Origin of the sequence: Mesorhizobium sp. WSM3873, from assembly GCF_001672445.1 — a bacterium.
Lineage (GTDB): Bacteria > Pseudomonadota > Alphaproteobacteria > Rhizobiales > Rhizobiaceae > Mesorhizobium.
In genome coordinates this window covers 1-111151 of sequence record NZ_LYTM01000006.1, presented here as the reverse complement: position 1 = coordinate 111151, position 111151 = coordinate 1, and the positions used below count along the sequence as shown (strand labels likewise).

The window sequence follows — 111151 nt, the reverse complement described above, 5'->3', positions numbered from 1 at the left end:
GGCGAATGGGGCAGTGCCTGCCATCTAACCGGTCGTTCCAATTCCGTTTGGCGCTATATGGCGGAAACGGGCGGGAATTACCAGTGCAACGCGACTCCCGGCCAGGACGCGGCTCTGGCCTGCCGCGGCGAATATGCGGGCTAAGTCACGGCGAAGACGCCGAGCACGATCAGCAGGAAGATGATCAGCACAATACCGATCAGGATGCGGGCACCTGTGGCGGCGGCGCCGGCCAGCGCGGGCATGCCAAGCAGGCTTGCCGCAGCGGCAACGATAAGAAGGATGATGATCCATTTGATCATGGAAGGCTCCGAGGCGGATTTGCGTTGTGCAACCAACGCGTTTGCCCGGGCTGGGTTCCTTAGCCAGGCGGCGGCACATCCCATGCTTCGCCCGGGCGCATGGCGCGAAAACGCTCCGGCGAAATGCCTTCGGCCGCCAATGCCTCGGCGAGCTTTTGCGCAGGCTCCTCGATCGGTTCGTCGGTGAGCTGAAAGGTGCCCCAGTGGCAGCCGGCAGCATGGACGGCGCCGCACAGCCTCATGCCCTGGACGGCTTCCGCCGGATTCTGGTGCTGCGGGGCCATGAACCAGCGCGGCTCATAGGCGCCGATCGGCAGGATGGCCAGCCGAAACCAGCCATGCTTTTCCGCCATTCGGCGGTAGTTGGTGCCGCCGTGGAAGCCCGTGTCGCCGGCGAAATAGACCTTGCCGCCCGCCGTATCGATGACGAATCCCGCCCAAAGCGCCATGCGGCGGTCGCGCCCGCCACGCGCCGACCAGTGATGCACCGGCTCGATGTGGATGATGCCGTCGCTGGCGACTTCGACGCTGTCGCCCCAATCATGTACCGACACGCGCATGCCGGGCACGGCAGTGCCGATGATCGCATCGTTGCCGAGCGGCGTGATCACCATCGGGTCGTGGCTTTGCTTCAGCCGCTTGAGGGTCGCGAGGTCGAGATGGTCGTAGTGGTTGTGACTGAGCAGCACCAGGTCGATCGGCGGCAAGTCGGAAAAGGCGATGCCCGGCGCGTTGACCCGCTTCGGTCCGGCGAAGCCGAAAGGCGAGGCACGCTCGGACCAAACCGGGTCGGTCAGGATATTCAGGCCGGCTGTCTGGATGAGCAGCGAGGCGTGCCCCACCATGGTGAGCCGAAGCGCGGCGCCTTCGATCCGTTGTTCGGGCTTCGCCTGCGGATATGGGCTCGGCCAGGCCGCCGGCCATTTCGAGCGCCCACCGCTCAATTGCCATTTCAGCAAATCGGTGAAGCGCGCCGGCGGCCTGCCGTTGGGATTGAAAAAGAGGCTGCCGTCGAAATGATCGCTGAGTGGGCCGCTATAGTAGCGGTTGGCTGCTCTTGTTCCTGCGGCCATCGTTTCTCCGCCCACTCCCTGTCGCTTGTCCTGAAATAAGGACGCCGCCGCCTGGCGCAAGCATTTTGCTGGGGAATGCCAAGGGCCAACGGTCGGCTTCGACTAGGATCGACGGTGTGGAGGGACAAGACCGTGGCCAAGAAACGGACCGGGACACCGTGGATGAAGGCCGAGGATTTCGGCCGCTCGCTGCCGCATGGGCTGGGCGTCAACTTGCTTGTCACCGACTTGGCGGCGATGGAGGCTTTCTGCCGCGATGTGCTAGGCGCGCGCATCATCTATGCCGACGAGGATTTCGCGGCCATCGAGCTGCTCGGCTCGATCTTCATGCTGCATGCCGACCATTCCTATCTCGACAATCCGATGACCGGCGTCTTTGCCGGAGCCGAAACGCGTGGCGCCGGCATCGAGCTGCGCCTCTATGGCGCCGATCCGGATGCGGTCGAAAAAAAGGCCGCAGCACTCGGCCACATCGTGCTGGCCGGCTCGATCGACAAGCCGCATGGCTTGCGCGAATGCTATATCGGTTGGTCCGGACGGGTATGTCTTCGTGCCCAGCGCGCGGCTGCAAGCCTGAAACTTCAATACGTTACGGTCCAACTTCTCGATTGGGGCCGCGGTGAGCAAGGCCGTCGCGACAAATTTGCAACACCAGCTCCGAAAACCCTATTTTAACCATATCGGGTTGAAATTCTGCCACCTTCGCCATCTTGGTGAAGCGAGTGTTTACGCGGACGGCGCCCCCCACCGGATCCGACGGAGGTTGGAATGATTTTTTCGAAGACTGGCCTTTTGGCCGTATCGCTGGCCGCGCTCGTTGCGAGCGGCTGCTCGACCTCGCGCTTCTCAACGATGGACGATCAGCAGCCGGCGCCGCTCACGCCGGCGCCCTCCGGCACGGTGACGCAGAACCAGCTGCCGCCGCCGGCTGCTCCGGGCACCACCGACCCGTCGCAATTCCCCACCGCGCCGAAGAACAGTCAGATGGCTTCGCTGCCGCCGGACGGTTCGGCGCCCACGGGCGCCGCGGACCTGACCGCGGCCAGCGTCGCCGGCGTCTGGAATGTCAGTGTCTCCGGCCAGAGCTGCAAGGTGGCGACGCCGCAGACCAAGTTCGGCGCCGGCTACCGCGCCGGTCCGCTGCATTGCCCGGCTCCGATCGACGGCATCAAGTCGTGGAATGTCGCCGGCAAGCAGCTGACGCTCTACGACGAAAACGGCGGCACGCTGGCCAGGCTCTATTCCTCCGGCGGCGAAAAGTTCGACGGCCAGACTTCCAACGGCCAGCCGATCTCGCTTACAAGGTAGGGCGGACCCTCCCCTATTGTTTCACGCAGTTTCGGATGGCAAGCCGCTTTCCGAAATTGCCCGAGAACGACGTGACCTATGCACCTGCGTGACGGCCTTCAGACGCATGCGACCGTCAGGCAGCGCTACGACCATCTGGTGGAAACCGGCGTGGTCGAACGCGATCCGGCGCAAGAGCGCGTCGTCGCCGCGCTCGACCGGCTGACCGACGAGATCTCCGCAAAAAGGCTGGCGCAGAAATCGAGCGCGCTGGGCTGGCTGTTTGCGCGCAGCAACAAGCCGCGCGAGGCTGTCAAGGGCCTTTACATCCATGGCGGCGTCGGGCGCGGCAAGACGATGCTGATGGACATGTTCTTCGATCTCCTGCCGGTCAGGCGAAAGCGCCGCGTCCATTTCAACGATTTCATGGCCGACGTGCAGGACCGCATCCAAAAACACCGGGCGGCGCGCAAGACCGGCGATGTCAAGGAAGACGATCCGATCCCGCCGGTGGCGCGGGCGCTGGCCGAGGAGGCTTGGGTGCTGTGCTTCGACGAGTTTTCGGTCACCGACATTGCCGATGCCATGATCCTGTCGCGCCTGTTCTCGGCGCTGTTTTCCAAAGGCGTCGTGCTGGTCGCCACCTCCAACGTCGGGCCTCATGACCTTTATCGAGACGGCCTCAACCGGCAGCTTTTCCTGCCCTTCATCGGCCTGCTCGAACGCCATGCGCATGTGCTGACGCTGGATGCCGAAAAGGACTACCGGCAGGAAAAGCTCAACCGCTTGCCAATCTATGTCACGCCGGCCGACGCCGCGGCCGACCGCGCGCTGGACGACGCTTGGAAGACGATGACACATGGCAGGCCGACCGAGGCGATGACACTGACGCTGAAAGGGCGTCAGCTCGTGGTGCCGCGCGCTGCCGGCGATGCCGCCCGTTTCTCCTTCGCCGATCTCTGCGAAAAGCCGCTCGGCGCGCGCGACTATCTGGCGATCGCCGACCGCTTCTCGACCGTCTTCATCGACCATGTGCCGGTGCTCGGCGAAGGCAAGCGCAACGAAGCCAAGCGTTTTATTCTGCTCATCGACACGCTTTACGACCACCACATGCGGCTGGTGATGAGCGCCGCGGTGCCCCCCGAAGGGCTTTACACCGCCAGGCGCGGCACGGAAGTCTTCGAATTCGAGCGCACCGCCTCGCGGCTGATCGAAATGCAGAGCCGCGACTGGCTGGAAGGCTGGGCGGAGAGGCGGCAAGTCGGGTCGGAGCCCGCGGAGGCGCGGCAGGCGTGAGCGTAGCCGCGTCCAGTCCTCATCCTAGGGCGGAGCGACGCGCGGAGCCAAGACCTGGGATGAGCAAGCGATATGCGCTTCGTCGCTTGAATGCGCACCTCCCGAACCGCTCAGCCGCCCCCCTTGCCTCTGTTCGCCCCCTCCTAAAATCACAACGGCGTCATCGCCGGGATGAAAGCCTTCTGATTTCATCGTTTATTGTGTAAATTCTGTTCAGTTGGCTCGAAAAATTTGACGTTTACGTAATTCCCAATGCATCTAACCGATTGAAAACACTAGGCTCAAAATAACCGTTTGAATTTTCTCCATGCCGGGGCTATTGGGTTCGGCGAAATCCCGCGGTTTCCCGCATTCCTTCCGGCCCCCGGCCCCCGTCACGGCACCGTCACAGACAAAGGGAAAACATCCTGACATGGCACGCAACAAGATAGCGCTCATCGGCTCGGGCATGATCGGCGGCACGCTCGCCCATATGATCGGCCTGAAGGATCTCGGCGACGTGGTGCTGTTCGACATCGCCGAGGGCATTCCGCAGGGCAAGGGTCTCGACATCGCCCAGTCCTCGCCGGTCGACGGATTCGACTCCAGACTGACAGGCGTCAACGACTATGCCGGCATCGAGGGCGCGGATGTCTGCATCGTCACCGCCGGCGTCCCGCGCAAGCCTGGCATGAGCCGCGACGATCTTCTCGGCATCAATCTCAAGGTCATGGAACAGGTCGGCGCGGGTCTCAAGAAATACGCGCCGAAGGCGTTCGTCATCTGCATCACCAACCCGCTCGATGCCATGGTCTGGGCGCTGCAGAAGTTTTCGGGCCTGCCGACCAGCCATGTCGTCGGCATGGCCGGCGTGCTGGACAGCGCCCGCTTCCGCTACTTCCTGGCGGAAGAGTTCAAGGTCTCGGTCGAGGACGTCACCGCCTTCGTGCTCGGCGGCCATGGCGACTCGATGGTGCCGATGATCCGCTATTCGACCGTGTCGGGGATCCCGCTGCCCGACCTCGTCAAGATGGGCTGGACCTCCAAGGAGAAGCTCGACCAGATCGTGCAGCGCACCCGCGACGGCGGCGCCGAGATCGTCGGCCTCTTGAAGACCGGCTCAGCCTATTACGCGCCGGCGGCCTCGGCCATCGCGATGGCGGAATCGTACCTGAAAGACAAGAAGCGCGTGCTGCCCTGCGCGGCGCACCTGTCCGGTCAGTACGGCGTCAAGGGGACCTATGTCGGCGTCCCGGTGGTGATCGGCGCCGGCGGTGTCGAGCGCGTCATCGAGATCGACCTCTCCAAGGCCGAGCAGAAGATGTTCGACAATTCGGTGGCGGCCGTGCAGGGCCTCACCGAGGCCTGCACCAAGATCGCCCCGCATCTCGCCGGCAAGTAATCGTCCCTCTCCGGAGACCAAGCGCATGAACATCCATGAATATCAGGCCAAGGCGCTGCTGAAGTCGTTCGGCGCGCCCGTCGCAAGCGGCGTCCCGGTGTTCAAGGCAAGCGAGGCGGAAGCCGCCGCCAAGACGCTGCCCGGCCCGCTCTATGTGGTGAAGAGCCAGATCCATGCCGGCGGTCGCGGCAAGGGCAAGTTCAAGGAACTGCCTGCCGACGCCAAGGGCGGCGTTCGACTGGCGAAGTCGGCGGCGGAAGTGGTCGCCAACGCCAACGAAATGCTCGGTCATACGCTGGTCACCAAGCAGACCGGACCCGCCGGCAAGCAGGTCAATCGCCTCTATATCGAGGACGGCGCCGATATCGACCGTGAGCTCTATCTGTCGGTCCTGGTCGACCGTTCCGTCGGGCGCATCGCCTTCGTCGTCTCGACCGAGGGCGGCATGGATATCGAGGCGGTCGCGCATGATACGCCGGAGAAGATCCTCACCGTCGCCATCGATCCGGAAAAGGGCGTGACGGCCGATGATGTGAAGAAGCTCAACGCCGCGCTGAAGCTCGACGGCGATGCGGCGCAAGACGGCGGCACGCTGTTCCCGCTGCTCTACAGGGCCTTCGTCGAGAAGGACATGAGCCTGCTCGAGGTCAATCCGCTGATCGTCATGAAGAACGGCCGGCTGCGCGTGCTGGACGCCAAGGTGTCGTTCGACAACAACGCTCTCTTCCGCCATCCCGACGTGATGGAGCTGCGCGACACCACCGAAGAGGACGAGAAGGAGATCGAGGCGTCGAAATACGACCTCGCCTATGTCGCGCTCGACGGCAATATCGGCTGCATGGTCAACGGCGCCGGCCTCGCCATGGCGACGATGGACATCATCAAGCTCTACGGCGCCGAGCCGGCCAACTTCCTCGATGTCGGCGGCGGTGCCTCGAAGGAGAAGGTGACGGCGGCCTTCAAGATCATCACCAAGGATCCGGCGGTCGAAGGCATCCTGATCAACATCTTCGGCGGCATCATGAAGTGCGATGTCATCGCCGAGGGCGTGATCGCCGCGGTCAAGGAAGTCGGGCTGAAGGTGCCGCTGGTCGTGCGGCTGGAAGGCACTAATGCCGAGCTCGGCAAGAAGATCATCAACGAAAGCGGCTTGAACGTCGTCTCGGCAGACGATCTCGACGACGCGGCCAAGAAGATCGTCAAGGCGGTGAAGGGCTAAAGCGGATGCCTCCGCGCAAGATAAACTTGGTCGAGGCGGCGGATGCGAAGATCGCCAAGGTCTTCGATCCGCACATCGCCGGCGACGTCAACGACAGCCAAGCCAAGGTCGCCAAGTTCGGCGAGGTTTTCGACTGGCACGCGCATGATGACGAGGACGAGGCCTTCCTCGTGCTGCGCGGCAAGATCGCCATCGATTTCCGCGATGGACCGGTCGAGCTCGGCGAGGGCGATTTCATTGTCGTGCCGCGCGGCGTCGAGCATCGGCCGCGGTCGCTGACGGTCGAGCCGGTGGTGCTTATGTTCGAGCCGGCAACGACTCTGAACACCGGCAATGCCCAAAGCGACCTCACCGTCGCCGATCTGAAGCGGCTCTGAACCAATGAACGCGACGCCTTTCTCATCGCTTTCGGCCGGTCACCAGCGCCTGCAGGCGCTGGTCGGCGCGTGGCGTGGCGAGGAAGATGTCGCGGCGACGCAATGGACCGATGCCGGCGCCGCGACTTCGGAAGTGCTTGCGGACGCGCAGTTCGGCGGCCAGTTCGTGGTCCAGCGCTACCGCCAGCGCCGCGACGGCACGATCTCGTTCGGCGCGCACAATGTGTTCGGCTTCGACCAGCCGAACGACGTCGTCACCATGCATCAGTTCGACTCGATGGGCTTTGTGCCGGCCTCACCGGCTACGGGCACATGGAACGGCAACGAGCTTGTGCTGGAACGGTCGTCGCCGCGCGGCTCGGCTCGCGTGACTTACAGCTTTGACGGCACTGATACTTACCGCATGCGATTGCACTACAAGCCCGCCGGCAGCGACGCCTGGCAAGACATGGTGAGCGGCCTCTACCGGCGCGTTTCGCCTTCCTCGATCAACGGTTTTTAGAAAAGGGCCGCGATGTCCATTCTCGTCGACAAGAATACCAAGGTGCTGGTGCAGGGCCTGACCGGCAAGACCGGCACCTTCCATACCGAGCAGGCGCTGGCCTATCACGGCACCAAGATGGTTGGCGGCGTCCATCCCAAGAAGGGCGGCGAGACCTGGACCGGCGCGAAGGGCGAGACCCTGCCGATCTTCGCCACCGTCGCCGAGGGCAAGAACAAGACCGGCGCCAACGCCTCCGTCATCTATGTGCCGCCGGCAGGCGCGGGCGATGCGATCATCGAGGCGATCGAGGCCGAGATCCCGCTGATCGTTTGCATCACCGAAGGCATCCCGGTTATGGACATGGTCAAGGTCAAGGCGCGGCTCGACCGTTCCTCCTCGCGGCTCATCGGCCCGAACTGTCCGGGCGTGTTGACCCCCAACGAATGCAAGATCGGCATCATGCCCGGCAACATCTTCCGCAAGGGCTCGGTCGGCGTTGTTTCCCGCTCGGGAACGCTTACCTATGAAGCGGTCTTCCAGACCAGCAATGTCGGCCTCGGCCAGACCACTGCTGTCGGCATCGGCGGCGACCCGGTCAAGGGCACCGAGTTCATCGACGTGCTCGAGATGTTCCTCGCCGACGACGAGACCAAGTCGATCATCATGATCGGCGAGATCGGCGGCTCGGCCGAGGAGGACGCCGCGCAGTTCTTGAAGGACGAGGCAAAGCGCGGCCGCAAGAAACCGATGGCGGGCTTCATCGCCGGGCGCACGGCGCCCGCTGGCCGCACCATGGGCCATGCGGGCGCGGTGATCTCCGGCGGCAAGGGCGGCGCGGAAGACAAGATCGCGGCGATGGAATCGGCCGGTATCAAGGTTTCGCCGTCACCGGCGCGGCTCGGCACGACGCTGGTCGAGGCGATCAAGGGTTAAGGGAGTAGGGGAGTAAGGGAATAGGGCAGCAGGGAAGATCAGTGGCAAAAAGGCCCTACTCCCCTACTGCCTTACTCCCCTACTCCCTTCCATAAAAGGAGACGGAGCCAGGCTCCGCAGACGAAAATGGCAAGACAAGATCAGGCCAACGACCAATTCTCGCTCACCTCGTTCCTTTATGGCGGCAATGCCGACTATATCGACGCGCTCTATGTCGCCTATGAGGACAACCCCGGCTCCGTCGATCCGGAATGGCAGGACTTCTTCGCCGCGCTGAAGGACGATGCGGGCGACGTGCGCAAGAACGCCAAGGGCGCTTCCTGGGCGAAGCCTTCCTGGCCGATGCAGGCCAATGGCGAGCTGGTTTCGGCGCTCGACGGCAATTGGGGCCTGGTCGAAAAGCACATCGAAAAGAAGGTGAAGGAAAAGGCGGTCGTCAACGGCGCGGCCCTTTCCGATGCGGACGTTCACCAGGCGACGCGCGATTCCGTGCGTGCCATCATGATGATCCGCGCCTTTCGCATGCGCGGCCACCTGCACGCCAATCTCGACCCGCTGGGCATCGCCAAGCCGCTCGAGGACTATAACGAGCTGTCGCCGGAGAATTACGGCTTCACCGAAGCCGACTACGACCGGCCGATCTTCCTCGACAATGTGCTGGGGCTCGAGTTCGGCACCATCCGGCAGATGCTGGATATCCTCACCCGCACCTATTGCTCGACGCTCGGCGTCGAGTTCATGCACATCTCCGACCCTGAGGAAAAGGCTTGGATCCAGGCGCGCATCGAGGGCGCCGACAAGGAGATCACCTTCACCGCCACCGGCAAGAAGGCGATCCTGTCGAAACTGGTCGAGGCCGAAGGCTTCGAGCAATTTATCGACGTCAAGTACAAGGGCACCAAGCGCTTCGGCCTCGACGGCGGCGAGTCGCTGATCCCGGCGCTGGAGCAGATCATCAAGCGCGGCGGCCAGCTCGGCCTGAAGGAGGCCGTGCTCGGCATGGCCCATCGCGGCCGCCTCAACGTGCTTTCGCAGGTGATGGCCAAGCCGCACCGCGCTATCTTCCACGAGTTCAAGGGCGGCTCGGCCGCTCCCGACGACGTCGAGGGCTCGGGCGACGTGAAATACCATCTCGGCGCCTCGTCGGACCGCGAGTTCGACGGCAACAAGGTGCACCTGTCGCTGACGGCCAACCCCTCGCACCTGGAAATCGTCGACCCGGTGGTGATGGGCAAGGCCCGCGCCAAGCAGGACCAGCTCGCCGGCCGCGAGCGCGGCGAGATCGTGCCGCTGTCCGAGCGCGCCAAGGTGATGCCGCTGCTGCTGCATGGCGACGCAGCGTTCGCCGGCCAGGGCGTGATCGCGGAGATGTTCGGGCTCTCCGGCCTGCGCGGCCACCGCGTCGCCGGCACGCTGCACTTCATCATCAACAACCAGATCGGCTTCACCACCAATCCGCGCTTCTCGCGTTCCTCGCCCTATCCGTCGGATGTGGCCAAGATGATCGAAGCGCCGATCTTCCACGTCAACGGCGACGATCCGGAAGCGGTGGTGCATGCCGCGAAGGTGGCGACGGAATTCCGCATGAAGTTCCACAAGCCGGTGGTGGTGGACATGTTCTGCTACCGCCGCTTCGGCCACAATGAAGGCGACGAGCCGTCCTTCACGCAGCCGATCATGTACCGCAACATCCGCAGCCATAAGACGGTTGTGCAGGTCTATGCCGACCGGCTGATCGCCGAGGGTCACATCACCCAGGCCGAGGTCGACAAGATGCGGGCCGACTGGCGCGCGCATCTGGAACAGGAGTGGGAAGTCGGCCAGTCCTACAAGCCGAACAAGGCCGACTGGCTGGACGGCGCCTGGTCCGGCCTGCGCACGGCCGACAACCAGGACGAACAGCGGCGCGGCAAGACCGCGGTGCCGGTCCGCACGCTGAAGGAAATCGGCAAGAAGCTGACCGAGGTGCCGAAGGATTTCGAGGCGCACAAGACGATCCTGCGCTTCCTCGAAAACCGCCGCCAGGCGATCGAATCCGGCGACGGCATCGACTGGTCGACCGCCGAGGCGCTGGCATTCGGCGCCATCCTGCTCGACGGCAATCCGATCCGGCTCTCCGGCCAGGATTCGGAGCGCGGCACCTTCTCGCAGCGCCATTCCGTGCTCTACGACCAGCGCGACGAGACGCGCTACATTCCACTCAACAATCTGTCGGCGGCGCAGGCCGGCTACGAAGTCATCAACTCGATGCTCTCGGAAGAGGCGGTGCTCGGCTTCGAATATGGCTACAGCCTCGCCGAGCCCAAGGCGTTGACTCTTTGGGAAGCGCAGTTCGGCGATTTCGCCAACGGCGCCCAGGTGGTGTTCGACCAATTCATCTCGTCCGGCGAGCGCAAGTGGTTGAGAATGTCGGGCCTCGTCTGCCTCCTGCCGCACGGCTATGAAGGCCAGGGGCCGGAGCATTCCTCGGCCCGTCTCGAACGCTTCCTGCAGCTCTGCGCCGAGGACAACATGCAGGTGGCGAACGTCACGACGCCGGCTAACTATTTCCACATCCTGCGCCGGCAGTTGAAGCGCGACTTCCGCAAGCCGCTGATCCTGATGACACCGAAGTCGCTGCTGCGCCACAAGCGGGCGGTCTCGACGCTGTCGGAGATGGCGGGCGAAAGCTCGTTCCACCGGCTGTTGTGGGACGATGCGCAGCTCTTGGCCGACCAGCCGATCAAGCTGGTGAAGGATTCCAAGATCCGCCGCGTCGTGCTCTGCTCCGGCAAGGTCTATTACGACCTCTATGAGGAGCGCGAGAAGCGCGGCATCACCGACATCTACCTGCTGCGCGTCGAGCAGCTCTACCCGTTCCCGGCCAAGGCGCTGATCACCGAGCTGTCGCGTTTCCGCAACGCCGAGATGGTGTGGTGCCAGGAGGAGCCCAAGAATATGGGCGCCTGGTCGTTCATCGATCCTTATCTCGAATGGGTGCTGGCGCATATCGACGCCAAGCATCAGCGGGTGCGCTATACCGGCCGGCCGGCCTCGGCCTCGCCGGCCACCGGGCTGATGTCGAAGCATCTCAGCCAGCTTTCCGCCCTGCTCGACGACGCGCTGGGCGAATAAGCAGACCCGGACCAAACTGACCTCAAGAAGACAAGAGAACGGACAGGCACAATGGCTACCGAAATCCGCGTCCCCACTCTCGGCGAATCCGTCACCGAGGCGACCGTCGGCAAGTGGTTCAAGAAGGTCGGCGACGCGATCGCCGCCGACGAACCGCTGGTCGAGCTCGAAACCGACAAGGTGACGGTGGAGGTGCCCGCCGCGGGCGCCGGGACGCTCTCCGAGATCACCGTCAAGGAAGGCGAGACGGTCAATGTCGGGGCGCTGCTCGGCTCGATTTCGGCCGGCGGCGCAGCCGCCGCTCCCGCCACCAAGCCGCAGGCGGTGGCGCAGGCCTCAAGTCCGGACGCCGCATCCACGACCAAGCAGGCCGCCGCCGAAACCGCCAAGATGGCCGGCGACGCGGGCCCGGTCGAGCCGCGCACCATGCCGCCGGCGCCGGCCGCGGCCAAACTGATCGCCGAGCACAATCTCTCGGTCGAGCAACTGACGGGCTCCGGCAAGCGCGGCCAGGTGCTGAAGGGCGACGTGCTCGATGCCATCGCCAAGGGCGCGCCATCGCAGCCGGCCGAGACGCCGAAAGCGGCTCCTGCTCCTGCTCTCGCACCGGTCGCGGCCCGCGCGCCGTCGACGGCCGACGATGCTTCGCGCGAGGAGCGCGTGCGCATGACCAAGCTGCGCCAGACCATCGCGCGCCGGCTCAAGGAGGCGCAGTCGACGGCCGCCATGCTCACCACCTTCAACGAGGTCGACATGAGCGCGGTGATGGCGCTGAGGGCCAAGTACAAGGACGTGTTCGAAAAGAAGCATGGCGTGAAGCTCGGCTTCATGGGCTTCTTCACCAAGGCCGTCACGCATGCGCTTAAGGAGATCCCGGCGGTCAACGCCGAGATCGACGGCGCCGACATCATCTATAAGAACTTTGCCCATGTCGGCGTCGCCGTCGGCACCGACAAGGGCCTGGTGGTCCCGGTCGTGCGCGATGCCGACCAGATGTCCATCGCCGAGATCGAGAAGGAGATCGGCCGGCTGGGCCTCGCCGCGCGCGACGGCAAGCTTTCGGTTGCCGACATGCAGGGCGGCACCTTTACGATCTCCAACGGCGGCGTCTACGGATCGCTGATGTCGACGCCGATCCTGAATGCGCCGCAGTCCGGTATCCTCGGCATGCACAAGATCCAGGAGCGGCCGGTGGTGGTCGGCGGCCAGATCGTCATCCGGCCGATGATGTATCTGGCGCTGAGCTACGACCACCGCATCGTCGACGGCAAGGAAGCGGTGACCTTCCTGGTGCGCGTCAAGGAAAGCCTGGAGGATCCCGAGCGGCTGGTGCTCGATCTCTGAGGTGGAGCATGAAGGCTCGCGGGCGGGGCGGCGAGTGAAGGCCCGTTGGCTCAGCACCGCGAGGCCGGTCGCGCTTGCCGCCGGTGCGGCTCTCGTAGCAGCCGATGCCCAGGCCGCCTGCCCGATCCAGCTCGCCGTCTATGGCGAGGCGAAAAGCGGGGCCGAGATCGATTTCAGCCCGACGGCTACCTCGGCGACGATCGCCAACACATTCCGCATGATACTCGACAACAATACCGTGCTCGATGGCATCGCCATGTGGACCGAGGGCTCCGCCGGGCGGCCGCATGGCTCGCTGATGTACAAATGCCCGACCGGCGACGTCACCGGCGAGGAGCTCGCCGCCTGCACGGTCTGGGAAGGCGTGATCTATAGCGCCGATGAGAAGGGCGTCGTGGGTCTGCTGCCGTCCGAGGGCGCGGATGCGCCGAAGAGCCTGATCTTTCCCGATCTCGGACCGTCCCTCGAAATGTCAGCCGCTTACGGTCCGGCGGGCTTCTCAAAAGTACCGTGGGACGTCTTTGCCCTGAAAGGCTGCCAGGAATGAATGCCGACAAGAAGACGCTGCTGGTCACCGGCGGCAGCCGCGGCATCGGCGCCGCGATCTGCCGGCAGGCCAGTCGGGCCGGCTATGGGGTGGCGATCAACTATGTCTCCAACCGGGCCGCCGCCGATGCGCTCGCCGCCGAGCTCGAAGCCGCGGGCGGCGAGGCCTTCGCGGTCAGGGGCGATGTCGGCAACGAGGCCGATGTCATCGCGATGTTCGAAGCGGTGGATCGGGCCTTCGGCCGGCTCGACGCCTTCGTCAACAATGCCGGCATCGTCGACGTCAAGGCGCGTGTCGACGAGATGAGCGCCGAGCGGGTCGAGCGCATGATGCGCATCAACGTCGTCGGCTCCTTCCTCTGCGCCCGCGAGGCTGTCAAGCGCATGTCGACCCGTCACGGCGGCAAGGGCGGCGCCATCGTCAATCTGTCCTCGGCGGCGGCACGACTGGGCTCGCCCGGCGAATATATCGACTACGCCGCTTCCAAGGGCGGGATCGACACGCTGACCGTTGGTCTGGCGCGCGAGGTGGCGCTGGAAGGCATCCGCGTCAATGCCGTCAGCCCAGGCATCACCGAAACCGACATCCATGCCTCCGGCGGCCAGCCCGAGCGCGTGGCGCGGATGCAGGATCTGCTGCCGATGAAGCGCGCGGGCACGGCCGACGAGGTCGCGAGCGCGGTTCTCTACCTTTTGTCGGACGCGGCCTCCTATATAACGGGCGCGATCCTGAATGTGAGCGGCGGCCGCTGAAGGCCAGACCAGAAGGACACCATCATGGCTTATGACGTCGTAATCATCGGATCGGGACCGGGCGGCTATGTCTGCGCCATCAAGGCGGCACAGCTCGGCCTGAAGACGGCGGTGGTCGAGAAGAACGCCACCTTCGGCGGCACCTGCCTCAATATCGGCTGCATCCCGTCGAAAGCCCTGCTCCACGCCTCCGAGATGTTCGCCGAAGCCGGTCATGCCTTCGGTATGCTCGGCATCGAGGTCGGCGCGCCAAAACTCAATCTGAAGAAGATGCTGGCGCATAAGGATGCGACCGTGGCCTCCAACGTCAACGGCGTCGCTTTTCTCTTCAAGAAGAACAAGATCGACTCTTTCCGCGGCACCGGCAAGGTGATCGGCGCCGGTAAGGTGTCGGTCACCGGCGAGGACGGCAAGGTCGAGGAGATCGAGACCAAGAACATCGTCATCGCCACCGGTTCCGACGTCGCCGGCATTCCGGGTGTCAAGGTCGACTTCGACGAGAAGGTGATCGTATCTTCGACCGGCGCGCTGTCGCTTGCCAAGGTGCCGGGCAGTCTTGTGGTGGTCGGCGGCGGCGTCATCGGGCTCGAGCTCGGCTCGGTCTGGGCCAGGCTCGGCGCCAAGGTCACCGTCGTCGAGTTCCTCGACACCATCCTCGGCGGCATGGATGGCGAGGTCTCGAAGCAATTCCAGCGGCTGCTGTCCAAGCAAGGGTTCGAATTCAAGCTCGGCGCCAAGGTCACCGGCGTCGCCAAATCCAAGAAGGGCGCCAGCGTGACGTTCGAGCCGGTCAAGGCCGGCGCGGCGGAAACGATCGAGGCCGATGTCGTGCTGGTCGCGACCGGACGCCGCCCCTATGTCGACAGCCTTGGATTGAAAGAAGCCGGCGTCGAGATGGACGAGCGCGGCCGGGTCAAGACCGACGGGCATCTGAGGACCAACGTGCCCGGCATCTATGCCATCGGCGACGTCATTGCCGGGCCGATGCTGGCGCACAAGGCCGAGGACGAGGGCGTGGCGGTGGCCGAGACGATCGCCGGCCAGGCCGGTCATGTGAACTACGACGTTATCCCGAGCGTCGTCTACACCAGTCCCGAAATCGCCTCGGTCGGCAAGACCGAAGAGGAGCTGAAAAAGGCCGGCATCGACTACAAGGTCGGCAAGTTCCCTTTCAGCGCCAATGGCCGCGCGCGGGCCATGCTGCACACCGACGGCTTCGTGAAGATCCTCGCCGACAAGGCGAGCGACCGCGTGCTCGGCGTTCATATCGTCGGCTTCGGCGCCGGCGAGATGATCCACGAGGCGGCGGTGCTGATGGAGTTCGGCGGCTCCTCGGAAGACCTCGCCCGCACCTGCCACGCCCACCCGACCATGTCGGAGGCGGTCAAGGAAGCGGCATTGGCCACGTTCTTCAAGCCGATCCATATTTAGGTGCTCGTCACGGCCGGCGCCGAACGCCCGAGGATGGCGAAGGTGTAGTTGCTACCAAAACAAAACGGCCCGCCTTTCGGCGGGCCGTTGGTCGTGGAGCTATAGCCTGATCACGGAGACGGCGCAGGTGCCGGAGCCGGGGCAGGCGTCGGAGTCGGCGCGGGCGCCGGGGCTGGCGTCGGAGCTGGAGCAGGCGTTGCGGGCGCAGGTTCAGGCGTTGCAGGCGCCGGGGCCGGCGTCGTCGCGGCCGGCGGCTCGGAAGTCGCCGGGGCGTGCTCGCCGCCGGTTCTGCCAAAAACATAATACGCAACAATGGCCAGGATAATGACAACTAGGGCGATCAGCCACCCGCTGCCGCCACCACCGCCCCTCGAGGGCGGCGTGCTCGACGGGGTGTAGGGGTCGTTAGGGTTCGCCATGAAACGTGTCCTCCTTGGAATGAAAGGCATCAAATAGCAGCCATCAACGCGCGGATCCCCTAATGGGTTTCACGCAGGCGGACGGAAAGCGCTGAAAAACCGGCATTTTCCGCTCCCCAGCCGCCAGACGACTCAGTTGACGGCGGTAACACTATACCCCGCTTTGCGGAAATCTTCGACCAGTCCGTCAGGGCCGGGCAGATGCAGCGCGCCGACCGCCATGAAGGCATTGCCCCTGGCCAGGATAGGCATGGCATGAGCGACCATGACCTTGTTGCGGCTGGTGATCATGGTCTGCTCGAAGGCGGCGTAGCCGGCCTGGTCATCCGCCGTGTCGGGCAGCACGGCGCGAAACAGCGGCCAGAACATGCCGACCTCGCCGCGTTGGTAGAGCACGATCATGGTTTCGTTGACGTCGTTCACCTTGTCGCCGAGCTTCAGCGTCTCGACCAATCCCTTCATGTGGTAGGCGAGCGGCAGCGAAGCCATGGCGCGCAGTTGGTCGACGGCGGTTTCCAACCCCTCGACGTCCTTGCCGGATGCTTTGGCGTCGGCGGCCAGCTTGACGTCCAGCACCGGCGCGCCGGCGCTCTGGCGCGCCACCTCGCAGGCCGGCAGCGCCACCAGGGCCGACAGAATCCACGGCTTCATCTTGGCCACCGTCAGAGGCGGAATGCCGCGTGCGTCAAGCCCCTTGTTCAGCACCGCTGCATCCTGGGGCGACAGCAGCGAGGATAGCGTCGTGTTGTCCGTGAACATCATCAGGCCAGGCTCGGCGGCCATGGCGGCCATCATCTTGGCCTTGTCGAGGGCGTCGGTGGTTTCGATGATGATGGTGTCGGCGCCGTCATAGGCTTTTTGGGCCGCGGCAGGCAGCGTGGTGACGCGCGCGTCCGTCATGTGCATGGTGCCGAAGAGATAGGACGGCTTCTCGCCCGGTTTCTCGAGCTTCCACAACAGCCCCCGGCCGTTCGGAACGGCTGCGGCTTCGGTCTGGACCTTCTTGAAGGCGGCGGGATCGCTCTTTGCAAGACCTGCCAGCAGGTCGCTGCCGCCGCAGGCGGGCGCTTCGGCATGCGCGCGGCCGGCCAGCAGCAGCACAAGCAGAAACGAAAGGAAAAACAGCACGTTGAGCGCTGCGAGCAGCTTCAACGAGACGAGGGCCGCGCGGTCGGCGATGGCGATAACGCGTTTCATGGCAAGCGTCTTACGCGCAAAAAGCGGCAAAACGGTTAATCGAGAGCCGAAATTGTTGTCGACCGGCTCGGATTCCCGGCAGCAGCGTTAGACGAGTCGCCCTGCACCGATGGAAGGCCGTGGCTGATCTGCCGGCAGTTTCGATGATCCCTGAGGTCGAAGCGGCCCAACTGGTTGCTGGATCTGACGGGAGCGATTGCGCCGAAAACGCCGATCCCCTAGATCATGCGACCGGAAAAGCGCTCGGCAGGGGACCCCGTGTGATCATCGACAACGCCGCCTTCGAGCGCTACCGGCGCTCGCCGAACGAAAAAACCACCCTGCTCCGGCTCCTGCTCGGAACGGCGATCGTCGTTCTCTTCTGGCTCGCCGTGACGCTGGTCGTGCTCGTCGCCGGCACCGCCGCCTTCATCGTCTTGCGCCTCCCGGGCCCGGCGACCGGACAGCCGATTCAGGATTTCCTTGCCTCTCCCGCCGGCATCCTCACCGCGCTGGCGTCCTTTCTCGGCATCTGGATCGGTCTTTGGGCCGCGATGCGCTTCGTTCATGGCGAGCCGCTCTCGGCGCTGATCGGCCCAGACCGCCGCATCTCGCGCGGCGGGTTCCTCAAAGGCCTGATCGCGGTTCTGATCACCTCCTTGTTCTCCGAGGTGCTGCTCTATTGGCTGCAGCCGGAGATCGTCCGCGGATCGATCGCCTTCTCGTCCTGGCTGCTCTCGCTTCTCGCGATCGTGCCGCTCGCCTTTCTGCAGACCTCATCGGAGGAGGCTCTGTTCCGTGGCTATCTGCTGCGTGGCCTCGCCAGCCGCTTTGGCAGCCCGCTGATCTGGGCCGCGCCGCCGGGCCTTCTGTTCACCGCCTTGCATTGGAGCCCGGCCTCGACGCTTGCCATCAATGCCTGCGTGCTGGTCTCGATCGCCGCCTTCGCGCTGCTGCTGACGCTGCTGGTCTATGTGACCGGCAATCTCGGCGCTGCATTCGGCGCCCATCTCGGCAACAACCTGACCGGCTTCCTGCTGATCTCGCACCAGCAGAGCTACAATTCCTTCGCCCTGTTCAACGCCAAGCCGCTGGAAGGCCCCGGCTGGACCAATTGGGACGCCGTTCTCATCGCCGCGATCGGCATCGTAAGCACGCTGCTGACGATGCTCCTGCTTCTGCATCGCCGCTCCCCCCTGACGGTCGGGCCGGACGAGCCATGATCCAAAAAAGCGGAAACCGGTTTCTTGATCGGATCGTGGTCAGGCGGGAAACCGACGGGCTCGCCTGATGCGCATCACGCTGGTGGCGGAACGCACCATTCCCTGCGAAGGCTATGGCGGCACTGAGCGGCAGGTCGACTGGCTGGCAACAGAGCTTTCGCGTCTCGGCCACAAGGTGGTCCTGATCGCCGGTCGCGGCTCGAGCCATCCGCTGTGCGAAGTGCGGCAGGCCTCTTCGGCCGCCGAATGCCGCGCTGCGATCCCGGCCGACACCGACATCGTGCATTTCAATGGCTGGTACATCGAGATTTCGCGGCCGGCGCTCTATACGATGCACGGCTTCGACCCGGAATTCACGCAAAACAGGCCAAACTGGAACTTCGTCAGCGCCAGCCATGCGCGCAACCACGGGCGGGAAACCTTCGTCCACAACGGCTTTCCGGTCGACGCCTATCGGCTGTCCGTCGGCAAGACGGACAGGCTTCTGTTTCTGGCCGGCATCGCCCGCGCCGGCAAGAACCTCAACCGGGCTGTCGATCTCGCCCGTGCCTTCGATTTCCAGCTCGATATCGCCGGCGGCTCGCGCTGGCAGCTCCTGCAGCGCACCAAGGTTCGCCGCCAGGGTGTCTTCTTCAAGAGCCTCGGCCGCCGCTTCCGCTACCACGGCATCGTCGACGGCGACGAGAAGCTGCGCCTGCTGGGAGAGGCCAGAGCTTTTCTCAACCCGATCGCCTGGGAAGAGCCGTTCGGCATGGCGCCGGTCGAAGCGATGCTCTGCGGCACGCCGGTGTTGACGACACGGCGCGGCGCGCTGCCCGAAATCGTCGACGACGCCACCGGACGCCTCTTCGACACCGATGCCGAGTTCGCCAAGGCCTTGGCCGACATCGCCGGCTTGTCGCCTGAGCAGTGCCGCGCATCCGCCGCCGCGCGATTTCCCATCGCGAGGACGGCAAACGGCTATCTCGATCTCTATACGCGCATCCTGGATGGCGAAAAGCTGCCCTGAACCGCCTCTTTTGCTCTTGAAAACCGCCCCAGCCTTGACTCTGCCGCCGATTTGCTGTCTAGACGCGCACGAATTCCGCGACGAGACCCTCTCCGCGAAAGCCGACCAGGACGCCGAAGCCTCTTTGAGGCGAGAGCTGTAAACCGATCCTGGAGGCCAACACCCGGCAGCGCGATGCGCCCCCGGGTGCTTTTTGGCTTTGCGCTTTGGCTTGGCGACCCGGCGCGAACACACTACCTCTCGGTCGAATGAACCGAGATCGAAGGAAGCAAGATGTTTGAATCACTGCAGGAGCGCACAAGAGGCGTGGAGGGCCGCAGGGCCGACAGGGATCGGCATGAATCCAAGGCGCTCTCGCACGGCGGTTTGATCAATGTTTGAGTCCTTACAAGAGCGCCTTGGCTCCATCCTGAACGGCCTGACCGGCCGCGGTGCGCTGTCGGAGGCGGACGTCTCTGCGGCGTTGCGCGAGGTGCGCCGGGCACTGCTTGAGGCCGATGTGGCGCTCGAGGTGGTTCGCTCTTTCACCGACAAGGTGCGCGAGAAGGCGGTCGGCGCCGCGGTGCTGAAGTCGATCAAGCCCGGACAGATGGTCGTCAAGATCGTCCATGACGAGCTGGTCGATATGCTCGGTGCCGAGGGCGTCGCTATCGACCTCAACGCGCCCGCGCCCGTCGTCGTCATGATGGTCGGCCTGCAGGGTTCCGGCAAGACGACGACCTCGGCCAAAATCGCCAAGCGCCTTACGGAGCGTCAGAACAAGAAAATTTTGATGGCCTCGCTCGACACGCGGCGTCCGGCCGCGCAGGAGCAGCTGCGCCAGCTCGGCGAGCAGACCAAGGTCGCCACGCTGCCGATCATCGCCGGCCAAAGCCCGGTCGATATCGCCAAGCGCGCCGTGCAGGCGGCAAAGCTTGGCGGCCACGACGTCGTCATCCTCGACACCGCCGGCCGCACCCATATCGACGAGCCGCTGATGGTCGAGATGGCCGACATCAAAAAGGTGTCGTCGCCGCACGAAATCCTGCTGGTAGCCGACTCGCTGACCGGCCAGGACGCGGTCAACCTGGCGAAAAGCTTCGACGAGCGCGTCGGCATCACCGGCCTGGTGCTGACCCGCATGGACGGCGACGGCCGCGGCGGCGCCGCGCTTTCGATGCGCGCCGTCACCGGCAAGCCGATCAAGCTGATCGGCACCGGCGAAAAGATGGACGGGCTGGAGGAATTCCACCCCAAGCGCATCGCCGACCGCATCCTCGGCATGGGCGACATCGTCAGCCTAGTCGAGAAGGCCGCCGAGACCATCGACGCCGAGCAGGCGGCGGCGATGGCCAAGAAGATGCAGTCGGGCAAGTTCGACCTGAACGACCTTGCCGCGCAGCTTCAGCAGATGTCGAAAATGGGCGGCATGGGCGGCATCATGGGCATGATGCCCGGCATGGGCAAGATGAAGGACCAGTTCGCCGCGGCCGGCTTCGACGACAAGATGTTCCGCCGGCAGCTCGCCATCATCTCCTCGATGACCAAGGCCGAGCGCGCTAACCCCGATATCTTGAAGCACTCGCGCAAGAAGCGCATCGCCGCCGGCTCCGGCACCGACGCGGCCGAGATCAACAAGCTCTTGAAGATGCATCGCGGCATGGCCGACATGATGAAGGCGATGGGCGGCAAGGGCAAAGGCGGCGGCATGATGCGCGGCATGATGGGCGGCCTTGCCTCGAAGATGGGCCTTGGCGGCATGATGCCCGGCGGCGGCATGGCCGACCTTTCCAAGATGGACCCGAAGCAGCTCGAGGCCTTGCAGAAGCAGGCCCAGGCTGCCGGTCTCGGCAAAGGCCTGCCGAGCGGGCTGCCCGGCGGACTTCCCGGGGGCGGGTTGCCGGGCCTGCCCGGCGGCATGAAACTGCCGGGCCTTCCCGGTCTCGGCGGCGGCGGCCTGCCTGGCCTTGGCAAGAAGAAGTGAGGGGGCGATGAACGAGGAGAAGGATATGGCCGAGGCACGCGCCGTTCTGGCGGGCTACCGCGCTTCGATCGACAACATCGACGCCGCCCTCATTCATATGCTGGCCGAGCGCTTCCGCTGCACCAAGGCGGTCGGCGTGCTGAAGGCCGAGCATGGCCTGCCGCCAGCCGACCCGGCGCGCGAGCAGCAGCAGATCGCCCGCCTGCGCCAACTGGCGAAGGATGCGCATCTCGATCCGGATTTCGCGGAGAAATTTCTGAACTTCGTCATCCGCGAAGTCATCCGGCATCACGAACAGATCGCCGCTAACAACGGCGTGACGAAAACCGGCTGAAGCTGGTGCATGTCGCCCAAACTGCGCAGCGGTCTTGGGATTACGACTTGCACAAGGCCAAAGCCGCAACCCAATCAACGAACTCAGAGCTTGTTAGGAGATAAAGAATGGCACTGAAGATCAGACTGGCCCGTGCGGGCTCGAAGAAGCGTCCCTATTACCACGTCGTCGTCGCCGACGCCCGTTCGCCGCGCGACGGCCGTTTCATCGAGGCGCTCGGCTCGTGGAACCCGCTGCTGCCGAAGGACGGCGAACGCGTGAAGGTCGATGCCGACCGCGTCAAGCACTGGCTCTCGCACGGCGCCCAGCCGACCGACCGCGTGCTGCGCTTCCTCGACGAGGCCGGCATCGCCAAGCGTCCGGCCCGCTCGAACCCGAACAAGGCCCTGCCGGGCAAGAAGGCGCAGGAGCGCGCAGCCCTGCTGAAGAAGGCCCAGGAAGACGCCGCCGCTGCCGTTGCGGCCGCGTCCGCAGCACCCGCCGAGGCGGAAGCCGCGACCGCCGAGTAATCTCGGCCTCGGTCAAAACAGGTCAAAAGAACGGCGGGCCAACCCCGCCGTTCTTTTGGTCAGGCCCGTCGATACCTCAATATCCCGACGGGCAACGAGCAATATAAACGCGCCCGTAGCGGTCCCGATAACGGCACTTGCCGCTTTCGCTGGCACGGCCGATCAACGCGCCTGCCACGGCGCCGACAGCGCCACCGACCACTGCGCCCTCGACCGGGTCATTGGCGACGGCCGCTCCGACCGCAGCACCGCCCAAGCCGCCGATCGCCGCTCCTTTTTCCGTCTGCGAACAGGCGCCCAGCGCCACCGTCAGCACCAGAATGGTAATCGCTTTCTTCATTTCAGTTCCTCTCTCACGGGATCGCCGTCCTCGCCGCCAAGCTTTAACTCGCAAACGGCTAATTTGATCCCGAAGGGAACGAATATTGCTGTTTCGAAGGCAGGCGCGGGTTGCGCCAGCCCGCCTCGACAGCATTGAGAGTGCTCACGAATTAGCGTTCGGTAACGCAGCTTGGCAACCCGGCTTCGAAGCCTTGCGGTCGCCGCAGCCGGTGGAATCACCAGAACGAACCGCCTCAGCGGCTGAACGGGATCAGCGCGCGCACTCTGGGGTCGCGCAGATAGAGCCCGCCCCACAGGACAACAGCGAGATAGACGCCGAACAGCGTGTGCGAGAGCAGCGGGTTACCGATGCGCACATGCGTGGAAATGGCGCCGCCCATATAGGCGGTGAGCAGGATGGCGCCGAGCACGGACGTGCGCGGCAGCGCATAAAGCACAGTCGAGATCAGGCCGACGATGCCGAGCAGCCGCGCGGTGTTTGGGTCATCTGGCCAGCCGAGCTGCGTCATCGTCTCGGTGACGATCTGCAGCGGCGGCAGCTTGATGACGCCGTCGAAGATCATGAAAAGGATGACAATGGCGCTAAGCGCGCGCCCGGTCCACAAGGCGCCGTTCGAGACGGGAGCGGCTTCTGAAATGCTCATTGGTGTTCCCTCCTTGGCTGGAGCCTGGCTGTTTTGCCAGCTTCGAGCCAAGGACGGGGGGCAGGGCGGCGATCCGACAAGGGTCGGTGCGCTTTTTTCGAACGCATGATTGAGTGAGAATGCATGACCGAAGGAGAGAGAATGACCGGCGAGACCAATCTCCAAAGACTACTGGCGTCGATGACGCCGCAACTGCTCCCCGATGTCCATGTTTTCGCGACGCTGGCGCCCGGTACAGCCGTACCGGACGGTCTTGATCCGGTCATGCAGTTTCGCGAGCGGGAAGGTCTGACGTTGATCGTGTCGGAGGACCAAGCGAAGCTAGCCGGCCTCGCCGGCACGTTCCGCTGCCGGATGATCACGCTCGACATCCATTCGTCGCTCGACGCCGTCGGCTTTCTGGCCGCGATCACGACGCGGCTCGCCGCTGCCGGCATGGGCGTCAATCCGGTCTCGGCCTTTTACCATGACCATCTGTTCGTCCCGGCGGAGCGGGCGGACGAGGCGCTCGGCCTCCTGCGGCAGCTGGCTGCGGAGAGCAGTGGCTAGCGCCTCAGCACATGGAAGCAGCGGGCATCGCTCGTCACACCTGGATATTCCGGCGCCACCCTCATCCTCCTGCCGCGACCTCTCCCGTGAACGGGGAAAAGAGAGCTATCGGCGGAAGGCCGCCCGCGACGCGCGGCCCGTGAGCGAGAGCCCAACGGCCGAAGGCCGAGCCCGCGACGGCGGGCCGCCGGTCGTCCGGCGCCCTCGCGGAGGGCCAGCCGCGAAGCGGCGGTGCGGCCCGTGAGCGGAACTAAGCCGCCTTCTTCTTCGGCTGGATCAGGCCCCGCTCGACCAACAGCTCGGCGATCTGGACGGCGTTGAGCGCCGCGCCCTTGCGCAGATTGTCGGAGACGACCCACATCGACAGGCCGTTATCGACGGTCGAATCCTCGCGGATGCGCGAGATGAAGGTGGCGTCCTCGCCGGCCGACTCGAGCGGCGTGATGTAGCCGCCGTTCTCGCGCTTGTCCAAGACCTGGCAGCCGGGAGCCTCGCGCAGGATCTCGCGCGCCTCGTCGGCGGTGATCGGCTTCTCGAACTCGATGTTGACGGCTTCCGAGTGGCCGATGAACACCGGCACGCGCACGCAGGTCGCCGTCAGCTTGATCTTGGGATCGAGCATCTTCTTCGTCTCGGCGACCATCTTCCACTCTTCCTTGGTGAAGCCGTCGTCGAGGAAGACGTCGATATGCGGGATGACGTTGAAGGCGATGCGCTTGGTGAACTTCTTGACGTCGACCTGGTCGGCGACGAAAACCGCGCGGGTTTGCGTGAACAGCTCGTCCATGCCTTCCTTGCCGGCGCCGGAGACCGACTGGTAGGTGGCGACGACGACGCGCTTGATGGTGGCGACATCGTGCAGCGGCTTCAGCGCCACGACGAGCTGCGCCGTCGAGCAGTTCGGATTGGCGATGATGTTCTTGCGCGAGAAGAGTTCGACCGCGTCCGGATTCACTTCCGGCACGATCAGCGGCACGTCCGGGTCGTAGCGGAAGGCCGACGAATTATCGATGACGACGCAGCCCTGCTTGCCGATCTTGGGCGACCACTCCTTGGAGACATTGCCGCCGGCCGACATGACGCAGATGTCGGTGTCGGAAAAATCGAAGGTGTCGAGCGCCTTGACCTTCAGCGTGCGGTCGCCGAAGGACACTTCGGTGCCCTGGCTGCGCCGCGAGGCCAACGCCACCACTTCGCTCGCCGGGAAGCCGCGCTCGTCCAGAATGTTGAGCATTTCGCGACCCACATTGCCCGTGGCGCCGACTACCGCAACCTTGAAACTCATCGAAATCTCCTGTCCCTCTCCGCTTGGTTGTTGGAGAAAACCCGCCGGCCTCATGCGGGTTCTGTCCCCCGGGCCGAACCCGGGAGAGGGTGGTTAGGCCAAGGGAATCACACCGTTTTGGTGGTGGTTTTGGCCGTAGTTTTGCGAGAACGGACGGACGCGTCGAAACGCCCGGCCCGATGCTGTGCATCGTGGCTGGGGGCATCGAATGCCAGAAGAGCCAAATGGCCGCGCATTGAAGACGATCCCGTTCGCTGCCGGCTTTTACGCGCTTTGCGTAAAGAGTCAATTGGCGCAGGCTGCTGCCGCCTTGAGCCCGGCCTTTATCGCCGCCCAGCTTTCGGCAGGCGATGTCGGCCTGTGCTCTTCGGCGATACGCCCGGCCAGCAAATCGCGCCAGGCATCGTCGTCTGTCATCCGTCGGATTGCGCCATACCAGCCGATCTGGTCGGTCGAACCGACCGCGGGCATCAGGCCGCCGGTCGCTTCGATCAGCGACGGCGTGGTCGAGACGATGACCGGGACCCCGAAATCCAGACACTCCGAAGCGGCATAGCCCCAGCCCTCGATATGCGAGGGGAAAACGCCGAAGCTGGCACTTCGATAATAGCCGATAAGCTCCTCGTCGCTGACCGGACCCGCGAAGACGATCTTTTCTTTCAGCCCCGCATGAGCCTTGAGATAGGCGCTGAGCTCCTCGACCATCCAGCCCCAGCGGCCGACGCAGACGAGCTTCGGCAACCGAACGCCTTCGTCGAGCGCCTGCTGCCAGATGCGGGCGAGCATGATGTGGTTCTTCCGGATCTCGACGGTCGAGCAATAAAGGATGTAGGGCTCGCCGGCCTCGAGCCGGGACGTCATCCTCAGCCGCGCGGCCTTCTCATGCAGCAGCGACGGCATCGGGAAGCGATGGACGGCCGGCAGATCTATGCCGGCCTTGCGCATGTGATCGCCAAGCATCGTCGCCGCGGTGTCGGAGGTGCAGAAGGCCGCCGCGCCGGACCGCACCAGCCGTTCGAGATTGGGCCCGAAGGCGGCCTGCCATCTGTTCTTGGCGACAAGGTCGGGCCGCATGGTCGGGATCATGTCGTGGCAAAGAAAGGCTATATTGTCGGGGCCGGCGCAAACCGCCGCTAACTTTTCGCCGACCAGCAGTTGGTTGCTGATCAGCACCGTTCGAGGCCCGACATCCTTCGTCGGCTGCGCCGCATCGCCGCGAAGCAAACCCGCCCGGAGACCGGCTCGCCTAGAGAAGCGATAGGCCCGCAGCAGCAGCTTCGACACCGTGAAGGTGAAGCCGGGACGGCCGTTCGTCACCATTCCCGCAAGCTGGCGATCGGCTTCACTCTTGACCATTGGATGGCGCCGCACCGCTTCGAACCCCTGCCGCAGCGCGGCAGCGGCTTGCAGTCGTGGCCGCTGCCGGAACGGCGCGATCTCGCTGACACCCAACTGCTCCATCTCGAATTTTTCGAGCGCCCGGAAACGATGGCTGGAGAGATCGAGCGTCACCACCTCGACATCCGGGTCGGGATCGGCGAGCGCTGCCCTGACCATGAAGTCTTCCAGCCGCTGGATGCCGGCCAGCGCGCCGCGCCAGGCGAGCAGGCCGGTCGCGTCGATGCAGATTTTCCGTCTTTGGCCGCCGGGAGCGTCGGCCGCTTCTGGCAGCAGTGTCGAGTCCTTCTGGGCCATTGCTTCGCGGTCTGTGAGGCGACTTGCGGCTTCTATCCCGATTTGCCGCCTCTACGATAGCCGGCTGAACGCCATCGCTCTTGCCCGCCGGCCGGCGCTCATGTCAAATCGAGCAAAGGGAAAGAATTCGACGCTCGGGGGGATCTGATGCGCGGCGAAGTTCTTCACTATGACGAGCACCAGGGCTTCGGCTTCATCAGCGGCGCCGACGGCAGGCGCTACAGTTTCGCGCGCGAGGACCTGCGTCGCGAGACAACGCTTGCCAGGGGAGCCCAGGTCGAGTTCCAGCCGAACGGCGAACGTGCCGGCAATGTCTTCTCGGTCCGCGGCCGGATGATCGATCCGGTTGACAACGCCGTTCCAGTTCCTGCCCGTCCGCTGCCGGGCAGCTCGCCTGCGGGGCAGCCGCATTTCGGCCGCAACGCCGAGGCCGAAACGGTGGAATCGACCGGCCTCTGGAGCTATTTCTGGCGTGGCGTGACGACGAACTACGTCAACTTCTCCGGCCGCGCCCGGCGCAAGGAGTTCTGGGGCTTTTGCCTGTTCTGGACGATCGGTCTTGTCGTCGCCATCGGCGTCGGCTTCTCCGCAGACCTGTCGCGCGGCAACGTCGAGGGCGGCGGCGATGAGCCGGTCGTCATGTTCAGCCTGCTCGGTCTTTACGTCCTGCTCACGTTCCTGCCGTGGGTCGCGCTCATCGTGCGCCGCTTGCATGATCTCGGCCTGACCGGCTGGCTCGCCATCCTCTGCTTCGTGCCTTATGTCGGCTGGCTCGCCACCCTGGTCTTCGGCCTGATCCCGACCCAGGCCGGCGACAACAAGTGGGGGCCGGTGCCGGGCGGAGTTAGATTCTGACGGCCGCCGTCCTTAGTGCCTCGCCCGACAGCCTGAGGAAGATCTTCTGGCCATGGCGTTCGGCGCCGAGCCGCTCGTAGAAGCGCAGCGCACCCTCGTTCCAGTCCTCGGCGGTGAGGTCGATGCGGCCAATGCGCTTGTCGAGGCAATAGCCGGCGAGAAAGCCGATCAGCGCCTCACCCACTCCCGCGTTTCGAGCCTCTTGACGCACGAACAGGTCTTTCAAGAACATCAGCCGGTCGAGATCAATGCCCGGATGCGCGATCGCGACCGAGGCCAGGCCGGCCACCTCGCCACCGGCGAAGGCCAGCGCGAAATGCGGATAGGCCGGGCTTTCCTCGCCGAGCCACTGCTTTGCCGTGGCCGTCGCCCGGGCATGGTCGAGCGGTGACTGCCGGTAATGCGCCGCCATTGCGCAAAGCACGGTGGCGAGCGCCTCGGCGTCTTCGGTCGTCGCCCAGCGGACGTCAACCGCCGCCTCTGCCATGGGGATCAGCCCAGGAACTTGGCGATGATGGCATCGCCCATTTCGGTGGTGCCGACCTCGGTCATGCCCTCGGACATGATGTCCTTGGTGCGCAGGCCGTCGTCGAGCACGGCGGCGATCGCCGCTTCGAGCTTGTCGGCTTCCACCGTCATGCCGAAGGAATAGCGCAGGCACATGGCGAAGGAGGCGATCATGGCGATCGGATTGGCGACGCCCTTGCCGGCGATGTCGGGCGCCGAGCCGTGCACCGGCTCGTAGAGCGCCTTGCGCTGCTTGGTCTTGACGTCCGGCGCGCCGAGCGAGGCCGACGGCAGCATGCCGATCGAGCCGGTGAGCATGGCGGCGATGTCCGAGAGCATGTCGCCGAACAGATTGTCGGTGACGATGACGTCGAACTGTTTTGGCCAGCGCACCAGCTGCATGCCGCCGGCATCGGCCAGCATGTGGTCGAGCTTGACGTCGGCATATTTCGCCTGATGCGTCTGGGTGACCACCTCGCTCCACAGCACGCCCGACTTCATGACGTTGCGCTTTTCCATCGAGGTGACATGGTTCTTGCGCGTGCGTGCCAGCTCGAAAGCGACGCCGGAGATACGCTCGATCTCGAACGTGTCGTAGACCTGGGTGTCGATGCCGCGCTTCTGGCCGTTGCCGAGGTCGATGATCTGCTTCGGCTCGCCGAAATAGACGCCGCCGGTCAGCTCGCGCACGATCAAGATGTCGAGGCCCTCGACCACCTCCTGCTTGAGCGAGGAGGAGGCGGCCAAAGCCGGATAGCAGATCGCCGGACGCAGGTTGGCGAACAGCTCCATGTCCTTGCGCAGGCGCAGCAGGCCGGCCTCGGGGCGCACCTCGTAGGGCACCTTGTCCCATTTCGGCCCGCCGACGGCGCCGAACAGCACGGCATCCGCCACCATCGCCTTTTCCATGTCGGCATCGGAGATCGCCGCGCCATGCGCGTCGTAAGCGCATCCGCCGACCAGCCCCTCGTCGGTGGCAAAGCCGCTGCCGAGCTTCGCGTTCATGGCCGCGATCAACTTCTTCACTTCGGCCATGGCCTCGGGGCCGATGCCGTCGCCGGCGAGCAGGAAGAGATTTTTCGAAGCCATGGAGAACCGTCCTGGGGAGAGAATTGAACCGCGGCCTTGCTAAACGCCGGGCGGGCTGTGCGCAAGGGGACGAGCCTCGAGATCCTTCACACCCCCTCTGCCCTGCCAGCATCTCGCAAGAGGCCGGTAGGCGCGCCATCACCGATGCGACAGGATATTCACCAGCCGCCCGAACGGATCGCGCACATAGAAGCGCCGCACGCCCCAGGGCTCGTCGGCCGGGCCGTATTCGACGGCAAAGCCAGCCTTGCGCATGCGGTCCAGCGCATCATCGACATCGTCGACCTCGATCGAGAGGTCCGGCACCGGCGTGCCCGAGCCGCCTTGCGACATGAAGCTGATCTGGACGGCCATGGTCTGCTGGGAGCCGTACGTGGCGATCCAGCCCATATCCATGAGCTGATCGAGGCCAAGCACGCCCTGATAGAAGCGCTTTGCCGCCGCAATGTCGGGCGTTTCGATATTCGCGACGATGCGTCTGACCTTGACCATGGGCCGCTCCTCGCTCCACGCCGTCGTTGTGCCCAGCCGCTTCGCAGCCTGGGCGACAGGCATCAGACAGTGCGCCTGAGCGCCGTCACCTCGATCTCGATCTTCATCTCCGGCTTGTTGAGCTGGCAGACGATCATCGTCGCCGCCGGGCGGATGTCCCCGAACGCCTCGCCGAGGATCGGGAAGACCACGTCAACATAGGCCTGGTCGGTAATATAGTAATGCGCCCGCACCACATCGGCCATGTCGAAGCCGCCGTCGGCAAGGGCCTTGGCGATGGTGGCAAGACAATTGTGCGTCTGCGCCTCGACCGTGTCGGGCATCGTCATCGTGGCATAGTCGTAGCCGGTCGTTCCGGAGACGAAACACCAGTCGCCCTGCACCACCGCGCGCGAATAGCCGGCGGTTTTCTCGAAGGGGGAACCGGTGGAGATCAGCTTGCGCATGGGGGCCTCGCAGGATTTGTTCGGTAATTCTGAAACGCATCCACAGCCCAGTCGTGAGCCAGACAACGCGATGCTGGCGGGACAGAGGGGAGGCGCGAAGGACGCAACCTGGCAATTGACGCTCGGGCTAATTCCCCTGCGTGTCGTCATAGGCCTTCTTGATATCCGCCGGCCAGTCCTTTACCGGCGGCCAGGCATCCGGCTCGCCATTTTGGCCGCGGCGGGCGAAATAGACCTTGTGCTCGACCGGGTCGACCGCCATGAAGCCGTCATTGCCGCCGCAGTCATGCGGCACGCAGCCGGTGGCATAGAAGGCGCCGGAAGCGGTCTTTTCGGTGCCGCCGCCGACCAGCAGGCTGGTCGCCATGTCGGGCATATCGTCGCCCAGCAGCGCCTGCGCCGCCTTGTAAACCGCTTCGTTGTGGAACGCGTCGATGATGTTGTCGTATTTCGACGAATCGACGTCCTTCCAGTCGGTGCCGGGTTCCGGCGTGTAGGTCAGGTTTCCGGAGGTCGTCAGCCCTTCGGTCGGCGACCATTGCAAGGCCGGCTTGGTTGCTCCGGGCAGCAAGAAAGGCACAAAATAGATGGCGTCGTCGGAAACCGCGGCCGGCGGCGCGCCGCATTCGTCCTGCTCGACCGTCGTGGTCCGGATCTCGCCGTCCTTCGGTTTCCAGACGATGACCTTGGCCGGGCCGCACTGGTTGCCGCCGTCGCCGACATCGACCAGCGCCACGTTGATGTCGCCGATCTTGACGATCCTGTCGAAGGAGACGTCGTAGTTGCTGGCCAGCTGCTTGCCGTCATAGGCCAGCACCTTCTCGCCGTCCTGCTCCGGCTGCGTGATGGTGAGCTGGCCGTCCTCGAACGGGATCGGCGCCTGTTTGTCAGCGTCGGCGGGAGCGGCGTCGGAAGTGCTCGATGCGCCTTGATCGGCCGCCCCTTGATCGGCGGCGGGCTGGTCGGAAGGCGCGGGCGCCTGCGGCGCCGTCTGGCTCTGCGCCGTCGCCCCGGACACCGCCAGAAGGATCGCCGCCAAGGCGCAGGCGCCGGCCAGAAGCGGGCGTGTCATGACTGTCCCTCCGTTCAGCCACCACGAACCCGGCCGCTTGCAGCCGGGCTATCTATCACCGTGCTTCAGCCGTTCAGGCCCAGGGGCGCAGCTCGGCGTTCTTCTTCTCGAAGGACGCGATAGCGCCGGCCTTCTCCATGGTCAGTCCGATGTCGTCGAGGCCGTTCAAGAGGCAATGGCGCTTGAAGTCGTCGAGATCGAACTTGACCACGCCGCCATCCGGGCCGCGGATCTCCTTGGCTTCGAGGTCGATTGACAGCGTGGCGTTGGAACCGCGCGAGGCGTCGTCCATCAGCTTGTCCAGGTCTTCCGGGCTGACCGTGATCGGCAGGATGCCGTTCTTGAAGCAGTTGTTGTAGAAAATATCGGCGAACGACGTCGAGATGACGCAGCGAATGCCGAAATCGAGCAGCGCCCAGGGCGCGTGCTCGCGGCTCGAGCCGCAGCCGAAATTGTCGCCGGCGACCAGGATTTGCGCCTTGCGATAGGCCGGCTTGTTGAGCACGAAATCCGGGTTCTCCGAGCCGTCGTCCTTGTAGCGCATCTCGGCGAACAGGCCGGTGCCAAGCCCGGTCCGCTTGATCGTCTTCAGATAATCCTTCGGGATGATCATGTCGGTATCGACGTTGACGATCGGCATGGGCGCCGCGACGCCGGTGAGCTTGGTGAATTTGTCCATGGTCCTTACCCGTCTTCTCTCCGCGGGGAATTTTGCGCACGCTTTACACAAAGCCGGCGGCAAATGAAAGGCAACTGTTGTCGCGTGGCTTGGGCGATCGAACACAAGATCGGGATCGGCTGCTTTCAAAATCCCGGCCGATCGGGCACCTTGGCCGCATGGCGCCGACTTCGAAGGTCCTTTACGCAAGCGAACCCACGCTCGATGTCGGCGAATTCCGCCGCGTGCTGGTGGAATCCGGCCTCGGCGAAACACGGCCGGTCGACGACGAAGCTCGGCTGAAGGCAATGCTCGGCAATGCCAATCTGGTGCTGACGGCACGACTCGATGTCGACGGCAGTCCGCTTGTCGGCGTCGCGCGCGGCGTCACGGACTTCTCCTGGGTGTGCTACATCTCCGAGCTCGCCGTATCGGCTTCGGCGCAAGGGCTCGGCATCGGCAAAGGCCTGATGGACGAGGCACGCCGCCAGCTCGGCACGTCCGTCGCCATCAGCCTGATCTCGATGCCTGACGCGGTCGGCTTCTACGAGCGCATCGGCATGAAACGCATGCCCGACGCCTTCTGGTTCTCCCGCAAGCGCTGATGCCATTCACTGGCAAGTGATCGGTCGATCTGTCGCGACGCTTGACATGCAACCAAATGGTTGCATATTAAGGCCATGACCATGGATGCCGTCTTTCGCGCTTTGGCCGACCCGACCCGCCGCCAATTGCTGGACAGCCTCTATGCCAGGAACGGACAGACGCTGAACGCGCTCTGCGAGCGGATGGACATGACGCGCCAGGCGGTGACCAAGCACCTGGCAATTCTCGAGGAGGCGAACCTCGTCGCCACCGTTCGCCGTGGCCGCGAGAAGGAGCATTACCTCAACCCCGTTCCGATCAACGAGATCGCCGAGCGCTGGATCGGCAAATTCGAGCGCCATCGGCTGGATGCCTTGAGCGACCTGAAGAAACGACTTGAAAGGGAAGAGCCGTGAGCGACAACACTTTCGTCTACGTCACCTACATCCGCACCACGCCCGAAAAGCTTTGGACGGCGCTGACCGATCCGGAGTTCAACCGGCAGTTCTTCCTCTGCTCCTACCAGGAGAGCGACTGGAAGGTGGGTTCGAGCTGGAAGCTGATCTTCCCGGACGGCCGCGTGGCCGACTCTGGCGAGATCCTCGAGATCGATCCGCCCCGGCGTCTGGTCATCAAATGGCGCAACGAATGGCTGCCCGAAGTGAAGGAAGACGGCTACACGCGCTGTACCTTCACCATCGAAAAGGACGGCGAGCTGATGAAGCTTGCCGTCACCCACGAGGCCGACGGCCCGCACCGGCTGATTCCGAACGTGTCCAAGGGCTGGCCGCTGGTGCTGGCGAGCCTCAAGAGCCTGCTGGAGACCGGCAAGGGTTTCGAGCGCCCGCCATCGAAGGTCTGAACCAGGTATTGAACGGCCGCGGAGGAGGTTGGCAATGATACTGCCGCATGGCTGGCCGCGCGCCATGGCGAACACCGAGACGGTCATGGCTTCGGCGGAACTTCCCGCTTCGCCGCAACAAGTCGTCACCGCGCTTCTTACCAGCGACGTCGAGCGCTGGTGGGGGTCGGCCGAGACCTACCGGATGATCGGCTGGGCCGCCGATCTGCGCGTCGGTGGATCGTGGCGCGTCATCGTGAGGACGGCCGACGGCAGGACCCTGCCCGCCAGCGGCAGCTTCCTCGAGATCGAGACGGGGCGCAGGGTCGTGCAGACGAGGCGCTACGATTGGGATCACCCGACGCTCGGCCGTCACGAAACGACGGTTGCCTATCTGCTGGAACTGACCTCTGCCGGCACGCGGCTCACCGTGTGCCATGGCGGCTTCGCCGGCTTCCCGGACGCCGCGGCGGAGCACGCCGAAGGCTGGGCGCGCGTGCTCGGCTGGCTACAGGCACATCTGGGCTGCCGCCTCGCCGCCCGAGCCCCGCCTTGACCTGCAGGCGCGCCTGTCCAGATTGTCGACATGGCCGAAAGCAAATATTTTATCGGAACAGCCGGATGGACCATACCGGCAGCGCACAGGTCCTCTGTTCCGGCGACGGGCTCGCAATTGGAGCGTTACGCTTCGCGTCTTCCTGTCGTGGAGATCAACTCCTCCTTCTACAAACCGCATCAGCGCGAAACCTATGAGCGCTGGGCGTGCTCGGTCCCGGATCGTTTTCGGTTCTCTGTCAAAATCCCCAAAGCCGCGACCCATGAGCGCCGCCTGGTAGATTGCCATGATCTTCTGGATGCTTTCATGGGTGAGGTCGGAGGTCTCGGTGAAAGGCTGTCCGCCCTCTTGGTCCAGCTGCCGCCCAGTCTGCAGTTCGACAGGCAGATAGCCAAAAAGTTCTTCGCCTTGTTGCACGACAAGACCGACTGCCGCTTGGTCTGCGAACCGCGTCACGCCAGTTGGTTCGAGCCGGGGGCGGATGCTTTGCTGAGCCGCCTCCGTGTCGGGCGCGTGGCGGCCGACCCCGCCCCAGTTGCCGCCGCTTCCGCGCCCGGCGGCTGGCATGAGCTCGCCTATTTCCGCTTTCATGGCGCGCCGCATGTCTATTTCTCGGACTACCACGCCGGCCGACTGTTGGAGATCAGCGCCCAGCTCGCCGACGCGGGCGCCTCAGCCACCGAGGTGTGGTGCATTTTCGACAACACGGCGCGCGGGCATGCGCTTGGCAACGCCTTGTCGGTCGATGCGATTATGCGTCAGATGACGTTCAATTCCCTGAACGCCCGCCCCGCCGCGACGCGCTCATATCCGAACGCCGTGCAATCGATTGTCCGATAGCCGCCATGCACGATGAGTTCCGAGAGCGCCTTGCCCACCGCCGGCGCCTGCTGCAGGCCATGGCCGGAGAAGCCGTTGGCGAAGAGGAAGTTTTCCACCTCCGGATGCGGCCCGATCACCGCGTTCTGGTCGAGCGTGTTGTAATCATAGTGCCCGACCCAGGCGCGTGTCGGCTTGATTGCCTCGAAGGCCGGGACGCGGGTGGCTAAAGTCGGCCAGATCACGTCCTCGAACAGCGGCCACTCGACCTCGAAATCGTTGGGATCGGGTGCATGGTCGCCTTCCTCCGGCTCGGCGCCGCCGGTGAGGTAGACCGAGCCTTCCGGCCGCACATAGATGCCGGAGGGATCGACCAGCAGCGGCATGTCGGCATATTTTTCCCGCGCCTCGAAGACGAAGACGTTGCGCTTGCGCGGCTCGACCGGCAGCGCGAGCCCCGCAAGGGCCGCCACCTTGCCGGCGTTCGGGCCGGCGGCATTGACGATGATGCCCGCTTCCAGCGTCTCGCCATTGTCGAGGGCGACGCCGGTGACGCGACTGCCCTGGCGCGTGATACCGGTGGCCGACGCGGTGATGAAGTCGATCCTCCTCTCGCGCAGCGCTTTGCGGAACAGCATCAGCAGCGCATGCGCGTCGAAGCAGCCCTCGCCGCCGCGGCCATAGGCGCCGGCGGAAATGCCTTCGGTCGAAAGCCAGGAGAAGCGGCGGGCGAGCTGGCCTGCATCCTCCAGCACGATATCGGCGCCCTCGGCGATCTGCGCCTCGTGATTGGCCTTGAGGATCGGCAGCCCCGCCTCGCCGGCGAGGATCAGATAACCGCCCTCGCGAAAGCCGATGTCGGCATCGGCGCCGAAAGTCTCTTTCAGCCGCCGGAACAGCTTCAGCGTGAATTGCGACAGGCGGATGTTTTCAGGAATGGAAAATTGCTGGCGGATCGAGGCCAGGGACAGCGTCGTCGCCGCTTGCGAGAATTGCGGATCGCGCTCGATCAGCGCGATGGAACCGGTAAAACCCTCTTCGCGCAGATAGTAGGCGACCGAGGACCCGACGATGGCGCCGCCGATGATGACGATGTCGTAACGCACTTTGTTCTCCGATTCACCGGTCCTCACGCGACCGGCAAATTGATCTCGAAGCGCGCGCCGCGTTCGGAGTCAACCAGCGTTATCGTGCCATCATGCGCTTTCAGGAGGGCCAGCAGGATGCCGAGGCCCATGCCGGTGCCGCCGGCCTCGCGCCTTGTGGTGAAGAACGGCTCGAAGATTTTCGCGCGATTGGCCGCCGAAATGCCGCCGCCGTCGTCGCCGACATGGAGAGCCACCCTTTCGCCCGCCTTTTCGGCGCCGACCGTCACCTGCTTCGCGCCGTGCCGTGCGGAATTGTCGATGAGGTTGGCGAGCACGATCGCGAGATTCTCGCCCGAGATGCCGAGGCCGATATCGCTGCCCGATTCGACGCGTACCTCCAGCCTGGCGTCGACCGGCAGCAGCGCCAGCGCCGCGCCGATTGTCGTGCTTTCGCCGCTCGGCGCCAGGTTTTCCGCGCGCGCCAGTTCGAGCAGCCGGCGCACCAAGAGATTGAGCCGCCCGGCATCGGTGACGATGTTGTTGGAAAAACGCCGTCGCTCGTCCTCGTCCATCGTCCCGCCGGAATCCCTGAGCAGCTCGGCCGCGCCCTGTATCGCCGTCAGCGGCGATTTCAGTTCATGCGAGACATGGGTGGCGAAGGTCTGGATGCTGTCGGAGCGCGCCTGGAGTTTTTGCGCCATGTCGAGGAAGGCGGCCGACAGCGCCGCCATCTCGCGCGTGCCGTGATGGGCGAGCGGCCGCATTGCCTCGCGGTCGCCGGCGGCGATGCGTTTGGTGCGCTCGATCAGCGCATAGATCGGCCGGCTGACGGTGCGGATGAACACCAGCGCGATCAGCAGCGTGCCGCCGAGAATCGCGATCGCCGCGAGCGTGACCTTGCCGCGCTCGCCATAGAGATGTTTCACGATGTTGTTCGGCGTCCGCGACATATAGACCACGCCGGCGACCCTGCCGTCGAGCTCGACCGGCAAGGCGACGAAGACGCGCACCTTGGTGCCGCGGCTCACCGAATAGAGCGGCGGCGGCGGCTGGTCGGGGATCCGCAGGCGAAGCTCGCTTGCATAGACGCCTGCGAGCGCCTGCCGTACCTCCTCGACCTCACCGAACGACTGTCCGACCTCAGCGCCGCCGGCAATCACCACGCCATGCGGATCGAGCAGCCGGAAGCCGGCAAGCGTCGTCTTCTGCGCCTCGTCCAGAATGCCGTCGAGCTTTGCGCCTATGGCCGCGAAGTCCGGATCGGCGGTGGCGGGAACGGCCGCCGGCCGCGACGGCATGACATTGTCGGAGGCAAGGTCGAGCTGCGGCTCGATCGGCTGATAGGGGTAATTATTGTCCCTTGCCGGATCCGCCGAGATCGGCGTTCCCAACCGTTCCGGTGCAATGCCGGCCGCGCGCACCGCATCGGCATAGACGGCGGCAATCACCGCGCCCTGTGCGATGAGCTCGCCCTCGGTCTGGCGGATCAGCTGGTTTTCATAGAGACGGAAGAAGAACAGCCCGACCAGCGGCAGCGCCATCACCACGATCAGGATGGCGACGACCACGCTGGCGAGCCTGGGCCGCCATTTCTCCTTGCTCAGCCACCGCATCGGCCGAGCCGGAAGCCGACGCCATGCACGGTCGCGATCGCATCCGAACAGCCGACCGCCGCCAGCTTGGCGCGGATGTTTCGGATATGGCTGTCGACGGTGCGTTCCGAGACATGGATGTTGGATTGGTAAGCATTGGCCATCACCGCATCGCGGCCAAGCACATGCTGCGGGCGGCCAAGAAAACCTTTCAGAATCGCGAACTCGATCGCTGTTAGGGTGAGCGGTTTGCCTTCAAAGCTCGCAGCATGGCTTGCCGGAACCAGCACCAGCTTGCCATGCGCGAACCGACGGTCGTCAGCGTCTTCCTCCACCACCGCCGGGCGCGCCCGCCGCAGGATGACGTTGACGCGGGCAACCAGCTCGCGTGGGCTGAACGGTTTCGTCACATAGTCGTCGCCGCCCATTTCAAGGCCGAGGATGCGGTCGATTTCTTCATCGCGGGCCGACAGGAACAGCACCGGCACGTCGGAGCGCTGCCGCAGCCTGCGGCAGACCTCCAGCCCGTCCATTTCCGGCATGCCGATGTCCAGCACGATGAGGTCGGGCGCGCGGCGCTCGACCGCTTGCAGCGCGGCGGCGCCGTCAGCGACGGCGGCCGTCTTCATGCCGGCCTTTTCCAGCGCGAAGCAAATGATCTCGCGGATATGCGGATCGTCGTCGGCGACGAGGATGTTGTGCGGCATGGAATCGGCAGCTCGCTGAATACGGTTTTGTCATGACAGGATTAGCAAGCGGGCCGTGCTTGTCGAGAGCGCGCAAAGGCCGCCAGTCGTGAAAGCTGGCGTCAAGACCGAACCGTCCCGAGCGCCGCCGCTCGCATGGCATGCCGCAGCCGTGATCTTGGGATGAAAGGAAGCATGACCGCCGTTATGCGCGGCCTCTGCGGCTCGACCAACCACCAGCCTTCGTTGCGGAGGCGCCGGGGCAGGGACCAGCGGGATCTGTGATGTGTTCGCATGCCGCCTGTTTCGCCGGCGGCTGCGGAAAGCGCGCGGCGGATTGGAGGAGGTTTTCCGCAAGGATTTGCAGATTTCGTGCAGGAGCAAAGTCGTTTCAGGCTGGCGCCGCCCCTCACCTGCCTGCCGGCATCCTCTCCCCGTATAGTGACGGGGAGAGGGGCGCTGCCATCGCCGGCTTCGACAATTAGCCAGAACGCAAATGAGTTCTATGGTGCCGCGCCTTGCCTCACTCGTCTCCAGCCTGCATAGATCGGCCATGACCTCTGACACCTACCGCCCGCGCCGCTCCGTGCTCTATATGCCCGCTTCGAACGACAAGGCGCTGGCCAAGATCGCCTCGCTCGCCTGCGATACCGTCATCTTCGACCTCGAGGATGGCGTGGCACTGGCCGACAAGGTTTCCGCCCGCGACAAGCTGACCGGCATCCTCGCCGCGCGGCCGGCGCGCCGCTGCGAGATGGTGGTGCGCATCAATCCGCTCGGCAGTGAATGGGGCATCGACGACCTGTTGACCGTCGCCAAGGCAGAGCCCGACGGCATTCTTTTGCCCAAGATCGGCACGCCGCGCGACATCCTCGAGGCCGGCGACCTGCTCGACGACAATTTCGCCCCAGATACCGTGAAACTCTGGGCGATGATCGAGACGCCCAAGGCCCTGCTCAACGTCGGCGCCATCGCCGAGCTTGGCCGCGATCAGGCGTCTCGCCTGGCTTGTTTCGTTGCCGGAACGAACGATCTGGTGAAAGCGACCGGGATTCTGGCAACGCCCGACCGACGCTATCTCACGCCCTGGCTGCTGCAGCTTGTGCTCGCCGCCCGCGCCGGCGGCCTCGACGTGATCGACGGCGTCGCCAACGACTTTCGCGACCTGTACGCCCTGGCGCGGGAATGCGCCGAGGCGGCCGCCATGGGTTTCGACGGCAAATCGCTGATCCACCCCGCCCAGATCGAGCCCGCGAACCGCGCCTTTGCGCCGGCGCCGGAGGCGCTGGCCAGGGCGCGCGCGATCAGGGAGGCGTTCTCACGGCCCGAAAATGCAGGCAAAAGCGTCATTGCGCTGGACGGCCGCATGGTCGAGCGGCTGCATCTGGCGGAAGCCGAGAAACTTCTGGCGAAGGCCGCAATCATCGGCGCATGATGCGCTCGAGCGATTCCAGGAAAGATAGACAAGCATTGGTCACGACAGGGTCGAAAATGAAACTCTACCGCTTTCTGTCCGGTCCGGACGATTCCACTTTCTGCCATAAGGTGACTTCGGCTCTGAACAAAGGCTGGCACCTGTTCGGCTCGCCGACCTATGCCTATGACAAGACGACCAAGTCGATGCGCTGCGGCCAGGCCGTGGTGAAGGATATCGAGGGCCAGGAATATACGCCCGACACCAAGCTCAGCGATTGGTAGGAAAGGGCGGCAGCCCTCTCATTCGTCACCCCGCCGCTGCCTGCTCCGCCGCTTCCTCGATCCGCTCCATGTCGTCGTCCGACAGGCCGAAATGGTGGCCGATTTCGTGGATCAGAACGTGGGTGACGATGTCGCCCAGCGTCTCCTCGTTCTCGGCCCAATAGTCGAGGATGGCGCGGCGGTAGAGCGTGATGCGGTTCGGCCCCTCGCCGGTCTGCGGGTTCCAGCGCTCGGCGATGCCCCGCCCCTCGAACAGGCCAAGCAGATCGAAGGGCGTCTCCAGCGACAGGTCGTCCATGATCTCGTCGGTCGGAAAATCGGCGATCTGGATGATGATCTCGCCGGTGAGCTTGCGGAACTCCTCCGGCAGATGGGCGTAGGCCTCCAGCGCCAGAAGTTCCATCTCATCCATCGATGGCGAGAGTTGGTCGTGCCAGATGCGGGTCTTGTAGATGCGGGCCATGAGGTTTCCTTTGACCTCGGCATATAGGCTTTCGCGCCGGTCGAGGCAAATGGGCCCGGCTGGCTGGGCCTTGGAAGCTGAAAGCCGAAGGAATAAATTCCTTGCGACTCCGCTTGACTCTTCCAGGCCCCTCTGGAATCTATAAGAACATAACAGGAACAACTGCTGCCGGAAGTGAACGTCATGGCGATAAGCGCCGTGGCGCGGGAAACTGTTTTTGCCCTGCGCCGACAGATCGCGAAGATCGAGGGAACGCTGCCCGAGCGCCTGGAAGCGCCGGCTTCCGGCGCGCCAAAAGCCATTCCAGGAACAGTGCGAAGCGGTTTTCCGTCCGGACTTGCAAAAAAACAAATAGCTGGCGATGCCGCGGGATCGGACGTCACCCCCGAAATCACTATCGTCCGGCGCGGCCTAGCTGTGGCCTCGCCGGATGCCTTCCTGCATACCGGCATAGAACGCCTCGACACCGCCCTCGGCGGCGGCGTGCCCAAGGCGGCGCTCAGTGAAATCCATGGGCTGGAGACCCGCGATGCCGGCGCCGTGGCCGGCTTTGCGCTGTCGCTCGCCAGCCTGATCCTCAAACAGAAGCAGGGCTTGCCGGTCCTCTGGATCGGCACGGCGGAGATTTTCCGCGAGGCCGGCTTTCCCTATGCCAGGGGCCTCCACGCCTTCTTCGGCATCGAGCCCGAACAATTGCTGTTTTCCGAAGCGCCGAAACTGGTCGACGCGCTGTGGATCGCCGAGGAGGCCGCCCGCATGACGGCCTTCGCCGCCGTCCTCCTCGAGATCCGCGGCAGCCCGCGGCTTCTCGACCTTACCGCGACGCGGCGGCTGCACGCCCGCGCCCAGAGCGCCGGCCGGCCGGTGTTTTTGCTGCGTCAGGCCGGCCAGGCCGAGCCCACCGCGGCGCCCGTGCGCCTCATTGTTTCGGCAGCGCCCGCGGCGAGCCGCGAAACGCTCGCCGGCGCGCTGGCCGGCTCGATCGGCCGCCCCGCCTTCACCGTCGATATCGGCAAGAGCCGCACGGCCCTGCCCGGACAATTCACACTGGAGTGGAACCCCGATGAGCACGCTTTTGCCGAAAGAAGGCCCGAGGAAGAGCGGGCAACGAATTCTGTCGCTGTGGTTCCCCTATCTTTGCGCGGAGCGGATCCTGCGCCAGCGTCTGGGGCGGTCCTGGCGTTCCCGGCCCTCGCATCACCTGCCCCCATCTTGCCCACCGCTTGTGATCAGCCATCGGGACAGCAACGCCCAGCGCATCGCAGCCCTCGACGAGCGGGCTGAGGCGCTGAAGCTGAAGCGCGGCATGGGCATTGCCGACGCGCGCGCCATGCATCCGTCGATCGATGTGGTGGAGGCCGACCCGGAGGCCGACCGCCGCCTGCTCGAAGGCCTCGCCGACTGGTGCGACCGCTACACGCCGCTGGTGGCGATCGACGGCGAGGACGGGCTGTTTCTCGACGTCACCGGCTGCACGCACCTGTTTGGTGGCGAGCGGGCCATGCAGGACGAGATCCTCACCCGTTTCTTCCAGCAGGGTTTCGATGTTCGCGCCGGCCTCGCCTCGACGCCGGGCGCCGCCTGGGCGGCGGCGCGCTTCCACGGCGACCGCATCGTTGCCGGCGGCGAGGAGGCGGCGCTGCTTTCGCCCCTGCCGCTTTCGGCGCTGCGCATCGCGCCGGAAACCCGCGCCAGCCTGGAAAGCGTCGGCCTGCGCACGGCGGGGGCGGTGATGGCCGCACCCCGCGCGCCGCTCGCCCGCCGCTTCGGCGCCACCTTGCTTCTGCGCCTCGACCAGGCGCTCGGCCGGCTCGACGAGGCGGTGTCGCCGCGCCTTCCCGTGGCGCCGCTCTCGGTCGAGCGCCATCTTGCCGAGCCGATCGTGCTCACCGACGACATCGAGCGGCTGGTGAGTCGGCTTGCCGTGGCCTTGAAGGCCGACCTCGAGCGCCGCGGCGAAGGCGCGCGGGCGCTCGCCCTTCTCCTCTTTCGTGTCGACGGCCTCGTCAGCCGCATCGCGGTCGGCACCTCGCGCCCCATGCGCGAACCGCAGCTGATCCGAAAACTGTTCCACGAACGGCTGACCGCGCTGGAACAGACCATCGATGCCGGCTTCGGCTTCGACCTCGTGCGGCTGTCGGTGCTTTCGGTCGCCGCCTTCGACATGCTGCAGGGCGACCTTGCCGGCGAGACAAGCGACGATAACGCCGACATCGCTTTATTCGCCGATCGCGTGCGTGCCCGCCTCGGCGAAGCCGCCGTGCTGAAGCCGGTCGTCGTCGATAGCCACCTGCCGGAGCGCGCCGTTACCACGGTTCCTTTCGCGGAGGCGCCGCAAAGGCGCAGGCCGCCGAAGCCCGACCGGACAGCACCGCCGATGACCATCTTCCCGCCGGAGCGGCCGGTACGGCTGTTCCGCTCGCCCGAGCCGATCGAGGTGCCGGCGACCGAGATCCCCGAGGGCCCGCCGATGAATTTCCGCTGGCGGCGCGCGCTTTATCGCGTCGCCCGCGCCGAAGGGCCGGAGCGCATCGCCGCCGAATGGTGGCGGCAGCTGCCCGGTGAGGAAGAGGCGCCGACACGCGACTATTACCGCATCGAGGACAGCGAGGGGCGCCGCTACTGGCTCTACCGCCAAGGCCTCTACAGCAGCGCCTCGCATGCCGCGCCGCGCTGGTTCATGCACGGGGTCTTCGCATGAACGCGCTGACCGCCATCCCCTATGCCGAGTTCGGCATCCAGTCGAACTTTTCCTTCCTGCGCGGCGCCTCCAAGCCCGAGGAGCTGGTGGTCACGGCGAAATTCTACGGCTTTTCCTCGATCGGCCTTGCCGACCGCAACACGGTCGCCGGCGTCGTGCGGGCCTGGCAGCAGGCCAGGGTCGAGAAGCTGGCCTATCATCCCGGTTGCCGCCTGGTTTTCTGCGACGGCACGCCGGACATTGTGGCTTACCCCCGCGACCGCAAGGGCTGGGGGCATCTCTGCCGCATGCTGACGCAGGCCAATCTGCGCGACGAGAACGAGAAGGGCGCGACGCTGCTCGAACTCAGCGACCTTCTCGAATGGGGCGATCTGATGTCGTTGGCCATCCTGCCCAACCTGTCGGGAGGCGCGGAAGACAATCTGACGCTCATTAGCCGGCTTAAGGATCGTTTCGGCGCCGCGCTTCGGCTTGCCGTGGCGCCTGATTACGGCGGCAACGACCGCTTCCGTATCGAGCAGGCGGCGGCGATGGCCCACCATCTGCACATCCCGCTGATGGCGACCAACGACGTGCTCTATCATGCCGCCGACCGCCGCCCGCTGCAGGACGTGCTGACCGCGATCCGCCTCAACACGCCGGTTTCCGAGGTCGGGCTGGAGCTGACGGCAAATGCCGAGCGTCATCTGAAGACGCCGCTGGAGATGGCGCGGCTTTTCCGCCGACACCCTAAAGCGCTGGCGGAGACGCTGCGCTTCGCCGACGAGCTCACCTTCTCGCTCAGCGACCTCGAATACAATTATCCGGACGAGCCGACGGAATCCGGCCTCGGACCGCAGGCCGAGCTCGAACGCCTAGCGCGGGAAGGAGCGGCCGTGCGCTATCCGGCCGGAATCCCGGAAGAAGTGCTGCGGCGCATCGGCAGCGAGCTCGCTCTGATCGAGCGGCTGAACTATGCGCGCTATTTCCTGACCGTCTATGACATCGTGAAATTCGCCCGCAGCAAGGGTATCCTTTGCCAGGGGCGCGGCTCGGCCGCCAATTCGGTCATTTGCTTCTGCATCGGCATCACCGAGGTCGGCCCTGACCGGATCGATGCCCTCTTCGAGCGCTTCATCTCCGAGAAACGTAACGAGCCTCCCGACATCGACGTCGACTTCGAGCATGAACGGCGCGACGAGGTCATCGCTTATATTTACGAGAAATACAGCGCCAAGCGCACGGCGCTGGCCGCCGCCGTCATCAGCTATCGCGGCCGCTCCGCCCTGCGCGAGGTGGCGAAGGCCATGGGCTTGTCCGAAGACGTCAGGAGCGCCCTGTCGAGCACCATCTGGGGCTGGTCGACCTCGGAGCTCGGCGAAAGGGAAGCCAATGCCGGCGGCCTCGACCGCGCCGATCCGCTGTCGCGGCAGGTGCTGGAACGCGCCAACGAGATCATCGGCTTCCCCCGCCATCTCTCCCAGCATGTCGGCGGCTTCGTCATCACCCGCGACCGGCTCGACGAGGTCGTGCCCATCGTCAAGACGGCGATGGAAGAGCGCAAGATGGTCGAGTGGGACAAGGACGATCTCGACGCGGTCAAGATCCTCAAGGTGGATGTGCTGGCGCTCGGCATGCTGACCTGCCTGAAGCGAGCCCTGACCTTGCTCACGCATCATTATCCGCAGGCGCGTGACAAATACGGCCGGCCGCATCAGTTGAGCTCGCTGCCGCCGGAGGACCCTCGCGTCTACGACATGATCTGCCGGGCCGACACGCTGGGCGTCTTCCAGATCGAATCGCGCGCCCAGATGTCGATGCTGCCGCGGCTTCAACCGCGTGAATTCTACGATCTCGTCATCGAGGTGGCGATCGTGCGGCCCGGCCCGATCCAGGGCGACATGGTGCACCCCTATCTGCGTAGACGGCAGGGCAAGGAGAAAGCCGAATACCCGAAGCCGGAATTGAAGGAGATTCTCGGCAAGACGCTGGGCGTGCCGCTGTTCCAGGAGCAGGCGATGAAGATCGCCATCGTTGCCGGCGGCTTCCAGCCGGGCGAGGCCGATGAGCTGCGGCGCGCAATGGCCACCTTCAAGCGCACCGGCACGATCGGCAACTACCGCCAGCGCATGATCGACGGCATGGTCGACAAGGGCTACCAAAAGGAATTCGCCGAGCGTTGCTTCAAGCAGATCGAAGGCTTTGGCGAATATGGCTTTCCGGAAAGCCATGCCGCCTCCTTCGCGCTGCTGGTCTATGCCTCCTGCTGGTTCAAGACCTTCTATCCCGACGTGTTCTGCGCCGCGATTTTGAACTCGCAGCCGATGGGGTTCTATCAGCCGGCCCAGCTTGTTCGCGACGCGCGCGACCATGGCGTGGAGGTGCGCGAGGTCGATATCAACCATTCCGTCTGGGATTGCACGCTGGAGGAGTCCGGTTTCGATCCTTCGCGCATCCTCGAACGCCATGCCTCGATGCGCGGCGTCATCGAGACGGCTCATACGGTGCGGCTCGGCTTCCGTCAGATCAAGGGGCTTTCGGAGGAACGGATGGAGGCCGCCGTCGCCCGGCGCGGCAACGGCTATCGATCGGTCAGGGATGTCTGGCTGCGTTCGGGCCTCGATGTCGGCGAGATCGAAAGGCTGGCCCAGGCAGACGCCTTCCGCTCGCTCGGCCTCGACCGACGCGCGGCGCTCTGGGAGGTGCGCGCGCTGGACGGCAGGAGCGCTGCCGAGAAACTGCCGCTGTTCGACCAGCCCACGCTCCGCCTGCGCGAGCTGGAGCCCGAGACGAAGCTGCCGAAAATGCCGCTCGGCGAGCATGTCGTCCACGACTATCGCTCGCTCGGCCTGTCGCTGAAGGAACATCCCGTCGCCTTCCTGCGCGAGCGGCTTGACCGCGCCGGCATCACCCCTAATGTCCGCCTGCCGTCGGTGCGCGACGGCCGCCGCGTCACCGTCGCCGGCCTGGTGCTGGTGCGCCAGCGCCCCGGCAAGGGCAATGCGATCTTCCTAACCCTGGAGGACGAAAAGGCGATCGCCAATGTCATCATCTGGCCGCGCGTCTTCGACCGCTTCCGCTCTATCGTGATGGGCGCACGCTTCATCCGCGTCACCGGCAAGCTGCAGCAGGAATCGGATGTCATCCACATCGTCGCCGACAGGATCGAGGATTTGACGCCCTGGCTGAGCGTCCTCCTGCAGGAGCCGCCCACCACCGAGCATCAGCCCGCCGGATCATCGAATGGACCGGAGCGCTCCGCGAACCGCAGCCTGCCGGTGGAGCGGCAGGATGTCGACGCCCTGTCGGGCGCGGCGCAACAAGTCATGCCCAAGGGGCGCAATTTCCAGTAGCGGCAACCGGCCCGCCGGCGCGATTCACGACGGCCCTCCGAGCCGGGGCGGCGGCTTGAGCGCGTCCTCGGCCGAGATGGTGCGCGCTTCCGAAGGCAGCATGATCGGGATGCCGTCACGCACAGGATAGGCAAGCTTCGCCACGCGCGAGATCAGTTCGCTGCGCTCGGCGTCCCAGGTCAGCGGTCCTTTGGTCAGCGGGCAGGCGAGCAGTTCCAGCAATTTCGGGTCGACCGTGGCTTTGCGCCCGTCACGTCCGTCCGCCGCCATCGCGCTTTTCCATGTCCAACTGCCGCCGGCCTAAGTGTTGAGATTCAGGTCAGGCCGATTTCACCCGAATCATTACGTTTACTGCAGGCTCGAGCCAAAATCCTCATCTTCGCGCGCCAGCGTAATTTCGGTGATGGCGATCAGCGTCTCGGCGCGCGTCTTCAGATCCGCCGCCTCGAGCAGGGCCTGCTTCTCGGCCGGCCCATAGGGCGCCATCATCGACAGCGCGTTGACCAGCATGGCGTTCTCGGCGCGGCTCACGCTTTCCCAGTCGGCTTCGAGGTCGTTGGCCTGCAGATAGGCGCGGAACGCCTTGAGCAGGGCCGGGCGGTCGACCTCGGCACCGGCCGGGTCCTCCTCGAGATCGGCGAGGAAGGGCGCCATCCGGCATTGCCGGAACGGCGTCTTGACCGCCAGCTCATCCGTGACGCGGAAGCGGCAGACGCCTTGCAGCGAGATCAGGTAGCGCCCGTCGCCGGTCTCGGCAAGCGAGATGATGCGCCCGGCACAGCCGACGCTGCAAAGCTCGGGCTCGCCGTCGTCGCGCAACGCGCCGTCGAGGCTGGGCTGGATCATGCCGATCAACCGCGGCCCGGCCATCGCCTCATCGACCATCTCCAGGTAGCGCGGCTCGAAAATGTTGAGCGGCATGCGGCCGCCGGGCAGCAGCAGCGCCCCGGCGAGCGGAAACACCGGGATCCTCGACGGCAGATCCTTGGCGAGCCGGTAGCGGGCGTTTCCGACCTGCACCTCAACCCTCCGCCTGCACTTCAACTCTCGAAAGCGTCGCTGGGCAGCGTATCACTCTGCGATCTCCTCTTACGCAACCCAGCCTGTTTAAACCCTTAACCGGCAGGGCAAGCCGCTGCCGCCTATCTGGCGCAGTTGCCGCCTTGCGCAAGACCCTCTTGGCAAAAGGGGCCGGCAGCAAAGCCGGCAAAAAGCTCAGGAGAACAACAGCGACGACAGCTTACGCCGCGCCGACAGCGTCGCCTCGTCGGTCATCCCCCATGCCTCGAAGAACTTCAAGAGCTGCGCACGCGCGCCATCGTCGTTCCACGTCCGGTCGGCCCTGACGATCGCCAGCAGGTTGTCGGCGGCCTGCATCCGCTCGCCGCGCGCATTCTGCACCATCGCCAGGTCGAACCGCGCCTGGTGATCGTTCGGGTTGGCGGCGAGCCGGCGTTCGAACTCGGCCGGATTGCCGAGCGCGGCGGCTTCCGCCGCGAGCGTCATCTTGGCGCGCAGCGCGGCAAGCGCCGGCGCGTCCTTCTTGTCCTCCGGCGCCTTGGCAAGCACCGCCTCGGCGCCTTGGCTGTCGCCGGCCTCGAACAGGATCTCGCCGAGCCCGGCGATGGCCTCGATGGTTTCGGGCAACTGCTCGAGGATCGCATCATAGATGTCGGCCGCGGTCTGGGTGTCGCCTGCCTCGCGCGCCTCGGCGGCCGCGGCCAGCGCTTCGGTGATCTGCGGCGCGCCGCCGCCGCCCTTGCCGCCGACCTTCTGGATGAACTGCGTGATCTGGCTTTCCGGAATGGCGCCCATGAAGCCGTCGACCGGCTGGCCGTCCTTGAAGGCGATGACCGCGGGAATCGACTGGATGCCGAGCTGGCCGGCGACTGAGGGATGGTCGTCGATGTTCATCTTGACCAGCTTGACCTTGCCGCCGGCAGCCTTGACCGCCTTTTCGAGCTGCGGCGTCAGCTGCTTGCACGGGCCGCACCAGGGCGCCCAGAAGTCGACCAGCACCGGCTGGCGGCGCGATTCCTGGATGACGTCGGCCGCGAACGTCGCGGTCGTCGTGTCCTTGACGAGATCCGTGGCCGCAGGCGCCTCGCCGAGCGAGGCCTTGCCGCGGTCCGCCCCGCCATATTGCACGGATTGGGCGTACTGGCCGGCATTGCCGCCAAATGAGCCGCTGAACGGATTGTTGTCACTCATGTCGTCGCCCTTTCGGTCGCGTCGTCGCCCGCTTCGGGAGTGCGGCGCGTTATTGTCGGATTTCGGTTTCGCCATCCATGTGGCGATCAGCCCGAGACTTTCAAGATAACAGGATCGTGGCCCGTTGCCTCGACGAATTTGACGAGATCGGCAGCGGCGATGGCCGTCGTCGCCTCATTGGTCAGCGGATGGCCGTTGATGACCTCGTGGCTCATCAATTCCTGGTCCAGAACCACCTTGATCCGCCCGGCCGTGTCGTTGATCAGGCCGAAGATGGTAACCGCGCCGGGAATGACGCCGAGCAGCTCCATCAGCATTTCCGGCTTGCCGAAGGAGACGCGGCTGGCGGCGCCGATCAGATGGTGGATCTGCTTGAGATCCACCACGGCCTCCTCGCCGACGGTGACGAGAAAGTAGTTGTCCTTCTTGTCCTTGAGAAAGAGGTTCTTGGTGTGGCCGCCCGGGATCTCTCCGCGCAGCGCCTGCGAATCGGCGACCGTGAACAAGGGCGGGTGGCGCACCGTCGAGACGGAAATGCCGAGATCGGCAAGAAAGGCATAAAGCTCGGCTTCGGTCTTCGGCATCGGTCCTCGCATCATCTGGAAAGCTTGTGCCGTTTACGGCCAACGATGCCCTTGGGGCAAGATCGCCCGGTTGAGCCAACCGAATTCGCCGGGTCGAAACGCACCCCTCGCCATACGAAGAGCTAGCTCGAAAAAGACCGTCATTTCCCTGTTGCAATCGCCGCGCTCTTCGGCCATATAGGCGCGGCTTGCGGCCCAAGGCCGCGCGAGCGGGTGTAGCTCAGGGGTAGAGCACAACCTTGCCAAGGTTGGGGTCGGGCGTTCGAATCGCCTCACCCGCTCCAGTTTCCTTCAGGGAATCAAGCAAACGAAAAGCCGCGGTTCGCCGCGGCTTTTTCGCGTTTGTAGCCTTCAGAACAAGATTCCGTTCCCGCCATCCCCCATACCGTGGCGACGCAGTGAACGATCCCGATCGGCAGCGCCAGCAACGGCTTGGAGCGGATCAGAAGGATATAGATCGTGAATTGGGCGCATGCGGCGAGCAGCCCAGGCAAAGCGCCAACGCCTGCCATCATCAGCAGCATCATCCAGGGGACCACGATGAAACCGGGAACGTTCGTTCCGTGCCCTGCGCCCATCGTGAAAATCGCGATGAGGAACCCGACAAAGCCCAGGCCAACCCCGGCCGCGATCGTCTTCAGCATTGCGCTGCTCTCCGATTTGTGGCTCGGCTCATGCCGATCGGGCAAAATAGGTCGCGATGGAAAGGAAGCGCCCTGCCACCCACTCCTGACGGGTTGGCGCCTTTGCTGGAACAATTCCAGGAAAGTCCCTAACGGCTCGTCCTCCTCGCCGAAGCCTTCAGTCCGGAATTGCGCAAAAAAGGAAGTCGAGCGGTTCGGCGTTTCCATAAAACGAACCGCTCTACCCAAGCCTCGCCCTCGTCGTCCTCGGCGTCGCCAACAGCAGGCTCGTCTCGCTGCCGGTGATCCCGGGGATCAGCCGGATGCGACGCAGCACGGCGTCGAAGTCCGTGAGTGAGGCGGTGCCGAGCTCGACCACCAGGTCCCAGCGGCCGTTGGTGGTGTGGATGGTCGACACCTCGGGAAAGCCGCCGAGCGCCCTGATCACGCGGTCCGCGGCATGGCCCTCGATCTCGATCATCATCACGCCGCGTATCCTCTGGTCGACCGCGTCGGCGCGCAGCACCACCGTGTAGCCGATGATCTCGCCGGACTTTTCCAGCCGCTCCATCCGCGCCCTGACCGTCGCGCGAGAGACGCCGAGATCGAGCGCGAGATCGGAGACGCTGCGCCGCGCATCGTGCCTCAGAAGCGTCACCAGTCTCTCGTCGAGCGCGTCCATTTTGACCATTTCGAGCAACCAATATGCCCACTATGATAAATCGACCTTTTCGAAATGCCAATTTACCCTGTTCAAACCGCCAGGCAGCGGTGGTTCACTTGGGCAAATCAAACGCAAAAGCGGAAAGAAGTGATGCGCTGCAGGATCGTCGGCGCGCCAGTGCAGGACGGCGCGGGCAGGATGGGATGCGAGATGGGGCCGAGCGCGCTGCGCACAGCGGGGCTTGTCGCGGTGCTGTCGGAGCTCGGCCATGAGGTCGAGGACTGGGGCGCGGTTGAGAAGGCGGCGGCGCGCCCTGTCGCTCATGGCAATCTCGCCCTGAAGGCGCTGCCCGAAATCTCCGCCTGGACGGCGGCGATTTCCGAGACCGCCTACGCGGCTTCGAGGGATGCCATGCCGATCTTCCTCGGCGGCGACCACTCGATCTCCGCCGGCACGGTCTCCGGCGTGGCGCGCCGCGCCGCCGAACGCGGCCGGCCGCTCTTCGTGCTGTGGCTCGACGCCCACCCGGATTTCCACACGCTCGACACGACCACCAGCGGCAATCTGCACGGCGTGCCGCTCGCCTATGCCAGCGGCCGTCCCGGCTTCAACGGCTATTTCCCCGACCTGCCCGCCGCAGTCGACCCGGCCCGTGTCTGCACCATGGGCCTGCGCAGCGTCGATCCGGCCGAGCGCCGCGCGCTGAAGGAAGCGGGTGTGACCGTGCATGACATGCGCGCCATCGACGAGCACGGCATCGCCCCGCTTCTGCGGGCTTTCCTGGCCAGGATCGAAGAGGCAAACGGGCTGCTGCATGTCAGCCTCGACGTCGACTTCCTCGACCCCTCGATCGCGCCGGCCGTCGGCACCACGGTGCCCGGCGGCGCCACCTTCCGCGAGGCGCATCTGGTGATGGAGATGCTCTCCGACAGCGGCCTGGTCTCCAGCCTCGACCTGGTCGAACTGAACCCGTTCCTCGACGAACGCGGCCGTACCGCGACCCTGATGGTCGACCTTACCGCCAGCCTGATGGGCCGCCGCATCATGGACCGCCCGACCCGCAGCCATTCCGGAAGCCTCTGATCATGACCCAGCCGTCCCGCCTTGCCATCGTCCCCTTCGTCAGCGTCGACCGCATGATGAAGCTTGTGCTCGCCATCGGCCTCGAGCGCTTCCTCACCGAGCTTGCCGGCTATATCGAGGAGGATTTCCGCCGCTGGGAGCTGTTTGACAAGACGCCGCGCGTCGCGTCGCACAGCCATGACGGCGTCATCGAGCTGATGCCGACCAGCGACGGCCGCCTCTACGGCTTCAAATATGTCAACGGCCACCCGAAGAACATGCGCGAAGGCCGCCAGACCGTCACCGCCTTCGGTGTGCTCGCCGATGTCGGCTCCGGCTATCCGATGCTCTTGACCGAGATGACGATCCTGACGGCGCTGCGCACCGCCGCGACCTCGGCGGTTGCCGCCAAATATCTGGCACCGAAAGGGTCGCGCGCCATGGCCATCATCGGCAACGGCGCCCAGTCCGAGTTCCAGGCCGTCGCGTTCAAGGCGCTGCTCGGCATCGACCGGCTGCGGCTCTACGACATCGACCGCTCTGCTTCCGAAAAATGCGCCCGCAACCTCGCCGGCAAGGGCTTCGACATCACCATCTGTTCGACCGGGCAGGACGCGGTGGAAGGCGTCGACATCATCACCACGGTGACCGCCGACAAGCAGTACGCCACCATCCTCACCGACAACATGGTCGGTTCCGGCATCCACATCAACGCCGTCGGCGGCGACTGTCCCGGCAAGACCGAGCTGCACCGCGATATCCTTTTGCGCTCCGACATCTTCGTCGAGTTTCCGCCGCAAACGCGCATCGAGGGCGAGATCCAGCAGCTCGACGCCGATCATCCGGTGACCGAGCTGTGGCAGGTCATGACCGGCCAGGCCGAGGGCCGCAAGGCGAAGGAGCAGATCACGCTGTTCGATTCCGTCGGCTTCGCCACGGAGGATTTTTCCGCGCTGCGCTATGTTCGCGACCAGCTTCAGGCGACCGGCCTCTATGAGGAGCTCGACCTGCTCGCCGACCCCGACGAGCCGCGCGACCTGTTCGGCATGCTGCTGAGGGCCGCCATGCAACCGGCGGCGTGAGGGAATGAGCGCGTGATTTCCCCCCTTGCGGGGGAGATGGCCGGCAGGCCAGAGGGGGTCGGTCCGACTGGGCTCGGCTTGCTTCTGCAGATGGAGGTTGGCGCTTCATGCGTAGCGACCCCCTCTGTCGCCTTCGGCGACATCTCCCCCTCAAGGGGGTAGATTACACGCTACTTCTGCAAAGCCGCGCAGCTTTCCCTCTCCACCAGCACTGGCGCCAGCACCTCGCGGCGCGACGGCGCCTCGGGCTCGCCGACGCGCTCGAGCAGCAGGCTGACCGCCCGCGTTCCGATCTTTTCGACCGGCTGCGCGATCGTCGTCAGCGGCGGCCATGTGGTGACCGCATAGGGGATGTCGTCGAAACCGATCAGCGACATGTCGTCGGGCACCCGCAAGCCGCGCGTGCGCAGCGCGGTGATGGCGCCCATGGCCATCAAATCGTTGCAGGCGAACACCGCCGTGATCTCCGGCGCCTGCGTCATCAGCCGCTCCATCGCCAGGCGTCCGCCGGCGAAATGATAGTCGGAATCGACCACCGACGAAGCAGGCAGGTCGATACCTGCCTCCGCGAGTGCCCGGGTAAAACCGCGCAGGCGGGCCGGGCTGGAGCTCGAATCGCGCGGACCGCCGATGACGCCGATTTTGCTGTGGCCGAGCCCGACCAGATGGCGCCCGGCGAGATAGCCGCCGTGATCGTGGTCGACCAGTACGGAATCGACATGGACAGAATGGATCTCGCGGTCGAGCAGCACCGCCGGCAGGGCGGCGGACAGGTGCGAGAACACCCGCGCATGGTCTGACGAACCGGCGAAGATCAGTCCGTCGATCTGCTTTGCCATCAACACCGACAGATAGCGCTCTTCCTTCTCGGCGCTGCCATCCGAGTTGCACAGGATCACCGTATAGCCGGCCACGAAGCCGGCATCCTCGATCTGGCGCGCCACGCTGGCGAAGAACGGGTTGGAATTGTCCGGGAGCAGCAGGCCGATGGTCTTGGTCTCCCCGCGCCTCAGACTCCGCGCCAGCGAGTTCGGGCTGTAGCGCAGGGCGGTGATCGCCGCGCGCACGCGCTCGGCCGTCTCCGGCTCGACATGGCGCGTGCGGTTCATCACATGCGAGACCGTTGCGACGGACACCCCCGCATAGCGCGCGACATCGGCAATTGTGGTCATGGTTCCCTCTGACCGTTTAGCGGATCCTCCGCAACAGCCTCTCCCGATAAGCGTCTAGGATGACGGCGAGCACGATGACAAGGCCAATCACGATCGGTTTGAAATTGTCGCCGACGCCGAGCAGCTGCAGCCCGGTGCTGAGCACCTGCAGGATGCAGGCGCCGACCAGCGTGCCGATGATCGAGCCCTTGCCGCCGCTGAGGCTGGTGCCGCCGATGATGACGGCGGCGATTGCATTGAGCTCGTAGCCGACGCCGGCGATCGGGCTGCCGATGTTCAAGCGCAGCAGATAGACTATGGCCGCGATGCCGGCCGTCAGCCCGCTGATGGTGAAGGCCGCGACCTTGTAGAAATCCGGATTGTGGCCGGAGAGGCGCACCGCCTCGTCATTGGTGCCGACGGCGAAGATCATGCGGCCGAACACGGTGAAGCGCAGCACGAACCAGCCCGCCGCGATCACCAGCACCGCGACCAGGAAGATCGACGGCAGGAAGCCGCCGATGATCAGATTGCCGAAATCGACGAAACTCTGCGGCAGCCCGGTGATGGTCGAATTGTCGCTGACCACGCGCGCGGCGCCCGCCGCCATGTTGAGCATGCCGAGCGTGACGATGAAGGACGGGATCTTCCAGCGCGTCGAGATCCAGCCGTTGAGGAAGCCGCAGGCAGCACCGGTCGCCATGCAGGCGAGCAGCGCCAAAGTGATCGCGACGGCCGGCGACAGGCTTTCGTCGATCATGACGGTGGCGCCGACCACGGTGCAGAGCGCCAGCACCGAGCCGACCGAAAGGTCGATGCCGCCGGTGAGAATGACGAAGGTCATGCCGGCGGCGAGCACCGTGTTGATGGCGATCTGCACGAAGATCTTCAGCGCGTTGCCGGGCGTGGCGAAGTAAGGCGCTGTGAGCGAGAAGAACAGCGTGATCAGCACCAGCGCCAGAAGCACGCCGGCGTCGCGGATCAGGAAGCGCAGGAACTTCGCCCTGCCGGGAGAAACAGGCGCCGACACGAGGGTTTCGGACGTCTCGCTCATGGTCGCACATACTCCTGGTAGGCGAGCGACAGGATACGCTCCTGGTCGAATTCGGCTCGCGGCACCTCGCCGACGATCTTGTTCTTGGAAAAGACGATGATGCGATGGCACATGCCCATCAGCTCCGGCAGGTCGGAAGACACCATGACAATGCCTTTTTGAGCCGCCGCCAGCATCCACAGAAGCTGGTAGATCTCGCGCCGCGCGCCGATGTCGACGCCGCGCGTCGGCTCGTCGAGGATCAGCGTCGAGGTGCCGCGGAACAGCCATTTGGCCAGCACCACCTTCTGCTGGTTGCCGCCCGAGAGATTGCGCACCGCCTGCTCGATCGAGCTTGCCTTGACGCGCAGCTGGCCGATGAGATCGTTCGCTGCCGCGGCTTCGGCCCGGCGGTTGACCAGCCCGTGGCGCGACACCTTGCCGAGATCGGTGATGGTGATGTTCTTGTCCACGGCCAGATCGAGCAGCAGGCCCTGGCCTTTGCGGTCCTCGGTAAGCAGGCTGAGCCCATGCCGCACGGCATCCTTGGGCGCCGTGATCGCCACCGGCTTGCCGTTGATCTCGACGACGCCGTCGAGCCTCGGATCGGCGCCGAACAGGGCCCGCATGGCTTCGGTCCGGCCGCTGCCGACCAGACCGGCCACGCCCAAGATCTCGCCGTGGCGGACGTTGAAGGAAATCTCGGGCGTCACGGCGCTGCGCTTCAGATTGGTGACGCTGAGCGCGACCTTGCCCGGCACGATCGAGGCGTCGAAGCCGAATTCGTCGGCGATGTCGCGGCCGATCATCATGCGCACGACATCCGGCACGCTGAGGCCGTGGAGGTCGCGGGTCGCGACCAGCCTGCCGTTGCGCAGGATGGTCACCCAGTCGCCGATCTCGAACACCTCGTGCAGCCGGTGCGAGATGTAGATGATGGTGACGCCCCTGGCCTTCAGCCGCTTGATGATGGAGAACAGCCGCCCGATCTCCGGCGGCGTCAGCGTCGCCGTCGGCTCGTCGAGCACCAGAAGCTTGCTGTCGTAGCTCAGCGCCTTGGCGATCTCGACCAGCTGCATCTGCGCGACGCCGAGCGCTTCGACCCGCGTCCTCGGATCGACGTCGAGCCCGACCTCCTTGAGCAGCGCGACGGCGCGCCGGTTGAGCGCCTTGCGGTCGACGATGCCGAAGGCGCGGCGCGGCAGGTTTTCCAGCATCAGGTTCTCGGCGATGCTGAGATAGGGCAGAAGGTTCAGCTCCTGGTGCACGATGCGGATGCCGCTTAGCTGCGCATCATGCGGCGTCTTCGGCTGATAGGGCTGGCCGTTGAAGGCGATCGTCCCGCTGTCCGGCTGGTAAATGCCGGCCAAGAGCTTGATCAGCGTCGATTTGCCGGCGCCGTTCTCGCCGAGGACGATATGCGTCTCGCCGCGCGCGAACGACAGCGAGACGTCGCTCAGCGCGACCACGCCGGGAAAGATCTTTCCTACCCCTTCAAGGGAAAGAACCACATCGTCCATGCAGCAATCCTGAACGGCGCTCATCGCCGCCGGCTGCTTGCCGGCGGCGATGATGAGACAAGCGAATGGATGGCGCCAGAGGGAGTCCCGGCGCCTCTGCTCGCCTCAGGCGGTGATCAGCTTGACGTCGGTCTTGACCCAGCCCGAGAACTTCTCGCCGGCAAGCTCGCGCAGGCCGTAGTCGATGCCCATGGCCGCCATCTGCGCGCCATACTGCTCGACCGTGGCGAGCATTTTGCCTTCCTTGAGCAGCGGGCCGACGGCCGGAATGTTGTCGAAGCCGACCACCTTGATCTGACCCGACTTGCCGGCCGCGTCGATCGCCTTGACCACGCCGAGCGCCATCGAGTCGTTCGCCGCCATCACGCCCTGGATGTCCGGGTGCTGGGTCAGGAAGTTGGTCATCAGCGTGTTGGCTTCCTCGGTCTCCCAATGCGCGGTCTTCGAATCGAGCAGGTCGAGGCCGTGCTCCTTCACCGAATCGTCGAAGCCGAGCTTGCGCTGCTTGGCGTTGTCGGCTTCCGGATTGCCTTCGAGGATGACGACCTTGCCGCCCTTGCCCAGCGCCTTGCCGAGCGCGTCGCCGGCGAGCTTGGCGCCGGCGCGGTTGTCCGGCCCGAAGAAGGCAAGGTCGATGCCGGCCTTCTTCTTGGCCTCATCGTCGAGCGCGACGTCGATGTTGATGACCTTGATGCCGGCCTTCAGCGCCTTGGCGATCGGCGTGACCATCGCCTTCGAATCGGCCGGCGCCACGACGATGATGTTGTAGTTCTGGGTGATGAAGTTCTCGATCGCATCGACCTGCGCGGCGAAATCGCGCTCGTCCTTCATGCCGACGGCGGCGAAATCGAACTTGTCCTTGTTCTTGGCCGCATAGTCCTCCGCGCCGGCCTGCATCTGCTTGAAAAACTCGTTGGCCAAAGACTTCATGACCAGGCCGACCTTCGGCTTGTCGGCCGCAAACGCCGGACCGAACGGCAGCGCAAGCGCGCCGGCCGCCAGCGCGCTTGTCTTGAGGAACCGACGACGCGAGAACGATCCCCGGTCGAGCCCGCGGGTATTTGAAACCTTGCTCATGCCTTCCTCCTCCTGAATGGGCGTAATCGGTTACGTAACCGATTACGCCAAAAAACTACTGCTTGTCTTCGTCGGATGTCAACACGCTCGCGGAGGAAGCGTACCCGAGTAGCCTGCCGGGCGGATATCGCAGCGTCGGCCCGGCTTAGGTCTGCCGCTGGCTATTTCCCAGCCGGAGTTCGACGCTCTCGTCGGGCAAATGCCTTTGCGCATAGGCGGGGATCTTGAACCGCTTGCGGTATGCGCCGGGCGCCAGCCCCGTCACACGTTTGAACAAGCGACGGAAGAACGCAGGCTCTTCGTACCCGACCTGCCAGCTCACGTCGTCGATTGACGCGTCGGTGCGCTCCAGTCGGCGCTTGGCGTCCTCGATCCTCAAGCGCTGTACATAGGCGATCGGGCTCAGGCCGGTCGCGCTCGTGAAACGGCGTTTGAAGGTGCGCTCTGTGAGCTGGGCGCAGCGGATCATCTCTTCTATGGGATTGGCGACCGAAAATCGGGTGGCGATCAAGTCCTGCGCCGCCTGAACGGCAAGATCGCCATGATCCTTGCGGCCCTCAAAGATGATGTAGGGCGCAAGACCGTCCTGATGCCACTGCAGCGCGAATGAGCGCGCCACGGCCTGGGCTGCGGTCGCGCCGGCGTGTCGGGCGATCAGGTACAACACCAGATCATGCCAGGTCATGGAAGCACCCGAGGAGATGAGCTCCTCTCGCTTGCCCGACACCACCAGCACACGATCCGGGTGGATAGGCACTTGTGGAAACGTCCGGCCGAAGTCGCCGGCGTAGCCATAATGCACGGTCGCGTCCACGCCATCGAACAGACCGGTTTCGGCAAGCAGGAAGATGCCTGAGCACGCCGAGCATAAGAGCGCGCCGCGGCCATGCATGGCGCGGAACCACTCGATCAGTTCCGGATGCAGGTCCTTTCGCCAGCCGTTCGGCCCAAGCAGGATCGAAGGAACAATGACGATGTCGGTCATATCCACCTCCGCCACGCTTCGCTGAACCATGACCGGCACGCGGCTGGCCAGTTCCAGAGCGCCCGTTTCGAGGCCGACGATCTCAATCTCGAAGGGCGGAGCCTGGCGCGGCTCGCTGCCCGGCAGCGGCATTATTTTGAAAGCATTCATCACGTCGAAGATGCCCGACAACGTGGACACCACGGCCTCTGGAATGGCCACCAGACTCACGTGAAGCGGCTCGGATGCGGCAGTGGTGAAGTGACGATGCATGTCGGCTAATCCATGTCGCAGGCGCCGCAACCATAGCGCCCGGCGCGCGCGGCCGCCAGTTCCTCTCCTGACGACGGGCCAGTGGCACAAATGGCCCGATTCTGGAGAGTCGCGCTCTCCCGTTTCTTCCCTGTTCCTGCGATTCAGCCGCTGCCTCGGGGGTTGCCCGAGCGCTTGGACAGGAGACTTGGACATGGAGCATACCCACAACCATAAGATCGATCCGGCAAAACTCGATGCGCTCGTCGCGCGAGCGATCGGTGATATTTCGGCCGGCTACGGCGGAGTCATGATCAGCCTCGGCCACCGTCTCGGTCTTTACAAGGCCATGGCGGGCCTCGGACCCCTCAGTGCCCGCGCGCTCGCGGGGCGGGCCGGCTGTGCCGAACGCTATGTACGCGAATGGCTCAATTCCCAAGTGGCGGGCGGCTATATCGTCTACCACCCGGTCAGCGACACCTACGAGTTGACAGCCGAACAGGAAGTCGTGCTCGCCGACGAGGACAGCGCCGTCTTCATTCCCAACGCTTGGGCAGTGCCCGCTTCGATGTGGGCCGACGAAGAGAAGGCCGTAGAGGCTTTCCGCACCGGCAAGGGCATCGCCTGGGGAGATCATGACGGACGCCTGGCCTGCGGCGTGGCCGCCTTTTACCGGAACGGCTACAAGGCCAGTCTCGTCAGCGAATGGCTGCCATCCCTGGAGGGCGTCGTCGAGAAGCTCAGGACTGGTGCGCTTGTCGCCGATATCGGGTGCGGCCACGGCCATTCGACGGCGCTCATGGCAAAGGCCTTTCCGGCTTCCCGCTTCCATGGCTTCGACAATCACGACGACTCGCTGGTGGAGGCCCGTCGCGGCGCCGCCAAGCAGAGCTTGGAAGGGCGCGTGGCGTTCGAAAAGGCGCGGGCCGACGACTACCCGGGCAGCGGCTACGATCTGATCTGCTTCTTTGATGCCCTGCATGACATGGGCGATCCTGTCGCCGCGGCAGTGCATGCATCAAAGGCGCTGGCGCCGGACGGGACGGTGATGCTGGTCGAGCCTTTCGCCAATGACCGGGTCGAAGACAACATCTCGCCGGTGGCGAGAATGTATTACGCGGCCTCCACCACCATCTGCTGCGCCCACGCTATTTCGGACGGCGGCCGCCTCGTGCTGGGCGCCCAGGCCGGCGAGGCACGGCTGGCGGAAGTGTTCCGCAAGGCCGGGTTCACCCGTTTCCGTCGTGCCTTCGAGACGCCGTTCAACTTGGTCCTCGAGGCCCGGCTCTGACCTTCGAAAGCTAACACCGGTCGGTCGCAGCGGACGACTTCCGGCCTCGCGGCGCAAAGGGGGCGCGGGGCGGGCGGCAATCCCTTCGATCCCAACAAACAGGAGACTGATCATGAAAAACATTCTCACAGGCATAGGCCTCGCCATCGCTACCGTACTTGCCGCACCGCTCGCCGTTGCGCAGGAACTGCCGGCGGCCGAGCAGACCTACAAGGAAATCGAGGCGACGCTCGGCATCGTGCCGAGCCATATCAAGGCCTATCCAAAGTCGGCAGTCGCCGGCGCTTGGACGATGTTCAAGGGTCTCGAGCTTCAACCCGAGAACAACGCTCTCGAACCGAAGGTAAAGTCGCTCATCAACGTCGCGGTGGCGGCGCAGATTCCGTGCCGTTACTGCATCTGGCTGGAAACCAAGATGGCCAAGGACCGCGGCGCCACCGACGAGGAGGTCGCCGAAGCCGTGGCCCATGCCGGCTACGTCCGGCACTGGAGCGCCGTGCTGAATGGCCTGCAGATCGACTTCGAAACCTTCAAGACCGAATTTGGCGGCGACTGACGGCAGGCGGTGCCCGGCGTTTCAACCGGGCACCGCCCCTTCCTGCACGCCCCACCACATGGGAACTCTCATGGAACTGCTCATCAACGCGGCGAACATTCTTTACGTGATTGCCTACTTCACGATGGACATGCTGCGCCTGCGAATACTCACCCTGACGGCGGCAACCTGCCTGGCAGTATACTTCTACGGCCAGCCCGTCCCGATGTTGAACGTCGTGGCATGGAACGTCTTCTTCATCGGCCTGAACGTGGTCCACATCACCCGGATCGTGCGCGCGCGGTACACTGGCGCAGCGACCTGATTGCCGGTGGCAGTGCCTCAAAGCATCGGGTGCACCGATTCGATCATGGCCCCGAAATCGAGTTTGGTCTCGCCTCGCGGCCGTCGAATCGCTCGATTGATCACCGCCAGCCAAGTGCCGGCGCGACGTGCTTCAGGATCGCCTCGATGACATGGGCGTTGTAGTCGACGCCGAGCTGGTTGGGCACGGTGAGCAGCAGCGTGTCGGCCTCGGCGATCGCCTGGTCTTGCCTGAGCTGCTCAACCAGCACATCCGGCTCGGCGGCGTAGGTACGGCCGAACACGGCGCGCTTCTCCGGCTCGATATAGCCGAAATGGTCCTCGCCCTCGCTGCCGCCGAAATAGGCGCGGTCCATGTCGTTGACCAAGACGAAGATGCTGCGGCTGACCGACACGCGCGGCTCCCTTGCGTGGCCGGCTTCCTTCCAGGCGGCGCGGTAGGCGCGGATCTGCTCGGCCTGCTGGATGTGCAGCGGCTGTCCGCCCTCGTCGAATTTCAGCGTCGAGCTCTGCAGGTTCATGCCGAGCTTGGCCGCCCATTCGGCGGTGGCGTTGGTGGCCGCGCCCCACCAGATCCGTTCGCGCAGGCCGGCCGAGAACGGCTCGAGCCTGAGCAATCCAGGCGGATTGGGAAACATAGGCCGCGGATTGGGCTGGGCAAAGCCTTCGCCGCGCAACAGATCGAGGAAGATCTCGGCGTGGCGGCGCGCCATCTCGGCATCGGTCTTGCCCTCTTCCGGCACGTAGCCGAAATAGCGCCAGCCATCGATCACCTGCTCGGGCGAGCCGCGGCTGATACCGAGCTGCAGCCGGCCGCCGGCGATGAGGTCGGCCGCACCCGCATCTTCGGCCATGTAGAGCGGGTTCTCGTAGCGCATGTCGATGACGGCGGTGCCGAGCTCGATACGCTTGGTCTTCGCGCCGGCCGCGGCAAGCAGCGGAAACGGCGAGGCGAGCTGGCGGGCGAAATGGTGGACGCGGAAATAGGCGCCGTCGGCGCCGAGCTCCTCGGCCGCGACGGCAAGGTCGATCGACTGCAGCAACGCGTCGGCGCCCGAGCGCGTGCCCGATTGCGGGGCGGGCGACCAGTGCCCGAACGATAGAAACCCGATCTTCTTCATGCGCTCCGTTCCGAGTCAGGCGGCCCGCTGAACCGCTCGTGTTCTTGTGTTGCTCCAGCGCAATACCAGCAAAAAACGTGCGACCGCTTTCTGCTTCGGAATTGGCGCAACGCAAATAGTTGAAGCCGTGCGGCTATTCAACGAAACGCGACCGGATACAGACCGTCAATCGATCCGGATCCAGACGCCCTTGGTGTTGAGATATTCGTCGAGATGCTCGGCGCCGCCCTCGCGGCCGTAACCGCTCATCTTGTAGCCGCCGAAGGGCACGGCCGGGTCGATCGCGTGATAGGTGTTGACCCAGACCGAGCCGGCGCGCAGTCGGTTGGCGAGCTGGTGCGCCTTGCCGACATCCTTGGTGAACACGCCGGCGCCGAGACCGTAGGGCGTGTCGTTGCCGCGCCGCGCCGCTTCCTCCAGCGTGTCGAAGGGCAGCGCCGAGATGATCGGCCCGAAGATTTCCTCGCGCGCGATGCGCATGCCGTCGGTGACGCCGGAAAACACGCCGGGCGTCATGAAATTGCCTGCGGCCAGCGCGCCCTTGGTGATGCGCTCACCACCTGTCACCAGCCGCGCGCCCTCGCGCGCGCCGTCCGCGATGAAGCCTGAGACGCGCTCGAGCTGTCTTGGCGAGATCAGCGGTCCGATCTCGGTCTCGGGGTCGGCGCCGTCGCCGATCCGCAGCTTTGCCGCGAAGGCCGCGACGCGTTCGACGAATTCGTCATAGATCGGCCGTTCGACGAAGAGCCGGGAGCCGGCGATGCAGACCTGGCCGGAATTGGCGAAGACCGACATGGCCGCCACCGGCACGGCGCGCTCGATGTCGGCATCGGCGAGCACGATCACCGGCGATTTGCCGCCCAGCTCCAGCGACACGCGCTTCATGTTGGCGGCCGAGGCGCGCAGAATCGCCTGGCCGGTGGCGGTCGAGCCGGTGAAGACCACCTTGTCGACATCCATATGCGCCGCGAGCGGCGCACCGGCTTCCGCGCCCGTGCCGGTCACGACGTTGACGACGCCCGGCGGCACGCCGGCCTCCTGCATCAGGTCGGCGATCAGGAGCGGCGTCAGCGGTGCCTCTTCCGACGGTTTCAGCACGATGGTGCAGCCGGTGGCCAAGGCCGGGCCGATCTTCCAGATCGAGGCGGCGGTGGGCGCATTCCACGGAATGATCGCGCCGACCACGCCGACCGGCTCCTTGCGCGTGTAGGAGACGATCTCGCCGGGCAGCGAATTGCCGATCGTCTGGCCGTGGATCGACGTCGCCATGCCGGCATAGAAGCGCAGCATGCCGAGCACGCGGTTGCGGTTGGCCAAAGTGCGGGTGATCGGCATGCCCATGTCGGTGGTGTCGGAAAGCGCCAACTCTTCCCAATGCCGTTCCATGAGATCGGCGATCTTCAACAGCAGCAGCTGGCGCTCATAGGGCTTGAAGCGGCTCCACGGTCCCTCGAAGGCGCGCCGCGCGGCGGCCACCGCCAGGTCGACGTCCTTGGAATCCGCAAGCGGCACGGTGCCCAGCACCGCGCCGGTGGCGGGGTTGCGCGTCTCGAAAGTCCGGCCGCTCACCGCATCGCGCCACTCACCGTCGATCATCATCTGCCGGTGCCGGCCGTCGATCGGCGTGCGCAGGGGAAGGTCTCTCACCGATAACGTCATCTGAAGCCGCTTTCTCTGATGAGCATGGCCTTATGCCACCGGCCTGCGCACGGGCGCAAGTTCGCCGCGGCGGTGGAGAATGTGCAGCCGGCGACGGCTGATTTGTCCATCCGCCATACTTTGTGCGTCATCGCCTGTTGAACAAGGCTGGACCGGCCCCGCCTTCCCAAAAGCGCGGCGAAACACGGACCTCGGTGCCCATTGATGCACGAACTGACGCCCGTTCTCTCCACCGTGGCCGCTTCCTTCCTGGCGTCCTTTGTCGAGGTGGTCGAAGCCTTCACCATCGTGCTGGCCGTCGGCGTGACGCGCGGCTGGCGGCCGGCGCTGACAGGCGCCGTCTCGGCGCTCGCCGTGCTGGCGGCGCTGGTGCTGGCTTTCGGACCGCTGCTGCAGCTGATCCCGATCACGCTCCTGCAATTCGCAGTCGGCGTGCTACTTATCCTGTTCGGCATGCGCTGGCTGCGCAAGGCGATCCTGCGCAGCGCCGGGATCATCGCGCTCCGCGACGAAGAGGCAGCCTTTTCCAGGGAAACCGACGCGCTGACCCGCCATGCCAACGACCGTCGCGCCGGCTATCTTGCCGGCGTGGCGGCCTTCAAGGCGGTGCTGCTCGAAGGGGTCGAGGTGGTGTTCATCGTTATTGCGGTCGGGACCGCGCACGGCCAGACGCTCTATGCCGGTCTCGGAGCGCTGGCCGCATTCGTGCTTGTGATGCTGATCGGCCTCGCCGTGCACCGGCCGCTGGCGCGCGTGCCGGAAAACGCGCTCAAATTCGTCGTCGGCCTGATGCTGACCAGTTTCGGCGTGTTCTGGACAGGCGAAGGCCTCGGCGCCGAATGGCCGGGCGAGGATTTTGCGCTGCTTGCCATCTTCGTCGTCATCGCCGCGGCATCCTTCGCCATGGTGCGCTGGCTGCGCAACGCCCACGCCGCGGCTGCCAAAGCAATTCCGGGAAAAGCGTGAAGCGGTTTCCCGTGCGGAATTGCGGTCAAAGAAGAAACAGAGCGGTTTGCCGTTTCCGTGAAATGGTGAACCGCTCGAAGGGAATTGCCCGATGAAAATCGTCCGCCTCGTCCTGAAGGAGCTCGTCGGCATGTTCGTTGACGACGGCAGCCTTGCGCTTCTGGCACTGCTTCTGATCGCTTTGGTCGCCGGCGCCGTGAAGCTTCTGGCGCTGCCGCCGCTCCTCGGCGCTGTCCTGATCCTGATCGGCTGCCTGGCAATCCTTTTGGAAAGCACGAGGCGCGGCGCGCGCGGCGGAGGCAAAGGCTAAGCCGGCCTGATGGATGGCGCGGCCAATTCGACGCGACGCGCTTTAGGCTCGGAGGGCGCGACTTTTCTTGCCGATCGCGCGTTTGACGAAAAGCTCGGCGTGCTCGGCCCACCGGATTTCCGTGACGTTGTTCTCGCGAACCGATCGCTTGAAAGCTTCTCGCAACGCGTCGAGTTCAAACACCGACAACCGTCCGAGCGTATCGTGTTTCGATCTGCGAACGTCCATCACGCAGCCCCCAACTCATAAAGAGGTATATGCTTCGCCAGCTCGGACTCAAGGCGTTGCCCCTGACTTCTTTTGGGTGCAATCGCCGGGCTTTTTAGATCGGTCAGCGAAATGCCCAATCGCAATCAGTAAATTGTGAACAAGGTCGGCAGCATGCCGATCATACGAAAATGCTCGACCGCCTCGATAAGCGGAAAGAACGCCAGAAAATATAAACCGTCCCGGAACGTGCTTTTCAGCGCGCTGGTGGAAAAGATCCATTCCTCCTCGTCGCGGTAGAGCATCGGATTCGGCCAGAAACGCGGCGTCCGCTCGGCATAGGCCGTGTAGGCGGCGCCGAACTTGCCGGACAGGAACTCGGCCTCCCGGCCGGCGGTGAACCGGAAGACGAGGAAGCTTGCAAGACCAAGCATCGCGGCGGCCAGCACCGATCCGAACATCAGTCCGATACCGACCGCTCCGATGATCGAGAAGAAATAGAGCGGATTGCGGCTCATCGAGAACGGACCGGAGACGACCAGCTCGTCGTTCTTCCTGCCGCCGACATAAAGAATGCTCCACAGCCGGCCGAGAAAGCAGACGAGCACGAAGCCGAAGCCGGCCGTCTCCATCAGCTCGTGTCCGCTCGAGCCCTCGCTGAGGAACGGCTTGGCAAACAGCAGCAGGGCGATGGCCGTCACGGCGGCGACCTGGACGACGATCAGGCGCTTGTGCTGGTCGAAGGCCTTTGGCGCTGACTTGAGCGATGTGTAAGCCATTCGATTTGAGTCACTCCGGCCGGGCCAGCGCTCCCCTAACCTTTCTCGCGCCCGGCGGCGAGGTCTTCCCATTATTTTCGATCATTCTTACGAATTTGTAAGGACCCGGACAGGCCTGCGTAAGTCCGGCTTGTGGGAATGGGGCCTCGCCGATGCTACCGTGCCGCTTGAACTCGACACCGGACGATAGGCCAAGATGCGACTGCTGCTGGTTGAGGATGACCCAAGGACTGCCGACTACATCGTCAGGGGACTGAGCGAGGCCGGGCACGCCTGCGATCTCCTGCGCAATGGCCATGAAGCGCTCGCCGCGGCAACCCGCAATGCCTATGACGTCATCGTGGCCGACCGTATGGTTCCCGGTCTCGACGGCCTGTCGATGATCAAGGCGGTGCGAGCGGCGGGCATCAAGACGCCGGCCATATTCCTGACCTCGATCGGCGGCGTCGACGACCGGGTGGAAGGGCTGGAGGCCGGCGGCGACGACTATCTGGTCAAGCCCTTCGCCTTTTCCGAACTGCTTGCCCGCATCAACGCGCTCGGCCGGAGGCCGGCGGCGCAGGAGCAGAAGACCAGCCTTCGCGTCGCCGACCTCGAAATGGACCTGATCATGCGGCGCGTGACCAGGCAGGGCAGGACCATAGACCTGCAGCCCCGGGAGTTCAGCCTGCTCGAAGTGCTGATGCGCGGCGAGGGCCGGGTGATTACCCGCACCATGCTTCTGGAGCGCGTCTGGGACTTCCATTTCGACCCCAAGACCAGCGTCGTCGAGACCCATATCAGCCGGCTCAGGGCCAAGGTCGACAGGCCGTTCGACGTGCCGCTCATCCATACCGTGCGCAACACCGGCTACAGCCTGCACGCGCAGGGTTGACGATCCATGCCTGATCGCATCTCGCGCCTCCAGCCGGCTCTCCGTATATAGGCGACATGGCGATGCTGGACTCCGCAAGGCAATGGGCGCTTCGCATGAAGCGCGACGTCGTGGCGCTCTGGCTTGCCGCCCGCGATCCACGCGTCCCGTGGTACGCGAAGGTCGTGGCCGGCGCGGTCGCGGCCTATGCGCTGAGCCCCGTCGACCTCATTCCGGATTTCATTCCGATCATCGGCTATCTGGACGATCTTGTGATCGTTCCGCTCGGCATCCTGCTTGCGGTAAAGCTGGTTCCGGCCGGGCTCATGCGGGAATTCCGCGACACCGCCACGCGCAGCACCAGGCCGGTCAGCCTGGCCGGTCTGATCTTCATGATTGCCGTCTGGATCGTGGCGGCCCTGGCCCTGCTATGGCTGTTCTGGCCGAACCCCGCCTGAAACGATGAAGGACGCACGCCCAAGCCTGCTGCGCAGCACGCCGTTCCGCCTGGCACTGACCTTTGCCTTCCTGTTCGTGCTCGCCTTCATCCTGTCCGGGGCGGTCGTCTACCAGCTGATGAGCGCCGATCTGGCGAGACGTCTCGATAAGTCCATCAAGGAGACCTATTCGGTCGTTGCCCTGACCTATGCCGCCAACGACAAGGAAGATCTTGTCACCTCGGTCAACAACAACGCCGACCTCAGCCCCGACAAGGACCAGCTTTTCTCGCTGACCGACCCCGCCGGCAACCGTCTGGCAGGCAATTTCACCGCCTCCGGCCTGCCCGACGGTTTCTCGATGTTCGCCGCCAGATTGCCGGGTGTGCCGCCCGACACGATGTACCGCGCCTATACCGGCGAGGTCGGCGGCAACAATCTGACGGTCGCCTTCTCGCTTGCCGAGACGGACGAGCTGAAGACCATCGTGCTGATGAGCTTCGGCTGGGGCACGCTGTTCATCACCGGGCTCGCCATTGCCGGCGGCGCCCTGCTCGCCTCGCGCGTCCAGCGGCGGCTCGACGGCATTGCCGCCACCATGGTCGACGTCTCGCACGGACGGCTCGACGCGCGCATCCCGTTGACCGGCAATGGCGACGACATCGACGCCGTGTCCATCCAGGTGAACGCAGCGCTCGACCGCTTGTCGGCCCTGGTCGACGGCATGCGGGAGGTGAGCGCCAACATCGCGCACGACCTGAAGACGCCGCTCAACCGCCTGCAGATGATCCTGGAGCAGGCTGCCGACAAGACCGCCTCCGGCGAGACCGTTTCGGCCGAGCTGGCCGACGCGCGCAGCGAAAGCCGGCAGATCAACGACACCTTCAATGCGCTGCTGCGCATCGCCCAGATTGAGGCCGGCGCGCGCAAGGCGCGCTTCGTCGATCTCGACGTCGGCAGTGTCGTCGACACCATCGGCGAGGTCTATGCCGACGTCGCCGAGGACGACGGAAAATCGTTGTCGACGACGCTCGTTCCGGAGACGAAATGGTACATTCACGGCGACCGCGACCTGCTGATGCAGATGCTCGCCAACCTGGTCGAGAACGCGCTCAGGCACTGTCCGCCGGGCACGGCGATCGAGCTGTCGGTGACAAGGCAGGGCGAGCGCGTCCTCGTCCATGTCCGCGACGATGGGCCCGGCATTCCACCCGGCGAGCGCGAAAAGGTCTTTCAGCGGCTCTACCGGCTGGATTCCAGCCGCACGACGCCGGGCAGCGGCCTCGGCTTGAGCCTCGTCAAGGCGGTCGCCGACCTGCATGGCGCGTCGATCACGCTGGAGGACAATCATCCAGGGCTCGCCGTCATCGTCGACTTCCCTGCGGTGACGGAGCCCGCCGCCTGACGGGTGGGTTCAGCGCACGCCCGCCCTGCGGAAGTCGGAGGGCGACATGCCGGCAAGCTTGCGGAACGACTTGTTGAAGGCGCTGAGCGAGCCGAAGCCCGAGTCCATGGCGACCTTCAGCACATTGGCGCCCTCATGCATCAAAAGCGCCTGCGCGTAGCTCAGCCGCAGCAGATTGACATATTCGTTGAGCGTCATGCCGGTCGATTTCTTGAACAGGCTCATGGCGTATTTCGGATGGATGTCGGCCGCCGCCGCGATGTTCACGCAGTCGATGTCGTAGAGGAAATTCTCGGCGATGAAATCGCACATGCGCCCGACATTGCGCGAGGACTGCTGGTCGAAGGCGCTGCCGGCCCCGTGGCCGGACGCGGTTGCCGGCACCAGCCGGTACGGCTCGAAGCGCACCCGCTCCAACCGCAAGAGCAGCTCGTTGACGGCGTGTTCGGCCTTGGCCGCATCGCCCGAGCGCGCATACTCGTTCCAGCGCTTGAAATTGTCGTTGTCGGACTGGTCGGTGGCATTCGTCACCAGCGTCGCGCCCGCCATCAGCCGATGCCGGACATCGGCCGGCAGATGCAGCCTGAAGAAATGCACCAGCGGCAGATGCGCGCCGGCATAGATGGCGTCATCGGTGAGATCATCCATCTGGTGCGGCAGCCCGCCCCAGAACAGGCACATGTCGCCGGCAGAGAGCGCGATCTCATGCTCGGCCATGCGGTAATGCACGCTACCGCGCACGATGAAGTTGACCTCGACCTGGGCGTGCCAATGCGGCTTCAGCATCACCAACGGCTGGTTGTGGAACATCTGCAAGGCCAGCGGCAGGCCTTCGACGCTGCTCGCGCCTGGCTGGTAGAACGGACGCTCCGGCATCTTACTTTCCGCCAATTTCTTATTCCCTTTGTCGGGGACAAGCCTTCCGCGCCGCATAATCTAGCCAGGCTCACGGTGAGAGAGCAAACGAAATGGGAGGATTTCAATGCGCACCACACTGACCTGCGCCGCGCTTTTGCTTGCCCTGGGCTCCGGCCCCGCTTTGGCGCAATCCGGCGAACTCACGATCTGGAGCTGGAACATCGCCGCTTCGTCGCTGAAGGCCACCGTCGAGGGCTTCAACAAGAAGTACCCCGACATCAAGGTCACCGTTCAGGACCTCGGCAACCAGCCGACCTATGACAAGTCGATCGCCGGCTGCGCCGCCGGTGGCGTCGGCCTGCCCGACATCGTCTCGATCGAGAACGGCGAGGCCGAGAACTATTGGAGCCAGTTCCCGGACTGCTTCGTCGACCTGCACACGCTGGGCTACAGCGCGGAAGACCAGAAGAAATTCCCCGATTTCAAGCGCACTGAGCTCGAAGTCGGCGACAAGGCCTATGCCATGCCCTGGGATTCCGGCCCGGTCGCCGTCTTCTACCGCCGCGACTTCTACGAGAAGGCCGGTGTCGACCCCGCATCGATCAAGACCTGGGATGATTTCATCGCCGCCGGCAAGAAGATCCAGGCCGCCAACCCCGGCGTCATAATGACCAACGCCGACTTCAACGGCGATACCGAATTCTTCCGCATGATCTCCAACGAGCAGGGATGCGCCTATTTCGCCGAGGACGGCCAGTCGATCACGGTCAACCAGCCGAAATGCGTCGACGCCATGACCAAGGTCAAGGAAATGAAGGACGCCGGCATCGTTTCGTCGGCCGACTGGTCGACCAAGATCACCAACAACACCGCCGGCACGGTCGCCACCCAGGTCTATGGCGGCTGGTATGAGGGCACGATACGCACCGAATCGCCGAAGGAAAGCGGCAAATGGGGCGTCTACCTGATGCCGAGCCTGACCGCCGACGGCCCGCGCGCCGCCAATCTCGGCGGCTCCTCTTTGGCCATCACCTCGGCCAGCAAGAACAAGGAAGCGGCCTATGCCTACCTGAAATACACGCTGGAGACCAATGAAGGCCAGATCACCATGCTGAAGGATTTCGGCCTGGTGCCGTCGCTGATTTCCGCGCTCGACGATCCTTACGTCGCGCAGGGCCAGCCCTATTGGGGCGGCCAGGCGGTCTGGAAGGATATCCTCGCCACGCTGCCGAAGGTCGTGCCGAGCCGCGGCACGCAGTTCCAGAGCGATGCTGAGATCATCGTGCGAGCCGTGCAGACCAAGTATCTTGCCGGCGGCTATCCCGATGCCAAGGCCGCGCTCGACGACGCCGCCAGCCAGATCGCCTCTGCGACGGGCCTGCCGGTCAAGTGAGCGTCGCTTTTCCTTCTCCCCTTGTGGGAGAAGGTGGATTGGCGCGTAGCGCCAAGACGGATGAGGGGTGTTGGACGGATCCCCGTCGTCGCCAAGCTGGAACACCCCTCATCCGGCCGCTTCGCGGCCACCTTCTCCCACAGGGGAGAAGGCAAGACAGGGCAGCGCCTGCATCGACCATTGGCACTGCTCCAGCAATTCAACACACATGATCAACACCGCGCCCGCTAGGAAGGCGCGACCCGAAACTGGAAGGAGGAGGAACACGATGCGCTACCGCAACGCCACCGCGTATCGCTTCCTCACGCCTTATCTCCTGATCTTCGCCATCTTCTGGATCTGGCCGATCATCAGCTCCTTCCTGATCTCCTTCCAGGCAACCCGCACCGTGCCGTGGCGCTTCGCGCCGGCCTTCAACTGGGGCCGCCTGATCGGCGACCCCGCCTTTTTCAACGCGCTGAAGAACACGCTGCTGATTCTCGTCATCCAGGTGCCGGTGATGATCTCGCTGGCGGTCGTGATGGCGGTGCTTTTGAATTCGCCGCTGCTCAAGGCGCGCGGCCTCTATCGGTTTGCGTTCTTCGCCCCGGTCGTGGTCGGCGAGGTCGCCTATTCGGCGGTGTTCCGGCTGATGTTCAGCCTCGATTTCGGCATCGTCAACAAGCTGTTGAACAGCGTCGGCCTGGAGAAGATCGACTGGTTCTCCAACGTCACGCCGGCCATGGCGCTGATCATGATCGCGGTGACCTGGCGCTGGGCCGGCTATAACGCCATCATCATTCTTGCCGGCCTGCAATCCATTCCCGATGACGTCTACGAGGCGGCGACGCTCGACCGCGTCAGCAAGCTGAAGCAGTTCTTCTACATCACCCTGCCGCTGCTGAAGCCGGTCATCGTCTTTTGCGCCGTGCTGTCGATCATCGGCACGATGCAGCTCTTCACCGAACCCTTCCTGATCACCGAACGCGGCGGGCCGGGCGGCGGCACCGAAACTCTTGGCCTTCTGCTTTACCGCCAGGGCTTCCGCTCGCTCAATTTCGGCTATGCCTCGGCCATCGCCTACACCATGGCGGGCCTCGCCATCGCCATCACGCTGGTTCAGCTCTGGCTGACGAGGGAGCCGAAATGACCTCGCGCTCGCAAAGGCGACTCGGACGCAGCATCCTGCTGCATCTCGTCCTGACGCCGCTGGCGCTGATCTGGCTGTTCCCGCTGTGGATGATGGTGGTGTTCTCCACCATGCCCGACAACGGCATCTTCAGCCCCGGCATCGAGATTCTGCCGCATGACAGCTTCCTCGACAATTTCAACAATCTGCAGCGCGACACCAATTTCGTCGGCGCGATCGGCATCTCGGTCTCGGTGGCGGTGACCTACACGTTTCTTTCGGTGCTGCTCACCTCGATGGCGGGCTGGGCGCTGGCGCGCTACGACTTCCTCGGCAAGGGCGTGGTGGTGGCGATCATCTTCGGCACCATCACGCTTCCCTACGCCGTGGTGCTGATCCCGCAATTCATCATGGTGGCGCGCGACTTCCAGCTCGCCAACACCTGGATCGCGCTGATCGTGCCGCCGCTGTTCAATTCGCTCGGCGTGCTCTTCATGCGCCAGGCCTTTTCGATGATGCCGGCCGAGCTGTTCGACGTGGCGAGGGTCGAAGGCGTGAAGGAATGGCGCATCTTTCTGTTCGTGGCGCTGCCTTTGGCGCGGCCGATGCTGGCGGCCCTCGCCATCATTCTCTTCCTCGCCTCGTGGAATAACTATCTCTGGCCGCTTTTGATCAACAGCCAGCCCGGCGCGATGACGGCGCCGGTGGCGCTCGGCACCCTGATCGGCCTGACCAAAGTGTCCTGGGGCGGCATCATGGCCGGCGCCGTCATGCTGACCGTGCCGATGCTGATCGTCTTCGTGCTGCTGCAGCGCCATTTCATCGCCGGCATCGCCGCCGGCGCGGTCAAATAGGATAGGAACGAGATGGCGGCCGTCACCCTCACCAATGTCGTCAAGCGTTTCGGCACCTTCGAGGTCGTCCATGGCGCCAATATCGACATTGCCGATGGCGAGTTCGTCGTCTTCGTCGGCCCGTCGGGATGCGGCAAGTCCACGCTTCTTCGCATGGTCGCCGGACTGGAGGACATCAGCGGCGGCGAGATCGCCATCGGCGGCAAGGTGGTGAACGATGTCGAGCCGGCCGACCGCGGCATCGCCATGGTGTTCCAGTCTTACGCGCTCTATCCGCACATGACGGTGGAGCAGAATCTAAGCTTCGGCCTGCGCATGAACGGCAATCCGAAGGCCGACACCGAACGGCGGGTCAAGCGCGCCGCCGAAATCCTTTGCATAGACGAGCTGATGCAGCGCCGGCCGAAGCAATTGTCCGGCGGCCAGCGCCAGCGCGTCGCCATCGGCCGCGCCATCGTGCGCGAGCCGCAGGTGTTCCTGTTCGACGAGCCGCTTTCGAATCTCGACGCCGAGCTGCGGGTGCAGATGCGTGTCGAGATCTCGCGCCTGCACAAGGAGCTCGGTGTCACCATGATCTATGTGACGCACGACCAGACCGAGGCGATGACGCTCGCCGACCGCATCGTCGTGCTCAAGGCCGGCAATGTCGAGCAGATCGGCGCCCCGCTCGACCTTTACGACGATCCGGCCAACCGTTTCGTCGCCGGCTTCATCGGTTCCCCGAAAATGAATTTCATCGCGGCGAAGGTCGTCGATTTGTCCAACAGCGCCGCGACCATCGAGCTCGTCAATCATGGCGGCGCCAGGCTGCGCAAGCCGCTCTGCGGCCCCTTGCCGGCGCCCGGCGCGGAAGTCGTGCTCGGCGTCAGGCCGGAGCATTTCTTCGAGGCCGGCGAGGGCGACTGCGACATTCCGGTGAAGGCCGACGTCGCCGAGCATCTGGGCTCGGTCAGCTATGTCTACGCCGATGCCGGGCCGGAGGAGCTGATCATCGAGCGCGAGGCCAGGCGCCAGCGCGCCGGCAGCGACCACTTCACCGTCTCGATCAAGGCCGAGCGCTCGCTGCTCTTCGACAAGACAGGCGCCAGGATTCGCTGACTTTCCTTTCTGCCCGATCGCGAAGGCGTGGCGGCGACCGCATGGAGAATTCGACATGACTTTGGGAAAAATTCGCTGGGGCATTCTCGGACCCGGCAGCATCGCCAAATCCTTTGCCGGCGGCCTGGCGCAGTCGCGCACCGGCGAACTGGTCGCGCTCGGCGCCCGCGACCCCGGCAAGCCGGGTCTTGCCGAGACGTTTCCGGGCGCGCGCATCCTCGATGGCTATGACGCGCTGCTTGCCGACGAGGACGTCGATGCGGTCTATATTTCGATCCCGCATCCTGGCCATGCCGAATGGGCGATCAAGGCGGCAGAGGCCGGCAAGCATGTGCTGTGCGAAAAGCCGCTGGCGCTCACCGCCTTCGAGGCCGACGCCATGATGCATGCGGCGCGAAAAGCGGGCACCTTCCTGGGCGAAGCTTTCATGTACCGGCTGCATCCGCAGACGCTGCAGCTGGTCGAGCTGATCAAATCGGGCGCCATCGGCGAGGTCCGCATGATCAAGTCGTGCTTCGGCTTCGCCATGCCGGGCTTCATGCCCGAGCACCGGCTCTACGCCAACGAGCTGGCCGGCGGCGGCATCCTCGACGTCGGCGGCTATCCGGTCTCGATGGCGCGGCTGATTGCCGGCGCCGCGGCGGGAAAACCTTTCCTCGAGCCGGACAAGGTCGTCGGTGCGGCCCATCTCGGCCAGTCCGGCGTCGATGAATGGGCCTCGGCGCTGCTCCATTTCCCCGGCGGCATCGTCGCCGAGGTCTCGTGCAGCATCTCGCTCAACCAGGACAATGTCCTGCGCATTTTCGGCACCAACGGCCAAATCGAGGTGCCCGACTTCTGGTTCGCCGGTGGCAACCGCGATGTCGGACCGGGCCGGATCGAACTGATCCGGTCCGGCGGCACGCGCGAGGTGATCAGTGTCAACGAGACCCGCCACCTCTATTCCTTCGAGGTTGACGCCGCCGGCGAGGCGATCCTGGCCGGCCGCCACGAATTCGCCTGGCCGGGCATGGGCTGGGCCGACAGCCTGGGCACGTTGCGCGTTCTCGACAAATGGCGCGCCGCCGTTGGGCTGGAATACGAGATCGAAAAGCCGGCTAAGCGCGTCAACACCGTCTCCGGCCGGCCGCTCGGCCCCAACGGCACAGCCATCGGCAAACGCGCGATCCCGGGCCTATCGAAGCCCGTCTCGCGCCTGGCGCTCGGCTTCGAGGATTTCCGCACCTTCTCCTCGGGCTCGATCCTGCTCGACGCTTATTTCGAAGCTGGCGGCAACCTGTTCGACACCGGCTTCGTCTATGGCGCCGGCTACACCGAGACGCTGCTTGGGCAATGGCTGAGCAATCGCGGCGTGCGCCAGCAGTCGGTCATCATCGCCAAGGGCGCGCACACGCCGCTCTGCTACCCCGACGTGATCGGCAAGCAGCTTGCCCAGTCGCTCGACCGGCTGCAGACCGACCATGTCGACATTTATTTCATGCATCGCGACAATCCGGACGTGCCGGTCGGCGAGTTCGTCGATGCCATGGACCGCGAGGTCAAGGCCGGCCGCATCCGCGGCCTGTTCGGCGGCTCCAACTGGACGATGGAGCGTATGGACGCGGCGATCGCCTATGCCGAACGCACCGGCAAGCAGAAGCCCGGCGCGCTTTCCAACAATTTTTCGCTGGCCGAGATGCTGGAGCCGATCTGGGCCGGCTGCATCACCTCTTCCACCGACGATTGGAAAGCTTGGCTGACGGCGCGGCAGATGCCCAACTTCGCCTGGTCGAGCCAGGGCCGCGGCTTCTTCACCGACCGCGCTGGTCGCGACCGCACCGACAATGAAGAGCTGGTGCGGGTCTGGTACTCGGAAAAGAACTTCGGCCGCCGCGACCGCGCCATCGAACTTGCAAGCAGGCTCGGCAAAAGCCCGATCCATGTCGCGCTCGCCTATGTCCTGGCGCAGCCCTTCCCGTCCGTTCCCCTGATCGGCCCGCGCACGCTGGATGAGCTGGAGGACAGCCTCAAGGCGCTGGATATTGCGCTGTCGCCGGACGATCTGGAGTGGCTGGACAACGGGCCGGAGAGACGGAGGGCGTAGCGCCAGAGGGGGTCGGTCCGACTGGGCTCGGCCTGCTGCGGCAGATGGAGTTGGCGCTCCGCGAGGCGACCTCCTCTGGCCTGCCGGCCATCTCCCCCGCTTGGGGGGAGATCACCAGTTTCGCTGCCCTCAGCGATCAACCCGCGTCGACAAAATAATCGACGACGACGTCCGCTCCACTCCCTCCATTGCCCCGATCTGGTCGAGCAGCGCGTCGAGATCCCGGATCGACGGCGCGTCGACGATGACGATCATGTCGAAATTGCCGCTCACCGAATGCACCGTCCGGACCGGCGGCATTGCCTCCAGGCTACGCACCACCTTGTCGGCGAGTTTCGGCGTGACGGTGAGCAGCACATGCGCCTTGACCAGACCCTGCTCATAGTCGGGCGACAGCCTGACGCCGTAGCCTGCGATGATGCCGCGCTGCTCCAGCCGCTCGATCCGGCTCTGCACCGTGGTGCGCGACACGCCGAGCTTTCTCGCCAGCTCGGCGGTGGAGGCGCGCGCGTTGGCGCGCAGCAGCGTCAGCAGGGCCTGTTCAGCTTCACTGATCATTTCGACGAAACCCTTCGGCAAATTGCACTATGTTCAGCTTCACTTTGCCAGATTCCGAGCTTCCTTTCGACAGGCAAGCTGCGATGATTCCTGCCAACTCGAACTGGCAGGGGTATCGTCATGAAAAACATTGTTGTCGTCGGTGCCGGCAAGATCGGCTCGACCATCGCTGAAATGCTTACCACCACGGGCGACTACCGCGTCACGGTGGTCGACCGTTCGGCGGCCCAGCTCGCCGCAGCCGAATTGCCGGCCGGCGTCGAGAGCAAGGAACTCGACATCGCCCTGCCCGGAGCGCTTGAGGCAGCGCTTGCCGGCAAATTCGCTGTGCTGAGCGCCGCGCCCTTCCACCTCACCACCCGCATCGCGGAGGCTGCGGCGAAGGCGGGCGTGCATTATCTCGACCTCACCGAGGACGTCGCCAGCACCCGCCGGGTCAAGGAACTGGCCCGTGAAGGCAAGAGCGCCTTCATCCCGCAATGCGGCCTGGCGCCGGGCTTCATCTCGATCGTCGCCAACGATCTGGCCAGCCGCTTCGACACGCTCGAAAGCGTGCGCATGCGCGTCGGCGCGCTGCCGCAATATCCGTCGAATGCGTTGAACTACAATCTCACCTGGAGCACCGACGGCGTCATCAACGAATATTGCGAGCCTTGCGAGGCGATCGTCGAGGGCGAGCTGGTCGAGGTGCCGCCGCTGGAGGAGCGCGAGGAATTCTCGCTCGACGGCGTCACTTATGAGGCTTTCAATACCTCCGGCGGTCTCGGCACTCTGGCCGAGACGCTGAAGGGCAAGGTGCGGACCCTGAACTACCGCACCATCCGCTATCCCGGCCATGCCGCGATCATGAAGGCGCTGCTCAACGACCTCGGGCTGCGCCACCGCCGCGACGTGCTGAAGGACATTTTCGAGAGCGCCCTGCCGGCGACGCTGCAGGATGTCGTCATCGTCTTCGTCACCGTCTCGGGCCGCCGCAATGGCCGCCTGCTGCAGGAGACCTACGCCAACAAGATCTATTCGCACCGCGTCGGCAACGTCGTTCGCAGCGCCATCCAGATCACCACCGCCTCCGGCATCTGCGCCGTGCTCGACATGCTGGCCGACGGCACGCTGCCGGCGAAAGGTTTCGTCCGGCAGGAAGACATCGCGCTCGACGCATTTCTGGCCAATCGCTTCGGCCGAGCCTACGCCCAGCACGAGACGGCGAGCCGCCTGGCGGGCTGAGCTGTGTGATCTCCCCCCTTGAGGGGGAGACGTCGCCGAAGGCGACAGAGGGGGTCCTCTCAGCCAGTGCAGCGCATGTAAAAGCCAAAGAGGGAAGTCGGCGCTTCACGCGCGGCGACCCCCTCTGGCCTGTCGGCCATCTCCCCCTCAAGAGGGGAGATCACGCTCCCTCTAAACATGCAGCGCGTGCCCGAGCGCCTTCAGCGCCGCTTCCTGGAAGCCCTCGCCCTGGGTCGGATGCGCATGAATGGTGCCGGCGATGTCTTCAAGCCGCGCGCCCATTTCGAGCGCCAAGCCAAAGGCCGCGGCCAGTTCCGAAACGCCCTGCCCGACCGCCTGGATGCCCAGCACCAGATGATTGTCCGCGCGGGCGACGATGCGCACGAACCCATCCTCGCCTTGCTTGGTCATGGCGCGGCCGTTGGCTGCGAACGGAAAATGTCCGATCTTGATCTCGCCGGCGAGCGCCTTCGCCTCGTCCGGCGACAGGCCGGCGGTGACCAGCTCGGGATCGGTGAAGCAGATCGCCGGGATCGCGCGCTTGTCCCAGCCTCGTTTGTGGCCGGCGACGATCTCGGCCACCATCTCGCCCTGCGCCATCGCCCGGTGCGCCAGCATCGGCTCTCCGGTGACATCGCCGATAGCGTAGATGCCCCGCATCGAGGTGCGGCACTGGTCGTCGATGCGGATGAATCTTCCGACCATGTCGAGGTCGATCTGCTCCAGCCCCCAGCCCTCGGTGAGCGGCTTGCGCCCCACCGTCACCAGGACCCTGTCGGCGGTGATCTTGGCGTTCTTGCCATCTGCCGTCTCGACCAGCAGCGCATCGCCCTTGGTCGACAGCCCCTTGGCCTTGGCACCCAGCATCACCTCGATGCCGAGCTCGCCGAGCCGCTTCAGCACCGGCCGCGTCAGCTCGGCATCATATTGCGCAAGCACGCGCGGCAGGGCTTCGACCACGGCGACCTTGGCGCCCATCTTGGCGAAGGCCATGCCGAGCTCGAGCCCGATATAGCCGCCGCCGACGACGGCGAGCTTGTCCGGCACCTCGCTCAGCGCCAGCGCTTCGGTCGACGAGATGACCGGGCCGCCGAAGGGCAGGAACGGCAGTTCGGCCGGCACCGAGCCGCTTGCGATCACCACCGCCTCGGCGCGGATCACCTGGCTTCCCGTCTCGGTCTCGACCTCGACGGTCTTGCCGTCACGGAACGTCGCCCAGCCCTGCACGGTCTTGACCTTGGCCTTCTTCAGCAGGCCAGCGACGCCGCTGTTCAGCCGGCTAACGATGCCGTCCTTCCATGCGACCGTCTTGGTCAGGTCGAGCGTCGGCGGGGCGACCGCGATGCCGAGCGGCCCCTTGCCGCCGGCCATGTGCGCGATCTTCTCGAACTCTTCCGCCGCGTGAATGAGCGCCTTGGACGGGATGCAGCCGACATTGAGGCAGGTGCCGCCCGGCTTGCCGAACTCGACGATCACCGTGTCGATACCGAGTTGCCCGGCGCGGATGGCGCAGACATAGCCGCCCGGACCGGCGCCGATGACGAGCAGCTTGCAGGAGATCTCTTTCATGGGCTTCTCGTTGCTGAGTACGGGGATTTTGGCAGAGGGTTAGGGCCTGGCGAACGCAGACCGTGGCGATTGGCCGATATCCTTGGAATCTCGTCATCCTGGGGCGGAGCAAGGAGCGTAGCGACGCGCGTAGACCCCAGGATCCATGCCGTGACGTGAAGGCGTTGCAACGGTCCAGAATTCTGGTCCGCCGCGCCCTTCGGGCGAGGTCGCGGCATGGATCCTCGGGTCAAGCCCGAGGATGACGAGGGGACAACGTCGTCCGTATCCATACGACTAATCCACGAAGATCAGCGCCGGCGTCTCAAGCAACGTCTTGATCCGCTGCACAAACACCGCGGCATCCCAGCCGTCGATGACGCGATGGTCGAAGCTGGACGACAGGTTCATCATCTTGCGCGGGATGAACTGCGTGCCGTCCCACACCGGCCGCACCATGATCTTGTTGACGCCGACGATTGCCACTTCCGGATAATTGATGACCGGCGTGGTCGCCACGCCGCCCATCGCCCCGAGCGAGGTGATGGTGATGGTCGAGCCGGAAAGCTCATCGCGCGTCGCCGTGCCGGACTTGGCCGCGTCGGCAAGCCGGTTGATCTCGGCCGCGCTTTCCCAGAGGTCGCGGGCCTCGGCATGCTTGACCACCGGCACGACGAGCCCGGTCGGTGTCTGGGCGGCGATGCCGACATGGATGCCCGCGTGCTGGTGGATAACGCCGGCCTCGTCGTCGAACAGCGCGTTGAGGTTCGGCTGGTCGGCGATCGCCTTGACCATTGCCCGCATCAGGAACGGCAGCAGCGTCAGCTTCGGCCGGTCTTGCCGCTTCTCTTTGTTGAGCGCGGCGCGCAGTTCTTCCAGCGCCGTGACGTCGACCTCCTCGACATAGGTGATATGGGGAATGTGCGACTTTGCCAGCGCCATCTTCTCGGCGATCTTGCGCCGCAGCCCGACGACCTTGATGTCCTCGACGCCCTCCTTGCGGGCAAGGCCGGTCGCGCGCGCAAGCTGCGGGCCGCGCGCCAGGAAGGCCTCGAAGTCCTCATGGCTGATGCGCCCGGCCGGGCCGCTGCCCGCAACCTGGCGCAGATCGATGCCGGCTTCCTTGGCGCGCAGCCGGACGGCGGGCGAAGCCAGCGGCTTTTCGCCTTCCGCGCGCGGCGCGCCGATGACGGACGCCAGGCGCCCAGCCTTCGGTGCCGCGACGGAAGGCTGAGCCGGGACCTGGGCCGGCCTCGGCGCCGCTTTCGGGGCCTCCGACACCGGTTGATGCTTTGCCTCCACGGGGTCGGCCGGTGCTTCTGCCTTCGGCGCGGCCTTGGCACCGCTGCCCGCTTTCACATTCCCTTCGCCGGCTATTTTAAGCCGCACGATCGGCGAGCCGATCGCCACCGTGTCGCCGATCTCGGCGCCGAGCCAGAGGATCTCGCCATCGACCGGCGAGGGGATCTCGACCGTCGCCTTGTCGGTCATGACGGCCGCCAGCACCGCATCCTCGCGCACCAGGTCGCCGATCTTGACATGCCATTCGACAAGCTCGGCCTCGGCGACGCCTTCGCCGACATCGGGAAGCTTGATGACATATTCGCCCATCGTCCGGCCTCCCTCAGGCTTCCATGGTCTCGACGAGCGCGCGCCCGACCCGCGCGGGGCCGGGGAAATACTCCCACTCCTGCGCATGCGGATAGGGCGTGTCCCAGCCGGCGACCCGCGCCACCGGCGCCTCCAGATGGTAGAAGCAATTCTCCTGCACCAGCGCCGCGAGCTCGGCGCCGAAGCCGGAGGTCAGCGTCGCCTCATGCACGACGACGCAGCGCCCGGTCTTCTTCACCGAGGCGACGATCGTGTCGAGGTCGAGCGGCAGGAGCGTCCTGAGGTCGATGATTTCGGCATCAATGCCGGTTTCCGCGGCCGCGGCCTGCGCGACATAGACCATGGTGCCGTAGGCGAGCACGGTGACCGCCGAGCCTTGCCGGCGGATCGCCGCCTTGCCGAGCGGTACGGTGTAATGGCCATCCGCCACCTCGCCGAGCTCGTGCTTCGACCAAGGCGTCACAGGGTTGTCGTGATGGCCGTCGAAGGGGCCGTTGTAGAGCCGCTTCGGTTCCAGGAAGATCACCGGGTCCGGATCCTCGATCGCGGCGATCAATAGCCCCTTGGCGTCATGCGGATTGGACGGCACCACTGTCTTTAGGCCGGAGACATGCGTGAACAGCGCTTCCGGGCTCTGGCTGTGCGTCTGGCCGCCGAAGATGCCACCGCCGGTCGGCATCCTGACGACGATCGGGCAGGTGAAATCGTTGTTGGAGCGATAGCGCAGCCGCGCCGCCTCCGAGACGATCTGGTCGTAAGCCGGATAGACATAGTCGGCGAACTGCACCTCGACGCAGGGCCTCAGCCCATAGGCGGCCATGCCGATCGCCGAGCCGACAATGCCGGATTCGCTGATCGGCGCATCGAAGCAGCGGTTCTTGCCGTATTTGGCCTGCAGGCCCTGCGTGCAGCGGAACACGCCGCCGAAAAAGCCGACATCCTCGCCATAGACGATGACGCGCTCGTCGCGCGCCATCGAGACATCCATGGCGTCGCGGATCGCCTCGATCATGGTGCGTCTGGGCATCGATCAGACCCCTGCCTGCTGGCGTTGGCGCCTGAGATGCGGCGGCGTCTCGGCATAGACGCCTTCGAACATGTCGCGCGTCGACGGCTTGCCGCCGGCATGCAGCGTGCCGTGGCTTTCGGCTTCCTTCTGCGCCGCGATCACGGTTTCGAGGATCTCGGCTTCCGCCTGGATGTGGCGCTGTTCCGTCCAGACTTGCTTGTGGATGAGATGGTTCTTCAGCCGGATGATCGGGTCGCCGAGCGGCCAGGCGTCCGATTCCGCCTTCGGCCGGTAGGCCGACGGATCGTCCGAGCTCGAATGCGCGCCGACGCGATAGGTGACATATTCGACCAGGGTCGGCCCGAGATTGCGACGCGCCCGCTCGATCGCCCATTTGGCTACCGCATGGACGGCGAGATAGTCGTTGCCGTCGACCCGCAGCGACGGGATGCCGAAACCGAGACCGCGCGCGGCGAAAGTGCCCGAGCCGCCGCGGGCAATGCCCTGGAAGGTGGAGATGGCCCACTGGTTGTTGACGACATTGAGCACGACCGGCGCCTTGTAGGTCGAGGCGAAGACCAGCGCCGCATGGAAATCGGACTCCGCGGTCGAGCCGTCGCCGATCCAGGCCGCGGCGATGCGGGAATCGTTGGAGATCGCCGAGGCCATCGCCCAGCCGACCGCCTGGATGTACTGCGTCGCCAGATTGCCGGAGATCGAGAAGAAGCCGTGCTCCTTCGAGGAGTACATGATCGGCAGCTGCCGGCCTTTCAGCGGATCGGCCTCGTTGGAATAGATCTGGTTCATCATCGCAACCATCGGATAGCCGTCGGCGATGAGCAGGCCGGCTTGCCGATAGGTCGGGAAGTTCATGTCGCCAGGCTTGAGTGCCTTGCGGAAGGCGCAGCTCACCGCCTCTTCGCCCAGATGCTGCATGTAGAAAGAGGTCTTGCCTTGGCGCTGCGCCATCTGCATGCGCGCATCGAAGGTCCTGAGCGTCATCATATGGCGCAGGCCTTCGAGCAGCTCCTCGTCGGTGAGCAGCCCGGCCCATGGCCCGACCGCTTCGCCGGCGCGGTTAAGCACGCGGATGATGGAGAAGGCCATGTCGCGGATGGTGCGCGGGTCGACATCGACCTCCGGCCGCGGCACCGACCCCGCTTTGGGAATGGTCACATTCGAGAAGTCGGGCGTGCCGCCGGGCCGAACCTCGGGCTCGGGGACATGAAAGCGCAACATTCCAGCATCGGCCATGACCTTCGTCCTCCAATGTTGCCGGTGCGATACTTGCACATCCGCGCCGCCATTTCATCGGGCGAGATGGCGGCCGTCCTCCCGGTCATCAGCCTCGTCGAGCCGATGCGGCACATGGCCGACAAGATGCAGATATGGCGCCGAAATTTCTTGTCGATGTTTGCAAGCGTCGCGCAATTTGGCGGAAGTTTGCGGAGCGTTTGCCGCCACAAAAGACAATCAAGGCATGCGCGCCGGCCGACGCAGCTAATCTCCACCCCCTTGGGGAGTTGCTCGGCAGGGCAGAGGGGCGTGACAGACTCTGCTTCAGGGTCGTCATTCCAGGGCGGAGCAAGGAGCGGAGCGACGCGCGCAGACCCTGGAATCCATGCCGCGACGTTGACGCGTTGCGGCGGTTGGAGAATATTCTGCACCCCGGCGCTCCCCGGCAAAAGTCACGGCATGGATCCTCGGGTCAAGCCCGAGGTTGACGAAGAGAGGCCGGCCGCTTCTCCGTTCACTCCGTCTCCGCCTCATGCTAACTCACCCCGCATGGCACAGAAGAAGGGATACGAGGTCGATTCGTGGCTGGCGCGGCCGGACCCCGCCATGGCCATCGTCCTGCTTTACGGCCCCGATCGCGGCCTGGTCGCCGAGCGGGCCAAGACCTTCGCGTTGAAGACCGGGCTGCCGCTCGACGACCCTTTCTCAGTGGTCAAGCTGGATGGCGCGGAAGTCGACCGCGACGAAGGCCGTCTGCTCGACGAGGCGCGCACCGTGCCCATGTTTTCCGACCGGCGGCTGCTTTGGGTCCGCAACGCCAGCGGCCAGAAGGCGCTGGCCGACGACATCAAGGCGCTGGCGGCGGAGCCGGCGCCGGATGCTCTCATCCTCATCGAGGCGGGCGACCTGAAGAAGGGCACTGGCCTGCGGGCCATCGTCGAGGCAGCCGGCAACGCCATCGCCTTGCCCTGCTATGCCGACGAGGCCCGCGATCTCGACACGGTGATCGACGACGAGCTGCGCAAGGCCGGCATGTCGATGACGCTCGACGCCCGCCAGGCGCTGCGCCGCAATCTTGGCGGCGACCGTCTGGCCTCGCGCGGCGAGATCGACAAGCTGGTGCTCTACGCCCATGGCAAGAAGGAGATCGACCTCGACGACGTCAACGCCTTGTCCGGCGATGTCTCCGGCGCCTCCTTCGACGGCGCGGTCGACGCGATGCTCGACGGCAAGGTCGGAGACTTCGACATTGCCTTCACCCGGCATTGTGCGTCCGGCGGCCATCCTTTCCTGGTGCTGTCCTCGGCGATGCGGCAATTGCAGGCGATTCAGGTAATGCGCGGCCAGATGGAATCCGGCGGCCGCAATGCCGCCTCGGTCGTGGCGGGAGCGCGTCCACCGGTCTTCTTCTCGCGCCGCAAGCTGGTGGAGAAGACGCTCGAGCGCTGGAACAGCGAAGCCCTCGGCCGCGCGCTGAACCGGCTGCAGACGGCTGTGCTGCAGACGCGCAAGCGGCCCGATCTGTCGGAGGCGCTGGCCCGTCAGGCGCTGCTCGGCATCGCGGTGGAAAGCGCGAGATTGGCGCAGAGATAGGCGATCAGCCAACCTCCCCTTGTGAGGCGATTGGCCGGCGCCTTCGGCTTTCGCCTATCGCGGGCGCCGCAAAAAAGAAGAGGCCGGCGCAGCGGCCGGCCCTGGTGTGCCTATCACCAATATATCAGCCTGGATCTAATCTTAAGCCAGAACTTTATTAGTCGGCTAATTCCACCTAATCAGCAACTTATCGCTCATCCTTCAGCCGCCGGCACAACTCGTCGAGCTGATCCAGCGACCGGTAGTCGACCCGCAGCGTGCCGCCCTTGGCTTTATGCTCGATCGAGACGATCATGCCGATCGTGTCTGTCATCAACTTTTCCAAGGCCAGCGTGTCGGGATCCTTTTCCGGCGCGCTCGGCGCAGACCTTACTTTGGCCGGTGTCGGTCCGGCGGGCATTTGCGCCAACGCCTCGGCCTGGCGCACCGAAAGCCCTTCCTCGACGATCCGCTTGGCGAGCCCCGCCGGATCGCCGGCCGTGACCAGCGTGCGGGCATGGCCGGCCGACAACGCGCCGTCGACCAGCATGTCGCGGATGACGTCAGGCAGCTTCAGGAGCCTCAGCGTGTTGGCGACATGGCTGCGGCTCTTGCCGATCACCTGGCCGAGATCGGCCTGCGTGTAGCCATGCTCGTCGATCAGCTGCTGATAGCCTTGTGCTTCTTCGACCGGGTTGAGATCGGCGCGCTGCACGTTCTCGATGATCGCCAGCTCCAGCGCGGTGCGGTCGTTGACGTCGCGCACGATGAGCGGGATTTCGGTCAGCCCCGCGCGCTGCGCGGCGCGCCAGCGCCGCTCGCCGGCGATGATCTCGTAGCGGCCGGGCTGCAACGGCGAAGGCCGCGCCACCACCGGCTGCACCACGCCATGCTCTCGGATCGACTGGGCGAGGTCGGTGAGTTCAGCGTCGCCGAAATGCCGGCGCGGGTTCTTCGGGTTCGGACTGACGAACTCGATCGGCACCTTGCCATCCGCCGCGACCGCGCTCGGCTTTTCGGGCGCTGCCGGACGATCGATCTCGCCGATCAGCGCCGCCAGGCCGCGGCCCAGTCTTTTTCTCGATTGGTCTTCGCTCATCATTCTGTCCAGATCGTTTCGGAATCGAATCGGCTAGGGAAATTCGGCCTGCGCTCGTTCAGGCGGCGCGCAGCTTGCGCTCGCGGCGGATCACTTCCGAGGCAAGCTGCAGATAGGCCTGGCTGCCGGAACATTTGAGATCGTAAAGGATTGCCGGCTTGCCGTAGGAAGGCGCCTCGGAAACGCGCACGTTGCGCGGGATGATCGTCTCGTAGACCTTGTCGCCCATATGCGCGCGCACATCCTGCACCACCTGGTTGGCGAGGTTGTTGCGGCCATCGAACATGGTGAGCACGATGCCTTGGATGGTGAGGTCCGGATTGATGGTGCCGCGCACCTGCTCGACCGTTTCGAGCAATTGGCTAAGGCCTTCCAGCGCGAAGAACTCGCATTGCAGCGGCACCAGAACGGAATCGGCCGCCGCCATTGAATTCAAAGTCAAAAGATTGAGCGAAGGCGGGCAGTCGATCAGCACATAACCGAACGGTGCCGCGCGCGCGGCTGCCGCACGCAGCGCATTGCGCAGGCGCAGCACCCGGTCTGGCGCCGAGGCGATCTCCATTTCGATGCCGAGCAGATCGAGGGTTGAGGGCACGATGGACAAGCCCGGCACCGCCGTCGGCACCGCGGCCGCCTCAAGCTCGAGTTCGCCGGTCAGCACGTCATAGGACGAGACGGTGCGATCCTTGCGTTCGATGCCGAGCCCGGTGCTGGCATTGCCCTGCGGATCGAGGTCGACGATCAGCACGCGCTCGCCGATTGCGGCCAGCGCCGTCGCCAGATTGATCGCCGTGGTCGTCTTGCCGACGCCACCCTTCTGGTTGGCAACGGTGATGATACGCGGTCCAGTTTTCATGGGTCGATGCCAGTGATTCATTGCGGGGTCGCCGGGTGCAGATCGGTGATTTCCAGAATGACGCCATGAGCGTCTGTCATGCTTGGATGTTCTACCAGATCGAAGGTCCAGCGGTGAGCGCTTTCTTCCACTTCGGCCCGGTAATCCCGGCCTTTGTGAAAAAGCGAACGCGCGCCCTTGGTCAGCCAGGGTGCGGCAAGATCGAGCAGGTCCGGAAGCGCCGTCAATGCCCGCGCGGTAACGACTTCCGGTGCAGAAACAAGTGGATAGCTATCATCGATGCGTCGCGCCAGCACGCGCGCCGGCAGGCCGAATTGGCCGACGACCGATTGCAGGAACGACGCCTTCTTGCGGTTGCTTTCAACCAGATCGATCGTGGCGCCCGGCCGCTCTGCAAGCAGAAAACCGAGTACCAATCCGGGAAAGCCACCGCCCGAGCCGAGGTCGACCCAGCGCAGTGCGGTCGGCGCGATGCGCGCAAGCTGGGCGCTGTCCAGGATGTGGCGGCGCCAGACGTCGTCTAACGTCGATGGCGCCGCCAGATTGATGCTGCGGCTCCATTTTTGAAAATGCCGCTCGAAGGCCTGCAGCCGCTCGAATGTTTCACGTGAAACCGGACCCGCTGCCTTCTGCAGGTCCGCCCAGGCATCGCCACTCACGCGACCGACCTTCGTGCAGCCAGCTCGGCATTGCGAACATGCGCGACAATGATCGCCAGTGCCGCTGGCGTCATCCCTTCCATGCGCTGCGCGTCGGCAATCGAGCGCGGCCGGCGTGCCTTCATCTTCTGCTTCAGCTCATTGGAAAGGCCTGGCACGTCCGCGAAGTCGATGGTCTCCGGAATGAGCCGCGATTCCTCGTGCCTGATCTGCGCCACGTCAGCCTGTTGGCGCTCGAGATAGACGGAATATTTCGCCTCGGTCTCAAGCCGCTCTGCCGTGTTGGGGTCGAGTTCGCCAAACCGTGGCTCGATCCGCGTCAACCAGACCATATCGACGCCGGGATAGGCGAGAAGGTCGTAGGCGGAACGCCGAACGCCGTCCCGGTTGATCTCCAGTCCATGCCGCGCGGCTTCATTCGGCGTGAAGGCGATCGACCTTGCCAGCGCGCGGGCAGCGTCGAGCTCCACACTGATCGCGCCGAAACGTTGCATCCGCTCGGAGGAGACGATCCCCAAGCGGTCGGCCAGCGGCGTCAGCCGCTCGTCTGCATTGTCGGCGCGCAGCGAAAGCCGGAACTCCGCCCGCGAAGTGAACATGCGGTAGGGTTCGGCGATGCCGCGGCTGGTGAGGTCATCGATCATCACGCCGATATAGGCTTCAGTGCGGCTGAGCACGACCGGCTCGCTTGAAGATGCCGTGCGCGCGGCGTTGATGCCGGCAAGCAGGCCTTGCGCGCCGGCTTCTTCGTAGCCCGTGGTGCCGTTGATTTGCCCGGCCAAAAACAGCCCGGCGACGCGCTTCGTCTCCAGCGTCTGGTTGAGCTCGCGCGGGTCGACGTGGTCATACTCGATGGCGTATCCCGGCTGCAGCATCGTCGCCCGTTTCAGCCCGGGGATCGTTTTCAACATGTCGAGTTGCACCTCTTCCGGCAGCGAGGTCGAGATGCCGTTCGGATAGACGGTGTCGTCATCGAGGCCCTCCGGCTCGAGGAAGATCTGGTGACCCTCGCGATCGCCGAACTTGACGATCTTGTCCTCGATAGATGGACAATAGCGCGGCCCCACGCCTTCGATCGAGCCGGAATACATCGCCGAACGCTTCAAATTGAGGCGAATCAACTCATGTGTCGCCTGCGTTGTGCGAGTAATACCGCATTTGATCTGCGGGTTCGCGATGCGGTCTGTCATCAGCGAGAACGGCACCGGGTGATCGTCCGCGGCCTGACTTTCCAGCGACGCCCAATCGATGGTGCGGCCGTCGAGGCGAGGGGGCGTCCCGGTCTTCAGCCGCCCGAGCTTGAAACCGGCACGCGTCATCGTCGCCGAGAGCCCATGGCTCGCCTGCTCGTTCATCCGGCCGGCGACGATCTTCTTCTCGCCGATATGGATCAGCCCTCGCAGGAATGTACCGGTCGTCAGCACCACGGCGCTGCAGGCGAGCCGCCTGTCACCGGAGACCAGCACGGCCGCAACCCGACCGTTCTCGATCTCGAAGTCCAGGACTTCGCCTTCTACCACGTCGAGATTGGCCTGCTCGCCGATCGCCGCCTGCATGGCAAGACGATAGAGCTTGCGGTCGGCCTGGGTCCGCGGCCCACGCACCGCCGGGCCCTTGCGGCGGTTCAGCAGGCGGAATTGGATGCCGGCAGCGTCCGCAATGCGGCCCATCAACCCGTCCATGGCGTCGATCTCGCGCACGAGATGACCCTTGCCGAGGCCGCCGATGGCCGGATTGCAGGACATGACGCCGATCGTCTCGAAGCGCAGCGTCACCAGCGCCGTCCTGGCGCCGACGCGCGCAGCCGCGCCCGCCGCTTCGCATCCGGCATGGCCGCCGCCCACCACCACCACATCATAGTGATTGGTCATTGCAAGAATCCGTTTCAGAGATGCTTTGACACATGTCCCCGCCAGCCTCCGCTGTCAAGGATGCAGTCCCCGTTGCGAAGGTGATCGCTGGGGATTGGGCTGCGTGCCAGTGGTCTGCCTGTCCGACCTCGTCCCGAAGGAAGGAAGGCGCTTATCCCACGGACGATTTTTCACTTCTCAAGCGCTGCGAATCAGCGCCGTTGCTTTAGTGGCCACCCGTCCTCGCCTTCTACGAGGCAGGCAATGAGGGGCAGCGCCGTTTGGCTAGCACGCCACGCATCTGAGCCCGGATTCGTTTCACGTGAAACACCATCCGCCGCATCCTGCCGTTGTTTCACGTGAATCATCCGGAGCGCACAGCCGCCCCGCGTACGTGAATCACTTGCCGATGCAGAACTGGGAAAAGATGACGTCGAGCATATCTTCGACATCGACGGCGCCGGTAATTCGCCCAAGCCGGTCCGTGGCCACCCGCAACTCTTCCGCGCGCAGCTCCAGGCTTTGCCCCGACAGCGCCGCCAAGAGAAAATCCTTCGCCTCCTCCAGCAGCTCGACATGGCGGAGCCTCGACGGCAAGATATCACCGGCCCCTCCGACTGCGGTAGCGGCGCGACCCAAAATCTCGTCCAGCAGTTCCGAAATTCCGGTACCTTCCTTGGAAGAGATGGCCAAATCATAGGCCCCTCTACGCGCTCCCATGAGATCGGTTTTGGTCCCGATCCTCAGGAGCGGAACACCTGTCGGAACCGCGCCGACGGGCTGTGGATCGACCATGTCCTCCAGCAGCAAAACCAGGTCCGCGCCACCGGCCTTGGCACGCGCTCGTTCGATGCCGATCGTCTCCACCTTGCCGGCGGCCTCGCGCAGGCCTGCCGTATCGACGACCCGAACTCTCATCCCGTGGAGGTCCAGCACCACCTCCAGCAGGTCGCGCGTGGTGCCCGGCTCGTCGGTGACGATTGCCGCCTCGCGTTGGGCCAGGGAGTTGAACAGACTGGACTTGCCGGCGTTCGGCGCGCCGAGGATGACGACCTCGAAGCCATCGCGAATGATCTCGGCCGCCTTGAACCCCTGAATGTGGCGTTCGATCTCGTCGGCCATAGCCGCGACATCGGTCCAGACCGCCTTCGACACCGAGCCCGGCACATCCTCCTCGTCGGCGAAGTCGATTTCCGCCTCGATCATAGCCCGGGCATGGATCAGCCGCCGGCGCCACCCCGAATAGAGCTCGCTCTGCGCGCCCTCGGCGTTACGCACGGCAAAGCGCCGCTGCGCCTCCGTCTCGGCATTGACGAGGTCCGCGAGCGCCTCGGTCTCGACCAGATTGAGCTTGCCGTTGAGAAAGGCACGCCGCGTGAATTCGCCAGGCTCGGCATGTCTGACGCCCGCAAAGCCGGTGAGCGTTTCCAGCATTTTTGCCGCAACGGCGCGGCTGCCGTGAACATGGAACTCGCCAACGTCCTCGCCGGTGAAGCTTCCAGGTCCGGGAAAGAACACGACAAGGCCGTGATCGATGACCGAACCGTCCGGTGCCATCAGCTTGCGCAACGTGGCAAAGCGATCCTTAATACCGCCGGCAATCGTTTCGATCACGAATCGAGTCTTCGGACCGGAGATGCGGATTACGGCAATGCCGGCGGGCAGGCGACCGCTCGACAGCGCTACGATGGAATCCTTCGAGGTTGCCATTTGCCCGACCTGCCGAACCACCCTAGGTATCTTCTTTGAAGAGCCGTTCCGGACGTCAGCCGCAGCTTTCCCGGAATTGCCTGCCTATCAACCAAGCCGAGCCGCTCATCGTGACCTTGCCCGCGCGAAACCTGCTTGCCGAAGAAGCCAGCCCCTATCTGCAGCAGCACAGCGACAATCCCGTGCATTGGCGGGGCTGGTCGCCGGCCGCCCTTGCCGAGGCGAAGGAGCTTGGACGGCCGATCCTGCTGTCCATCGGCTATGCCGCCTGCCACTGGTGCCATGTCATGGCCCATGAAAGCTTCGAGAACGATGCCGTCGCCGCCGTCATGAACCGCCTCTTCGTCAATATCAAGGTCGATCGCCAGGAGCGCCCGGATATCGACCAGATCTACATGGCGGCACTCCATGCCATGGGCGAGCAGGGCGGCTGGCCGCTGACCATGTTCCTCACGCCCGATGGCAAGCCTTTCTGGGGCGGCACCTATTTTCCGCGCGAGGCGCGCTATGGACGGCCGGGCTTTGTCCAGGTGCTGGAGGCGGTCGACAAGGCCTGGCGCGAGCAGCAGGAGAGCCTTGGCCAAAGCGCCGAGGCGCTGACCACCCATGTCGAGCAGCGGCTGGCCGGCGCGAAGGGAAAGGCGGTGCTCGACCGCGGAACACTTGCCGATCTCGCCGGTCGCATCGAGGGCATGATCGACCTCGATCGCGGCGGCTTGCGCGGCGCGCCGAAATTCCCCAACGCGCCCTTCATGCACAGTCTGTGGCTGTCCTGGCTGCGCGAGGGCCAGACCGACCATCGCGACGCCGTGCTCATCAGCCTGGAAAAAATGCTCGCCGGCGGCATCTACGACCATGTCGGCGGCGGTCTCAGCCGTTACTCGACCGATGCCGAATGGCTGGTCCCGCATTTCGAGAAGATGCTTTACGACAACGCCCAGCTCATCCGCATGTGCAATTGGGCCTTTGCAGCAACAGGCAATGAGTTGTTTCGGAAGCGAATCGAGGAAACTGTGGCCTGGCTGCTGCGGGAAATGCGCGTCGAGGCGGGCGCCTTCGCTGCCAGCCTCGATGCCGACAGCGAAGGCGAGGAGGGGTTGTTCTACACCTGGAGCGGGGAAGAGGTTGAAGCCGCACTCGGTGCTGATTCCGCTCGCTTCTTCCAATATTTCGAGCTCGCCGCTCCGCATGGCTGGGAAGGCAAGCCCATCATCCGCCAGAGCGACGCACAGCAGCGCCAGGGGATCAGCGATGACGCTCAGCTCGCATCACTGAAGGCGAAATTGCTAGCTGCCAGAGAAAATCGCGTCAGGCCCGGCCGCGACGGCAAGGCGCTTACCGATTGGAACGGATTGATGATTGCGGCCCTCGCGGAAGCGGGCCGCTCCTTCGGACGAGCCGACTGGGTGGACGCCGCCGTCAAGGCCTTCGCTCACATCGTCGAAGCCAGCAAGGACGGCCGCCTGCCGCATTCGATGCTCGGCGACAAGAAGCTTTTCCCGGCGCTGTCGAGCGACTATGCCGCCATGACCAGCGCGGCGATCGCGCTGTTCGAGGCAACCGGCAGTTCTGCCTATATGGACCATGCCCGGCAGTTCATCGATCGGCTCGACCGCTGGCATCAGGATCCTGAAAAGACCGGCTATTATCTGACGGCGTCCGACAGCGTCGATGTGCCGATCCGTATCCGCGGCGATGTCGATGAGGCAATCCCCTCCGCCACCGGCCAGATCGTCGAGGCGCTGGTCCGGCTCTCCTCCCTTACCGGCGATCCCGATCTTTGGGCAAAGGCATGGACGACAGCCGAACACGCCATGGGTCGCGCCGCGCAGCAAGCCCACGGCCAGGCCGGCATCATCAACGCCTGCGCCCTGGCACTCGAACCGCTGAAGCTCGTCATCATAGACAAGCTTGATTCCTCAAGCCTTGTTCCGGTGGCGAATCGAAGTTCCGATCCACGCCGGGTCGATTTCGTACTGCCCATCGGTACGGAAGCGAATCAACCGCTTTTGCCGGGCGGCGTGCTGCCGCCGACGGACAAGCCGGGAGCCTGGTTCTGCAGCGGACAGACATGCCTGCCGGCGGTTACGGATGCGGGCGAGTTGGAGAAGCTGTTGCGGCGGGAATAAACAGCTTCTTCTCCTCGGCTTGACCCAGGATCTATGTCGCGGCGCTTCCGACGAATGCGGCGGTGCGGAATTCTGCACCGCCGCAAAGCTCAAAAAACAACGGCATGGACTTAGGGTTCTGCGCAGCGTCGCCTCGCTCCTTGCTCCGCCTTGTATGCCGAAGAAAGGACCGGTCCCTCGGCGCCCGATCAGGTATTCATCGAATCGAAGAAATCCGCGTTGGTCTTGGTCTGCTTGAGCTTGTCGATGAGGAATTCGATCGCATCGGTCGTTCCCATCGGCGCAAGGATCCGGCGCAGCACGAAGATCTTCTGCAGATCCGAACGCGGCACCAGAAGGTCCTCCTTGCGGGTCCCGGACTTGAGGATGTCGATCGCCGGGTAGATGCGCTTGTCGGCCACCTTGCGGTCGAGCTGAATTTCACAGTTACCGGTTCCCTTGAACTCTTCGAAGATGACTTCGTCCATGCGGCTGCCGGTGTCGATCAGCGCGGTGGCGATGATCGTGAGCGACCCGCCTTCCTCAATGTTGCGGGCGGCGCCGAAGAAGCGCTTCGGACGCTGCAGCGCGTTGGCGTCGACACCGCCGGTCAACACCTTGCCGGATGACGGCACCACGGTGTTGTAGGCGCGGCCCAGGCGGGTGATGGAATCGAGCAGGATGACGACATCGCGCCCATGCTCGACCAGGCGCTTGGCCTTCTCGATCACCATTTCGGCGACCTGCACATGGCGCGCCGCCGGTTCGTCGAAGGTCGAGGAAATGACTTCGCCCTTGACCGAGCGCTGCATGTCGGTGACTTCCTCCGGACGCTCGTCGATCAGAAGAACGATCAGGTAGCATTCCGGATGGTTGGCGGTGATCGAGTGCGCGATGTTCTGCAACAGCACCGTCTTACCGGTGCGCGGCTGAGCGTTGATCAGCGCTCGCTGGCCCTTGCCGATCGGCGCCACCAGGTCGATCACACGCGGCGAGATGTCTTTGGTCGGGGGATTGTCGACCTCCATCTTCAGCCGCGAGGTCGGGTAGAGCGGCGTCAGGTTGTCGAAGTGGATCTTGTGCCGGATCTTCTCCGGATCATCGAAATTGATGGTGTTGACCTTGAGCAGCGCGAAATAACGCTCGCCCTCTTTCGGGCTGCGGATCGGCCCTTCGACCGTATCGCCGGTCTTCAGCGAAAAGCGCCTGATCTGCGACGGTGAAATATAGATATCGTCGGGACCCGGCAGGTAATTGGCGTTGGCCGAGCGCAGGAAGCCGAAACCGTCCTGCAGTACCTCGACCACGCCTTCGCCGATGATCTCGACGTCCTGGATGGCGAGCTTTTTCAGGATCGCGAACATCAGCTCCTGCTTACGCATGACGCTGGCGTTCTCCACCTCGAGCGATTCGGCGTAAGCGATCAGCTCCGGCGGCTTCTTATTCTTGAACTCTGCGAGTTTCATTTCTTGCATTAGATGGACTCTGGGTAGGCTTTGGGGAGAAAAAATCGGCTGGATGCGACAAATGCCGGGCGCGGCCGAAAGCGAGAAAGGGGCGGCGCATGACGGGAAGGAAGACCCGTCTTTTATCGTCGGTCGCCTGAAAGAGCAAGCCGCCTTTTGCCGGGTGTGGGGAAGCCTCAGAACGGCTTCACGATGACCAGGATGACGATGACGATCATCAGCAATGTGGGGAGTTCATTGACGATCCGCCAGTGCCTCGCCGGCTTTTCGTTCTTGTCCTCGGCAAATTTTCTCACCGCGCCGGCGAGATAGCCGTGCAGACCCGAAAGCAGCAGCACGGCGAGGATCTTGGCGTGCAGCCAGCCGCCCTGGAAACCGAAGCCCTTCCAGGCGAGCCAAAGCCCGAACACCCAGGTCACGGTCATCGCCGGGTTGATGATGGCGCGCAGCAGCCGGCGCTCCATCACCTTGAAGGTCTCGGACTGCACGGAGCCTTTCTCGGCGTCGACATGATAGACGAAAAGCCGAGGCAGATAGAGCATCCCGGCCATCCAGGCGATGACGGCAATCACATGGATTGCCTTCGCCCAGGGATAGAAGCTGTCCGGCGCCACAAGGAAGAGCAGGGCGGTCAGGACGACCAGCAGAACGATGCCGATCAACATGCGCTTCATCGCCTGGCCGGCGCTGTTCTCGTTGGTCGTCTCTGTCATCGATGGCTCCGCACCATTTTCACCATGGCCTCGACATGTGCCACAGGCGTTTCCGGCGTGATGCCGTGGCCGAGATTGAAGATCAGCGGCCCGTTGCCCAGCGTGCGAAGGATGGCGTCGACGCCGTCGGCCAGCGCCCTGCCGCCGGCAACCAGGCGAAGCGGATCGAGATTGCCCTGCACCGCGCCTTCGCTTTGCAATTCCTTTGCCATCGACAGCGGCACGGTCCAGTCGAGACCGAGCCCGGTGATCCCGGTCTTCTTCCTGTAATCGCGATAGCGCTCGCCGGCGCCCTTGGGGAACCCGATCACCGGAACATCCGGACGCGCGGCCTTCACTTGCCGGACAATCTCCGCAACGGGCTCGATGCAAAACGCCTCAAAGGACGCTTCATCGAGAACACCCGACCAGGAGTCGAAAATCTGCACCACATCGGCGCCGGCCTCGATCTGGCGGATGAGATAGGCGGCCGAATGATCGGCCAGTATCTTCAGGAGCCGCGCAAGGGCCTCCGGCTCGCGATAGGCAAAAAGCCTGGCCGGTCCCTGATCCGGCGTGCCGTGGCCGGCAATCATATAGGTCGCCACCGTCCACGGCGCGCCGCAGAAGCCGATCAAGGTCGTTTCCACCGGAAGCTTCTCACGCAGACGGCGGACCGTTTCGTAGACCGGTTCGAGATTCACGTGAAACGTTTGGCCGTCCAGGGCCTCGATTTCGGCCGCCGCAATCGGCTTGAGGATCGGCCCGTGTCCCTCTTCGAAGCGGACATCTCGTCCCAGCGCATCGGGCACAACCAGGATATCGGAAAACAGGATCGAAGCATCGAAGCCGAAGCGCTCGATCGGCTGCAGCGTCACCTCGACGGCAAGATCCGGATCGTAGCAGAGATCGAGGAAAGAACCGGCCCGCTTCCGGGTCTCGCGATACTCCGGCAGATAACGCCCTGCCTGACGCATCATCCAGAGCGGCGGCGGTGAAACCGTCTCGCCCTTGAGGACGTCCAGCATGATCCGTTTCCCAGCCATCCAGTGCTCGCCCTCTCCAGGTCTCTTAAATCAAATATCTATTTTAAAAGAGTCTTCTGATTCTAAGAGTCTGTTGGTTGTGGTGGTTGCGACCTGTCCCGCCTGCCGCTCGAAAAGGCCAGTCAGCATATTGTCGCGCAGCCGCTTTCTCAATTTGGAGGGATCTGGGGACGAACCGGATTCAGGCTTTCGAGTCAGCGGCTTGGCTTTTCTGCTGCGGACCTCGAGCTGTGGATGATATCGGCCAAGAAAAGTTGATCCCCGGTTTTGTCCCCAGCGCCCCGACAAAGCCTACAGCGGGGCGAATTGTGGACAAGGTGGCATCTGATACAGTCGCCTTCGACGTCACGACCTTTCTGTCCAACCTTGTCCACATCTGCCCACAGTCTGGAACCAACTCTTGTGAACAAACCCCAGAGCTTCTTCCATCTGCATCTGATTTCCGACGCTACCGGCGAGACGCTGCTGGCGGCAGGCCGCGCCGCCTCCGCCCAATACAAGGACGCACGCGCCATCGAGCACATCTATCCGCTGATCCGCACGGAAAAGCAGGTCGCCAAGGTGTTCGAGGATATCGAGGAGGAGCCCGGCATCATTCTCTACACCGTCGTCGACCAGAAGCTCGCGCGCAGCATCGACGAGCGCTGCGCCGCCATGGGCCTGCCCTGCGTTTCGGTGCTGGAGCCCGTGCTCAGCGTCTTCCAGTCCTATCTCGGCACGCCGGCCGGCCGGCGCGTCGGCGCCCAGCATGTGCTCGACGCCGAATATTTCCGCCGCATCGATGCGCTGAACTTCACCATGGAGCATGACGACGGCCAGTTGCCGGCCAACATGGACGATGCCGATGTCGTGCTGATCGGCATCTCGCGCACCTCCAAGACGCCGACCAGCATCTATCTCGCCAATCGCGGAATCAAGACCGCCAACATTCCGATCGTGCTCGGCGTGCCGCTGCCGGAAAGCCTGATTAACGCCAGGACGCCGCTGATCGTCGGCCTCCTCGCCACGGCCGAGCGCATCTCGCATGTCCGCCAGAACCGCATCCTCGGCAACAGCAACAACTACGTGCCGACCGACTATGTCGACCGCGCCGCCATCGCCGAGGAGCTCGCCTATGCGCGTCAGCTCTGCACCAGGCACGGCTGGCCGATGATCGACGTCAGCCGGCGCTCCATCGAGGAAACCGCGGCGGCCATCGTTGCCCTGCGGGGAAAGACGCGCTAGGGCAGGCGATATCAGTGAGCATTCCGTCCTGAGAGAAGGTGGCTCGGCGCATAGCGCCGAGACGGATGAAGGGCGCTGGACGGATCGCAACCGTTGGGTGAACCAGTATGGCCGACAAAATCGTCCTCGCTTCGGGCAGCCCGTTCCGCAAGGCAATGCTTATCAATGCCGGGCTCGACATCGAGGCGGTGCCGGCAGATGTCGACGAGCGCGCGCTCGAGGCGCCCTTGCAGGACAGCGGTGTCTCTCCCGAAGATGTCGCTTCGATCCTTGCCGAAGCCAAGGCGACCGAGGTCAGCGAGCGCCGGCCGGGCGCGCTGGTGCTCGGTTGCGACCAGACGCTGTCGCTTGGCGACGAAATCTTCCACAAGCCGGCCGATATGGAAGGCGCGCGGAGGCATCTCCTGGCCTTGTCGGGCAAGACCCATCAGCTGAACAGCGCCGTCGTCCTCTGCCGAGATGGCGAAGTGCTGTGGCGGCATGTCGGCATCGCCAGCCTCACCATGCGCAAGCTCGATCCCGCCTTCATCGGCCGCCACCTGGCGCGCGTCGGCGCCAAGGCGCTGGCGAGTGTCGGCGCCTACCAGATCGAGGGCGAGGGCATCCAACTCTTCGAGAAGATCGAGGGCGACTATTTCACCATCGTCGGCCTGCCGCTGTTGCCGGTGCTGAAGGAGCTGCGCGCATTGGGAGCGATCGATGGTTGAGAAGCGGGCCTTCGTCACCGGCCACCCGATCGCGCATTCGCGCTCGCCGAAGATCCACCGCCACTGGCTGGAGGAATACGGCATCGACGGCAGCTACCAGGCTATCGACGTTCGGCCGGAGGATTTCGCAGCATTCCTGAAATCGCTGGACGAGAATGGCTATCGCGGCGGCAATGTCACCATCCCGCACAAGGAAGCAGCCTTCGCCTTGGTCGCGCGCCGCGACGAGGCCGCCGAAGCCATCGGCGCGGTCAACACGCTGTGGCTGGAAGACGGCGTGCTGTGGGGCGGCAATACCGACGCTCTCGGCTTTGCCGGCAATCTCGATGAACATGCCCCCGGCTGGGCGGCGAATGGTCCGGCCGTGGCGCTGGGCGCGGGCGGCGCCTCCCGCGCCGTCGTCCACGCGCTGAAGGACCGGGGTATCAACGACATCCGCATCGTCAACCGTACGCTGGCAAGGGCTGAGGAACTCGCCGACCGGTTTGGCGCCGGGGTTTCGGCGCATGGCGCCGGCGCGGTCGGCGAATTGCTTTCCGACGCTGGCCTGCTCGTCAACACCACCGCGCTCGGCATGCATGGCAACGAGATCCTCGCCGCCGATCCGGCCGGTCTGCCTGGCCACGCCATCGTCACCGACATCGTCTATGTGCCGCTGGAGACACCGCTGCTAGCTGCCGCCAGGGCGCGCGGCCTGAAGACCGTCGATGGCCTCGGCATGCTGCTGCACCAGGCCGTGCCCGGCTTCGAGCGCTGGTTCGGCAAGCGACCTGAGGTGACGCCGCAATTGCGGCGCATGATCGTCGCCGACATCGAAGCGCATTGACATGATCGTGCTCGGCCTCACCGGATCGATCGGCATGGGCAAGTCGACCACGGCAAAGATGTTCGCCGAGGCCGGCGTTCCGGTGCATGATTCCGACGAGACCGTGCATCGCCTCTATGCCGGCAAGGCAGCACCCCTGGTCGAACGAGCCTTTCCCGGCACGACAAAAGCGGGCGTGGTGGATCGTGCAAGGCTCGCCGAGACAGTGCTGGGCGATTCCGCCTCCATGAAAAAGCTGGAGGCGATCATCCACCCGCTGGTGCGGGCCGACGCCGACGCCTTTTTGGCCCGCCATCGTGCGGCCGGGGTGCCGATTGCGGTGCTCGACATCCCGTTGCTGTTCGAGACCGGCGGCCACAACCGGGTCGACAAGGTCGTGGTCGTCACCGCGCCGGCCGAGATCCAGCGCGCCCGCGTGCTCGCCAGACCCGGCATGAGCGAAGATAAATTCGCTTCCATCCTCGCCAAGCAGGTGCCGGACGCCGAGAAACGCCGTCAGGCGGATTTCATCGTCGACACCGGCCAGGGTTTTGATGCCGCACGTGCGGCGGTGGCAGCCATCGTCAGCGAATTGACCGGGGATAAGTCCGGCAAAAACGCTTCCTGACGGCCGCTATCAGCAGTCCCCATTGCCATTTTGTTCCGTTTTGTGATTCTGCTCTTTAGAGCGGACTGATTCGAATGCGTGAGATCATCTTCGACACCGAAACCACCGGCCTCGATTTGCGCGACGACCGCATCATCGAGCTCGGCGGCGTCGAGCTGGTCAACCGTTTCCCGACCGGCCGCACCTTCCACAAGTTCATCAATCCGCAAGGCCGCGCCATTCACGCCGAGGCGCAGGCCGTGCATGGCATCAGCGCGGCCGATCTGGCCGGCAAGCCGACCTTCGCCGAAATCGCCGAGGAATGGCTGGCCTTCACCGACGGCGCCAAGCTGATCGCCCACAACGCCATGTTCGACCTTGGCTTCCTCAACCTCGAATACAGCCGGCTCGGTCATCCGGCCATCGATCCCGGCCGCATCGTCGACACGCTGGCGATCGCGCGCCGCAAGCATCCGATGGGTCCGAATTCGCTGGATGCGCTTTGCCGCCGCTACGGCATCGACAACACCCGCCGCACCAAGCACGGAGCGCTTCTCGACTCCGAATTGCTGGCCGAGGTCTATATCGAGCTCATCGGCGGCAAGCAGGCGGCGCTGGTGCTGGAAACCGTGGCCGTGCAGATGAACGGCAGCGGCGAAGTCGCCGATATCGACATCTCGATCGGCGCAAGGCCGATCGCGCTGCCGCCCCGCCTCACCGAGGCGGATCGGGCGGCACATGCCGGGCTGGTCGGCACGCTCGGCGAAAAGGCATTGTGGCTGAAGGTGGCGTCTGCGGGTTGAGCCGGGGCGTTCCCTGCGGCAACCGACGCGATTAGCCGAACCGCCCATCCGTTCGTCATACTCGGGCTTGACCCGAGTATCCATGCCGTGACCCTTGCGCAGAGTGCAACGGCGCAAAATTCTGTAACCGCCGCAACGCCTTAGAGTCAGGCATGGATTCTGGGGTCTGCGCGCGTCGCTCCGCACCTTGCTCCGCCCCCAGAATGACGACCTAACGAATGCCGTCGCTAATCCAGACGTCTCAAGAAAAAGCCCGGCGCGAAGCCGGGCTCTCGATACGATGGGTGGTGAGTCTCCTCAGCTCACCTGGACCTTGCTGGCGGCCTGGTCCTCGGCGATGCGCTGCTGGAACATCTGCGCGAAATCGATCGGGTCGAGCATCAGCGGCGGGAAGCCGCCGTTGCGGGTGGCGTCCGCGATGATCTGGCGCGCGAAGGGAAAGAGCAGCCGCGGGCATTCGATGAACAGGATCGGCAGCATGTGCTCCTGCGGGAAGCCGCTGATGGCGAAGACGCCGCCATAGACCAGTTCGACGTTGAACAGCACTTCCTGGTCGAAGGAGGCCTTGGCGTTCAATGTGAGATTGACGTCGAACTGCTTGTCCGAAAGCGGGTTGGCGTTGACGTTGACATTGATGGCGATGCCCGGGGCCTTGTCGCGGCCGCGCAGCGAATTCGGCGCGCCGGGGCTTTCGAAGGACAGGTCCTTCACATATTGCGCAAGCACGTTGAGCGAGGGCTGTTCCTGTTTGCCGTTGCCGTTGGCGGCACCTGCCGCGGCATCATCATTGCTGGCCATTAGCCTTTGTCCTTTTGCCTGGGCAGCATTGCTGACCGGATTGAAATCGGGGGTTCGCTATCATGCTCGGCAGGACAAGACAAGTTTTGCGCGCCGCCTGAAACTGCGCAGCCGTTTCGGGGCGACGGCGCGCATGAGACAGCTATTCGAGCGGACCCTGAAGAGAGCTAGTCGTCTTTCAGCCGCCGCCAAGGGGAATTGTGATCCGGCCCGCGCTTGTAGTCGTCCTGGCGCGAAAAGTCGCTGTCATCGAGATCGATGACCCTGTCGCGGCGGCGGGCCGAAAAGCCGCTGCTGAAGCTGGTCGCCATCACGATGCGGTTCTTGAGCAGGCGCCAGGCAAGATCGCGCACCGGCGGCAGGAGCAGCAGGATGGCGATAATGTCGGTGATGAAGCCCGGAATGATGAGCAGGAGTGCCGCCAGCACGATCATCGCGCCATGCGCGAGTTGGCGGCTTGGATCGCGCCCGGCATCCATTTCCGTCCGCACCCGCGCCATCACGCCGAATCCCTGGTGCCGAAGCAGGAGGCTGCCGGCAATGGTGGAGAGGATGACGAGCCCGATCGTCGCCAAAGCGCCGACTTCGCGGCCGACGATGACGAAGCCGGCGATCTCCAGAAGCGGCAGCAGGAGCAGGAACAGGGGAATGAACGAAATGCGCAAATTGAGACCGGTCGCTTTCTTCTTTTGCGGGCCTCGCGGGAAATCGCCGCTGGCACTAGGACCTTTAGATAGGTATGGCTGGCTTTGATTTGAATGATTGCGCCCGCCGTTCTATATGCTTTGGGTAATGAACGCTATGCGACCGCCGCCATTCTAGGGGCTCTGGTGGTCCGGCCTGGACAGGGATCGAATTGGCGGAAGATATGGGTTTCTTCGACTTCGGCACGATTTTCTTTTTGATTGCGGCGGTTGTGATCTTCTTCCAGCTTCGCAACGTGCTGGGCCGTCGCACCGGAAACGAACGCCCGCCCTTCGATCCTTATTCGGCAAGCCGCACGCGCGAGCAGGATGCGGCGCAGAAGTCCGAGAATGTGGTGTCGCTGCCGCGCAAGCGCATGCCGGGCGAACCGGCGGCGGAGACCTATGCCGCGATCGACGCTTTCGCCAAGCCGGACAGCGATCTCAACAAGGGCCTGCGCGCGATCAAGGACAACGATCCGTCCTTCGATCCCAAGACCTTTATCGACGGCGCCAAGATGGCCTACGAGATGATCGTCATGGCCTTTGCCGACGGCGACCGCAAGACGCTGAAGAACCTGTTGTCGCGCGAGGTCTATGACAGCTTCGTCGCCGCGATCGGCGAGCGCGAGGCGAAAGCGGAAAAGATCCAGTCTTCCTTCGTCGGTATCGACAAGGTCGATGTCGTCGCCGCCGAGATGAAGGGCACCGAGGCGCATATCACGCTGCGCATCGTCAGCGAGCTGATCTCGGCGACCCGCGACAAGGTCGGCGCCGTCATCGACGGCGATCCGGAAAAAGTCGCCGAGGTCAAGGACGTCTGGACCTTCTTCCGCGATACCCGGTCGCGTGATCCGAACTGGAAGCTGGTCGCCACGGAAGAAGAAGATTGACCTAGAGCATGATGCCGAAAAGTGTGGAGCGGTTTTCGGACGCCATCATGCTCCATCTCTTTAATTTGGAGCCGGATTCAGATTTCAGGTCGATCCGGCCTGAAATCATCCGGCTCTAGTGGCGGCTGTCATGTCGCTGTCTTCGGCATTCAAGGAAAAATCCTTCGGCGACCTGCCCGGCTGGGACGAGGATGATCACCTCGCCGCCTTCGCGGCGTTCAAACGTTCGGCTTTCCACGTCCTGACCAAGCCCTATCGAACCGGTTCGCTCGGCGTCGCGTTCGCCGCTTTCGCCGAGGCCTATACTGAGGCGCGCTCCGTTTCGCCGGCGAATCGGTCGGAGGCGCGGTCCTTCTTCGAGCGCCATTTCGCTCCGGCTTTGGTGGCGGCCGAAAGCGGCGGCGCCGGCCTCGTCACCGGCTTCTACGAGCCGGAGGTCGAGGCCTCGCCGGTGAGGACGGAGCGGTTCACGGTGCCGCTGCTCTCCCGTCCCGCCGATCTGGTCGACATCGACGATAAAAATCGGCCCCTCGAGATGGATCCCTATCTCGCCTTCGCGCGCGCGACGACGACAGGTCCGGTCGAATATTTCGATCGCGGCGCCATCGAGCGCGGCGCGCTGTCCGGGCGGAACCTCGAGATTGCCTGGCTCGCCGACAAGGTCGATGCCTTCTTCATCCATGTGCAGGGAGCGGCGCGGCTGAAGATGGCCGATGGTCGGCTCTGCCGCGTCACCTATGCCGCAAAATCCGGCCAGCGCTTCACTGGGCCGGGCAGGATCCTGAGCGAGACCGGCGAAATCCCGCTGGAACAAGTGACGATGCAGTCGATCCGCGCCTGGTTCAAGGCGCATCCTGAGCGGGTCGACGAGATCCTCTGGCAGAACCGCTCCTACATCTTCTTTCGTGAGGCGCCGGTCGACGACCCGGAGCTCGGTCCCATTGCCGCCGCCAAGGTGCCATTGACGCCCGGCCGCTCAGTCGCCGTCGACCGGCTGCTGCACACCTTCGGCACGCCCTTCCATATCGTTGCGCCAACGCTCACCGCTTTCGGCGGAAAACCGTTCCGGCGGCTGATGATCGCGCAGGACACCGGCTCGGCCATCACCGGAGCGGCGCGAGGCGATCTCTTCGCCGGCTCGGGCGATGCCGCGGGCGAGATCGCCGGCGTCGTGCGCAACGCGGCCGACTTTTATGCGCTGGTCCCGCGCGGGCTGGTCGACAGGGGGCACGCGTGAACCGCCGCCACGACACGCTGAGCGACGACGATCGCATCCTCTGGAACCTGGTGGCGCGCACGACGCGGCCCCTCAAAGGCAAGGCCGCGGTCGAGATTCCCGATATTGTCGAGCCGACGCCAGCGCCGGCGCCCACGGCGGCCAATGGCGTTCCCACCGCTGCCGCGAAGCCGAAGCCGCAGCACGTCGCGCATTCGCTTGACGACCAGACCCACGAGAAACTGAAAAAAGGCCGGCTGCCGATCGAGGGCCGCGTCGATCTGCACGGCATGACGCAGGACGAGGCCTATTCGCTGCTCCTCACCTTCCTGCACCGCGCCCATGCCGGCGGCATCCGCTATGTGCTGGTCATCACCGGCAAGGGCTCATCGTCCGGCGGCGACGGCATCCTGCGCCGCTCGGTGCCGCACTGGCTGTCGACCCCGGCTTTCCGGCATCTGGTTTCGAGCCACGATCACGCCGCCCGCAACCATGGCGGCTCGGGCGCGCTCTATGTGCGGCTCAGGCGGACGCGCGCATGAGGACGCCGGCCATGAGGACGCAACAGTGACCCCGTTCGGCGAGAGGCTGAGGGCGCTGCGCGCCGAGCGCGGCGTCAGCCAGAAGGCGATGGCGCAGGCCATCGGCGTCAGCGCCGCCTATCTGTCGGCGCTCGAGCATGGCCGCCGCGGCGCGCCGACCTGGACGCTGATCCAGAAGATCATCGGCTATTTCAACATCATCTGGGACGACGCCGAGGACCTTGCCCGCCTCGCCGAAACCTCGCATCCACGGGTCAGGATCGATACGTCGGGCCTGTCGCCGGCCGCGACCGAACTGGCCAATCTTCTGGCCGAGAGCATCGAGAAGCTGGACGAGGCGGAGCTGCGCCGCCTCAGCGCGTCGATTCGTGCGGCGCTGAGAAGGTAGGTCCCGAGATCTACTGCACCGAGCCGACCAGCAGCTGCTGGCCATCGCGGATCGACACCCAGCGGCCGGTGTTGTCGATCGCCTGGCGCTTGAGATAACGGTAGCCGGTCTCGTCCCAGGCTTGGACCTTGTCGGTCAAATTGTCGAGGATGTAGTCACCCTTGTCGGTGCGCACCGTCAGCACGGAATGGCCTTCGCCGTCCGGCTTGCGCACGACGGTGATCAAGAGATCCGCAAGCGAGATGCCCATGCGGTAGAGCTGGCGCCGCTTCTCCAGCACATAGTCCTCGCAGTCGCCAAAGCCGTTGTCCGGATAGGTCCAGACCTCGTCCTTGCCGTAATTGTCGAGATCGCTCATCGGCTTGACGGCGGCGTTGACCTTGGCGGTCACGTTGATCAGCTTGCGCCACAGAGCATCGGTCAGCTTGGCCGGCGCGAGATTGGCCGGGCGAATGTTGCATTCGCTCGGATGCGTCTTGCAGAAATCATAATGTCCGATCGGCTGCGAGGTCAGGCCGCCGGTGGCCATGGCGCCGGCAGCCCATGCCGGAACCGCCCAGTGGGCCGAGATCGCCAGCCCTGCGACTGCACACAAACGCAGCATCCGCGCCATCGGTGAGGAAGTCATTGTCCCCCGGGGTCCGCCCTTGTTTATTAACGAAACGTTAAGGGGGATTTACAGTCCGTGTCAATTGAAGACAACGGCTAGTTTGGTGGCATGGTTACCCGCCAGGCCCGCATAGCGGCAGTTTGGCAACAGCGGCCTGGGACGACTCAAGAACTCGCCCGTCGCCGGTCAGCCCTGAACATTGGTTGCACGGAAAGGTCACGCGCTTTGAGCGGCGCCGAGTTGTGTCCGCTTCCCGCTCAGCTCTTGGCGGAACGGACCAGCTTCGGCTTCGCCGCCAGGCGGGTCTGGCGGCCGTAGCTGGAGATGAAGTCCAGAATGCGCGGCACGATCTCCGACCGGAACCGCGAGCCGTTGAAGACGCCGTAATGGCCGACGGCCGGCTGCATGTAGTGGGCCTGCCGGTCGGCCGGAATGTTCACGCAAAGCTCATGCGCGGCCTGGGTCTGGCCGAGCCCGGAAATGTCGTCGTTCTCGCCCTCGACGGTGAACAGCGCGACATTGCGGATCGCCTGGGGATCGACGGCCTCGCCGCGATGCGTCATCTCGCCCTTCGGCAAGGCGTGGCGCACGAACACCGTGTCGACGGTCTGCAGGTAGAACTCCGCCGTCAGGTCCATCACCGCCAGATATTCGTCGTAGAAGTCACGGTGCTTCTCGGCGCTGTCGCCGTCGTTTTTCACAAGGTGCATGAAGAAGTCCTTGTGGGCGATGATGTGGCGATCGAGATTCATGCTCATGAAGCCCGAAAGCTGCAGGAACCCGGGATAGACATCGCGGCCGAATCCGGGCACCGGCCAGGGCGCCTGCATGATGACGTTCTCGCGGAACCAGTCGGTGCCCTTTTCTCCGGCGAGCAGATTGACCGCGGTCGGATTGCGGCGGGTGTCGATCGGCCCGCCCATCAGCGTCATGGTCGACGGCACGAAGGGGTCGCCGCGCTTTTCCATCAGCGCCACCGCCGCCAGCACCGGCACCGAGGGCTGGCAGACTGCCATCACATGGGTATCGGGACCAAGCGCGTGGAACATCTCGATGACATAGTCGATATAGTCGTCGAGATCGAAGCTGCCCTGCGACAGCGGCACCATGCGGGCGTCGACCCAGTCGGTGATGTGCACGTCGGCGTGCGGAAGCATCGCCTCGACCGTGCCGCGCAGCAGCGTTGCATAATGGCCGGACATCGGCGCCACGATCAGGAGCTTCGGATCGGGCTTGCGGCCCGCGGGAAGCTGGCGCTCGAAGCGGACGAGGTTGCAGAACGGCTTCGACCACACGGTTCGTTCGGCGACGTCGACGCTCTTCCAGTCGACCACCGCCTTGGTCAGGCCGAATTCAGGCTTGCCGTAGCGGCGCGTCGTGCGCTCGAAGAGTTCCGCGGCTGCCGCGACCGACCGGCCGAGCGCCGTATGCGAAACCGGATTGAGCGGGTTGGAATAGAAGAACCGCACCGCATCTGCGTAAAGGCGGGCGGGCTGCAGCGCCGCATGGTTCAGTTCGTAGAGCTGGTAGAACATCAAGAACCCCGCTGCTGCCTGACGACCAAAGGGCCGACGAGCAGCGCCGAGCCTTGAATGTCTCGCAGTGAGGTTAACAAGATATTGTTGCGATGCAATACGTCAATTGGAGTGACGAATGCTGCTTTGGCCCAAACTGTTGAAAACTCGCCACGTATGGCGGAGCCGGCTCACTGTGCGCTGCCGCAATGTGTAGGAAATATGTCCGGCTCCCTCTTGCCGGACACCGACATCTTTAAACGCGCGCCATGCAGACTGCGGTGTGGCCCGAGCCGATGAAGCCGAGCTGGGTGGCGGCGCCGCGGGAGAGGTCGAGCACGCGGCCCCGGACGAACGGGCCGCGATCGTTGATGCGCACGACGACGCTGCGGCCGTTGTTCTTGTTGGTGACCCTGAGCTTGGTGCCGAACGGCAAGCTGCGGTGCGCTGCAGTCAGCGCGGCGGGGTTCATGCGCTCGCCGGAGGCGGTTCTGGAATGCAGCGCGTACCAGGAAGCGCGGCCGCATTGTGCGGCGGCTGAAGAGGCGGAAGAGGCGCCAGCCATCAGGCCAGCCGCGATCGTTGCCGCGACAAGCGCGGTGCGGTTGGTTTTATTCATCTTTTAGGGGTGGGCTCCGTTATAGACAACCCGCCGTAAGTGCCGAATGAGGCATGAAATGCGGCAAGTGTCTGGCGGTTCCATGGCAAAGGCACACGTTTGGAGTCGCCGCGAAACAGTTTGTCATGACATCTCCCGCGAGCGCCAGCATATTCTTCATGGAGACCGACCCGGTTTTGCAGGAAGTCCCGAGTAGGATCGGCCCTCGGGGCGCAAGTAAAAGCGGAAACGATTGCTTCGCTTCCTTCTGCTACTTTATTGCGCGCGCGTTCCGGTGAATGATCGACTTTGCGCGGGGATCTCGCCGATGCGACTGATCAGGAATTTACTGGCGCTGATCGGCACAAACCGCCCGCGCGTTTGATCCGACCGGCAAGATGGCGCCGCGCGTCCGGTTGGACGGTCGAAGCGACGCGCGCAGACTCCCGCCGTCGGACCGCTGACGCCGGGCACCTCTTCGAGATCGACGCCATCCCGACATGCTCGCGCAACGCGCGAAGCTCAGCAAGCAGTTGCTGGGGTGAAATTTCTGCTGAGGTCGGCGCTCTACGGCGCCCCCCTCTGGCCTGCCGGCCATCTCCCCCACAGGTGGGGAGATCAGATGTCGCGTCGGCTTTCGCCAATCGCCAACATTTGCAAGCAAGGGCGCCAAGGGTCGAGCTCCAATCTCCCCCCTTGTGGGGGAGATGTCCGGCAGGACAGAGGGGGGCGCTGTCCCGCCGGCTTTCGACATTTAGAGGCGGTGTGCTGCGCCGCCCGTGAAATTCCATTCCGCCACTCGTCGCCGGAATGGCACGATCTATCTTCTTTCCGGATTAAAAGGGCTGGAAAAGACAACAGCGTGTGATCTGCGAACCCGGCATGGAGTTCGGCAGCCATCATGCGCAGACTGGTGACGGCCGATCCCGTCGGAACTGCTTCCCATGGAGGGTCCGAGATGAGCGTGCACAGGAAAGCGGCGCCGGACGGCGCGGAAGGCGCTTTGTCACGGCTGCGTCCGCCTTACGCCTCGGTCCTCGACCTGATCGGCCAGACGCCGGTGGTCGAGCTCACCAAATTCGACACCGGCAAATGCCGGCTGTTCATCAAGCTCGAGAGCCAGAACCCCGGCGGCTCGATCAAGGACCGCATCGCGCTGTCGATGATCGCGGCCGCCGAGAAGGATGGCAGGCTGAAGCGCGGCGGCACCATCGTCGAGGCCACCGCCGGCAACACCGGCCTCGGCCTCGCCCAGGTCGGCATTCCCAAGGGCTACCGCATCATCCTCGTCGTACCCGACAAGATGTCGCGCGAGAAAATCCAGCATCTGCGCGCTTTAGGCGGCGAGGTGCGCATGACCCGCTCCGATGTCGGCAAGGGCCACCCCGAATATTACCAGGACATGGCCGAGAAGATCGCCGCCGAAATTCCCGGCGCCTTCTATGCGAACCAGTTCGCCAATCCCGCCAATCCGCTGGCGCACGAAAGCACCACCGGCCCGGAAATCTTTTCGCAACTCGAAGGCGATGTCGACGCGGTGGTGGTCGGCGTCGGTTCCGGCGGCACGCTCACCGGTGTCGGCCGCTTTTTCGCGAGGCATTCGCCGAAGACCGAGATGGTGCTTGCCGATCCGGTCGGCTCGGTGCTGGCGCCGTTGATCAAGACCGGCAAGATGACAGAGGCCGGCAGCTGGACCGTCGAAGGCATCGGCGAGGATTTCGTGCCGCCCAATGCCGATCTGTCGCTGGTCAAGAAAGCCTATTCCATTCCCGACAAGCAGAGCATGCTGGCGGTGCGCGACCTGCTGTCCAAGGAAGGCATCCTGGCCGGCTCGTCGTCCGGCACGCTTCTGTCGGCGGCACTGCGCTACTGCCGCGATCAGACGACGGCCAAACGCGTGGTCACCCTCGTCTGCGACAGCGGCAACAAATATCTGTCGAAGGTCTTCGACGACATCTGGCTCGCCGAGCAGGGCTTGGCCGACCAGGAGCAGCACGGCGACCTGCGCGACCTCGTCATGCGCTCGCCGCGCACTGGTGACATCGTGACCGTCGGCCCCGAGGAAACCCTGCTCAACGCCTATGGCCGCATGCGCCGCTCCGATGTCTCGCAGCTCCCGGTGCTGGAGGACGGCAAGCTCGTCGGCATCGTCGACGAAAGCGATATCCTCGCCAAGGTCGACGGCCCCTATGACGGCCGCTGGGATCGCTTCAACGCGCCGGTGCGCACGGCCATGACCTCGAACCTGCACACGCTGCAGGCCAGCCAGGCGCTCGACGCGCTGCTCCCCGTCTTCGACCGCAACGAGGTCGCCATCGTCTTCGACGGCGACGAGTTCATCGGCCTGATAACCCGTATCGACCTGATCAACCATCTGAGGCGCCGCGCAAAATGACTTCCAACGGCAAGAACCGCCTGGCCTTTTCCACCCGCACCATCCATGGCGGCCAGAGCCACGATCCGCTGACCGGCGCGGTGATGGTGCCGATCTACGCCACCTCCACCTATGGCCAGCAGTCGCCCGGCGTGCACAAGGGTTTTGAGTATGCCCGCAGCCAGAACCCGACGCGCTTCGCCTTCGAACGGGCCGTCACCGACCTCGAAAGCGGCGCCGCGGCCTTCGCCTTCGCCTCAGGCCTGGCCGCGATCGCCACGGTGTTGGAACTGTTCGACGCCGGCGCCCATGTGGTCGCCACCGACGACATCTATGGCGGCTCGTTCCGGCTCATGGAGCGCGTCCGCAAGCGTTCCGCCGGCCTGCAGGTCAGCTTTGCCGATTTCACCGATCTCGCCGCGGTCGAGAGAGCGATCCGCCCGGAGACAAAGCTGCTCTGGGTCGAGACGCCGACCAACCCGCTGCTGCGTGTCGTCGACCTCGAAGGCCTGGCGGCGCTGGCCAAGCGCAAAGGCCTGCTGACTGTCGCCGACAACACTTTTGCCAGCCCCTACATCCAGCGGCCGCTGGAGCTCGGCATCGACATCGTCGTCCACTCGACGACGAAATACTTGAACGGCCATTCCGACATGGTCGGCGGCGTGGCGGTCGTCGGCGACAACAAGGACCTCGCGGCGCAATTGAAATTCCTGCAGAACGCCATCGGTGCCATCTCTGGTCCGTTCGACAGTTTTCTGGCGCTGCGCGGCATCAAGACTTTGGCGTTGCGGATGGAGCGCCATTCCGCCAACGGCCTGAAGATCGCGCAGTGGCTGGAAGCCCGCAAGGACGTGCGCCGCGTCATCTATCCCGGCCTCGCCAGCCACCCGCAATACGAGATCGCCAAGCGCCAGATGCACGCCTTCGGCGGCATGATCTCGGTCGATCTCGACCGCGACCTTGCCGGCACCAAACGCTTCCTCGAACGCACGCAGCTTTTCACGCTGGCCGAGAGCCTCGGCGGCGTCGAAAGCCTGATCGAGCATCCGGCGCTGATGACGCACGGCTCGATCCCCGCGGAAAAGCGCGGGGCGATAGGCATCTCCGATTCGCTGGTGCGCCTGTCGGCCGGTATCGAGGATGGCGACGATCTGATCGCGGATCTGGAGCAGGCGTTGCGGGGGTGAGTGCCTTCGAGGATCAATCGTTGTGATCCTTCGCGCCTCCCTCTGTCCTGCCGGACATCTCCCCCACGAGGGGGGAGATTGGCTGTTTCATCGCCTCACCCTTCCTGCAACGCCGGTAATTTGCGAAAGCCGCCGTGACATCTGATCTCCCCCCTTGAGGGCAGGGCTATCGCATATGAGTAAAGAGTTCATAGAAGAAGTCTTTGCTCCAATTGGCCCTGCGCATCTTGCTGGCGATTGGTTTGTCGAGGGGATGGGCAGCCAAGATGTTTTGGGCGAGCCTGCG

111 protein-coding genes and 1 tRNA gene (1 of these 112 cut by a window edge) are annotated in these 111151 nt (G+C 64.6%); 60 read left to right on the top strand and 52 right to left on the bottom strand.

The genetic code is table 11. The features are described from left to right. From dapF to A9K71_RS05950, 3 genes are all read right to left on the bottom strand, one after another. On the bottom strand, positions 1-24 hold the beginning of the coding sequence (dapF, locus tag A9K71_RS05960; RefSeq protein ID WP_066991730.1) for a diaminopimelate epimerase. The gene continues 861 nt to the left of window position 1, outside the view; 24 of the gene's 885 nt are visible here — the first part of the coding sequence; its start codon is at positions 22-24; its stop codon lies beyond the left edge, outside the window. Between the two features lie 116 nt (positions 25-140). Then, a complete protein-coding gene (locus tag A9K71_RS05955) occupies positions 141-302 on the bottom strand; it encodes a DUF1328 family protein (RefSeq protein WP_066991727.1) in 162 nt (53 codons plus the stop codon). Positions 303-361: 59 nt separating this feature from the next. After that, positions 362-1375: an MBL fold metallo-hydrolase gene (locus A9K71_RS05950; protein WP_066991724.1), complete on the bottom strand. Its 1014-nt coding sequence runs from the start codon at positions 1373-1375 to the stop codon at positions 362-364. A 132-nt stretch (positions 1376-1507) separates the two neighbouring features. On the opposite strand from A9K71_RS05950, the gene A9K71_RS05945 reads away from it, so the two are divergent. From A9K71_RS05945 to lpdA (A9K71_RS05885), 13 genes are all read left to right on the top strand, one after another. Next, positions 1508-2050: a hypothetical protein gene (locus A9K71_RS05945; protein ID WP_245299535.1), complete on the top strand. Its 543-nt coding sequence runs from the start codon at positions 1508-1510 to the stop codon at positions 2048-2050. 93 nt (positions 2051-2143) lie between these two features. Beyond that, positions 2144-2683: a protease inhibitor Inh/omp19 family protein gene (locus A9K71_RS05940; protein WP_066991721.1), complete on the top strand. Its 540-nt coding sequence runs from the start codon at positions 2144-2146 to the stop codon at positions 2681-2683. 78 nt (positions 2684-2761) lie between these two features. After that, complete coding sequence (gene zapE / locus A9K71_RS05935) at positions 2762-3958, top strand: cell division protein ZapE (RefSeq protein WP_066991718.1); 1197 nt, start codon at positions 2762-2764, stop codon at positions 3956-3958. A 412-nt stretch (positions 3959-4370) separates the two neighbouring features. Further along, positions 4371-5339, top strand: coding sequence for a malate dehydrogenase (mdh, locus tag A9K71_RS05930; protein WP_040996351.1), 969 nt, complete (start codon positions 4371-4373; stop codon positions 5337-5339). A gap of 25 nt (positions 5340-5364) precedes the next feature. Further along, a complete protein-coding gene (gene sucC, locus A9K71_RS05925; RefSeq protein WP_066991715.1) occupies positions 5365-6558 on the top strand; it encodes an ADP-forming succinate--CoA ligase subunit beta in 1194 nt (397 codons plus the stop codon). A 5-nt stretch (positions 6559-6563) separates the two neighbouring features. Continuing rightward, the gene (locus A9K71_RS05920) at positions 6564-6935 is read left to right on the top strand and encodes a cupin domain-containing protein (protein WP_066991712.1); all 372 of its coding nucleotides are present in this window, start codon (positions 6564-6566) and stop codon (positions 6933-6935) included. 4 nt (positions 6936-6939) lie between these two features. Next, on the top strand, positions 6940-7437 hold the full coding sequence (locus A9K71_RS05915) for a DUF1579 family protein (protein WP_066991709.1): 498 nt from the start codon (positions 6940-6942) through the stop codon (positions 7435-7437). 12 nt (positions 7438-7449) lie between these two features. Beyond that, the gene (gene sucD, locus A9K71_RS05910; RefSeq protein WP_066991707.1) at positions 7450-8352 is read left to right on the top strand and encodes a succinate--CoA ligase subunit alpha; all 903 of its coding nucleotides are present in this window, start codon (positions 7450-7452) and stop codon (positions 8350-8352) included. A gap of 126 nt (positions 8353-8478) precedes the next feature. Continuing rightward, entirely contained in the window at positions 8479-11466 is a 2988-nt protein-coding gene (locus A9K71_RS05905) for a 2-oxoglutarate dehydrogenase E1 component (RefSeq protein WP_066991705.1), read from the top strand. Positions 11467-11517: 51 nt separating this feature from the next. Next, positions 11518-12810 (top strand): 2-oxoglutarate dehydrogenase complex dihydrolipoyllysine-residue succinyltransferase, encoded by a 1293-nt coding sequence (gene odhB, locus A9K71_RS05900; RefSeq protein WP_066991701.1) that lies wholly within the window; start codon positions 11518-11520, stop codon positions 12808-12810. A gap of 124 nt (positions 12811-12934) precedes the next feature. After that, on the top strand, positions 12935-13357 hold the full coding sequence (locus tag A9K71_RS05895; protein WP_245299537.1) for a hypothetical protein: 423 nt from the start codon (positions 12935-12937) through the stop codon (positions 13355-13357). Then, positions 13354-14109 carry an SDR family oxidoreductase gene (locus A9K71_RS05890; RefSeq protein ID WP_066991697.1) on the top strand — a complete coding sequence of 252 codons (756 nt, stop codon included), beginning with the start codon at positions 13354-13356 and terminating at the stop codon, positions 14107-14109. The genes A9K71_RS05895 and A9K71_RS05890 overlap by 4 nt, the downstream gene beginning before the upstream one ends. A 24-nt stretch (positions 14110-14133) precedes the next feature. Beyond that, on the top strand, positions 14134-15540 hold the full coding sequence (gene lpdA, locus A9K71_RS05885) for a dihydrolipoyl dehydrogenase (RefSeq protein ID WP_066991694.1): 1407 nt from the start codon (positions 14134-14136) through the stop codon (positions 15538-15540). Positions 15541-16091: 551 nt separating this feature from the next. On the opposite strand, the gene A9K71_RS05880 is transcribed toward lpdA (A9K71_RS05885), so the two are convergent. Next, positions 16092-17156 carry a TraB/GumN family protein gene (locus tag A9K71_RS05880; protein ID WP_066991919.1) on the bottom strand — a complete coding sequence of 355 codons (1065 nt, stop codon included), beginning with the start codon at positions 17154-17156 and terminating at the stop codon, positions 16092-16094. Between the two features lie 260 nt (positions 17157-17416). Between A9K71_RS05880 and A9K71_RS05875 the strand changes: the two genes are divergently transcribed. The 5 genes from A9K71_RS05875 to rpsP all read left to right on the top strand — a co-directional run bounded on the left by A9K71_RS05875 (position 17417) and on the right by rpsP (position 22173). Continuing rightward, positions 17417-18358: a CPBP family intramembrane glutamic endopeptidase gene (locus A9K71_RS05875; RefSeq protein ID WP_066991691.1), complete on the top strand. Its 942-nt coding sequence runs from the start codon at positions 17417-17419 to the stop codon at positions 18356-18358. A gap of 67 nt (positions 18359-18425) precedes the next feature. Next, complete coding sequence (locus tag A9K71_RS05870) at positions 18426-19367, top strand: glycosyltransferase (RefSeq protein ID WP_066991688.1); 942 nt, start codon at positions 18426-18428, stop codon at positions 19365-19367. A 373-nt stretch (positions 19368-19740) separates the two neighbouring features. Then, positions 19741-21330 carry a signal recognition particle protein gene (gene ffh, locus A9K71_RS05865; protein ID WP_066991683.1) on the top strand — a complete coding sequence of 530 codons (1590 nt, stop codon included), beginning with the start codon at positions 19741-19743 and terminating at the stop codon, positions 21328-21330. 7 nt (positions 21331-21337) lie between these two features. Further along, the gene (locus A9K71_RS05860) at positions 21338-21664 is read left to right on the top strand and encodes a chorismate mutase (RefSeq protein WP_066991680.1); all 327 of its coding nucleotides are present in this window, start codon (positions 21338-21340) and stop codon (positions 21662-21664) included. A 107-nt stretch (positions 21665-21771) separates the two neighbouring features. Beyond that, positions 21772-22173 (top strand): 30S ribosomal protein S16, encoded by a 402-nt coding sequence (gene rpsP / locus A9K71_RS05855; protein WP_066991677.1) that lies wholly within the window; start codon positions 21772-21774, stop codon positions 22171-22173. A 76-nt stretch (positions 22174-22249) separates the two neighbouring features. Here rpsP and A9K71_RS05850 read toward each other — a convergent pair whose 3' ends face one another. Then, positions 22250-22513, bottom strand: coding sequence for a YMGG-like glycine zipper-containing protein (locus tag A9K71_RS05850; protein WP_066991674.1), 264 nt, complete (start codon positions 22511-22513; stop codon positions 22250-22252). 235 nt (positions 22514-22748) lie between these two features. Next, positions 22749-23159 (bottom strand): DoxX family protein, encoded by a 411-nt coding sequence (locus tag A9K71_RS05845; RefSeq protein ID WP_066991671.1) that lies wholly within the window; start codon positions 23157-23159, stop codon positions 22749-22751. Positions 23160-23300: 141 nt separating this feature from the next. Between A9K71_RS05845 and A9K71_RS05840 the strand changes: the two genes are divergently transcribed. Continuing rightward, on the top strand, positions 23301-23708 hold the full coding sequence (locus tag A9K71_RS05840) for an ACT domain-containing protein (RefSeq protein WP_066991669.1): 408 nt from the start codon (positions 23301-23303) through the stop codon (positions 23706-23708). 250 nt (positions 23709-23958) lie between these two features. On the opposite strand, the gene A9K71_RS05835 is transcribed toward A9K71_RS05840, so the two are convergent. Further along, positions 23959-24993 carry an aspartate-semialdehyde dehydrogenase gene (locus A9K71_RS05835; RefSeq protein ID WP_066991666.1) on the bottom strand — a complete coding sequence of 345 codons (1035 nt, stop codon included), beginning with the start codon at positions 24991-24993 and terminating at the stop codon, positions 23959-23961. Positions 24994-25278: 285 nt separating this feature from the next. After that, a complete protein-coding gene (locus A9K71_RS05830) occupies positions 25279-26688 on the bottom strand; it encodes a glycosyltransferase (protein ID WP_066991663.1) in 1410 nt (469 codons plus the stop codon). A 147-nt stretch (positions 26689-26835) separates the two neighbouring features. On the opposite strand from A9K71_RS05830, the gene A9K71_RS05825 reads away from it, so the two are divergent. Then, positions 26836-27543: a DUF805 domain-containing protein gene (locus A9K71_RS05825; protein WP_066991660.1), complete on the top strand. Its 708-nt coding sequence runs from the start codon at positions 26836-26838 to the stop codon at positions 27541-27543. Here A9K71_RS05825 and A9K71_RS05820 read toward each other — a convergent pair. The 6 genes from A9K71_RS05820 to leuD all read right to left on the bottom strand — a co-directional run bounded on the left by A9K71_RS05820 (position 27533) and on the right by leuD (position 31828). Then, entirely contained in the window at positions 27533-28030 is a 498-nt protein-coding gene (locus tag A9K71_RS05820; protein WP_066991656.1) for a GNAT family N-acetyltransferase, read from the bottom strand. The two genes, A9K71_RS05825 and A9K71_RS05820, sit on opposite strands and share 11 nt — an antisense overlap. Before the next feature lie 5 nt (positions 28031-28035). Beyond that, entirely contained in the window at positions 28036-29139 is a 1104-nt protein-coding gene (gene leuB / locus A9K71_RS05815) for a 3-isopropylmalate dehydrogenase (RefSeq protein WP_066991652.1), read from the bottom strand. A 138-nt stretch (positions 29140-29277) separates the two neighbouring features. Then, positions 29278-29631: a VOC family protein gene (locus tag A9K71_RS05810; RefSeq protein ID WP_066991913.1), complete on the bottom strand. Its 354-nt coding sequence runs from the start codon at positions 29629-29631 to the stop codon at positions 29278-29280. Positions 29632-29693: 62 nt separating this feature from the next. Next, positions 29694-30077: a RidA family protein gene (locus A9K71_RS05805; protein ID WP_066991649.1), complete on the bottom strand. Its 384-nt coding sequence runs from the start codon at positions 30075-30077 to the stop codon at positions 29694-29696. Positions 30078-30204: 127 nt separating this feature from the next. After that, a complete protein-coding gene (locus tag A9K71_RS05800) occupies positions 30205-31149 on the bottom strand; it encodes a hypothetical protein (RefSeq protein ID WP_066991646.1) in 945 nt (314 codons plus the stop codon). A gap of 73 nt (positions 31150-31222) precedes the next feature. Beyond that, on the bottom strand, positions 31223-31828 hold the full coding sequence (gene leuD, locus A9K71_RS05795) for a 3-isopropylmalate dehydratase small subunit (RefSeq protein ID WP_066991643.1): 606 nt from the start codon (positions 31826-31828) through the stop codon (positions 31223-31225). Positions 31829-31986: 158 nt separating this feature from the next. Here leuD and A9K71_RS05790 point away from each other — a divergent pair, with 158 nt between their 5' ends. From A9K71_RS05790 to A9K71_RS29915, 5 genes are all read left to right on the top strand, one after another. Further along, entirely contained in the window at positions 31987-32412 is a 426-nt protein-coding gene (locus A9K71_RS05790; protein WP_066991640.1) for a GNAT family N-acetyltransferase, read from the top strand. Positions 32413-32487: 75 nt separating this feature from the next. Beyond that, positions 32488-32808, top strand: a complete 321-nt coding sequence (locus tag A9K71_RS05785) for a metalloregulator ArsR/SmtB family transcription factor (RefSeq protein ID WP_066991637.1) — start codon at positions 32488-32490, stop codon at positions 32806-32808. Then, positions 32805-33254, top strand: a complete 450-nt coding sequence (locus A9K71_RS05780; RefSeq protein ID WP_066991633.1) for an SRPBCC family protein — start codon at positions 32805-32807, stop codon at positions 33252-33254. Before A9K71_RS05785 ends, A9K71_RS05780 begins: the two co-directional genes overlap by 4 nt. Before the next feature lie 34 nt (positions 33255-33288). Beyond that, positions 33289-33789 (top strand): SRPBCC domain-containing protein, encoded by a 501-nt coding sequence (locus A9K71_RS05775; protein ID WP_066991630.1) that lies wholly within the window; start codon positions 33289-33291, stop codon positions 33787-33789. 30 nt (positions 33790-33819) lie between these two features. Continuing rightward, entirely contained in the window at positions 33820-34629 is an 810-nt protein-coding gene (locus tag A9K71_RS29915; RefSeq protein WP_082980363.1) for a DUF72 domain-containing protein, read from the top strand. Here the strand turns inward: A9K71_RS29915 and A9K71_RS05765 are convergent. Genes A9K71_RS05765 through A9K71_RS05755 form a run of 3 tightly spaced genes read right to left on the bottom strand, consistent with a single transcriptional unit; the run spans position 34548 to position 37995 of the window. Then, the gene (locus A9K71_RS05765; protein ID WP_066991910.1) at positions 34548-35714 is read right to left on the bottom strand and encodes an FAD-binding oxidoreductase; all 1167 of its coding nucleotides are present in this window, start codon (positions 35712-35714) and stop codon (positions 34548-34550) included. The genes A9K71_RS29915 and A9K71_RS05765 overlap by 82 nt on opposite strands. Positions 35715-35737: 23 nt before the next feature. Continuing rightward, complete coding sequence (locus A9K71_RS05760; protein WP_066991625.1) at positions 35738-37309, bottom strand: HAMP domain-containing sensor histidine kinase; 1572 nt, start codon at positions 37307-37309, stop codon at positions 35738-35740. After that, complete coding sequence (locus tag A9K71_RS05755; RefSeq protein ID WP_066991622.1) at positions 37297-37995, bottom strand: response regulator transcription factor; 699 nt, start codon at positions 37993-37995, stop codon at positions 37297-37299. Before A9K71_RS05755 ends, A9K71_RS05760 begins: the two co-directional genes overlap by 13 nt. A 532-nt stretch (positions 37996-38527) precedes the next feature. Between A9K71_RS05755 and A9K71_RS05750 the strand changes: the two genes are divergently transcribed. Beyond that, positions 38528-39409 carry a CoA ester lyase gene (locus tag A9K71_RS05750; protein WP_066991907.1) on the top strand — a complete coding sequence of 294 codons (882 nt, stop codon included), beginning with the start codon at positions 38528-38530 and terminating at the stop codon, positions 39407-39409. 56 nt (positions 39410-39465) lie between these two features. Further along, a complete protein-coding gene (locus A9K71_RS05745; RefSeq protein WP_066991619.1) occupies positions 39466-39672 on the top strand; it encodes a DUF1737 domain-containing protein in 207 nt (68 codons plus the stop codon). A 25-nt stretch (positions 39673-39697) separates the two neighbouring features. Here A9K71_RS05745 and A9K71_RS05740 read toward each other — a convergent pair whose 3' ends face one another. After that, positions 39698-40135 carry a metallopeptidase family protein gene (locus A9K71_RS05740; RefSeq protein ID WP_066991616.1) on the bottom strand — a complete coding sequence of 146 codons (438 nt, stop codon included), beginning with the start codon at positions 40133-40135 and terminating at the stop codon, positions 39698-39700. Positions 40136-40318: 183 nt separating this feature from the next. Between A9K71_RS05740 and A9K71_RS32390 the strand changes: the two genes are divergently transcribed. From A9K71_RS32390 to A9K71_RS05725, 3 genes are read left to right on the top strand one after another with little or no spacing between them, the layout of a single operon-like run. Next, positions 40319-41419 carry a hypothetical protein gene (locus A9K71_RS32390; protein ID WP_066991905.1) on the top strand — a complete coding sequence of 367 codons (1101 nt, stop codon included), beginning with the start codon at positions 40319-40321 and terminating at the stop codon, positions 41417-41419. After that, positions 41361-42836 (top strand): DUF6504 family protein, encoded by a 1476-nt coding sequence (locus A9K71_RS05730; protein WP_066991613.1) that lies wholly within the window; start codon positions 41361-41363, stop codon positions 42834-42836. The genes A9K71_RS32390 and A9K71_RS05730 overlap by 59 nt, the downstream gene beginning before the upstream one ends. Continuing rightward, complete coding sequence (locus A9K71_RS05725) at positions 42833-46168, top strand: error-prone DNA polymerase (RefSeq protein WP_066991610.1); 3336 nt, start codon at positions 42833-42835, stop codon at positions 46166-46168. Before A9K71_RS05730 ends, A9K71_RS05725 begins: the two co-directional genes overlap by 4 nt. 24 nt (positions 46169-46192) lie before the next feature. Here the strand turns inward: A9K71_RS05725 and A9K71_RS05720 are convergent, their stop codons facing one another. From A9K71_RS05720 to A9K71_RS05705, 4 genes are all read right to left on the bottom strand, one after another. Continuing rightward, complete coding sequence (locus A9K71_RS05720; protein ID WP_066991609.1) at positions 46193-46438, bottom strand: Trm112 family protein; 246 nt, start codon at positions 46436-46438, stop codon at positions 46193-46195. 78 nt (positions 46439-46516) lie between these two features. Beyond that, positions 46517-47188 (bottom strand): LON peptidase substrate-binding domain-containing protein, encoded by a 672-nt coding sequence (locus tag A9K71_RS05715; RefSeq protein WP_066991606.1) that lies wholly within the window; start codon positions 47186-47188, stop codon positions 46517-46519. 195 nt (positions 47189-47383) lie between these two features. Next, positions 47384-48379, bottom strand: a complete 996-nt coding sequence (gene trxA, locus A9K71_RS05710; protein ID WP_066991902.1) for a thioredoxin — start codon at positions 48377-48379, stop codon at positions 47384-47386. Positions 48380-48465: 86 nt separating this feature from the next. Next, complete coding sequence (locus A9K71_RS05705) at positions 48466-48963, bottom strand: prolyl-tRNA synthetase associated domain-containing protein (RefSeq protein ID WP_066991899.1); 498 nt, start codon at positions 48961-48963, stop codon at positions 48466-48468. Positions 48964-49172: 209 nt separating this feature from the next. On the opposite strand from A9K71_RS05705, the gene A9K71_RS05700 reads away from it, so the two are divergent. Then, positions 49173-49247: transfer RNA gene (locus A9K71_RS05700), tRNA-Gly, on the top strand. A gap of 15 nt (positions 49248-49262) precedes the next feature. Here A9K71_RS05700 and A9K71_RS05695 read toward each other — a convergent pair. Together A9K71_RS05695 and A9K71_RS05690 are read right to left on the bottom strand one after the other, a co-directional pair. Further along, positions 49263-49607, bottom strand: a complete 345-nt coding sequence (locus A9K71_RS05695; protein ID WP_066991603.1) for a hypothetical protein — start codon at positions 49605-49607, stop codon at positions 49263-49265. Positions 49608-49827: 220 nt separating this feature from the next. Beyond that, a complete protein-coding gene (locus tag A9K71_RS05690; RefSeq protein WP_066991897.1) occupies positions 49828-50268 on the bottom strand; it encodes an Lrp/AsnC family transcriptional regulator in 441 nt (146 codons plus the stop codon). Between the two features lie 132 nt (positions 50269-50400). Here A9K71_RS05690 and rocF point away from each other — a divergent pair, with 132 nt between their 5' ends. Together rocF and A9K71_RS05680 are read left to right on the top strand one after the other, a co-directional pair. Then, positions 50401-51333 (top strand): arginase, encoded by a 933-nt coding sequence (gene rocF / locus A9K71_RS05685; RefSeq protein WP_066991600.1) that lies wholly within the window; start codon positions 50401-50403, stop codon positions 51331-51333. A 2-nt stretch (positions 51334-51335) separates the two neighbouring features. Then, entirely contained in the window at positions 51336-52394 is a 1059-nt protein-coding gene (locus tag A9K71_RS05680) for an ornithine cyclodeaminase (protein ID WP_066991597.1), read from the top strand. Between the two features lie 170 nt (positions 52395-52564). On the opposite strand, the gene A9K71_RS05675 is transcribed toward A9K71_RS05680, so the two are convergent. The 5 genes from A9K71_RS05675 to A9K71_RS05655 form a co-directional block, all read right to left on the bottom strand. Beyond that, positions 52565-53566 (bottom strand): substrate-binding domain-containing protein, encoded by a 1002-nt coding sequence (locus tag A9K71_RS05675; RefSeq protein ID WP_066991595.1) that lies wholly within the window; start codon positions 53564-53566, stop codon positions 52565-52567. A gap of 16 nt (positions 53567-53582) precedes the next feature. After that, positions 53583-54599 carry an ABC transporter permease gene (locus A9K71_RS05670; RefSeq protein ID WP_066991592.1) on the bottom strand — a complete coding sequence of 339 codons (1017 nt, stop codon included), beginning with the start codon at positions 54597-54599 and terminating at the stop codon, positions 53583-53585. Then, positions 54596-56098, bottom strand: a complete 1503-nt coding sequence (locus A9K71_RS05665; protein WP_066991589.1) for a sugar ABC transporter ATP-binding protein — start codon at positions 56096-56098, stop codon at positions 54596-54598. The genes A9K71_RS05670 and A9K71_RS05665 overlap by 4 nt, the downstream gene beginning before the upstream one ends. Before the next feature lie 105 nt (positions 56099-56203). After that, positions 56204-57175 carry a sugar ABC transporter substrate-binding protein gene (locus A9K71_RS05660; protein ID WP_066991585.1) on the bottom strand — a complete coding sequence of 324 codons (972 nt, stop codon included), beginning with the start codon at positions 57173-57175 and terminating at the stop codon, positions 56204-56206. 145 nt (positions 57176-57320) lie between these two features. Next, positions 57321-58412, bottom strand: a complete 1092-nt coding sequence (locus A9K71_RS05655; RefSeq protein ID WP_066991583.1) for a helix-turn-helix domain-containing protein — start codon at positions 58410-58412, stop codon at positions 57321-57323. Between the two features lie 193 nt (positions 58413-58605). Between A9K71_RS05655 and A9K71_RS05650 the strand changes: the two genes are divergently transcribed. The 3 genes from A9K71_RS05650 to A9K71_RS05640 all read left to right on the top strand — a co-directional run bounded on the left by A9K71_RS05650 (position 58606) and on the right by A9K71_RS05640 (position 60542). Then, positions 58606-59682: a class I SAM-dependent methyltransferase gene (locus A9K71_RS05650; protein WP_066991575.1), complete on the top strand. Its 1077-nt coding sequence runs from the start codon at positions 58606-58608 to the stop codon at positions 59680-59682. Between the two features lie 112 nt (positions 59683-59794). After that, the gene (locus A9K71_RS05645; RefSeq protein WP_066991573.1) at positions 59795-60238 is read left to right on the top strand and encodes a carboxymuconolactone decarboxylase family protein; all 444 of its coding nucleotides are present in this window, start codon (positions 59795-59797) and stop codon (positions 60236-60238) included. 70 nt (positions 60239-60308) lie between these two features. Further along, positions 60309-60542, top strand: coding sequence for a hypothetical protein (locus A9K71_RS05640; RefSeq protein WP_095781991.1), 234 nt, complete (start codon positions 60309-60311; stop codon positions 60540-60542). A 100-nt stretch (positions 60543-60642) separates the two neighbouring features. Here A9K71_RS05640 and A9K71_RS05635 read toward each other — a convergent pair whose 3' ends face one another. Then, a complete protein-coding gene (locus A9K71_RS05635; RefSeq protein ID WP_066991567.1) occupies positions 60643-61662 on the bottom strand; it encodes an LLM class flavin-dependent oxidoreductase in 1020 nt (339 codons plus the stop codon). Positions 61663-61827: 165 nt separating this feature from the next. Then, positions 61828-63321, bottom strand: coding sequence for an aldehyde dehydrogenase family protein (locus tag A9K71_RS05630; RefSeq protein ID WP_066991565.1), 1494 nt, complete (start codon positions 63319-63321; stop codon positions 61828-61830). Between the two features lie 204 nt (positions 63322-63525). On the opposite strand from A9K71_RS05630, the gene A9K71_RS05625 reads away from it, so the two are divergent. Then, positions 63526-64287 carry a COG4280 domain-containing protein gene (locus tag A9K71_RS05625; protein WP_066991562.1) on the top strand — a complete coding sequence of 254 codons (762 nt, stop codon included), beginning with the start codon at positions 63526-63528 and terminating at the stop codon, positions 64285-64287. A 91-nt stretch (positions 64288-64378) separates the two neighbouring features. Beyond that, entirely contained in the window at positions 64379-64597 is a 219-nt protein-coding gene (locus A9K71_RS05620; RefSeq protein ID WP_066991559.1) for a hypothetical protein, read from the top strand. A gap of 42 nt (positions 64598-64639) precedes the next feature. Here the strand turns inward: A9K71_RS05620 and A9K71_RS31185 are convergent, their stop codons facing one another. Both A9K71_RS31185 and A9K71_RS05615 read right to left on the bottom strand, forming a co-directional pair. Further along, positions 64640-64780 carry a hypothetical protein gene (locus A9K71_RS31185; protein ID WP_156752598.1) on the bottom strand — a complete coding sequence of 47 codons (141 nt, stop codon included), beginning with the start codon at positions 64778-64780 and terminating at the stop codon, positions 64640-64642. A gap of 170 nt (positions 64781-64950) precedes the next feature. Then, entirely contained in the window at positions 64951-65583 is a 633-nt protein-coding gene (locus tag A9K71_RS05615) for an isoprenylcysteine carboxylmethyltransferase family protein (RefSeq protein ID WP_066991556.1), read from the bottom strand. A 196-nt stretch (positions 65584-65779) separates the two neighbouring features. On the opposite strand from A9K71_RS05615, the gene A9K71_RS05610 reads away from it, so the two are divergent. Genes A9K71_RS05610 through A9K71_RS05600 form a run of 3 tightly spaced genes read left to right on the top strand, consistent with a single transcriptional unit; the run spans position 65780 to position 68278 of the window. After that, positions 65780-66457 carry a winged helix-turn-helix domain-containing protein gene (locus A9K71_RS05610; RefSeq protein ID WP_066991553.1) on the top strand — a complete coding sequence of 226 codons (678 nt, stop codon included), beginning with the start codon at positions 65780-65782 and terminating at the stop codon, positions 66455-66457. A 56-nt stretch (positions 66458-66513) separates the two neighbouring features. Beyond that, positions 66514-66894, top strand: a complete 381-nt coding sequence (locus A9K71_RS05605; protein ID WP_066991550.1) for a YkvA family protein — start codon at positions 66514-66516, stop codon at positions 66892-66894. A 4-nt stretch (positions 66895-66898) separates the two neighbouring features. Next, positions 66899-68278 (top strand): ATP-binding protein, encoded by a 1380-nt coding sequence (locus A9K71_RS05600; RefSeq protein WP_066991547.1) that lies wholly within the window; start codon positions 66899-66901, stop codon positions 68276-68278. A gap of 9 nt (positions 68279-68287) precedes the next feature. On the opposite strand, the gene A9K71_RS05595 is transcribed toward A9K71_RS05600, so the two are convergent. After that, entirely contained in the window at positions 68288-69154 is an 867-nt protein-coding gene (locus tag A9K71_RS05595; protein WP_066991544.1) for a helix-turn-helix domain-containing protein, read from the bottom strand. 106 nt (positions 69155-69260) lie between these two features. Here A9K71_RS05595 and A9K71_RS05590 point away from each other — a divergent pair, with 106 nt between their 5' ends. From A9K71_RS05590 to A9K71_RS05570, 5 genes are all read left to right on the top strand, one after another. Beyond that, on the top strand, positions 69261-70529 hold the full coding sequence (locus tag A9K71_RS05590) for an ABC transporter substrate-binding protein (RefSeq protein WP_066991538.1): 1269 nt from the start codon (positions 69261-69263) through the stop codon (positions 70527-70529). Between the two features lie 268 nt (positions 70530-70797). Further along, positions 70798-71658 carry a sugar ABC transporter permease gene (locus A9K71_RS05585; RefSeq protein ID WP_066991535.1) on the top strand — a complete coding sequence of 287 codons (861 nt, stop codon included), beginning with the start codon at positions 70798-70800 and terminating at the stop codon, positions 71656-71658. Continuing rightward, complete coding sequence (locus tag A9K71_RS05580) at positions 71655-72491, top strand: carbohydrate ABC transporter permease (protein ID WP_066991531.1); 837 nt, start codon at positions 71655-71657, stop codon at positions 72489-72491. The genes A9K71_RS05585 and A9K71_RS05580 overlap by 4 nt, the downstream gene beginning before the upstream one ends. Positions 72492-72503: 12 nt before the next feature. Continuing rightward, positions 72504-73589 (top strand): sn-glycerol-3-phosphate ABC transporter ATP-binding protein UgpC, encoded by a 1086-nt coding sequence (gene ugpC, locus A9K71_RS05575; protein ID WP_066991529.1) that lies wholly within the window; start codon positions 72504-72506, stop codon positions 73587-73589. Positions 73590-73644: 55 nt separating this feature from the next. Beyond that, positions 73645-75672, top strand: a complete 2028-nt coding sequence (locus tag A9K71_RS05570; RefSeq protein WP_066991526.1) for an aldo/keto reductase — start codon at positions 73645-73647, stop codon at positions 75670-75672. A gap of 129 nt (positions 75673-75801) precedes the next feature. On the opposite strand, the gene A9K71_RS05565 is transcribed toward A9K71_RS05570, so the two are convergent. Next, on the bottom strand, positions 75802-76230 hold the full coding sequence (locus tag A9K71_RS05565; protein WP_066991894.1) for an Lrp/AsnC family transcriptional regulator: 429 nt from the start codon (positions 76228-76230) through the stop codon (positions 75802-75804). 120 nt (positions 76231-76350) lie between these two features. On the opposite strand from A9K71_RS05565, the gene A9K71_RS05560 reads away from it, so the two are divergent. Next, a complete protein-coding gene (locus A9K71_RS05560) occupies positions 76351-77454 on the top strand; it encodes a saccharopine dehydrogenase family protein (RefSeq protein WP_066991523.1) in 1104 nt (367 codons plus the stop codon). A gap of 171 nt (positions 77455-77625) precedes the next feature. Here the strand turns inward: A9K71_RS05560 and lpdA (A9K71_RS05555) are convergent, their stop codons facing one another. The 4 genes from lpdA (A9K71_RS05555) to A9K71_RS05540 all read right to left on the bottom strand — a co-directional run bounded on the left by lpdA (A9K71_RS05555) (position 77626) and on the right by A9K71_RS05540 (position 82876). Next, positions 77626-79023: a dihydrolipoyl dehydrogenase gene (lpdA, locus tag A9K71_RS05555; protein ID WP_066991520.1), complete on the bottom strand. Its 1398-nt coding sequence runs from the start codon at positions 79021-79023 to the stop codon at positions 77626-77628. Positions 79024-79299: 276 nt separating this feature from the next. Then, on the bottom strand, positions 79300-80613 hold the full coding sequence (locus A9K71_RS05550) for a dihydrolipoamide acetyltransferase family protein (RefSeq protein ID WP_066991517.1): 1314 nt from the start codon (positions 80611-80613) through the stop codon (positions 79300-79302). 13 nt (positions 80614-80626) lie between these two features. Next, positions 80627-81640, bottom strand: a complete 1014-nt coding sequence (locus A9K71_RS05545; protein WP_066991514.1) for an alpha-ketoacid dehydrogenase subunit beta — start codon at positions 81638-81640, stop codon at positions 80627-80629. Between the two features lie 3 nt (positions 81641-81643). Beyond that, positions 81644-82876 (bottom strand): 3-methyl-2-oxobutanoate dehydrogenase (2-methylpropanoyl-transferring) subunit alpha, encoded by a 1233-nt coding sequence (locus A9K71_RS05540; RefSeq protein WP_066991510.1) that lies wholly within the window; start codon positions 82874-82876, stop codon positions 81644-81646. Positions 82877-83407: 531 nt separating this feature from the next. Here A9K71_RS05540 and holA point away from each other — a divergent pair. Then, the gene (holA, locus tag A9K71_RS05535) at positions 83408-84451 is read left to right on the top strand and encodes a DNA polymerase III subunit delta (protein ID WP_066991507.1); all 1044 of its coding nucleotides are present in this window, start codon (positions 83408-83410) and stop codon (positions 84449-84451) included. Between the two features lie 187 nt (positions 84452-84638). Here the strand turns inward: holA and A9K71_RS05530 are convergent, their stop codons facing one another. From A9K71_RS05530 to mnmE, 5 genes are all read right to left on the bottom strand, one after another. Then, positions 84639-85529, bottom strand: a complete 891-nt coding sequence (locus A9K71_RS05530; protein WP_066991891.1) for a ParB/RepB/Spo0J family partition protein — start codon at positions 85527-85529, stop codon at positions 84639-84641. Positions 85530-85587: 58 nt separating this feature from the next. Next, entirely contained in the window at positions 85588-86385 is a 798-nt protein-coding gene (locus A9K71_RS05525; protein WP_066991504.1) for a ParA family protein, read from the bottom strand. A 17-nt stretch (positions 86386-86402) separates the two neighbouring features. Then, complete coding sequence (gene rsmG, locus A9K71_RS05520; RefSeq protein ID WP_066991501.1) at positions 86403-87044, bottom strand: 16S rRNA (guanine(527)-N(7))-methyltransferase RsmG; 642 nt, start codon at positions 87042-87044, stop codon at positions 86403-86405. Next, positions 87041-88915, bottom strand: a complete 1875-nt coding sequence (gene mnmG / locus A9K71_RS05515) for a tRNA uridine-5-carboxymethylaminomethyl(34) synthesis enzyme MnmG (protein ID WP_066991498.1) — start codon at positions 88913-88915, stop codon at positions 87041-87043. The genes rsmG and mnmG overlap by 4 nt, the downstream gene beginning before the upstream one ends. Positions 88916-89293: 378 nt before the next feature. Next, the gene (mnmE, locus tag A9K71_RS05510) at positions 89294-90604 is read right to left on the bottom strand and encodes a tRNA uridine-5-carboxymethylaminomethyl(34) synthesis GTPase MnmE (protein WP_066991495.1); all 1311 of its coding nucleotides are present in this window, start codon (positions 90602-90604) and stop codon (positions 89294-89296) included. Positions 90605-90714: 110 nt separating this feature from the next. On the opposite strand from mnmE, the gene A9K71_RS05505 reads away from it, so the two are divergent. Next, positions 90715-92733, top strand: a complete 2019-nt coding sequence (locus tag A9K71_RS05505) for a thioredoxin domain-containing protein (RefSeq protein ID WP_066991888.1) — start codon at positions 90715-90717, stop codon at positions 92731-92733. Between the two features lie 188 nt (positions 92734-92921). Here A9K71_RS05505 and rho read toward each other — a convergent pair whose 3' ends face one another. From rho to hemE, 3 genes are all read right to left on the bottom strand, one after another. Continuing rightward, the gene (gene rho / locus A9K71_RS05500) at positions 92922-94187 is read right to left on the bottom strand and encodes a transcription termination factor Rho (protein ID WP_082953824.1); all 1266 of its coding nucleotides are present in this window, start codon (positions 94185-94187) and stop codon (positions 92922-92924) included. Positions 94188-94354: 167 nt separating this feature from the next. Beyond that, positions 94355-94891, bottom strand: a complete 537-nt coding sequence (gene hemJ / locus A9K71_RS05495; protein WP_066991492.1) for a protoporphyrinogen oxidase HemJ — start codon at positions 94889-94891, stop codon at positions 94355-94357. Further along, positions 94888-95916, bottom strand: a complete 1029-nt coding sequence (gene hemE, locus A9K71_RS05490; protein ID WP_066991489.1) for a uroporphyrinogen decarboxylase — start codon at positions 95914-95916, stop codon at positions 94888-94890. The genes hemJ and hemE overlap by 4 nt, the downstream gene beginning before the upstream one ends. A gap of 402 nt (positions 95917-96318) precedes the next feature. Between hemE and A9K71_RS05485 the strand changes: the two genes are divergently transcribed. The 5 genes from A9K71_RS05485 to dnaQ all read left to right on the top strand — a co-directional run bounded on the left by A9K71_RS05485 (position 96319) and on the right by dnaQ (position 100062). Further along, positions 96319-97140, top strand: coding sequence for a pyruvate, water dikinase regulatory protein (locus tag A9K71_RS05485; protein WP_066991486.1), 822 nt, complete (start codon positions 96319-96321; stop codon positions 97138-97140). Between the two features lie 107 nt (positions 97141-97247). Continuing rightward, positions 97248-97847, top strand: a complete 600-nt coding sequence (locus A9K71_RS05480; protein ID WP_066991484.1) for a Maf-like protein — start codon at positions 97248-97250, stop codon at positions 97845-97847. Next, positions 97840-98673: a shikimate dehydrogenase gene (locus A9K71_RS05475; protein WP_066991480.1), complete on the top strand. Its 834-nt coding sequence runs from the start codon at positions 97840-97842 to the stop codon at positions 98671-98673. Before A9K71_RS05480 ends, A9K71_RS05475 begins: the two co-directional genes overlap by 8 nt. Position 98674: 1 nt before the next feature. After that, positions 98675-99280, top strand: coding sequence for a dephospho-CoA kinase (gene coaE / locus A9K71_RS05470; RefSeq protein ID WP_066991478.1), 606 nt, complete (start codon positions 98675-98677; stop codon positions 99278-99280). A gap of 74 nt (positions 99281-99354) precedes the next feature. Beyond that, complete coding sequence (gene dnaQ, locus A9K71_RS05465) at positions 99355-100062, top strand: DNA polymerase III subunit epsilon (RefSeq protein WP_066991475.1); 708 nt, start codon at positions 99355-99357, stop codon at positions 100060-100062. 297 nt (positions 100063-100359) lie between these two features. Here the strand turns inward: dnaQ and secB are convergent, their stop codons facing one another. Together secB and A9K71_RS05455 are read right to left on the bottom strand one after the other, a co-directional pair. Continuing rightward, positions 100360-100860: a protein-export chaperone SecB gene (gene secB / locus A9K71_RS05460; protein ID WP_066991472.1), complete on the bottom strand. Its 501-nt coding sequence runs from the start codon at positions 100858-100860 to the stop codon at positions 100360-100362. A gap of 167 nt (positions 100861-101027) precedes the next feature. Then, positions 101028-101525, bottom strand: a complete 498-nt coding sequence (locus A9K71_RS05455) for an FxsA family protein (RefSeq protein WP_066991469.1) — start codon at positions 101523-101525, stop codon at positions 101028-101030. 203 nt (positions 101526-101728) lie between these two features. Between A9K71_RS05455 and A9K71_RS05450 the strand changes: the two genes are divergently transcribed. The 4 genes from A9K71_RS05450 (at position 101729) to A9K71_RS05435 (ending at position 104582) form a co-directional block, all read left to right on the top strand. Next, on the top strand, positions 101729-102436 hold the full coding sequence (locus A9K71_RS05450; RefSeq protein WP_066991466.1) for a Tim44/TimA family putative adaptor protein: 708 nt from the start codon (positions 101729-101731) through the stop codon (positions 102434-102436). A 130-nt stretch (positions 102437-102566) separates the two neighbouring features. Then, positions 102567-103673, top strand: coding sequence for a murein transglycosylase A (locus A9K71_RS05445; RefSeq protein ID WP_066991882.1), 1107 nt, complete (start codon positions 102567-102569; stop codon positions 103671-103673). Further along, positions 103670-104194, top strand: a complete 525-nt coding sequence (locus A9K71_RS05440; protein ID WP_066991463.1) for a Smr/MutS family protein — start codon at positions 103670-103672, stop codon at positions 104192-104194. Before A9K71_RS05445 ends, A9K71_RS05440 begins: the two co-directional genes overlap by 4 nt. A gap of 25 nt (positions 104195-104219) precedes the next feature. After that, the gene (locus A9K71_RS05435) at positions 104220-104582 is read left to right on the top strand and encodes a helix-turn-helix transcriptional regulator (RefSeq protein ID WP_066991880.1); all 363 of its coding nucleotides are present in this window, start codon (positions 104220-104222) and stop codon (positions 104580-104582) included. Between the two features lie 10 nt (positions 104583-104592). Here A9K71_RS05435 and A9K71_RS05430 read toward each other — a convergent pair whose 3' ends face one another. The 3 genes from A9K71_RS05430 to A9K71_RS05420 all read right to left on the bottom strand — a co-directional run bounded on the left by A9K71_RS05430 (position 104593) and on the right by A9K71_RS05420 (position 107325). Further along, positions 104593-105210: a transglutaminase-like cysteine peptidase gene (locus tag A9K71_RS05430; protein WP_066991460.1), complete on the bottom strand. Its 618-nt coding sequence runs from the start codon at positions 105208-105210 to the stop codon at positions 104593-104595. Between the two features lie 239 nt (positions 105211-105449). Further along, positions 105450-106727, bottom strand: coding sequence for a polyhydroxyalkanoate depolymerase (locus A9K71_RS05425; protein ID WP_066991457.1), 1278 nt, complete (start codon positions 106725-106727; stop codon positions 105450-105452). A 235-nt stretch (positions 106728-106962) separates the two neighbouring features. Further along, positions 106963-107325, bottom strand: coding sequence for a septal ring lytic transglycosylase RlpA family protein (locus A9K71_RS05420; RefSeq protein ID WP_066991454.1), 363 nt, complete (start codon positions 107323-107325; stop codon positions 106963-106965). A 937-nt stretch (positions 107326-108262) separates the two neighbouring features. On the opposite strand from A9K71_RS05420, the gene A9K71_RS05415 reads away from it, so the two are divergent. Together A9K71_RS05415 and A9K71_RS05410 are read left to right on the top strand one after the other, a co-directional pair. After that, positions 108263-109699: a pyridoxal-phosphate dependent enzyme gene (locus A9K71_RS05415; RefSeq protein ID WP_066991450.1), complete on the top strand. Its 1437-nt coding sequence runs from the start codon at positions 108263-108265 to the stop codon at positions 109697-109699. Further along, positions 109696-110865, top strand: a complete 1170-nt coding sequence (locus A9K71_RS05410; protein ID WP_066991447.1) for a PLP-dependent aspartate aminotransferase family protein — start codon at positions 109696-109698, stop codon at positions 110863-110865. The genes A9K71_RS05415 and A9K71_RS05410 overlap by 4 nt, the downstream gene beginning before the upstream one ends. Positions 110866-111151 lie beyond the last annotated feature (286 nt).

Coding starts and splice junctions, on each gene's coding strand:
- A9K71_RS05825 (WP_066991660.1), top strand. CDS start 26,836: ATGCGCGGCGAAGTTCTTCACTATGACGAGCACCAGGGCTTCGGCTTC.
- A9K71_RS05590 (WP_066991538.1), top strand. CDS start 69,261: ATGCGCACCACACTGACCTGCGCCGCGCTTTTGCTTGCCCTGGGCTCC.
- rpsP (WP_066991677.1), top strand. CDS start 21,772: ATGGCACTGAAGATCAGACTGGCCCGTGCGGGCTCGAAGAAGCGTCCC.
- A9K71_RS05690 (WP_066991897.1), bottom strand. CDS start 50,268: ATGGACGCGCTCGACGAGAGACTGGTGACGCTTCTGAGGCACGATGCG.
- A9K71_RS05600 (WP_066991547.1), top strand. CDS start 66,899: ATGAAGGACGCACGCCCAAGCCTGCTGCGCAGCACGCCGTTCCGCCTG.
- A9K71_RS05785 (WP_066991637.1), top strand. CDS start 32,488: ATGACCATGGATGCCGTCTTTCGCGCTTTGGCCGACCCGACCCGCCGC.
- mdh (WP_040996351.1), top strand. CDS start 4,371: ATGGCACGCAACAAGATAGCGCTCATCGGCTCGGGCATGATCGGCGGC.
- A9K71_RS05605 (WP_066991550.1), top strand. CDS start 66,514: ATGGCGATGCTGGACTCCGCAAGGCAATGGGCGCTTCGCATGAAGCGC.
- A9K71_RS05850 (WP_066991674.1), bottom strand. CDS start 22,513: ATGAAGAAAGCGATTACCATTCTGGTGCTGACGGTGGCGCTGGGCGCC.
- dnaQ (WP_066991475.1), top strand. CDS start 99,355: ATGCGTGAGATCATCTTCGACACCGAAACCACCGGCCTCGATTTGCGC.
- A9K71_RS05830 (WP_066991663.1), bottom strand. CDS start 26,688: ATGGCCCAGAAGGACTCGACACTGCTGCCAGAAGCGGCCGACGCTCCC.
- A9K71_RS05625 (WP_066991562.1), top strand. CDS start 63,526: ATGCACGAACTGACGCCCGTTCTCTCCACCGTGGCCGCTTCCTTCCTG.
- A9K71_RS05655 (WP_066991583.1), bottom strand. CDS start 58,412: ATGCATCGTCACTTCACCACTGCCGCATCCGAGCCGCTTCACGTGAGT.
- A9K71_RS32390 (WP_066991905.1), top strand. CDS start 40,319: ATGGCGATAAGCGCCGTGGCGCGGGAAACTGTTTTTGCCCTGCGCCGA.
- A9K71_RS05705 (WP_066991899.1), bottom strand. CDS start 48,963: ATGCCGAAGACCGAAGCCGAGCTTTATGCCTTTCTTGCCGATCTCGGC.
- A9K71_RS05410 (WP_066991447.1), top strand. CDS start 109,696: ATGACTTCCAACGGCAAGAACCGCCTGGCCTTTTCCACCCGCACCATC.
- A9K71_RS05680 (WP_066991597.1), top strand. CDS start 51,336: ATGACCCAGCCGTCCCGCCTTGCCATCGTCCCCTTCGTCAGCGTCGAC.
- A9K71_RS05775 (WP_066991630.1), top strand. CDS start 33,289: ATGATACTGCCGCATGGCTGGCCGCGCGCCATGGCGAACACCGAGACG.
- A9K71_RS05630 (WP_066991565.1), bottom strand. CDS start 63,321: ATGACGTTATCGGTGAGAGACCTTCCCCTGCGCACGCCGATCGACGGC.
- ugpC (WP_066991529.1), top strand. CDS start 72,504: ATGGCGGCCGTCACCCTCACCAATGTCGTCAAGCGTTTCGGCACCTTC.
- leuD (WP_066991643.1), bottom strand. CDS start 31,828: ATGGACAAATTCACCAAGCTCACCGGCGTCGCGGCGCCCATGCCGATC.
- trxA (WP_066991902.1), bottom strand. CDS start 48,379: ATGAGTGACAACAATCCGTTCAGCGGCTCATTTGGCGGCAATGCCGGC.
- A9K71_RS05620 (WP_066991559.1), top strand. CDS start 64,379: ATGAAAATCGTCCGCCTCGTCCTGAAGGAGCTCGTCGGCATGTTCGTT.
- A9K71_RS05650 (WP_066991575.1), top strand. CDS start 58,606: ATGGAGCATACCCACAACCATAAGATCGATCCGGCAAAACTCGATGCG.
- A9K71_RS05665 (WP_066991589.1), bottom strand. CDS start 56,098: ATGGACGATGTGGTTCTTTCCCTTGAAGGGGTAGGAAAGATCTTTCCC.
- A9K71_RS05430 (WP_066991460.1), bottom strand. CDS start 105,210: ATGACTTCCTCACCGATGGCGCGGATGCTGCGTTTGTGTGCAGTCGCA.
- A9K71_RS05890 (WP_066991697.1), top strand. CDS start 13,354: ATGAATGCCGACAAGAAGACGCTGCTGGTCACCGGCGGCAGCCGCGGC.
- A9K71_RS05610 (WP_066991553.1), top strand. CDS start 65,780: ATGCGACTGCTGCTGGTTGAGGATGACCCAAGGACTGCCGACTACATC.
- A9K71_RS05905 (WP_066991705.1), top strand. CDS start 8,479: ATGGCAAGACAAGATCAGGCCAACGACCAATTCTCGCTCACCTCGTTC.
- sucC (WP_066991715.1), top strand. CDS start 5,365: ATGAACATCCATGAATATCAGGCCAAGGCGCTGCTGAAGTCGTTCGGC.
- A9K71_RS05870 (WP_066991688.1), top strand. CDS start 18,426: ATGCGCATCACGCTGGTGGCGGAACGCACCATTCCCTGCGAAGGCTAT.
- A9K71_RS05805 (WP_066991649.1), bottom strand. CDS start 30,077: ATGCGCAAGCTGATCTCCACCGGTTCCCCCTTCGAGAAAACCGCCGGC.
- odhB (WP_066991701.1), top strand. CDS start 11,518: ATGGCTACCGAAATCCGCGTCCCCACTCTCGGCGAATCCGTCACCGAG.
- A9K71_RS05660 (WP_066991585.1), bottom strand. CDS start 57,175: ATGAGCAAGGTTTCAAATACCCGCGGGCTCGACCGGGGATCGTTCTCG.
- A9K71_RS05725 (WP_066991610.1), top strand. CDS start 42,833: ATGAACGCGCTGACCGCCATCCCCTATGCCGAGTTCGGCATCCAGTCG.
- A9K71_RS05755 (WP_066991622.1), bottom strand. CDS start 37,995: ATGCCGCACAACATCCTCGTCGCCGACGACGATCCGCATATCCGCGAG.
- A9K71_RS05420 (WP_066991454.1), bottom strand. CDS start 107,325: ATGAATAAAACCAACCGCACCGCGCTTGTCGCGGCAACGATCGCGGCT.
- A9K71_RS05790 (WP_066991640.1), top strand. CDS start 31,987: ATGGCGCCGACTTCGAAGGTCCTTTACGCAAGCGAACCCACGCTCGAT.
- A9K71_RS05530 (WP_066991891.1), bottom strand. CDS start 85,529: ATGAGCGAAGACCAATCGAGAAAAAGACTGGGCCGCGGCCTGGCGGCG.
- A9K71_RS05750 (WP_066991907.1), top strand. CDS start 38,528: ATGACCTCTGACACCTACCGCCCGCGCCGCTCCGTGCTCTATATGCCC.
- A9K71_RS05635 (WP_066991567.1), bottom strand. CDS start 61,662: ATGAAGAAGATCGGGTTTCTATCGTTCGGGCACTGGTCGCCCGCCCCG.
- A9K71_RS05880 (WP_066991919.1), bottom strand. CDS start 17,156: ATGAAACGCGTTATCGCCATCGCCGACCGCGCGGCCCTCGTCTCGTTG.
- A9K71_RS05720 (WP_066991609.1), bottom strand. CDS start 46,438: ATGGCGGCGGACGGACGTGACGGGCGCAAAGCCACGGTCGACCCGAAA.
- A9K71_RS05595 (WP_066991544.1), bottom strand. CDS start 69,154: ATGCCGGAGCGTCCGTTCTACCAGCCAGGCGCGAGCAGCGTCGAAGGC.
- A9K71_RS05675 (WP_066991595.1), bottom strand. CDS start 53,566: ATGACCACAATTGCCGATGTCGCGCGCTATGCGGGGGTGTCCGTCGCA.
- rocF (WP_066991600.1), top strand. CDS start 50,401: ATGCGCTGCAGGATCGTCGGCGCGCCAGTGCAGGACGGCGCGGGCAGG.
- A9K71_RS05920 (WP_066991712.1), top strand. CDS start 6,564: ATGCCTCCGCGCAAGATAAACTTGGTCGAGGCGGCGGATGCGAAGATC.
- lpdA (WP_066991694.1), top strand. CDS start 14,134: ATGGCTTATGACGTCGTAATCATCGGATCGGGACCGGGCGGCTATGTC.
- hemE (WP_066991489.1), bottom strand. CDS start 95,916: ATGGCTGGGAAACGGATCATGCTGGACGTCCTCAAGGGCGAGACGGTT.
- A9K71_RS05745 (WP_066991619.1), top strand. CDS start 39,466: ATGAAACTCTACCGCTTTCTGTCCGGTCCGGACGATTCCACTTTCTGC.
- secB (WP_066991472.1), bottom strand. CDS start 100,860: ATGGCCAGCAATGATGATGCCGCGGCAGGTGCCGCCAACGGCAACGGC.
- A9K71_RS05425 (WP_066991457.1), bottom strand. CDS start 106,727: ATGTTCTACCAGCTCTACGAACTGAACCATGCGGCGCTGCAGCCCGCC.
- A9K71_RS05940 (WP_066991721.1), top strand. CDS start 2,144: ATGATTTTTTCGAAGACTGGCCTTTTGGCCGTATCGCTGGCCGCGCTC.
- A9K71_RS05415 (WP_066991450.1), top strand. CDS start 108,263: ATGAGCGTGCACAGGAAAGCGGCGCCGGACGGCGCGGAAGGCGCTTTG.
- mnmE (WP_066991495.1), bottom strand. CDS start 90,604: ATGGCAACCTCGAAGGATTCCATCGTAGCGCTGTCGAGCGGTCGCCTG.
- A9K71_RS05860 (WP_066991680.1), top strand. CDS start 21,338: ATGAACGAGGAGAAGGATATGGCCGAGGCACGCGCCGTTCTGGCGGGC.
- A9K71_RS05585 (WP_066991535.1), top strand. CDS start 70,798: ATGCGCTACCGCAACGCCACCGCGTATCGCTTCCTCACGCCTTATCTC.
- leuB (WP_066991652.1), bottom strand. CDS start 29,139: ATGGCTTCGAAAAATCTCTTCCTGCTCGCCGGCGACGGCATCGGCCCC.
- A9K71_RS05950 (WP_066991724.1), bottom strand. CDS start 1,375: ATGGCCGCAGGAACAAGAGCAGCCAACCGCTACTATAGCGGCCCACTC.
- A9K71_RS05475 (WP_066991480.1), top strand. CDS start 97,840: ATGGTTGAGAAGCGGGCCTTCGTCACCGGCCACCCGATCGCGCATTCG.
- sucD (WP_066991707.1), top strand. CDS start 7,450: ATGTCCATTCTCGTCGACAAGAATACCAAGGTGCTGGTGCAGGGCCTG.
- A9K71_RS05525 (WP_066991504.1), bottom strand. CDS start 86,385: ATGAAAACTGGACCGCGTATCATCACCGTTGCCAACCAGAAGGGTGGC.
- A9K71_RS05670 (WP_066991592.1), bottom strand. CDS start 54,599: ATGAGCGAGACGTCCGAAACCCTCGTGTCGGCGCCTGTTTCTCCCGGC.
- A9K71_RS05645 (WP_066991573.1), top strand. CDS start 59,795: ATGAAAAACATTCTCACAGGCATAGGCCTCGCCATCGCTACCGTACTT.
- A9K71_RS05955 (WP_066991727.1), bottom strand. CDS start 302: ATGATCAAATGGATCATCATCCTTCTTATCGTTGCCGCTGCGGCAAGC.
- A9K71_RS05540 (WP_066991510.1), bottom strand. CDS start 82,876: ATGGCCGATGCTGGAATGTTGCGCTTTCATGTCCCCGAGCCCGAGGTT.
- A9K71_RS05545 (WP_066991514.1), bottom strand. CDS start 81,640: ATGCCCAGACGCACCATGATCGAGGCGATCCGCGACGCCATGGATGTC.
- mnmG (WP_066991498.1), bottom strand. CDS start 88,915: ATGACCAATCACTATGATGTGGTGGTGGTGGGCGGCGGCCATGCCGGA.
- A9K71_RS05550 (WP_066991517.1), bottom strand. CDS start 80,613: ATGGGCGAATATGTCATCAAGCTTCCCGATGTCGGCGAAGGCGTCGCC.
- A9K71_RS05845 (WP_066991671.1), bottom strand. CDS start 23,159: ATGAGCATTTCAGAAGCCGCTCCCGTCTCGAACGGCGCCTTGTGGACC.
- A9K71_RS05760 (WP_066991625.1), bottom strand. CDS start 37,309: ATGCGGTGGCTGAGCAAGGAGAAATGGCGGCCCAGGCTCGCCAGCGTG.
- A9K71_RS05915 (WP_066991709.1), top strand. CDS start 6,940: ATGAACGCGACGCCTTTCTCATCGCTTTCGGCCGGTCACCAGCGCCTG.
- A9K71_RS05835 (WP_066991666.1), bottom strand. CDS start 24,993: ATGAGTTTCAAGGTTGCGGTAGTCGGCGCCACGGGCAATGTGGGTCGC.
- A9K71_RS05445 (WP_066991882.1), top strand. CDS start 102,567: ATGTCGCTGTCTTCGGCATTCAAGGAAAAATCCTTCGGCGACCTGCCC.
- A9K71_RS05800 (WP_066991646.1), bottom strand. CDS start 31,149: ATGACACGCCCGCTTCTGGCCGGCGCCTGCGCCTTGGCGGCGATCCTT.
- A9K71_RS05810 (WP_066991913.1), bottom strand. CDS start 29,631: ATGGTCAAGGTCAGACGCATCGTCGCGAATATCGAAACGCCCGACATT.
- A9K71_RS05695 (WP_066991603.1), bottom strand. CDS start 49,607: ATGCTGAAGACGATCGCGGCCGGGGTTGGCCTGGGCTTTGTCGGGTTC.
- A9K71_RS05820 (WP_066991656.1), bottom strand. CDS start 28,030: ATGGCAGAGGCGGCGGTTGACGTCCGCTGGGCGACGACCGAAGACGCC.
- A9K71_RS05740 (WP_066991616.1), bottom strand. CDS start 40,135: ATGGCCCGCATCTACAAGACCCGCATCTGGCACGACCAACTCTCGCCA.
- A9K71_RS05560 (WP_066991523.1), top strand. CDS start 76,351: ATGAAAAACATTGTTGTCGTCGGTGCCGGCAAGATCGGCTCGACCATC.
- A9K71_RS29915 (WP_082980363.1), top strand. CDS start 33,820: ATGGCCGAAAGCAAATATTTTATCGGAACAGCCGGATGGACCATACCG.
- A9K71_RS05840 (WP_066991669.1), top strand. CDS start 23,301: ATGACCGGCGAGACCAATCTCCAAAGACTACTGGCGTCGATGACGCCG.
- A9K71_RS05570 (WP_066991526.1), top strand. CDS start 73,645: ATGACTTTGGGAAAAATTCGCTGGGGCATTCTCGGACCCGGCAGCATC.
- A9K71_RS05565 (WP_066991894.1), bottom strand. CDS start 76,230: ATGATCAGTGAAGCTGAACAGGCCCTGCTGACGCTGCTGCGCGCCAAC.
- lpdA (WP_066991520.1), bottom strand. CDS start 79,023: ATGAAAGAGATCTCCTGCAAGCTGCTCGTCATCGGCGCCGGTCCGGGC.
- ffh (WP_066991683.1), top strand. CDS start 19,741: ATGTTTGAGTCCTTACAAGAGCGCCTTGGCTCCATCCTGAACGGCCTG.
- A9K71_RS05480 (WP_066991484.1), top strand. CDS start 97,248: ATGGCCGACAAAATCGTCCTCGCTTCGGGCAGCCCGTTCCGCAAGGCA.
- A9K71_RS05450 (WP_066991466.1), top strand. CDS start 101,729: ATGGGTTTCTTCGACTTCGGCACGATTTTCTTTTTGATTGCGGCGGTT.
- A9K71_RS05615 (WP_066991556.1), bottom strand. CDS start 65,583: ATGGCTTACACATCGCTCAAGTCAGCGCCAAAGGCCTTCGACCAGCAC.
- coaE (WP_066991478.1), top strand. CDS start 98,675: ATGATCGTGCTCGGCCTCACCGGATCGATCGGCATGGGCAAGTCGACC.
- A9K71_RS05640 (WP_095781991.1), top strand. CDS start 60,309: ATGGAACTGCTCATCAACGCGGCGAACATTCTTTACGTGATTGCCTAC.
- zapE (WP_066991718.1), top strand. CDS start 2,762: ATGCACCTGCGTGACGGCCTTCAGACGCATGCGACCGTCAGGCAGCGC.
- rho (WP_082953824.1), bottom strand. CDS start 94,187: ATGCAAGAAATGAAACTCGCAGAGTTCAAGAATAAGAAGCCGCCGGAG.
- A9K71_RS05580 (WP_066991531.1), top strand. CDS start 71,655: ATGACCTCGCGCTCGCAAAGGCGACTCGGACGCAGCATCCTGCTGCAT.
- holA (WP_066991507.1), top strand. CDS start 83,408: ATGGCACAGAAGAAGGGATACGAGGTCGATTCGTGGCTGGCGCGGCCG.
- hemJ (WP_066991492.1), bottom strand. CDS start 94,891: ATGACAGAGACGACCAACGAGAACAGCGCCGGCCAGGCGATGAAGCGC.